We start from the raw sequence: 81,702 nt of genomic DNA, 5'->3' as shown, positions 1-81,702 counted from the left end.
GACCGAGCAGGCAGCCCCCGAGCAGGCAGCCCCTGAGCGTGCGCGGCCCGAGCGTGCCCGGCCTGAACGCGCCCGGTCCGACCGCGGCCGTCGCGGCGAGCCGAAACCCGAACGGTCGCGCCCGGCGCCGGCCGAGGCGGCGCCCGAGCCGGTGGCCGCAGCGCGCCCCGATCGCGGCCCGCGTCGCGACGACCATCGGGGCGACGACCATCGGCGTGACGATCACGCGCGCGACGAGAACCGGCGCGACGATCGGCACGGCCGGCGCGACGATGACCTGGGGCGGCCCGTCGTCGGATTCGGCGACGATATTCCGGCCTTCATGCTGGTTGCCGCGCGCCCGAAGCGCCCGGCGCCGCATGAAGCGCATCATGATGCAGAGGAAACGGAGACCTGAGCATGAACGTCGTCACAGCCGTTGCGTCGCCCGACGCCACGAGCAACAAAGGCAAGCTGGGACCGTTCAAATGGGACGACGCGCTGCTGCTGGACCAGCAGCTGAGCGAGGACGAGCGGGCCATCCGTGATGCCGCCCACCAGTATTGCCAGGAGAAGCTGTTTCCGCGCGTGCTGATGGCCAACCGGCACGAGACGTTCGATCGCGAGATCATGAACGAGATGGGCGCGATGGGCTTCCTCGGCGCCACCCTGGAAGGCTATGGCTGCGCCGGCGTGAACTATGTCTCCTACGGCCTGATCGCGCGGGAAGTGGAGCGGGTGGACAGCGGCTATCGCAGCGCCTTCAGCGTGCAGTCCTCGCTGGTGATGTATCCGATCTACGCGCACGGCTCCGACGCGCAGAAGCAGAAATACCTGCCCAGGCTCGCCACCGGCGAATGGGTGGGCTGTTTCGGGCTGACCGAGCCGGATGCCGGCTCCGATCCCGCATCGATGCGCACGCGCGCCAAAAGCGTCGACGGCGGCTATGTGCTGAACGGCTCGAAGACCTGGATCACCAACTCGCCGCTGGCCGACGTGTTCGTGGTGTGGGCGAAGGACGACGCCGGGGACATCCGCGGCTTCATCCTCGAAAAGGGCATGAAGGGCCTGACGGCGCCGAAGATCGAAGGCAAGTTCAGCCTGCGCGCGAGCACCACCGGCATGGTCATGATGCAGGACGTGTTCGTGCCGGCCGAGAACATGCTGCCGAAGGTGAAGGGGCTGCGCGGCCCGTTCAGCTGCCTCAACAACGCGCGCTATGGCATCGCCTGGGGCGCGCTGGGTGCGGCCGAGTTCTGCTGGCACGCCGCGCGCGACTACACGCTGCAGCGCATGATGTTCGGCCGCCCGCTGGCCGCGACCCAGCTGATCCAGAAGAAGCTCGCGGACATGCAGACCGAGATCACGCTGGGCCTGCAATCCGTGCTGCGGCTGGGCCGCCTGCTCGACGAAGGCCAGGCGGCGCCGGAGATGATCAGCCTGTGCAAGCGCAATTCCTGCGGCAAGGCGCTGGCCATCGCCCGCGAGGCGCGTGACATGCACGGCGGCAACGGCATCTCCGACGAGTACCACATCATCCGCCACGTGATGAACCTGGAAGCGGTCAACACGTACGAGGGCACGCATGACGTGCATGCGCTGATCCTCGGCCGGGCGCAGACGGGCCTCGCGGCTTTCGGCGCCTGAAGCTTCCGCCCGCCTGCGAGGTCCGGATCGACCGCATCGGCGGCGATGGCGACGGTGTCGCCACGCTGCCGGATGGCGCGAAGCTGTACCTGCCTTTCACCCTGCCGGGCGAAGCCGTGCACGCCCAGCCGACCGCCAGGCGCGGCGAGGGCTGGGCCGGCACGGCGGACATCCTGGCGCCGAGCCTGGAGCGCGCCGCTCCCGCCTGCCCTCATTTCGTCGCCTGCGGCGGCTGTGCACTCCAACATTGGCAGGACGGGGCGTACAGCGCCTGGAAAGCCGGCCTGCTGGAGGCCGCACTGCGCCGCGCCGGCTATGCCGACATAGCCATGGCGGCCCCTGCCCGCACGCCGGCCCGCGCGCGCCGGCGCATGGATCTCGCCATTCGCCGCCACGGTTCAGTGCTGAGCGTCGGGCTGCACGCCGGCCGTTCGGCCGACGTGATCGACCTGCGCGATTGCGTGGTGCTGCATCCCCTGCTGTTCGCGCTGGTCGATCCGCTGCGGCAGGTTCTGCGCGGGCTGTCGGCCCTGCAGCGCGAAGGCTCGGCCGTCGCCAACCTGCTGGAGTCCGGCGCCGATCTTCTGCTGCGCACGGACGCGGACCTGACCGCCGCTGACCGCACGCGCCTGGCCGAGTTCGCGCGCACGCACGGCCTGCCCCGCATCAGCTGGGCACGGCGGAACGCGGCGCCGGAGACGGCGTGCCTGCTGCGGCCCGCGGTGGTGAATTTCTCCGGCACCCCGGTCTCGCCCCCGCCCGGGGCGTTCCTGCAGGCATCCCGCGAAGGCGAAGACGCGATTGTCGCGGCAACGCTGGCCGGACTGCCCGACAAGCTGGGTGCCAAGGCACGGATCGCCGAACTCTATGCCGGCTGCGGGACGCTCACCTTCGCCCTGGCCCAACGCGCCCGGGTAGCCGCGTTCGAGGGCGACGCACCGGCCGCCCGCGCCTTGCAGGCGGGGGTGAACGCCGCGGCGCTGGCCGGGCGCATCGACGTGCAGCACCGCGACCTTGCGCGCCAGCCGTTGCCCGCGAAAGAGCTGGCCGGCTTCGCTGCCGTCGTGCTGGACCCGCCCCATGCCGGCGCCGTCGGGCAGATTGGCCAGATCGCGGCATCGGGGGTGAAGCGGGTGATCTATGTCAGCTGCAACCCGGCCGCCCTGGCGCGCGACGCCACGCTGTTGCGGCAGGCCGGCTATCGGCTGCTATCCGTCGCGCCGGTCGACCAGTTCCTGTGGTCGGCGCGGCTGGAAAGCGTGACAGTCTTCGCGCGCTGACGATTTTCGGCGCCCCCGGCTCCGTTGACTGAAGCCGGGGGCGCTGCCTGGACCTTCGTAATCAGGCCTGGTCGGGCGCTTCAGGCGCGCCGGTCGCGCGGCGGCGCTCGGCCATGAACTGATCGAATTCCGCCTTGTCCTTCGCGCGGCGGAGACGTTCGAGGTATTCGACGAACTCTTTCTGCTCGTCCTCCAGGCGGCGCAAAGTTTCGGCGCGATACTCGTCGAAAGCCTGGTTGCCGCTGGGGCCGGGGCGGGCGCCGGGCTGCGCCGGGTTGGCCCATTGCCCCCATTTGCCCCACCCGCAACCCGCCTGGGATCGGTCCGCACCGGGCTGGCCGGGCGCATTGTACCATCGGCCCGGCCCGCAATTGTTGCCGCGTCCGATGCGGCCGCTGCCGATCAGGTAGGCGAGGATGGCGAGCCCGATCGGCCAGTGCCAGATGAACGCCAGGACCATGACGGCGATCCAGGCCGGCTTGGGAATGTCATTCAGATACGCTGAGAGAGGCACGGCGGACCTCCATGTGAATGTTAATCACATTTACATCGTCTCTTGGGGACCGAGGCATGTCAATGCAAATCGGTGTGGTTACGCGCCTCCCGAGGTCAGGCCGAGCGACTGCATATAGATCAGCAGACCGGCCTCCAGCAGGTCGTCCGGCGTCATCGGCAGTTTGCGGCGGGCGGCGTCGCTGCGGCCGACAAACAGCGAAGCGATGCCGTGCGACATGGCCCAGATATGCAGGGCGACCATCAGCGGCGGGGGCCGGGCGCCGGAGGCGCGGTGCGTGCTGCAGGCGGCTTCGGCCGCGCGGCGGAGCACGCCGAAGGCGCGTTCCGAGGCGCGCAGCAGCATGGCATCCTCCTCCACGGACAATCCGGGCTCAAACATGGCGGCGTAGGATGCGGGTTCGCGCCGGGCGAAGGCGAGATAAGCCTTGCCGCAGTTCTCGATGGCGGCGAGCGGATCGGGGCGGCCCTCGTCCCAGGCCTTTTCCAGCTCGTCGGCGAAGCGTTCAAAGCCCTGGCGCGCGATTTCGGCCATCAGCGCGTTGCGGTCCCGGAAATGGCGATACGGCGCGGCGGGGCTGACGCCGGCCGCACGGGCCACCTCGGCGAAGGCGAAGCCCGCGGGTCCGCGCTCCGCGATCAGGCGCAAAGCGGTCTCGATCAGCGCCTCGCGCAGATTGCCGTGATGATAGCTGTCGCGGGGCGTGTGTGGCGGGTCGGAGGAGAAGCGCATGTGATGGAGTGTTACATCATGCGCCGACAGAAGGAACGGGGGATTGCGCGCCGCCGCCTCAGCGGCGGCGTCAGGAGGGCTCCGTCCGCCCTGCGGCGAGGCGCGCTCTGCTGCCCGACCTGCCCGGGAGCAGCAGGACGCATGCGGCGGCGCTCAGCACCAGGGCGAAGCCGGCGATGTCCATGCCGGTTGGGCGTTCGCCCAGCAGCAGCGTGGCGCTGACCACGCCGACCACGGGGACCATGAGGATGCCGAGCGAGGCGGTGGCAACCGGCAGGCGGCTGACGATCTCGAACCACAGGAAATAGGCCAGCGCGCTGCCGATCAGCACGTTGTAGAGCAGCCCGCCGGCGGCGGCCGGGCGCAGCGGCCACAGATGCGGGGTGCCCTCGAACACCGCAACGCCGATCGCGGCCGCGGCGGCGCCGACCAGCAACTGCCAGGCGGCGATGGCCAGCGCATGGCCGGGGATCCGGGCCCATTTCACGTAGACGGTCCCCGCCGCCCAGCTGACCGCGGCGCCGAGGGCGAAATACATGCCGACCGGCACATGAGTGCCGATGAACGGCACGACCAGCACCAACAGGCCGGTGGCACCGAGCAGCAGGGCGGCGGTGCGCGTCGCGTCCAGCCGGTCACCGAGAGCGAAGCGGGCCATCAGCGTGGCCCAGAGCGGCATCGTGTAGGCGATGATGGCGACCCGCGACGTGGTGGTGCCGAGCTGGGCAAAGGCCGACATGAGGTTGAAGCCGGCCATGTTCAGCAACCCGGACAGTGCCAGATGCAGCCGCGGCCGCCCGGGCGGGATTGTCAGGCTGTGGCCGCGCAGGCAGGCGATGCCGATCAGGGCCAGCGCCCCGAGGCCGAGCCCGAGGGTGCGGAAGGTCCAGGGCGACAGGTCCAGCAGCGACAGCCGCGCCGCCGGCCAGTTCAGGCCCCAGACGATTCCGAGGAGAAGGACCAGCAAGCGCGCTTTGGCGGGCGAGCGGGAGCGAGGGGCGGCGGTTTGCATGCCGCCAGCATAGGAACAGGGGCGCCGGCTCATCAGCCCAACCCGGCGCCGCCCGATCGGTCCAATCCGGAAGTGGCCGCCGGCCTCAGATCACCCAGTCGTGCGGCAGCGTCTGGTCCATGGTCAGCGCCGGCAGGCAGGTGTTGCGCGGCCCCACCGGGCGGGCGGGCACGCCGACGACGGTCGTATAGGGAGCGACGGCATCCAGCACGATGCTGCCAGCCCCCACCTTGGCGCCCTCGCCGACCTCGATATTGCCCAGGATCTTGGCGCCGGCACCGATCAGCACGCCGCGGCGGATCTTCGGATGGCGGTCGCCGGTTTCCTTGCCGGTGCCGCCGAGCGTGACCTCCTGCAGCATCGAGACGTCGTCTTCCACCACCGCGGTCTCGCCTATCACCAGGCCGGTGCCGTGGTCGATCATGATGCCGCGGCCCAGGCGCGCAGCGGGGTGGATGTCGGCGGCGAAGACCTCGGAGATCCGGCTTTGCATGTGCCGCGCCAGATGCTGACGTCCATGCCGCCACAGCCAGTGGCTGATGCGATGGGCCTGCAGCGCATGGAACCCCTTGAAGTAGAGGAACGGCGTCAGCAGGTCGGGGCAGGCGGGATCGCGCTCGCGGATCGCCCTGAGGTCGGTCACGGTCGCGTCGATGATGTCCGGATCGTCCTCCAGCGCGTCGGTGATCACGCCGGCGAGCCCGGGTGCATCGATCGCATCGTCGGCGAGCTTGCGGGCCAGATTGCAGGCCAGCGCATCGGGGAAGCTCGAATGCCGCAACACCAGCGCGCGCACGGCGCTGGACATCAACCGGTCGCGGGCGACGGCCGCGTCGGCGTCGCGATGGATGGTGGCCCAGAGATCCACCCCGGCCTGGATGGAAAGGCTGCGCATGCTGCAGGCAAGGTCGGCCATCGGTTGCATCCTGCTCAGGACATGCCTGTCCCTCCGGCGGAGGGGCAGGCGTTCAGACGTGGAAGCTCTCGCCGCAGCCGCAGCGGCCCTTCTCGTTCGGATTGGTGAAGGTGAAGCCCGAAGACAGTGCCTTCACCTCGTAGTCCATGGTGGTGCCGATCAGGAACAGGCTGGCCTTGCGGTCCACCAGCACGGTCACGCCCTTGTCGCTCACCACCTCGTCGGTAGGCCCTGCGGCGTCCACCCAGCTCATGGCGTAGGCAAGGCCCGAGCAGCCCTTGGTGTTGACGGAGATCCGCAACAGCTTGCCGTCCTGGCCCTTGGCATAAAGCCCGCGCAGGCGGTCGGCCGCGACGTCGGTCAAGGCCATCAGCGGCGGCAGGGGGCGGCGGGGCTTGGCGGCGGTCACGGTGCTGGACATGCTCGTTACCTTGTTCTTCGTCAGAACATGTTCAATGCCAGGCGCGCATCTTCGCTCATGCGGCTGGGGTCCCAGGGCGGATCCCACACGACTTCGACGTCGCAGCCGGTCACCCCTGGCACGGCCATGATGGCGTCGCGCACCTGCTCCGGCAACTCCTGCGCGCTGGGGCAGGCTGGCGCGGTCAGCGTCATCTCCACCTTCACCTGGCCGTCGTCGTCGACCTCGATCATGTATACCAGCCCGAGCTCGTAGATGTTCACGGGGATCTCGGGGTCGTACACGGTCGCACAGGCCGCGATCACCGCGTCCTCGCTCGGCTTCGCCTCGGTGGCGCCGTCGGGCGTCCAGGTGCCGACCTGCGCTGCCTGCGGGGTGTTGCCAAGGCCGTCGTCCATATTGCCCTCACTCACTGGTCGCCCGCCCTCCGCCGTCCAGCGCCGCGATCAGCGCGTGCCAGGGAAGGGTCGCGCATTTCACCCGCGACGGATACTCATGCACGCTCGCCAGCAGCCGCAGCGGCTCCATCGCCGCCGCGCAGTCCGGGCACGCGCCGGTCTGGGCCATGGTGCGGAACGCCGCGAACAGCCGCTTCGTGTCTTCGGCCGTCTGGCCTGCCACCGCCTCGACCATCAGGTCCGCCGAGGCCTTGCTGATCTCGCAGCCGCGGGCGTCGAAGCCGGTATCGGAAATGGTGCCGTCGGGTCCGTATTTCACCCACACCTGCACACGGTCGCCGCACATGGGGTTGTCGCCCTTGGCGGTCGCGTCGAACTGGTCCAGCCGGCGCATATGGTGCGGTCGCCGCCCGCGGTCGATGATCGTTGCGTTGTAGAGGTCGCGGACGTCGTCGAACATCACATACCTGTCCTCACGCGAAGAACTCCCGCACCTTCACCAGCGTGTCCGCCAGCGTATCGATCTCGGCATGGGTGGTGTAGATGCCGAAGCTGGCGCGCGCGGTGCTTTCCAGGCCGAAGCGATGCATCAGCGGCTCGGCGCAATGATGGCCGGCGCGGACGGCGATGCCGTTGCGGTCGAGCAAGGTCGCCACGTCGTGCGCATGGGCGCGGTCCAGCGTGAACGAGACCACCCCGCCGCGGTCCTGCGCGCGGCCGATGATGGTCACACCGGGGATCGCCGACATCCGCGCCAGCGCGTGGTCGATCAACGACGCCTCATGCGCCGCGATGGCGTCGTAGCCGACGGATTCGACATATTCGATGGCGGCCCGCAGCCCGATGCCCTCAAGGATCGCAGGTGTTCCGGCCTCGAACTTGTGCGGCACCTCGGCCCAGGTGCTGCGCTCGTAGCTGACGGAGGAGATCATCTCGCCGCCGCCCATCCATGGCGGCATCGCCTCCAGCAATTCGCGCTTGCCATACAGCACGCCGATGCCGGTGGGGCCGTACAGCTTGTGGCCGGTGAAGGCGTAGAAATCGGCGTCCAGTGCCTGCACGTCCACGCGGCGATGCACCACCGCCTGCGAGCCGTCGAGCAGCACCTTCGCGCCATGCGCGTGCGCCAGCTTGATCAGCCGCTCCGCCGGCGTGTAGGTGCCGAGCACGTTGGACATGTGGGTGATCGCCACCAGACCCACGCGCCCGTCGGCCAGCAGCTTCTCGTAAGCCTCGATGTCCAGTTCGCCCGCATCGGTCACGGGGGCGACACGCAGCAGCGTGCCGTGCGAATCGCGCAGCATCTGCCAGGGCACGATGTTGGAGTGATGCTCCATGCCCGAAATCAGCACCGCCTGCCCGGGCTTGAGGATGCCGCGGCCATAGCTGTTGGCGACCAGGTTGATCGCCTCGGTGCTGTTGCGCACGAATACGATCTCGTGCCGATCGCCGGCATTCAGCAGGCGGGCGGCGGCGTCGCGGGCGGCCTCGTAGGCGTCGGTGGTCCGCTCGCTCATCCAATGCAGGCCGCGATGGACGTTCGCGTATTGCGTTTCCATGGCGCCGACCATGGCATCGATGACCGCGCGCGGCTTCTGCGCGGACGCGGCGCTGTCCAGGAACACCAGCGGCTTGCCCCGCACGGTCTGGGTCAGGATCGGGAAATCCGCGCGGATGCGCTGGATGTCCAGGGTCGGCGCCATGTCGTTCATACGGACTGCCTTTCCCACCACGCGGTGATGGCCGTTTCCATCGCGGCGCGGGCTTCCTCGTGGACGATGGGGTCGAGCGCCTCGGACAGGAAGGCACGCACCAGGATCGACCGCGCCTCGGCTTGCGCAACACCGCGGCTGCGCAGATAGAAAAGCTGGTCGGGATCGAGGTCGCCCACGGTGGCGCCGTGGCTGCATTTCACGTCGTCGGCGTAGATCTCCAGCTGCGGCTTGCTGTCGATCTCGGCGTCCGGCGACAGCAGCAGCGCCTGGTTCATCTGGTAGCCGTCGGTCTTCTGGGCGACGCGGGCGACTTCGATCTTGCCCTGGAACACGCCGCGGGCATGGCCGGTCAGCACGTTCTTCACGGTCTGGCGGCTGGCCGTGGCGGGGGCGTCGTGCGCGACCACGGTGGTGAAATCGGCATGCTGGTTGCCGCCGAGCAGCTGTGCCGCATTCAGATGCGCGGCGGCTTTCTCGCCGTGCAGATGCGCATGCACTTCCATGCGGGCCAGCCGGCCGCCGAGGGTCAGCGCGAAGCTGTCATAGGTGCCGCGCGCGCCGACATCAGCGTAGACCGTGGACAGGTGGAACGCATCCGGCGACTCGTTCTGAATCCGCAGATGCGTCAGCGTGGCGGCGGCATCGACGGTGATCGAGGTGACAGGGTTGTGCAGATAGGTCCCCGCGCCCATTGCGATCTCGATCAGCGTCATCGACGCGCCGGGCGAGAGATGCAGGGCGTGGCGAGGATGAAACGCCACGGGGTGACTATGCGAGCCACTGCCCAGGCTGATGAGCAGCAGCGTGCCGGCGTCGATTCCTTCAGCCACGTCGATGGTTGCGCCGTCCTCGGCCAGCATCGTGTTCAGCGTGACGAGCTTCTCGTCCAGGCGCGCCAGCGTGCCGAAGGCGGGCGTGCCGGTGCGGACCGTGACATGCGACGGCACGGCAGACAGGTCGGCGCGGAAGCGGCCATCGACGAACACCAGACGCGGCCCCTCGATCGCCGGCAGGCCGGCAAGCAGCGCAGCGCAGTCGGCCAGCGGCCCCAGCGGCTCGCGGAACCCGATCTCGGCCAGCGGGCGCAGGCTGGTATAACGCCAGGCTTCCTCGCGCGGGCCCGGCAGCCCGGTGCGGGCGAACGCGGCGGCGGCGGCTGTCCGCACGGCGGCGTCGCCGGGCAGCCGGTCCTTCAGGCCTTCATAACGCGCCAGGAAGTCCTGCGCGCGCACCTGCAGGGCCGAGGGCTGGGCGACGGCGTTCATGCCGCCTCCGCAATCATCGACGCATAGCCGCCCGCTTCCAGCGCGTGCGCAAGCTCGGGCCCGCCGGAGCGGATGATGCGGCCGTCGGCCAGCACGTGCACGCGATCGGGCACGATATGGTCCAGCAGGCGCTGGTAGTGGGTGATCACCACCGCCGTGAAATCCGGGCCGCGCAGCGCGTTCACGCCCTCGGCCACGATCTTCAGCGCGTCGATGTCCAGGCCGCTGTCGGTTTCGTCCAGGATGGCGAGCTTTGGGCGCAGGATGGCCATCTGCAGCACCTCGTTGCGCTTCTTCTCGCCGCCGGAGAAGCCCACGTTGACGTTGCGCTTCAGCATGTCGTCGGCCATCGACAGGCGCCTCAGCTCGGCGCGAGCCCGCTTCAGGAACTGCACGGCGTCAAGCTCCGGCTCGCCACGGGCGCGGCGGACAGCATTCAGCGCGGTGCGCATGAAATTCGCGTTGCCCACGCCCGGCAGCTCGACCGGATACTGGAAGGCCAGGAACAGGCCAGCCGCGGCGCGCTCCTCCGGCGCCAGGGCCAGCAGGTCCTGGCCGTCGTAGGTCGCGCTGCCGCCGGTGACCTCGTAGCCCTCGCGGCCCGACAGCACATAGGACAGCGTGGACTTGCCGGAACCGTTCGGTCCCATGATGGCATGCACTTCACCTTGCGGCACCACCAGGTCGATCCCCTTCAGGATCTCCTTGCCGTCAACGGTCGCGGTCAGGCCCTTGATTTCGAGCATTCCAATTATCCCTTAGCCAACCGAGCCTTCGAGGCTCACGGCGAGAAGCTTCTGGGCCTCCACGGCGAATTCCATGGGCAGCTCCTTCAGCACGTCCTTGCAGAAACCGTTCACGATCAGGCCCACGGCGTCTTCCTGCGACAGGCCGCGCTGGCGGCAATAGAACAGCTGGTCGTCGGCGATCTTCGACGTGGTCGCCTCGTGCTCCAGCTTCGCCGTGGGGTTGCGGCTTTCGATATACGGCACGGTGTGGGCGCCGCATTGGTCGCCGATCAGCAGGCTGTCGCACTGGGTGAAGTTCCGCGCCCCGTCTGCCCGCGGCAGGATGCGCACCAGGCCGCGATAGGTATTGTTCGAGTGGCCGGCGCTGATGCCCTTCGAGACGATGGTGCTGCGCGTGTTCTTGCCGATATGGATCATCTTGGTGCCGGTATCGGCTTGCTGGTGGTTGGCGGTCACGGCCACCGAGTAGAACTCGCCCACGCTGTCGTCGCCCTGCAGGATGCAGCTCGGGTATTTCCAGGTGATGGCGGAGCCGGTCTCGACCTGCGTCCAGCTGATCTTGCTGCGCGCGCCGCGGCAGGCGCCGCGCTTGGTGACGAAGTTGTAGATGCCGCCACGGCCTTCGGAATCGCCGGGGTACCAGTTCTGCACCGTGCTGTACTTGATCTGCGCATCCGCCATCGCCACCAGCTCGACCACCGCGGCGTGCAGCTGGTTCTCGTCGCGTTGCGGCGCGGTGCAGCCTTCGAGGTAGGAGGCGTAGGCGCCTTCCTCCGCGATGATCAGCGTGCGCTCGAACTGGCCGGTGTTGCGGGCGTTGATGCGGAAATAGGTGGACAGCTCCATCGGGCAGCGCACGCCCTTCGGGATGAACACGAAGCTGCCATCGGTGAACACGGCGGAGTTCAGCGCGGCGAAGAAATTGTCGCCCACCGGCACCACGCTGCCGAGGTATTTGCGCACCAGCTCGGGATGCTTCTGCACCGCCTCGCTGATCGGGCAGAAGATCACGCCGGCCTCGGCCAGCGTCTCCCTGAAGGTGGTCGCCACCGACACGCTGTCGAACACGGCGTCCACGGCCACCTGCGGCCGGGCGCCGCCCTCTTCCTCCACGCCCGCCAGGATGGCGCGTTCCTTCAGCGGAATGCCCAGCTTCTCATAGGTGCGCAGCAGCTCGGGATCGACCTCGTCGAGGCTTTTCGGGCCGGGCTTCTGCTTCGGCGCCGCGTAGTAGTGCACGTCCTGGTAGTCGATCGGCGGGTGATGGACCATCGCCCATTCCGGCTCTTCCATCTGCTGCCAGAGCGCGAACGCCTTCAGGCGCCACTCCAGCAGCCAGCCCGGCTCGTTCTTGCGCGCGGAGATCAGGCGGATGGTATCCTCGGACAGCCCCTTCGGGGCGATATCCATCTCGATATCGGTGGAGAATCCCCATTTGTAGCCAGATTCCGTAACGGACTGGACGGCATCAAGGGTTTCGGCAACGGCAGCCATGATGGATCCCCTACTCGGCGAGCGGCGCGGACATGTGGGTGTTGAAACGGAAGACGAGCGGCACGGAGGCGTCTCGCATGTCGGCCAAGGTGATGGAAGACAAGGCGCCCTGGATGGCGTCGTTGACCAGGTCCCAGCGGCCCTTCACGGCACACAGGCTCTGCACCTCGCAGCCACCCTGGTTGCCGTCGACGCAGGCGGTCAGCGCGATCGGGCCGTCGATGGCGGCGATCACGTCGGCGATGGCAATGGCATCCAGCGGCCGCAGCAGCCGGTAGCCGCCGCGCGCCCCCCGCTGCGACACCACCAGGCTGGACGCGGACAGGGCCTTGAGCACCTTCGCCACCGTCGGCTCCGGCACCCCCGTGGCGGCGGCGATCCCCGGCGAGGTCTGCACGCCATCGCAGCCGGCCGCGCGTTGACCCTCGTCGAGCCGGATCAGCACCACCACAGCGTAATCTGTCAGCTTGGAGAGCCTGAGCATGGCGATTGAACCCTAATCGGACCTGGGCAGTCCTGTTTGAGTGGAAATGGACTATCCGCCCGCGTGCGTCAAGGCCGGCGCGGCGATTTAGCGCGGATCGAAACATGGTTGCGGCACCGCTGCGGCGCGCTGGCCTCAAGGCCCGAACCAGGAGACCCGACGTTCTCACCGGCCCCGGCATCGATCGGCGCCGGCGCGGCATTGTGGCCGGGCAGCGGCCGGAGTGGCAGACTGGCGGCGCCTGAGAGGGAGCGCCCCGTGCCGCAACGACGCTGGATTCTGCTGTTCGTGCTTGCCTGCATGGCCGGCGGCGCCGCCGCCACCCTGTCCTCCCCAGGCATGGCCCGCATCCTATGGATCGCCGCCGCGGTCCCGGTGGCGGCACTGGTGGCGCGCGACACGCTGCGTACGCTGCGGGGCGGCGCATTGGGTGTCGATATCGTGGCGCTGGTGGCGATCGCCGGAGCGCTGGCCCTGGGCGAGAACTTCACCGCCGCGCTGATCGCGCTGATGGTGGCCGGCGGCAATGCGCTGGAGGAGTTCGCCGAGGCCCGCGCCCGGCGCGAACTCACCGCCCTGGTGTCGCGCACCCCGCGCATCGCCCACCGCCAGGACGGCGCGGGCATCGCCGACATTCCCGTGGCCGACATCCGGCCCGGCGACCTGCTGCTGGTCAAGCCCGGCGAAACCCTGCCGGTCGATGGCACGGTGCAGGACGCCGCCGCCGTGCTCGACGAATCCGCCCTGACCGGCGAGCCGCTGCCGGTGACACGCGCCCCCGGCGATCCCGCCCGCAGCGGCGTGGTGAATGCCGGCAGCCCCTTTGTGCTGCGCGCCACCGCCACCGCCGACGCCAGCACCTATGCCGCCATCGTCCGCCTCGTGCAGGCGGCGGAGGGCGAGCGCCCGCCGATGGTCCGCCTGGCGGACCGCTGGGCGCTGTGGTTCCTGCCCTTCACCCTGGTGGCAGCTGGGGCGGCCTGGGCCCTGTCGGGCAGCGCGGAGCGGGCGCTGGCGGTGCTGGTGGTGGCCACCCCCTGCCCGCTGATCCTGGCCGCCCCGGTGGCGCTGGTCTGCGGCGTGTCGCGCGCGGCCCGGCAGGGCGTGATCGTGAAGGGCGGCGGCGCGCTGGAACGCCTCGCGCGCGCCCGCACGGCGCTGTTCGACAAGACGGGAACGCTGACCACCGGCGCCCCACGTATCGCCGGCGTGGAGCCATTGCCGGGCTTCGAGACCGACGAGGTGCTGCAACTCGCGGCATCGCTCGAGCAGATGTCCCAGCACGTGGTCGCCGTCGCCATCGTCGCGGCGGCCAGGTCGGCGGGCCTGGCGCTGTCGCTGCCGGCGGATGCTGCGGAAATCCCGGGCGGCGGGTTGTCCGGCACCGTGGACGGACGGCGCGTCACCGTCGGCAGCGCCGGGCTGCTGGAAGCAGTGGGGCTGACGCTGCCCGCCACCGGCGCCGCCGCGCGCCTGGCCGCCGCCGCCGCCTCGGCCTCCTGGGTGGCCGTCGACGGGACGGTCGCGGGCGTGCTGCTGCTGGCGGACCGCATCCGGCCGGAGGCGCCACGCGCCATCCGCGACCTGCGCGCCGCCGGGATCACGCGCCTGGTGATGGTCACCGGCGACCGCGCGGAATCGGCCGAGGCGGTGGGCATCGCACTGGGGCTGGACGCGGTGCATGCGGATCTGGCGCCGTCCGACAAGATCGACGTCGTGAAGGCCGAGCGCGCCACCGGCGTCACCCTGATGATCGGCGACGGGATCAACGACGCCCCGGCGCTGGCCGCCGCCGACGTGGGCGTGGCCATGGGCGCGCGCGGCGCCGCCGCCGCAGCGGAAGCCGCCGACGTGGTGCTGCTGGTGGACCGCATCGACCGCGTCGCCGCCGCGGTCGCCGCGGCCCGCCGGGCCCGCTTCATCGCCTTGCAGTCGATCGCCGTGGGCATGGGGCTGTCGGCGCTGGCCATGGCGGTCGCCGCCTTCGGCTACCTGCCGCCGGTGTATGGCGCGCTGCTGCAGGAAGCGATCGATGTCGCAGTCATCCTGAACGCGCTGCGGGTGCTGCGCGGCGGTGGCCGCCCCGCCGCCCTGCCCGCCTCCGCCGGCGTGCCGCGCGTGCTGGAGGATCATGTCCGCCTGCGCGACCTGGTGGAACGCATGCGCCGCACCGCCGACCGGCTGCATGCCCCGGACGACATGCGCACGGCCGAGTTGCAGCAGATCAGCGACGAGTTGCGCACGCTGCTGCTGCCGCACCAGCTGGCGGAGGAGCGGCGGACCTTCCCGGAACTGGCCCGCCGCCTGGGCGGGCGCGATCCGCTGGGCGCCATGACCCGCATGCACGACGAGATCTCCCATCTTTCCGCGCGATTCGGCGCCTTGGTGGACGGCATGGACCCCGAAGCCGCCTCCGCCGCCGAGGCCCGCGAGGCACGGCGATTGCTGTATGTGCTGGACGCCGTGATCGCCCTGCATCTCGCCGCCGAGGAGGAGCTGCTGGCCGAGGTGGAGGAGTTGCCGGTGCGCTGACGCGCACGGCCGGCGCCCGGGGGGCCGGGGTTCACAATGACTTGGGCGCCGCCTAACCTCCGCCGGCAAATCGACGGAGGACTCCATGGCCGGCAAACCCATGCTCGAAGGCAAAGTCGCGGTCGTGACCGGGGCCGGCGGCGGCATCGGCCGCGAGATCGCGCTGATGATGGCCATGCAAGGTGCGAGGGTGGTGATCAACGATCTCGGCGTGTCGGTCACGGGCGATGGCGGGTCGGCGACCCCGGCGGAGCAGACCAAGGCCATCATCGAGCAGCGCGGCGGCCAGGCGGTGATCAGCACCGACAGCGTCGCGAGCTGGGACAGCGCCCGCAACATCGTGCAGACCGCCATCGACGCGTTCGGCCGCATCGACGTGGTGGTGAACAACGCCGGCATCCTGCGCGACGTGATCTTCCACAAGATGACGGCCGACGACTGGAACGCCGTCATCAATGTGCACCTGAACGGCAGCTTCTATGTCAGCCGCGCCGCCGCCGAGCATTTCCGCAAGCAGGAGAACGGCGCCTTCGTGCACATGAGCAGCACCTCGGGCCTGATCGGCAATTTCGGCCAGGCCAACTACGCCGCCGCCAAGCTGGGCATCACCGCGCTGTCGAAATCGATCGCGTTGGACATGAAGCGCTACAACGTGCGCAGCAACTGCATCGCGCCGTTCGCCTGGAGCCGCATGACCGGCTCCATTCCCGCCGAGACGCCGGAGCAGAAGGCGCGGGTCGAAAAGCTCAAGCAGATGACGCCGGACAAGAACGCACCGATGGCGGTGTTCCTCGCCTCCGACGCCGCCCGCGACGTGAGCGGGCAGGTGTTCGCCACCCGCCTCAACGAGATCTTCCTGATGAGCAGCCCGCGCCCGATCCGCGGCGTGCACCGCGCCGACGGCTGGACGCCGGAGACGATCGCCGAACACGCCTATCCCGCCTTGAAGGCGGCGTTCATGCCGCTGGACCGCAGCGGCGAAGTGTTCAGCTGGGACCCGGTCTGACGGCCGCCGAGCGGCGCGGGGCCAGCGAAATGCTGCATCAGGCGTTGCTGAACCCGCGCCGGATCGCGCTGATCGGCGCATCGACCGACGCGGCCCGGCTCACGGCGCGGGCGCAGCTCTATCTGCGGCGCCACGGCTTCGCCGGCGAGTTGTTCCCGGTGAACCCGCGCGCTGCGGACGTGCTGGGCGAGCGCGCCTATCCGTCCCTGCGCGACGTGCCCGGCGATATCGACTTCGCCTATGTGCTGGTGAACACCGCAGCGGTGGAGGCCGCCATCGAGGCCTGCGCCGAGCGCCGTGTGCCCGTGGCCTGTGTGCTGGCCGACGGGTTCGCCGAGGCCGGGCAGGAGGGTCTGGCCTTGCAGCGGCGCGTGCTGGCGGCGGCGCATGGCGGCGGCGTGCGGCTGCTGGGGCCGAACAGCATGGGCATCGTCAACGTGCCCGCCGCCACTGCCTGCAGCGTGAACGCGGCGCTGGAAGCCGAGCGCCTGATTCCCGGGCGCTGGTCGCTGGTCTCGCATTCCGGCTCGGTGATGGGCACGCTGCTGTCGCGCGCCGCGGCAAGGGGCTTCGGCTTCGCCAAGATGATCGGCACCGGCAACGAGGCCGACCTGACCGCCGGCGAGATCGCGTCGCTGCTGGTCGACGACCCCGAAACCGACGCCATCCTGCTGTTCCTGGAGACCATCCGCCGGCCCGAGTTGTACGAGGAGGCGGCCCGCCGCGCCCACGCCGCCGGCAAGCCGATCATCGCCTACAAGCTCGGCCGGTCGGAGGCGGGTGCGGCGCTGGCGACCACGCATACCGGCGCCATCGCCGGCTCCGACGCCGCGACCGACGCGTTCTTGCGCGCCTGCGGCATCGCCCGGGTCGATATGCTGGAGACGCTGCTGGAACTGCCGCCCTTGTTGCTGGGCGCGCGCCCGGCCGCCGTGCCGAAACGGGCGGTGCGGGTGGTGACGACCACCGGCGGCGGCGGGGCGATGGTGGTGGACCGGCTGGGCACGCTGGGCATCGCCACTGCGCGGATGACCGACACCACGCTGGCCGGCGCCCGCAAGGACTCCGTCGCCGCCGCCCTGAACGAGGCCCGTGCGGCCGGGGATTGCGATGTCGCCGTCGCTGTGATCGGCAGCTCCGCCCAGTTCCGGCCGCAGGACGCGGTGGCGGGCGTGCTCGCCTCGCAAGGACCGCGCCCGCTCGCAGCGTTCCTGCTGCCGCAGGCCGACGCGTCGCTGCAGCTGCTCGCCGAAGCCGGCGTCGCCGCGTTCCGCACGCCCGAAGCCTGTGCCGATGCGGTGCGCAGCTTCCTGGACTGGCGGGCGCCCCGGGCCCTGCCTGAGCCGGGCGACATGTCGGCCGTGCAGGCCCTGCTGCCGGCCCCGGACGAGCCGCGCGCCCGCGCCGTGTTCGCGGCCCTGGGGCTCGCCGACGCCGCCGTCGCGGTCGATCCCGCGGCGCCGCCGACGCTGCGGTATCCCGTGGCGCTGAAGGCGGTCTCGGCGGAGATCGCGCACAAGACCGAGGCGGGCGCCGTGGTGCTGAACGTGCCCGATGAGACCGCATTGCGCGCGGCCTGTGCGGAGATGCGCGCACGGCTTGGCTCGCGCATCTCCGGCTTCATCGCCCAGCCCATGGTCCGTGGCGTGGCCGAGGCGATCCTGGGCTATCGCCGCGACCCGCTAGTGGGCCCGGTGATCGCGCTCGGCGCCGGCGGCGTGCTGGCCGAGGTGTATCGCGACGTGGTGCTGCGCATGGCCCCGGTGAGCGCCGCCGAGGCGATGGAGATGATCGCCGAGGTGAAAGGCCTCGCCCCCGCCCGCGGCTACCGCAACCTGCCCAAGGGCGACCTCGCGGCGCTGGCGCAGGCGGTCGCGGATCTGTCACGACTCGCGGCCTTGCCGGATGTGCGGGAAGCGGAGGTCAATCCGTTGATCGTGCTGCAAGAAGGCCAGGGCGTCGTGATGGCGGACGCGCTTCTGTCCACCGGCCGGGAGGACGCGTCCGGAACGGCCGCCTGTCATACCAGCGGCCATGAAGAATGGCCGCTGGTATGAGTCGTTATTTTGCGTGCCGCCGCCCACCAAGCCCGCGACAGGCACGCGCTTGCGTGCCGCAAGCGGATCGGCGCGCGATACCAACGGCCCTTGACGATGGAAGGGTCATCGTCAAGGGCCGTTGGTATCAGACGCACGCTGCCCGCGCCGGCGGCGGGGCGTCCTCGGCCCAGTAACGCGATAGCGGCAGCAGCGTCGCTTCCAGCCACCGCGCGCCCGCACACGCCAGCGCGGCGTCGCCGTTCGTCCACTGCCAGTCCGGCTCCGCATCGTGCCAGCCGTCGCCCCGGCGCGGATCGCCGGCCGGCACGTCCTGCCCGTCGAGGCGCAGCCTTGCGACGGCCACACCGAGGCGGCGGTGGTCGTCGCTGGCAGGCCTGGTATGCGCCGGCACCATCACGCGCGAGCGCAGCCGCACCAGGCCGGCACCCTCCGGCAGGCGGAACCGCCAGATGTTGCCTTCGATCGTTGGACGGATGGCCGCGCCGCGGTCGAGCACGTGCAGATCAGGCGCCTCGGTCAGGCCGCGGCCCAGTGCCGCCGCCTGCGCGAGCAGGCCGGCCCTGGCCGCTGCCAAAGCCGGCCCGGACAGCACCAGCGGCGCACAGCCACGGTCCCGCCAGATCGTCATGGCGAAATCCGGGTGCAGCGCCGCCGCCTCCCCGCCATTGGCGAAGCAGCCGCGGTTGCCGGTGTCCAGATAGCTTTCCGCCGGCAGCCCCTCGGCCAGCAGGATGTCGTGGCGGTCGAGCTCGACATGGAAATAGGCCAGCCGGTCCACCGGCACCTGGGCGACGGTCATGCCGTTGACGAGGTAGCGAACCGGAATCAGCACGCGGTCCCGCTTGCTGCCCACGAACACGGCATGGTCCGGCGACAGGAACAGGTCGCGCAGCGGCATCCCGGGGCCGAACGCGTCGGCCTGGACCCGCACCGGCCACACCTCCTCCGGGGCCGGATGGCGCCGGCAATCGACATGGCGATGGCCGATCCAGCGCACGCGCGCCAGCTGCCGGCCCAGCAGCGTCACCACATGATCACCCGGACGCAGCGCTTCCACCGGCAGTTCGCCATGCGCGGTCAGCAGCCTGGTGCCATTCATGTAGCAGGCGCCGGCCGGCGGCGCCTGCAAGGTGATGTCGGCGTTGCCGAACGCGTCGGTTCCGACGTCGACGCCGATATTCGCCAGCGTGCCGATCAGCCCGTAGCTCAGCGTGCCGCCGGCGGCGAGCGTCACGTTCAGCAGGTTGCCGTCAAGCGATGCCGAGCTGGCTTGTGCGCCCGCCAGGATCAGCGTGTTGCCGGGCCCGAAGCCGCCGATCTTGCCGGCGAAAGCGGCCGGCGCGTCCAGCTTCAAGGCGCCGCCCTGGAAGTTGAAGAAGACGTTCTGGTTGGTCCCGGTCGTCAGTTCCAGCGTCGCCCCCGGGTCCACCTGCAGCACGCCGGCCCCGGTGAGGGTTGCCACCGACAGCAGGCCGCCCGCGGCATCGATCGTGCCGACGTTCAGGATCGTGCTGGCAAGCGTGCCGAAGCCGGTCAGCAGGCCGCCCGCGGCCACGGCCACGCCGCCCGCGATGAGGCTGCCGCCACCAAGCTGCAGCACGCCCGCGGCAGCGATGCTGCCCGCCGCGACATAGTCGCGCCCGCCCAGCACGGCGAGCGTGCCGGACGCGCCGATGGTCTTCAGCGTGGCCTCGATCGCCTGGTAGGCGCCGAGATCAGCATTGAAGGCCGCCAGGGCCGAGCCGGCGCCGTCCAGGACGATGCTGGCGTTGACCGTGGCCAGCGGAGCCGCAGGGCCGAGATCGAGCGTGGCGCCGGCATCCGCCTCGTAGGTGCCGCCGTTCAGCGTGGTACCCGAGACGTTCAGCAGGCCAGGGCCGACCGTCAGCGTGCCGCTGGCGGCCTGCAGCAACCCGGAATTGGAGAAGGTCGCCCCGGAAAGGTTGAGGCCGGAGGCGCCGTCGGCACGGATCGTGCCGGAATTGTCGCTGCCCTGCGGGCCTGACAGCTCCAGCGTGCCGCCGTTCAGCGTGATGACGCCGGCATTGCGGATGGTCTGGCCGGTGATGGACAGGACCTGCGCCGCGGCGTCGATCAGCCCCTCGTTCACCAGCGTGTCGACACTGATCGTCGCACTGCCGGCCATGGTGACGGCGGTGTCCGGCCCCAGTGTCAGTGCCTGGCCGGTGCCGCGGTCCCAGATGCTGTAGGACACGGGGCTCGGCGGCGCCGCGCTGGTGCCGAGCCGGATTGCGACATGGTCCAGCGTTTCCGCGTCCAGGATGGAGAGCTGGCCGGCCGTCAGGTCGATCATCCCCGGCACCCCGCCATCGGCGGCCAGCACGGTGAGGCCGTTGACAATGGAAACGCCGCTGCTGGATGCGCCGAGGTCGAGCGTGCCGAGGACGGTGATGCCGTCGAGCGTCGGGCCGGTGACCACGGTGGTGCCGAAGCCGAGGAGGGTCTGCGCGCCCATGGCCAGCGTGCCGCCATCCGGCCGGATGGTGCCGCCTGTGACCGTGCCGGCCAGCCGCAGGCTGCTGAACAGCCCGGTGGCGGCGATGTCGAGCGTGCCGCCGGCAAGGTCAAGCGTGCCGCCCAGCGCCAGCACCCCGCCGGCGGTGCTGATGGTGCCGGCATCGGCGATGAACTGGGCGAGCGTGGTGTTGGTGTCGATCTCCAGCGTGCCGCCGCTGCCGATGGCGATGCTGCCGGCGTTGCTGAAGCCGTCCAGCGTCATGGCCAGGAAGGCGCCGGACCCGACCTGGATCTGTCCGAGATTGACCAGTCCGGCGGCGCTGAGGAAGGCGCTGGCCGTGGCCGCCAGGGTTGCCCCGCCCCCCAGCGTCAGCGTGCCGCCGCCCTGTACCGAGATGCCGCTGGCCGGGACGGCGAAACCGCCGCTGCTGACGCCGACGATGAGCGTGAGATCGTCGAGCGTGGTGCTGTCGAGGAAGTTGAACTGGTCGCCGGCGGCGTTGACCAGCACCGCCTCGGTGCCGCCCTGGGTGTCCGCCCCCAGCCCACCGGCGACGTTCACGGTGTAGCCTGGTTTGCCGACCGGCTGGCTGATGTCCAGCGTGCCGCGCAGGGTGATGCCGTCCAGCGTGGCGCCCGGCAGGGCCAACATGCCGCCATGCATGCGGATGGTGCCGTCCTTCACCGTGCCGCTGAGCATGGCGTTGCTGAAGGCGCCGGTTCCTCCCGCGTCGAGCGTGCCGCCGCCCAGATCCAGCGTGCCGCCCAGGCGCAACTGCCCCCCGGCATTGTCGATCAGGCCGATCCCGGCCAGCGTCGTGTTCCGGTCGATCTTCAGGATGGCGCCGGATTTGAGCCCGATCGTGCCGGTATTGGCAAAGCTGCCGGCGGCGTTGGCGACGTCGAGGGTGGTGCTGGCACCGAGCGTCAGCGTGCCGGTGTTGGTGAAGGCCAAGCCGCTCAGCGTCGCCCGGTTGCCGCTGCCGGCGCTGAGCGCCATCGTTCCGGCGTTGACCAGCGTGGGTTCGATGGTGACGCCGAAGCCGGCCAGATCCGTGTTGACGACGAGGCTGCCCAGGTTGGTCAGCGTACCCCCCTCCGGCGCGGTGATCGCCCCGCCGGCAGCGGTCAGCACGACATGCGGCCCGAGCGTCAGCATGCCGCCCGCCATGCCGAGCTGCAGCACGCCGAAGGGCCCGCGCAGCCCGATCACGACGTTGTCCAGCGTCTCGCTGTCCAGGACGGTCAGCGCGCCGCCAGTCAGGTCGATGGTGCCGGGGCTGGCGCCGGCGACGGTCTTCACCGTCAGGCCGTTCCGGACCGAAATCGGCGTGAACCGGCCGGGCGCGAGCGTGCCCAGCACGGTCACGCCGTCCAGAGTGCCGCTCATGGCCAGCACACCGCCGGAGCCCTTCACGGCGCCGCCCTGGATGGTGCCAGCGCCCTTCAGCGCCCCGGCCTTGAGCGTCAGCAGCGCCTGCGCGCCACCCAGCACCAGGGTACCCGCGATCGACAGCGAGGCGTTGGCGGCGTTCAGCAGCACACTGTCCGCGGTGATCGTCTCGCTATCCGCGATCGTGACCGTGTAGGTCCCGGCGGCTGCGATGGTGGCGTCGGCGAGCATATCGTCGGGGACGGCCGAACCGGTCCAATTGGCCGGCGTCATCCAATCCGCGCTGACGCCGCTTAACCAGGAGTAGGTGGCCATGGCTTCGTTCCCGACTTGGATCGGTTGCGTGGTTCGGGGATCCGCGCAACGGCGGTGCTCTGCCGCGCACGATCCGGCGACCGACCTTCTGTCGTCGTGCCGCCAGCATCGCCCCGGGATCGCCCGCTGACAACCCTTGCGATTCCGCACATACCCCGGTGTGGCGAAAGATCCAGCACGCAGCGGCGTCGAACCGTGGCAGGTGACGGTTTAATGCCGGATTGTTAACGAATTGTCGCCACCATGCACACGCAATGACCCGGCTTGGCCGTCATGCGGCATACATCCGCATTCGAATCGACCAGACTGCCTGTGCGCGCACGCCCGGAAGCCATACTGACGGAACGGTCGTCCGCTCCGGCGGTGCTGAGGCTCCTCAGCCCAGCAGCCACGGCGCGCCGCTGGCCTCGGCGATGGTTCGGATCTGCGCCAGCAAGCCGGGGCCGACGGGAATCCCCTCGGCGCGCCGCCGCGCCGCCGTTGCCCGTTCGGGGTCGCCGGCCACCAGCACGGGCGTCGCGGGGTCGGCCGGCGTGGTCGCGCGCATCTGGCCGCAGAACCGGGCCACGTCGGTACGGAACTCGGCGGGGTCGCGGAACAGGCCAGGGTCCATGGCGAGGAAGAAATGGCCGAGATTCACCCCGCCCTCCGCCTTGGCGTGCCCGGGGTCGCTGGGGAAGGTGACGCCGGACAGGGCGCCGGCCAGGATGTCCACCATCATCGCGAGGCCATAGCCTTTGTAGCTGGAATTCTCCCGCGTGCCGCCAAGCGAGGTGAGGAATCCCGGGCGCTGCACCACGTCGAGCGGGTCGGTGCTGGGCTGGCCGTCCGGGGTCAGCACCCAGCCGGGCGGCGCCGGCAGGTCCTCGTTGGCCTTGTTGCGGACCCGGCCGAAAGCCACCGTGGTGGTCGCCATGTCCAGCAGGAACGGCCGGCCCGCCTCGCCCGGGGCGCCGAAGCACCAGGGATCGGTGCCCAGCTTTGCCTCCGCCCCGCCGGTGGGGGCGACGCGTACGCCGCTCGCCGTGGTGGTGGTGATGCCGATCAGCCCGGCATCGACCGCCAGCATGGAATAGTAGCCACAGGCGCCGAAATGCGCACTGTTGCGCACCGCCACCGCCGCCAGCCCCACCTGCTTCGCCTTGGCGACCGCGAGCCGCATGGCGAACGCCGCCGGCACATGGCCCAGCCCGGCATCCCCGTCCACCAGGGCGGAAACCGGCGACTCGCGCACGATCCGCGGCGCGCAGGCGAGGTTCAGCTTGCCCTGGCGACGCCAGGAATCGTAGCCGGTCAGCATGGACATGCCGTGGCTGTCGATGCCGTGCAGGTCGGCCCAGGCCAGGATTTCCGCGGTTTCCGCCGCATTGGCGGCGGCCATGCCCCAGGCCAGCAGGATCGCCTCGATCTGCGTGCGATGAGTCTCAAGCGCTGCCGGCATGTGTGCTCCCCTTGATTTGGCTGGGTCGAAGCTTGCGCAGCAGGCCGGCGACGGCAAGGTTGCATCCGAAGGAGAGCCCCATGACCGACGCGCCCGCCAAGCCTGTGACCCCCCGCCCCGCCGCCAGCCTGCTGGTGCTGCGCCGCGGTCCGGGGAAAGCAACGGGACCGGAGGTGCTGATGGGCGTGCGCGGCGCCGGCCACAAATTCATGCCGAACCGGCTGGTCTTCCCCGGCGGTGCCGTGGACGCCGCGGACCACACCGCGACGCTGGCCACCCCGCCCCGCCCGGACGTGCTGCGTCGCCTGGAGCGGTCCGCCGACCCCAGCCTGGCACGCGCCATCCCCATCGCCGCGGCGCGTGAACTGGAGGAGGAGACGGGCCTCTCGCTCGGCAGCCCGCCCGTCCTGCACGGGTTGGACTATCTGTGCCGCGCGGTGACGCCGGAGGCGTCTCCGGTACGGTTCGACGCGCGCTTCCTGGTGGTCGATGCCGGCCATATCGGCGGCACGCTGGCGGGCTCGGGCGAGCTCGAGGACCTGCGCTGGTGGGGCATCGAGGCGGCGTTGGCCGTGGACCTTGCCACCGCGCAGCGGCGGGTGCTGGAGCGGCTGCTGTTGTGGATGGTGATGAGCGAGGACGAGCGGCGGGCACAGACCGAAGTGGCGGTGCTTTTCAATCGCGCCTGGGCGACGGAATAGAAACTGCTGTTCAGGCCGCCCGCCAGACCGTCCCGTCCTGCAGCGCGCGGCCCTCGTCGCGCAACTTCAGGAGATGCGCGAGCACGTTGCGCTCGGCCGCCCCGCGCAGGCGCGGATTCACCGGCGCATACAGCCGATCCACCAGCGCCAGCGTGTCCTGTGGCGCTTCCGCAAGCGCCGTGACGATGGCGCCCTCGCGCTGCAGGCGGTGGTCCAGCAGGTGTTGCGCGTAGGCGCGGGTATCGCGCCGCGGCGGGCCGTGACCGGAGAGATAGAGGCGGTCGTCGCGGGCGAGCATGCGGCGCAGGCTGGCGAAATAGGCGGACATGTCGCCGTCGGGCGGCGAGACGATGCTGCTGGACCAGGACATGATGTGGTCGGCGGTGAACACCACACCGTCGGCCCGGGCGAAGCACAGATGGTCGGCGGCATGCCCTGGGGTATGCAGCGCGGTCCAGCCCGCGACCTCGTCGCCGTCCCGCAGCGGGACGTCCGGGGCGAATCCAGGCGCGGCGCTGCGGTGGAAGGCATGGCTGCGCGCGCCCGTCGCCGCCTGCAGCGCCGCCAGGGCGCCGACATGGTCGCGATGGGTGTGGCTCAGCAGGATGCGCACCACCTTGCCGCCGGTCGCGGCCAGGATGTGCTGCACATGCGCCGGGTCGGCCGGGCCGGGGTCGAGCACCGTGGTCCCGTCCGGTCCGTCGATCAGGTAGGTGTTGGTGCCGTGATAGGTCATCGGGCCGGGATTGGCGGCGACGATGCGGCCGATCCCGGGAATGACGGGGATGACGACGCCGCGGGCGGGCTCGGGTTCGGTCAGGAAGGCCATGTCGTTTCCTCGGTTCTGCCGACCCGCTCGGCGCGCCGGCGCGCCTGCTCGCGGTGCAGGTTGTAGAGCCCCGCCGCCGCGACCACGGCGGCCCCGATCAGCGAGGATGTATGCGGCACCTCGCCGAACACCAGGTAGCCAAGCATGCCGCCCCACAGCAGCGGCGTGTACTCATAGGGCGCCAGCGCCGAGACCGGCGCCAGGGCGAAGGCCTGGGAATTCAGCCAGTGCGCAACCCCATTGGACAGGCCCAGCACCGCAAGCGCGATCAGCGCATCCCAGGCGAAGCCCGGCGCAGGCAGGACCGTCAGCAGCAGCAGCCCCACCGGCAGGTGCGTCGCCAGCAGGAAGAACGACAGGCATTCCGGCGTCTCGGTCGTGGACAGCAGCCGCGTGAGGTTGCGCGACACCGCGAGGCCGCAGATGCCCAGCAGCAGCACCAGCACGGTGGGCGTCCACAGCCCTCCGCCCGGGCGGACCATGATCAGCACCCCGCCGAAACCGACCACCGTGGACAACGCCCGCCGCCAGCGGATGCGCTCGCCCAGCATGGGAATGGCGAGCAGCGTCATCAGCAGCGGCGCGGAGAAGCCAACGGCGTAGGTATCGGCCAGGGTCATCGTCTCCCAGGCGACATACCAGGTGAGCGACACCGCGCTGTGCAGCAGGCTGCGCAGCAGCACCAGCCGCCAGCGCACCGGCAGCACGCGGCGCCAGCCCTCGCCGCCGCGCAGCACTGCCAGGCCCAGCACGGTGGCCCCGCCAAACAGGCCGCGGCCGATCATGGCCCCGGTCAGTCCGGCCACCGGCAGCGCCCATTTCGCGGCGACGTCGCCGGTGGTCATGATCAGGAAGCACAGGCAGACCAGGATGATGCCGCGCACCGTGTCCGCCCCGGTGTCGCTCAAGGCGCGCGGCGCCGCTGCCGCGCGAAGCAGATAGCCGGTCGGCATTACTCGTCCTTGCGCGTGAACACGCGATAGCGCCCCCATTGCGCAGCCTGCTGGTAGTGCGACCAGACCTGCGCGAACAGTTGGTGGCGGGTGAAATAGGCGATGAAGTCGAACTCCTCGCCGCACCAGGGAATGCCGGGCGACGTGTCCACCACCACCACGGCAGGGGGCGCGCGGGCGAAATCCTCGGCGACGGTGCGATAGACGAAGAATTCCGGCCGCCCCATCTCCCACACTTCGCGGTAGCGCCGGCCGTCCGGCAGGCATTCGCGATAGGCGCCTTCGAGCAGCCACATGTTCATGGTGCGCAAGGTCAGCCGCGCATGCGCGTAGTTCAGCGCCGGAAACACGGGCGAGATGCCGGGCGACAGGACCAGCACCCGCTCGCCCTCCGCCTCCTGCTGCAGCAGCCGGGTCAGGCCGGCGACGTCGCTCTGCGCATAGGTCAGCTGGTTCCACGGCAGCTCGCCGTTGGAGATGGCGTAGAGCTGGAACAGGCCGCCCAGCACGGCGGCGATGCGGGCCGCGCGCATGCGGTCGGAGACCACACGCAGCCCGTCCAGCCACCGCGCCGTCAGCACGGCGCCGAGGGCGCAGGTGAACAGCTCGATCGGCACGATGTGGTACGACCAGCCCTTGTGCTGCGCGACGGCAGAGGCGAGCGCCCCCAGGGCCGCCAGGCAGAGCATCCGCGGCAGGCCCTGTTCGGCCTGCAGCCTGAACCGCACGGTGATCCAGACCATCGGCGCCAGCAGGCACACCACCGTGGCCATGCGCGGCTTCAGCAGCACACTCCACATCGTGGTCTCGCCGAGGTCGAGGTAGTAGTCCCAGACCAGCGGCACGACCACGTTCAGGTAGTCCGGGAACAGCAGCGGCAGCGACAGCAGATAGGCCGCCCACACCACGGCCATCGTCCAGGGCACGGGGTCGTGCAGGACGGCGCGCACGGCATGGCGCCGGCCGGCCAGACCGCGGCCGGCCAGCACGGCCAGCTCGATCAGGGCGGGCACGGCCAGGAAATGCGGCTTCAGCGCGAACCCCACCGCGGCCAGCGCGGCCACCGCCACATCCAGCCGGGGCCGCCGGCCCCGCTGGCGCGCGGCCGCGGCCAGCACATATGGCAGCGCCGCCACCGCCATCAGATGCTCGCGCTGGCCGAAATCGTAGCCGGCGCCGAACAGGAACAGGCCCGGCAGCACGTCCAGGAACGCGCGCTCCGCCAGGCCTTCGGAAGCACGGACGCGGACCCGCAGGGCCAGCCCCCAGGCAAGCAGGCCGAGCGCCACGACGCAAAGCTGCAGGCACCGCACGCCATCCAGGCCAGTGGCCGCCTCCAGCGCCGCGGGGATCAGGTTCAGCACGTAGATCAGCGGCGGGTTGACGTCGATCAGGTCGACATACATGCGCTCGCCGGCGAACCAACGCTCGCTGAAGCTCAGCACCGCCGCTACGTCGTGGTTCAGCGGCGGCGCCAGCACGAAGGGGATGAACAGCAGCGGCGGCAGCAGCGCCGGCAGCAGGCGGCCGGTCGCCCAGACAGCCAGGCGCAGCCGTTGCCGCAGCAGGCCGGGCATGGCGTGCGACGCGGCGTCGGTCGCATGTGGATTGGTTCGCATTCCGCCCATTCTGTGCCGCGCACATCGCCATGGCGCAAGACGGCACAGCACCGGCATTGCGGCCGGCACGGAAAATCGTGTCAAACATCGCCCATGGAGCCGGCAGAATACGCCCTGATGGACCAGGCCGAGCAGCGGATGTGGTGGTATCGCGCCCTGCATGCGCGCCTGGCCGACTCGCTGGCGGGCATCACCGGGCGGGTGCTGGATGCCGGCTGCGGCACCGGCGGGCTTCTGGCGGCACTGCACCGGCGCGCGCCCGGCCTGGAGCTTTTCGGGCTGGAATGGTCAGCGCTGGCGGCGGTCCGCGCGGCGCAGAAATCCGGCGCCCCGGTGGCGCGCGGCAGCGTCAATGCCCTGCCCTTCGCCGGCGGCTGCTTCGATGCCGCCGTGACCGCCGACGTGCTGTGCCACGCGGCCGTGGACCCGCAGGCCGCATTGGCGGAGCTGCATCGCGTGCTGCGCCCCGGCGGGCGGCTGGTGGTGAACATGCCGGCCTTCACCTGGCTGCTGTCGGCGCATGACCGGCGCGTGCACAATGTCCGCCGCCACAGCGCCGGCCAGCTCCGCGCGGCCCTGGAAGCGGCCGGCTTCACCCGCATCCGTACCCGCTACTGGAACGCGCTGCTGCTGCCGTTGATGGTGGCGCAGCGCAAGCTGCTGGCGCGCGGCGCCGACGCGGCCTCCGACGTCGCCCCTTTTCCGCCATGGCTGGATGCCACATTTCACGGCATCACCGCGCTTGAGCGGCGACTGCCCTTCCCCATGCCGGCCGGCGGGTCGGTGCTCGCCATCGCTGCCAGACCATGATCGAGGACGACCGTTCCATGCCACCCACGCCGCCCCTCGCCACCGTGATCGGGGCCGCCCCGACCGGCCAGCCGCCCCTCGGGCTGTCCATCGTCGTGCCGGTCTATCGTGGCGCCGCCACGGTCGGCCTGCTGGTGGAAGCGCTGTCCCGGCTCTCCCCCGAAGGCGGGCTGGAGGTGATCCTCGTCAACGACGGCAGCCCGGACAATTCGGCCGAGGTGTGCCACGCCATCGTGCGCACCGCGTCGATCCCTGTCGTCTACATCGAGCATGCCCGCAACTACGGCGAGCATAACGCGGTGATGACCGGCCTGCGGCATGCACGGGGGTCATACGTCATCACCATGGACGACGACCTGCAGAACCCGCCGGAGGAGGTGACGCGGCTGTACGACCATGCCCGGCTGGGCGGCTGGGACGTGGTCTACACCCGCTACGCCGAGAAGAAGCATGCGGCCTGGCGCAACCTGGGCAGCCGCTTCGCCAACCGCGTGGCCGACTGGCTGCTGGACAAGCCGCGCGGGCTGTACCTCTCGTCGTTCCGCTGCATGTCGGCCCTGGTGGTGCGCAGCGTCACCCGCTACCGCGGCCCCTACCCGTATGTCGACGGGCTGATCATGCAGGTGACGCAACGCATCGACAGCATCCAGGTGCGCCACCTGCCGCGTGCCGAGGGGCGGTCGAACTACACGCTGGTCCGGCTGATCCGGCTCTGGCTGAACCTCGCCACCAGCTTCTCGCTGGCGCCGCTGCGGCTGGCCATGCTGGCGGGCGCCGCGATGGCGTTGCTTGGCACGATCGGCGCCGCCGCCACCATCTTCGAGGCGCTGTTCAGCCATGACACCCCGTCCGGCTGGGCCTCGACCATGACGGTGATTTTGCTGGTGGCCGGCGTGCAGTCGATGATCCTGGGCGTGATGGGCGAATATATCGGCCGCACCTTCCTGTCGGCCAACGGCAAGCCGCAGGGCACGGTGCGGCTGGTGGAGCGCAGCGAGGCCGCGGCGCCGCGGCAGACCGAAGCCGCATGACCGCCTTCTGGGCCGTGCTGGCGGCGGCCATCGCGACGAGCATGGCCGGCCAGACCCTGCTGAAGGCCGGCAGCGCCGCCCCTGACTTCATCGCGCAATTGCTGGACTGGCGCACCATACTGGGGCTGGCGCTGTACGGCGGCGCGGCCATGCTCTACATCGTCGCGCTGCGGCGCATCCCGATGTCGGTGGCACTGCCGTTCACCGCCGTGTCGTATGTCGCGGCCGCGCTCATCGGGCACTACGCCTTCCAAGAGCCGCTGACGGTGATGCATCTCGGCGCCATCGGGCTGATCACGGCGGGAGTCCTGATGCTGGCGCTGGCGTAGGCCGCAAACCCGCCGCCGGTCTCGCCCGAGAGGCGTCGGTCAGCGGATGCCTTCGGTCAGGTCCTGCTTCAGCCGCACCTCCCGCTCGAAGGCGACAAGCTCGGTGCCGAGGGCGTCGCGGATCGAGATCATGCCGATCGGCACGCCGTCTTCGACCACGGGGACGTGGCGGAAGCCGTTGTCGTTCATCAGATGCAGCGCGTGCACCACCAGGCGGTCGGCGGCGATGGTGGTCACGTCGTGCGTCATGACGGCGGCCAGTGTGGTGGCCTCCGGGTCGAGACTTGCCGCCAGCACGCGGAACAGCGCATCGCGTTCGGTGAAGATGCCGACCAGGTGCTTGCCCTCGACCACCATGACCGAGCCGACCTTGTAGCGCGCCATCGCCCGGGCCGCCACGCGAACGGACGTGCCGGGCTTCAGGGTCAGGACGGTCTGGTTCTGGATCACGTCGCGTACGGAACGGGAACCCATGTCACAATCCCCCTGTCCACGTCGTGGAAATTTCCAGTATGCCGAGGCGGACGCGCATCCATCAATCACCGCGCGCATGGTGGGCGCGGCCTCGCGTGTTTGTGGCTGGCCGGTCGCATTCTGCCCGCGCCCCGCCGCTTTGCAGGCCGGCCGCGGGCCCTCTACCATCACGCCAGCGAGACGGAGACACAGCACGTGATGCGCAACCTTCTGACCGACATTCCCGGCATCGCCGTCGGGCACGCCACCGATCTGGCGCTGGGCTCCGGCGTCACCGCCATCGTGTTCGACGAACCGGCGACGGCCTCCGCCGTCACGCTCGGCGGCGCGCCCGGCAGCCGCGACACCACGCTGCTGGAGCCGGAGATGTCCGTGCAACGCGTCGACGCGATCGTGCTGTCGGGCGGATCGGTGTTCGGCCTGGATGCGGCGGGCGGCGTCCAGGCGGCCTTGCGCGCGCAGGGGCGCGGCCTCGACATCCGCGGCATGCGCGTGCCGATCGTGCCGCAGGCGATCATCTTCGACCTGCTCAATGGCGGGAACAAGGACTGGGGCACGTTCTCGCCGTATCGCGACCTCGGCTACGAGGCCACGGGCGCGGCCGGCCATGGCGCGTTCGCCCTGGGCACGGTGGGCGCCGGCACGGGTGCGACGACCGCAACCGTGAAAGGCGGGCTCGGATCGGCCAGCGCCGTGGCGCGCACCGGGCATATCGTGGCCGCCATCACCGCGGTGAATGCGCTCGGCGCGCCCACCATCGGCGACAGCGCGCATTTCTGGTCGGCGCCCTATGAGGTCGATGGCGAGTTCGGCGGGCGCGGCTGGCCCGCCGCCATTCCGCCAGCGGATCTGGCGATGCGGGTGAAGGGTGCGCCCGTGCCGGCGACGACGATCTGCCTGGTTGCGACCGATGCCGTGCTGACCAAGGCCCAGGCCAAGCGGTTGGCGATCATGGCCAATGACGGTCTGGCCCGCGCCATCCTGCCCGCGCACGCGCCAATGGACGGCGACACCATGTTCGCCGCGGCCACCGGGCGGCGGCCGCTCGCCGATCCCGACCACGACCTCACGGAGATTGGCCATACCGCCACGCTGGTCATGGCGCGCGCCATCGCCCGTGGCGTCTACGAGGCGACGGCGCTGCCCTATGCCGGCGCGCTGGCGTCCTGGAAGGATCGGTTCGGCTGAGGCCGCACTACGCCGCTTGCGGCACCACCGTGGGCGTGCCTTCGACGGTGGTGCGGCGCATGTCCCGCACCTCGCCGGTGTCGTTGTAGCGGCGCGCGCGGTGCATGGTCACGCGGTTGTCCCACATCACCAGGTCGCCGGCGCGCCAGTGATGCGTGTGCACGAACTGGGGCTGCGTGGCCATCTCCACGAGGTCGCGGATCAGCGCGCGCGCTTCCGGCACCGGCCAGCCGACGATGGTGCCGATATGCGACGACAGGAAGGCGGACCTCCGGCCGGTGACGGGATGGCGGCGCACCAGGCGCTGCAGCACCGGGGCGAAGGCGCGGCGCTCCTCGTCGTCGAACGCGGCGAAGCCGAGCAGGCTGCGCGAATACAGCAGCGAATGTTCGGTGATCAGGTCCTCGATCTGCGCCTTGATGTCGTCGGGGAACGCGGCATAGGCCGCGCGCATGTCGGCGAACTGCGTCTCGCCGCCTTTGGCCGGCACCGCGCGGGCGGACAGCAGCGAATACTTCGCCGGCGTCGCCTTGAACGAGCTGTCGGAGTGCCAGAGCATGTTGCCCAGGTTGAACATGCGCCGCTTGTCGTCACGCCCCAGCAGCCTGTTGTTTTTGTCGAGGTTGGAGATGTCGGCGATGTTCAGTTCCAGCCGCCGGTCCTGCGGCTTGGTGACGTTGGCGAGCGACGGCTCCAGCGCGCCGAAATTCAGGCTGAATGCCACCTGCTGCGCGTCTGTGACGTGCTGGTCGTGGAAGACCAGGATGGCGTAGCGGTCCATCCCCGCCTCGATCGCCGCGGCCGTGTCGGGCGCGAGCGGGGTGCGCAGGTCGATGCCGCCGACTTCGCCGACGAACGCGAATTCGCCGTTGCATGGTCCGATATGCCGGATGTCCATGGCCGCTCTCGCCCTCCGCACCCTGCCGTCTCAGCTTTTGCCGGCGTAGCTCCGTGCCATGCCGTCGGCCGGGTCCGCCTGCGGGCCATAGGGCATGATGGGATAGCGCAGGCCCGACTTGGACAGGCCCTGAAGCCCCTCGACGGCGCGCGCCAACTCGGCCGGCGGCAGCGCCATGAGCATCTCGTCGTCGGCGACGCCGCCGTAGCGTCGCTCGGCGAAGCAGGGAATGGACAGGCAGACCTCCTGCGTCTTCAGCGCGCGGCCCCAGCTGTCGGCACAGGCGCTTTCGCCGGTGATGCTGAAATCGTAGCGGCGATAGGTCTTGTACTGCAGCCCGTTGATGAACAGGATCATCTGCGCGGGATTGGCGTAGAACAGGCAGATATCCGGCGGGTCCAGCCGCGCGCTGCGCAGCGGCGAAACCACCAGCCCATGATATGTGCCGGCCGGAACCCGCGGCATCTGCGCCTGATGCGCCGCCGACGCCTCGAGGTTCTCGAACCAGACGCCTTCCATCTTGCGGCCGGAGAGGTACAGCTCGGAGGGCTCGTTCAGCCCGATCACGCCGCCGCAATTCGAGAATCCCGGCACGTTGTCGTGGGTGATGCCCAGCGTGATGCCGGCGATGCGGGCATGGGTGACAAGCTGGCAGGTGGAGAATTTCTTTCCCTCGGCCGGACGCCGCAGGCCCGGGACCCTGGCCATCTCCTCCAGATCGGCGAACAGCTTCATGCCGATCGGCAGCGTGCGCAGACGCAGCAACTGCGTGAGCTGCTCGGCCAGCCCGGCCAGATCCTTGGCGCCGAGCGCGGCAGCGCCGGGCGATGGAACTGGTTGCGGCGCGTCGTTCATGCGGTGTCTCCTGCGGCTTCTACGATACCACGATCATGTCCCTGGCAAGGCTGCGGCGGAAGTCCCATTCGGGCGCGCAGCTACAGCCCCGCCAATCCCTTGCCGATACTGGCCAGGGCGGTGAACAGCAACGCGGCGGTGGCGGCGGCGCGATAGGAACGATGGCCGGCACGATGGAACATCCAGGCGCCGGCCCAGCCACCCGCCAGCATCAGCGGCAGGCCCATGGCGGCCAGCATCACCACCTGCCAGTTCAGCAACCCCGCGACGGCGACCGGGGGGATGGCGAACAGCGCCGCGAGCGGGAAATACGCCATCAGGGTGCTGCGCATCACCGCGCGGCTCGGCTCGAAGATCAGGAAATAGACGATCGCCGGCGGCCCGGACATCGCCGCGAGCCCGTTGCAGACGCCCGAGCCGAATCCGGCCAGCAGCGCCCAGCGCCCGGCCGGGCGGCCCTGTTGCCGGGGCGGGCGCCAGCTCACGGCCACTGCGACCGCGACCAACGCGCCCAAAGCGAGGCGCACCATCGGCAACGGCAGGACCGTCAGTGCCAGCACCCCCAGCGGCGTGCCGCCGATGCTGCCCAGGGTCAGTCGCATCACGGCGCGCCAGTCGCAGCGATAACGCTCGGCCACGCAATCGCGCAGGCCGATGGCCGCCTGCAGCAGCAGCGTGGTTACCACCGCGGTCTGCGGCGGCAGCACCAGGCTGGCCAGCGGCACCGCGGCGAGGGCAAAACCGAAGCCGGTGAACCCGCGCAGCGCTGCCGCGAACAGGATCGCCGCCGCCGCCCATGCCCATTGCGACGGCGACAGGGCGCTGGCGTTCAGCGGGCGCTCGCGGGCTGCGGCAGCGCCTGGGAGAACAGCGCATCCAGCGTGGCGGCATCCGGCATGTCCGGCGTGCCGATCACCACGAAGCCGGATGCGGCGGGCGTGTCGCAGCGCGTGAACGCCCAGCGTTCGGCGGCGTATTGCAGCAGATAGGGCTCGCGCGCATCGCCAAGTTCGCAGAAGCCCTTCACCCGCAGCACCGTGCGCGGCAGCGCCTCCAGCACGGCACGCAGCCGCTCCCGGTCCAGCGGGCCCGGGCAACGCCAGTGCCAGGTGGGGAAATCGTGCGGCGGCGCGTCCGCCTGCAGGCGGTTGGCCGGGGCGCGCGCCGCAACCTGGAACCGCAAGGCCGATTCCGGCAGGCGCGCGTGCTCGGTGCGGACCAGCCTTGCCTCCGGCCGGATGCGGGCGATCGCGGCAGCGACGGCGGCGAGGTCGGCCGCCATGTCGCATTTGTTCAGCACCACCAGCTCGGCGAAGGCCAGTTGCCGCTCGACCGTGTCGGCCACCCAGCGATCGGCCAGCTGGCCCAGGATGGCGCCGGCATCGGCCATCACGATCAGCGGTTCCAGTGCGAAACCCGGCTCGATCAAGGCGAGCTGCGCGATTCGCCAGGGGTCGGACACGCCGCTCGCCTCGACGATGACGTGCTCGGGCTTCGGGTCGCGCGCGGCCAGCATGTCGAGCCCGTCGCCGAGATCCTCGCCCAGGCTGCAGCACACGCAGCCATTGGCCAGCGCGATGCTGGCGCCGTCGCGGGCCGCGATCAGTTCCGCGTCGATGTTGACGGCACCGAAATCGTTGACCAGCACGCCGTAGCGGCGTGTGGCGGTGCGCAGCAGGTGGTTCACCAGCGTGGTCTTGCCGGCCCCGAGGAAGCCGCCGATCACGGTCAGGGGAAGCGCAGTCATGACGGGAAGACCTGGCCGCCCACGACGGTGGCACGCGCGCGCACGTCGCCGAGCGCCGCCGGATCGACCTCGGCGGGGTCCTCGTCCAGCACGGCGAAATCGGCGAACTTGCCCACGTCGATGCTGCCGACCAGATGGTCCATGTGGAGGGTATAGGCGGCGCCGAGGGTGACGGCGTGCAGCGCCTGCGCCACCGTGATGCGCTCGGCCTCGCCCAGCACGCGGCCGGTGGCGCTGCGGCGGTTCACCGCGCACGAGGCGGTGAACAGCGGCGCCAGCGGCGTGACCGGCGCATCGGACGTGTGGCTGTGGCCTTCGACGAAGCCCGGCAGGATCACTTTTCCGGCAAAGCGATCGTCCCACTCGGCGGGGCCGAACGCCCCCATGTCGGCCGCGTCGCCATAGCCGAGGATCCGTCCGTCGCGCACCGCGACATGCGTGGCCCGGGGTTGGGAGGCATTCATGGTCGACACATGCCGGGCGACGAAGACATGGACGGGGTTGGGCAACGCGACCTCCTGCAGACAGGTCCATGTTTCGCCGCCAGCGGGCGCCGCGGCAAGAGGCCTTGCCGCGCCGGCCCAGTCGGGAAATGATCGTGGTTTCCATGCCAGGGGATCGTGTCATGCTCGCCAATTCCGCTCATGCCCGCGACATCGCCTATCACGTGCACCAGCAGACCGACCTCGCATCGTTCCGGGAGACTGGCGGCACGCTGATGGCGCGCGGCGACGGCGTCTATGTCTATGACGAAGGCGGCAAGAAATATCTGGAGGCGATGGCCGGCCTGTGGTGCGCCTCGCTCGGCTTCTCGGAGAAGCGGCTGGCCGAGGCCGCCTACAAGCAGATGCTGCAGCTGCCGTACTACCACACGTTCTTCGCCAAGGGGCACCTGCCCAGCGTCGATCTGGCCGAACGGCTGATCGGCATGGCGCCGGCGCCGATGTCCAAGGTGCTGTTCCAGTGCTCGGGGTCCGAGGCGAACGACGCCGCGATCAAGCTCGTGTGGTACTACCACAATGCCATCGGCAAGCCGCTGAAGAAGAAGATCATCGGCCGGGTGCGCGGCTATCACGGCAACACCGTCGCCGCGGTCAGCGTTTCCGGCCAGCCGCACATGCTGACCGATTTCGACCTGCCGCTGCCGATGATGAAGCACACCGACAACCCGCACTACTACCGCTTCCACCATGACGGCGAGACCGAGGAGCAGTTCGCCACCAGGATGGCGCAGAACCTCGAGAACCTAATCCTCGACGAAGGGCCCGACACGGTGGCGGCGTTCTTCGGCGAGCCGGTGCAGGGCGGCGGCGGCGCCATCACCCCGCCGGCCACCTACTGGGAAAAGGTCCAGGCGGTGCTGCGGAAATACGACATCCTGTTCCTGGCCGACGAAGTGATCTGCGGCTTCGGGCGCACCGGCAACATGTGGGGCAGCCAGACCTACAACCTGCAGCCGGACATGGTGTCCTGCGCCAAGGCGCTGTCGGCCTCCTACCAGCCGATCTCGGCGCTGATGATCAACGACAGGATCTATCAGGCGATGGTGGCTGAGAGCGCCAAGCTGGGCACGTTCGGCCACGGCTTCACCTATGGCGGCCACCCCGTGGCCTGCGCGGTCGCGCTGGAGACGTTGAAGATCTACGCGGAGCGCGACATCGTCGGCCACGTGAAGCAGGTCTCGCCGGGCTTCCTCGCCGGCCTGAAGGCGCTGGAGGAGCATCCGCTGGTGGGCAATGCGCGCGGCGTCGGCCTGATCGCCGGCGTGGAACTGATGGCCGACAAGCGCACGCGCGAGCCGTTCGCGCCGGCAATGAAGGTGGGCAACCTGGTGATGGACAAGTGCCAGGAGGCCGGGCTGGTCGTGCGCGCCATCGGCGACCGCATCGCCTTCACCCCGCCGCTGATCATCAGCGCCGACGAGGTGCAGGAAATGCTGCGCCTGTTCCGCCAGGGCCTGGACGCCGCCTGGTCGGTGCTGCGCAAGGACCACGGCATCGCGGCACAGTAGCGCGCCATGCCGGAGCAACTCGTCATCCCCGACCTGCGCGGCAAGCGCTGCCTGGTCACGGGCGCCAGCAGCGGCATCGGCGCCGCCGTCGCCCGTGCGCTGGGGGCGCAGGGCGCGCAAGTCGTGGTGCACGGCCACAGCAGTCTGGACGAGGCCGAGGCGGTTGCGGACGCAATCCGCGCCGCCGGCGGCACCGCCTTCGTGCTGGCGGCGGACCTTGGCCAGCGGGGCACCGCCGCCCCGCTGGTGGCGGAAGCGGCCGCACGAATGGGCGGGCTCGACCTGCTGGTGAACAACGCCGGCAACGTGCTGGAGCGCCGGCCCCTCGCGACCATGCCGGACGATTTCTTCGACGCGGTCATGGATCTCAACCTGCGCTCGGTGTTCGAAGCGAGCCGTGCGGCCATCCCGCATCTGCGTGCGGCCGGAGGCGGCGCGATCGTCAGCACCACCTCGATCTCCGCCCGCCATGGCGGCGGCGTCGGGGTGGGTGCCTATGCCACCGCCAAGGCCGGGGTCAGCAATCTCACGCGTGCACTGGCCAAGGAACTGGCCCCGGACCGCATCCGCGTGAACGCGGTCTCGCCGGGAATCATCCTCACGCGCATCCACGCGCAGAGCACGCCGCCCGAGATGATGCGGCAATTCGTCGCCGCCATCCCGATGGGCCGCGCCGGCACAGTGGAGGATTGTGCCGGCACCTACCTGTTCCTGGCCAGCGACAGCCTGAGCGGCTACGTCACCGGCCAGGTGATCGAGGTGAACGGCGGCCAGCTGATGCCGTGAGCATGCCTACGCCCGCTGCACGTTCCAGAAGATCGGCAGGATGCTCTTGACGATGCCGCCGAGATTGGCGCGGCGGGCGATCGGCTGGAACCACTGGCCCACGGGGATGTAGGGCACCTCCTCCCAGACCAGAAGCTGGATGTCGCGGGCAATGCGGCGCTGCGTCTCCAGGTCCGGCGCGTCGTACCAGGCACCGCGCAGGGCCTCCATGCGCGGACTGGTGTACCAGCCATACCAGCCGCTGGTGCCGTTGCCGAACAGAGTGGTGTGGCTGGCCGGGTTCGAATAGCTGAGCCCGTCGCCATAGGTGCAGAACGTGCTCCAGCCGCCCTTCTCCACCGGCTCCTTGCTGTTGCGGCGCGAGACGACCGTGCCCCAGTCGGCGCTGACATACTCCACATTCAGTCCGACGCTTTCGTAGACCGAGCGCGTCACCTGCGCGATCGCGTTGACCACGGGGAAGTCGGTCGGCGCCATCAGCACCACCCGCTCGCCCTTGTAGCCGCTCTCCGCCACCAGACGTTTCGCCAGGGCGACGTCACGCGGGGATGTCAGCGCCGCCAGTCCGGCATCGTTGGCCAGCGGCGTGCCGATCGGGAACACGCCCACGCCGGTGCGCGACAACGCGGTCTCGCCGCCCATCACCGCCGCCATGTAGTCCTGCTGGTCCACCGCGGGCAGGATGGCGCGCCGCAGCTTCACGTTGTCGAAGGGCGGCTGCAGATGGTTGAAGCGGATGATGCCGACCGCACCCAGCAGATCGACGCTTTCGACCACCACGCCCGGCGATTTGCGCAGCATCGGCAGAAGGTCGGCCAGCGGCTGCTCGATCCAGTCCACCTCGCCAGTCTGCAGGGCCGCGGCGGCCGTCGCGGAATCCGGCATGATCACCCATTCCACCCGGTCGAAATGCGCGCGCTTGCCGCCGGATGTGAAGCTCGCCGGCTCGTCGCGCGGCACGTATCCGTCGAAGCGCGCATAGACGGCGCGCGAGCCCGAAACCCATTCGTCGCGCACGAAACGATAAGGGCCACTGCCGACATATTCCTGGATCTGCTGGAACGCGTCGGTCCTGGCGATGCGCTCGGGCATGATGAAGCAGGTGTTGTAGCCGAGCGCATAGGGCAGCAACGCGAACGGGCGGGTCAGCCTGATCTCCAGCCGCCGGTCGTCCAGCGCCCGCATCTCAGCCATCTGCGCGGCCAGGCGCTGGCCGAAGCCGTCGCGGCGCATCCAGCGGGCGATGGAGGCGACGCAATCCGTGGCCCGCACCGGCTCGTTGTCGTGGAACCGCAATCCGTCGCGCAGTGTCAGCCGCCAGGTCAGGCGGTCGTCGGAGATCTCGTGTCCGGCCAGCATCTGCGGCCTGGGCGTGAGCGACGCGTCCAGGCCGTACAGCGTGTCCCAGATGACGTAGCCATGGTTGCGGGCGATGACCGTGGTGGTCCAGATCGGATCGGGGTTCTGCAGGTTGCCCTGCGGCACGAAGCGCAAGACACGGGCGCCCTGCCCGACCGCGGGCCGCGCCAGGCCCAGGCTGCCGGCGAGGCCGAGGGACGCCGCCCCGGCCATGAGGGTTCTGCGCTTCATGCCAGTTCTCCCGCTGGTGTTGCGGGAAAGCCTAGACGTTGCAGGCCCGCTGATACAACGATTCGACATCGGCGCGGCGCGGATGCGCCGTTCCGGTTTGCATCACCGCCGCCGCCCCCGCGGCAATGCCCCAGGCGAGCGCATCCGCGGGATCGCTGCCGCGGGCCAGCGCAAGCGTCATCGCCGCCAGGAAGCTGTCGCCGGCGCCGACCGTGCTGCGGGCCGGCACGTCCAGCGCGGGGCGCCGCCATAGCCCCTCCGGCGTTGCCAGCAACGCACCGCCGCCACCCAGGGACACCGCCACGCGTGCCGCACCGCCAGAGCGTACCACCGCCATCGCCGCCGCATCCTGCGCGGCCGCATCCGGCAATTTGCGCCCCACCAGCGCCTCGAACTCACCGAGGCTGGGCTTGATTAGCGCGAGCCCGTGCCCCAGCGCCGCCTGCAGCGCCGGGCCGGAGGTGTCGAGCACCACATGCTGGCCACGTTCGGCGGCGAGGCGGGCCACGGTCGCGTAGAAATCGACGGGGGCACCGCGCGGCAGGCTGCCGCTGGCCACCAGCCAGCCGCCTGGTTCGGCCGCCAACGCCGCCAGCGCGGCCTCCAGTTCCGCGGCCGACGCCACCGGGCCTTCCGGCACGAAGCGGTATTCCTGGCGCGCGGACCGGTCGTGCACGGTCATCGCGATGCGCGTGCGCCCGGCGATCGGCACGACGTGGCAGGGCACGCCCCCCTCTTCCAGCAGTTCCTCCAGGAAACGGCCGGTGACTCCGCCGGTGAGCACCACGGCCAGCACGTCGCCGCCGAGCTCGCGGATCACCCGGGCCACGTTCACGCCGCCGCCGCCGGGGTCATGCGTCTCGGCAAATGTGCGCACCTTGTGAACAGGACGCACCGCCTCGGCATCGCAGGCGACATCGACGGCCGGATTGAGCGTGAGCGTGACGATTCGCGGCCCCATGCGCGCATCCTAGAGGCGCGGCCGCCGATGGCTCAAGGGCACGGCCCTGGAGTCCGCGAGCCCCACGCCGTATCGTCGGCGAAGATCGTTCTCACAACCGAAAGATCACGCGCATGAGCTTCAAGCTGGTGATGTTGCCGCCGCAGACCGACATCTATCGCGACTGGGGGCGCAAGCTGGCCGCTGCCCTGCCGGAGGTTCAGGTGGTGGTGGCCGAAGGGGCGCAGGAAGCGCAGCACGCCATCGTCGACGCCGACGCCGCATTCGGGCCGCTGCCGCTGGACTTGCTGCAACGGGCACAGAAGCTGCGCTGGCTGCAGGCGCATCACGCAGCCCCGCCGGCCGGCTATTACTATCCGGAGCTGGTCGGCCACCCGGTTGTGGTGACGAACATGCGCGAGATCTACAACGATCATATCGGCGCGCACATCATGGCCTTCGTGTTCGCCTTCGCGCGCGGCTTTCATTACTACATTCCCCAGCAACTGCGCCGCGAATGGACCAAGCCGCCCGAGGACACCGGCGTCGTGCACCTGCCCGAAGCGACGGCGTTGATCGTGGGTCTGGGCGGGATCGGCGCCGAGGCGGCCCGCCTGGCCGCCGCCGCCGGCATGACCGTGATCGGGACCGACGCGCGCCGCACCGACATCCCGCCCGGGGTTGCCGAGATGCACAAGCCAGAGGCCCTGGACACGCTGTTGCCGCGCGCCGATTTCGTCATCCTGACCGTGCCGCACACGCCAGCCACCGAAGGCTTCTTCAATCGCGCCCGCTTCCGGCGCATGAAGCCGGGCGCGTTCTTCATCAATATCGGCCGCGGCAAGACCACGCGCCTGGACGACCTGGTCGCCGCCCTGCAAGCGGGCGAGATTGCCGGCGCCGGCCTCGATGTCTACGAGGAAGAGCCGCTGCCGGCGGACCATCCTCTGTGGACCATTCCGGGCGTGCTGATGACACCGCACATGGCCGGCTACGGACCGTATTTGAACGACCGGCGCTATCGGATCCTGCTGGACAATTGCCGGGCCATGATCGGCGGCGGATCGTTGCGCAACGTCGTTGACAAGTCCAACTGGTTCTAGAACGCGCCGACAGCAACGCGCCAACGGACGATCATCGTGGCGACCGCGGCGAGACCCGCATGCGGCGTCCCGGGATTTGTCGCGCCCGCAAAGTCGCTGTGTACACCGAAAAGAGACAAATGGTGACACGTTGACGAACGGGTAATGACCGGCGGAGCGGCGTCGTGATAGCGGTGGAATTATCACCCATCGCTGCCGCAACGACGCCAACCGGGAGAGACGCATGTCCGGACCGACGCAGACCCAGCTTGACACGATTGCCTATACCGCAGGCATCGATGCCGACGGAGTCCTGACCGCGGTCGACGGCTGGCGCTGGGCCGGAGATGACCCGGCCACCTACAACGGGCCCGAATCGACCCATAAGTGGGGCGGCGGCATCGCGGGAACGCCCGGAGGGACTGTCAGCTACTATTTTGACGTCGGCTCGAATTGGTCGGCAGACGAGATGGGGTCGTTCACCGCTAGCCTGACCCTGTGGTCCGATCTGGCCAACATCCAGTTCGTCCAGACTGCCGATGCCGCGGCCGCGAACATGACCTTCTATCGTTACGGGTCGACCACCCCCGGCGCAGATCTTGACGACGGCGCGTATGCCGAAGCGCAATACGTCGCCGGCCGACCGGGCGACGTCACGATCCCGACCACGCAAAAGGGCATGATCTCCATCGACACGGTCGGTGCCTGGTCAAAGCTCGATTCGTTCACGGATTACGGCGGCTATGGCCCGGGCACGATCGTGCATGAGCTCGGGCACCTGATGGGTCTCATGCATACCGGCCCCTACAACGGGGACGTGAATATCGCGACCCAGCAATACAACGCGACCGACACGACACTGTGGTCGATCATGTCGTATATCGGTCCCGGCGACAGCGCGGCGAAATATTTCGCCGACTACCCGGTTCAGGGAACGGATTGGGGTAGGGGTGACGACGGCTACACGCGCACGCCCGTCACTCCGATGATGCTGGACATCGCCGCGGTACAACAGCTGTACGGCCAATCCACCAGCGCGACCTTCTCGGGCGGGCAGATCTACGGCTTCAACTGCAACATCAGCGACGCCGCGCGGCCGTTCTTCGATTTCACGGTCAACACAGCCCCGGTCATCACGCTGTGGAACTACGGCACCGGCAACACGCTCGACCTGTCAGGCTATGCGACCGGCTCCACGATCAACCTGAACCCCGGAACGTTCAGCAGTTGCGATGGCATGATCAACAATATCGGCATCGCCTACAACACGGTCATTGACCATGCGATCGGCGGCGCCGGCGACGATATGTTCTACGTCAGTAATTTCAGCAGCTGGATCGACGGCCAGGGCGGCAACAACGTCGTCATGTTCGGCGGCTACTATGTGGACTACAGCATCAGCCGGGCCGAAGACACGGTTACGGTCATCGATAATATTCTGGGCCACGGCGGGACATATACCCTGCTCAATATCCAGCTGCTGCAGTTCACCGACCGAAGCGTCCATACTTCCGAAATCCCCTGTTTTGCCAAAGGTACGCGCATTCTGACGCAACGTGGCGCAGTCGCCGTCGAGGATCTGGCGGTCGGCGATCTGCTGGTGACGCTGCGGCGCGCGCGGCTTGCCCCGGTGCGATGGATCGGCCACCGCACCGTGGATTGCCGGCACCACCCGCGCCCCTGGGACGTGATGCCGGTGCGGGTGAGCGCGTCCGCATTCGGGCCTCAGCAGCCGCACCGCGACGTGGTGCTCTCGCCCGACCACGCGGTGTTCGTCGACGGCGTGCTGATACCGATCCGCTACCTGATCAACGGGACCACAATCGTCCAGCAATCCGTGTCCGACGTCACCTATTACCACGTCGAATTGCCGGTCCACGACGTCATCGTGGCCGAAGGCCTGCCGGCGGAAAGCTACCTTGACACCGGCAACCGATCGACCTTCGCCAACGGCGGAACGACGGCGATGCTGCACGCCGATTTCGCGCGGGACGCATGGACCGCGCAAGGCTGCGCCGAACTGGTGCTGGCCGGCCCGCAGCGGGCGCGGGTCAGGCAACGGCTGTTGACCCAGGCGGCGGCGCTCGGCCACGCGTTGACCGACGATCCCGAACTGTCCGTGTGCGTCGACGGGCATGATTTGCCGGCGGAGGTGACGGGGTCGACATGGCGCGTTCGCCTGCCGGCGGGGGCAAGCCGCCTCCGCCTCGCCTCCCGCGTCGGGGTGCCCGCGCATGTGTGCGCCGAGCAGGACGACACGCGCCCGCTTGGGGTGGCGATCTCCGATCTGCGCATCGACGGCCAGGCGGTGCCGCCGGGCGATCCCCGGCGCGGCCGCGGCTGGCACGCGCCGGAGGAGGCCTGGCAGTGGACCGACGGCGATGCGGAACTGGCCTGTACCGGCGCCCGCGAAGTGACGTTCGCGGTGGCGTTCGCCGGCCGCTACTGGCAGGTCAGTGCAACTGGTTCTTCACGAAACGCCCGCCGAGCATGATCGCGGGCATGCGCAGGCCGTCGCCGAGGAACACGGAAAGGTCGGCGTAGGGATCACCGTCGACCACCAGCAGATCGGCGTGAGCGCCCGGGATCAGCTCGCCAAGCTTGCCTTCCTGGCGGACGATCTCGGCGTTCACGAGGGTGGCTGACCGGATCACTTCCTGCGGCCGCATCACTTCGCCGCGGATGGTGAACTCGTTGCAATGGTCGTTCTGCAGCTGGCCCAGCAGATCGCTGCCGAAGCCGATCTTCACCCCTGCCGCACGGCACAGCTCCAGCGAACGCAGCCCGCCCTGCAGCACCATTTCGTTCTTGGCGAGGCTGTAGTCCGACAGGCCATACTCTCCGCCGCGGCGCTTCAGCGCGTCGTAGGCGACCAGCGTGGGCACAATATAGGCGCCCTTCTCGGCCATCAGCTTCGCGGTCGGCGCGTCGATCAGGTTGCCGTGCTCGATCGTGCGCACGCCGCCGCGCACCGCACGCTCGATGGCCTTGGCGCTGTAGGCATGGGCGCAGACATAGCTGCCCCAGCGCACCGCCTCCTCCACCGCGGCCTCGATCTCATCCATGCGGTATTGCAGGCTTTCCAGCGGATCGGCCTGCGAGGCCACGCCACCGGACACCATGATCTTGATGTGGTCGGCCCCCTTGCGCAGTTCGTCGCGCGCCGCCTTGATCACGTCGGGCACGCCATCCGCCACCCGCGCGGTCCAGGACAGGCCGCTGCAGCAGGCGCAGGCGAAGGCGGATTGGGTGCGCTTGCGGTGGTCGGCATGCCCGCCGGTCTGGCTCAGCGGCGCGCCGGCGATGAACAGGCGCGGGCCGATGAAATGCCCCTGCTCCACCGCGGCCTTCATGCCGTAATCGGCGCCACCGGTGTCGCGCAGCGTGGTGAAGCCGCGCATCAGCATCGCCCGCATGGAGGTGGAGCCCTTCGCCGCCAGCAACGTCAGCGGCACGTCGGACAGCAGCTGCAGGTTCACCTCGGTCAGCACGATGTGGATATGCGCGTCAATCAGGCCGGGCATCAGCGTGCGGCCGCGCAGGTCGATGCGCTGGGCCGAGGCGGCGTGGATGGGCCGGTCGGAAACCTCCTTGACCAGGCCGTTCTCGACCAGGACCTCGATGCCCTCCAGCAGCGCGTCCTGGCGCGGATCCAGGAATCGTCCGCCGCCGAATACGTAGGATGTCATGCCCACCTCCTGTTGTCGGCGCATCCTGCCCGATGCGACCCGTGCTTGTCACACCGGGCCCTTGCCACTTCCATGCGTCCGGTGCACACCCCAATCGTCCAGGAAGCAAGGTGGGGCGTGCGGCCGCGATGGTCGATCTGACGAGAACCTATGACGTGCTGGTGGTCGGCGGCGGCAACGCGGCCCTGTGCGCCGCCGTAACGGCGCGCGAGGCCGGAGCCAGCGTGCTGCTGCTGGAGCACGCGCCGAAAGCATTCCGTGGCGGCAACAGCCGTCACACGCGCAATTTCCGTGCCATGCACGAAGGCCCGACCAAGGTGCTGACGGACTCCTACCTGGAGGACGAGTACTGGGACGACCTGCTGCGCGTGACGGGCGGCAATACCGACGAGCAGCTGGCCCGCATGACCATCCGTGCCAGCGCCCAGGTCACGCCGTGGATGGAGGCCTGCGGCGTGCGCTTCCAGCCCTCGCTGACGGGCACGCTGAGCCTGTCGCGCACCAATGCATTCTTCCTGGGCGGCGGCAAGGCGCTGGTGAACGCCTACTACGCCACCGCCGAGCGCATCGGCGTGGACGTGCTGTACGACACCGAAGTGCGCGCCCTGCGGCTGGACGACGGCTTCGTGCGCGCCGCCGAGATCGTCTGCCGCGGCTTTCCGGAGACGGTGCGCGCGAAATGCGTGGTCGCTTCGTCCGGCGGTTTCCAGGGCAACCTCGACTGGATGCGGCAATACTGGGGCGACGCGGTGGACAACTTCGTCATCCGCGGCACGCCCTATGCGAAGGGCGTGGTGCTGAAGAATCTGCTGGACCAGGGCGTGATGCCGATTGGCGATCCCACCCAGTTCCATGCCGTCGCACTCGATGCACGCTCGCCGAAATTCGACGGCGGCATCGCGACCCGGCTGGATTCGGTGCCGTTCAGCATCGTCGTCAACAAGGACGGCAAGCGGTTCTACGACGAGGGCGAGGATGTCTGGCCCAAACGCTACGCCATCTGGGGCCGGCTGATCGCCCAGCAGCCCAGCCAGATCGCTTATTCCGTCTGCGATGCGAAGGCGTTCTCGCTGTTCATGCCGTCGGTCTTCCCCGCCATCCGTGCCGACACGCTGGGTGAGCTCGCGCAACGGCTCGGGCTGGACGCCGCGGTGCTGCAGGACACCGTGGCGCAGTACAACGCCGCCGTGCAGCCGGGCACGTTCAACGACCGCTCGCTGGATGATTGCCGCACCGATGGCCTGACGCCGCCGAAGACGCACTGGGCGCGGCGTATCGACGAGCCGCCGTTCTATGGCTATCCGCTGCGCCCGGGCATCACCTTCACCTATCTCGGCGTGAAGGTGAACGAGCAGGCGCGGGTGCTCATGCAGGACGGCCGGCCCAGCGCCAACCTGTTCGCCTCCGGCGAGATCATGGCCGGCAACATCCTGGGGCGCGGCTATCTGGCGGGGTTCGGCATGACGATCGGCACGGTGTTCGGCCGCATCGCGGGGCAGGAGGCGGCGAAACATGCGCGAAACTGAGGCGGTCGCCGATGCGCGGCGGGCCATGGAGATCTGCAACGCCTGCCGCTATTGCGAGGGTTTCTGCGCGGTGTTCCCGGCGATGGAGCTGCGCCGCGAGTTCGCTGCCGCCGATCTCAGCTATCTCGCCAATCTCTGCCATGGCTGCCGCGGCTGCTTCTATGCGTGCCAGTATGCGCCGCCGCACGAGTTCGGCATCAATCTGCCGAAGTCGTTCGCGGAGGTCCGGGCCGAGAGCTACGAGCAATATGCCTGGCCGCAACCGCTGGCGCGGTTGTTGAAGCGCAATGGCACCGTGGTCTCGCTGGTCGCGGCCATGGGGGTGGCCTTGGTGCTGGTGCTGACCGCCCTGCTGCAGTCGCCCGGCGTGCTGACGGGCACGCATACCGGGCCGGGCGCTTTCTTCGCGGTGATCCCCTATTCCGTCATGGTCTGGGTTGCCAGTGCGACGTTCCTGTATGCGCTGCTGGCGCTGGCGATGTCGGCGGTCAATTTCTGGCGTGACGCCGGTGCCGGCTCACCCCGCGGCAAACCCCTCCTGCAGGCGGTTCGCGATGCACTGACGCTGAAGAATCTCGGCGGCGGCGGCGACGGTTGCAACTACCCGGACGAATCCTTCTCGGGCGTACGCAAATGGCTGCACCACGCCATGTTCTACGGCTTCATGCTGTGCTTCGCCTCGACCTCGGTCGCCACGGTGTTCCATCATTTCCTGGGCTGGGTCGCGCCGTATTCGCTGCTGAGCGCGCCAGTGATCCTGGGCACGCTGGGCGGGCTGGGCATGGTAGTGGGCACGTTCGGGCTGATCTGGATGAAAGTGATCGCCGACCCAGCACCCGCCGCGCGCGCCCTGCTCGGCGGCGAATACGCGCTGCTGTTCCTGTTGCTGATGGTGGCGCTGACCGGGCTGGTGCTGCTGGCATTGCGCGCCACCGGCGCCATGGGGGTGGCGCTGGCGGTGCATCTGGGCTTCGTCCTGGCGCTGTTCCTGATGCTGCCCTACAGCAAGTTCGTCCACGGCATCCACCGCAGCGCCGCCCTGCTGCGTGCGGCCATGGAGCGTTGACGACAGCCGCTTGATCAGCGGCGCCCGGCCACGCCCAGGGTGCGCTCCAGCAGCCCGGCATCCGCCTGCAACGCCGCACTGGGGCCGGCATGCGCCACGCCACCGCGTTCCAGGATCACCGCCTGGTCGGTCACATCCAGCACCTTGCGCGCGTGCTGCTCGACGATCACCGCGGACAGGCCCTCCTCGCGCGTCAGCCGCCGCAGCACGGCCAGCAGTTCGGCCACGATGATCGGTGCCAACCCCTCGGTGGGTTCGTCCAGCAGCAGCAGCCGCGGATTCAGCACCAGGGCGCGGCCGATCGCAAGCATCTGCTGCTCGCCGCCGGACAACTGGTTGCCCATGTTGCGGCGGCGTTCGCGCAGGCGCGGGAACACGGCGTAGACCCGCGCGACATCCCACTGCCCCGGCCGCGCCACCGCCGTCAGGTTCTCCTCCACGGTCAGCGAGCGGAAGATGTTGCGCTCCTGCGGCACCCAGCCGATGCCTGCCGCCGCGCGCTGCTCCGGCCGCAGCCGCGTGATGTCCCGCCCGCCCAGGCGCACGTTGCCGCCGAAATGGCGCGTCAGGCCGACGATGCTGGTCAGCAGCGTCGTCTTGCCCATGCCGTTGCGCCCCAGCAGGGCCAGCGATTGGCCCTGCGGCAATGAGAGCGACACGTCCGAGAGCACCACCGCCGCGCCATAGCCTGCCGACAGGCCCTCGATGGCGAGGATGTCAGTCATGCGCCGCGTCGCCCAGATAGACCGCTCGCACACGGGGATCGGCGGCGATCTCGGCGGCCGTGCCCTCGACCAGCAGCGCGCCGCCCACCAGCACGGAAATGCGCTCGGCGAAGCGGAACACCAGGTCCATGTCGTGCTCGATCAGCAGCACCGTCACGTCGGCCGACAGGGCCGCCACACCGGCCAGGATGCCATCACGCTCGCCCTCGGGCACCCCCGCCGCAGGTTCGTCCAGCAGCAGCACACGCGGGCCGCAGGCGACCGCCACCGCAATCTCCAGCAGGCGCTGGCGGCCATAGGGCAGCGCGCCGGTGGGCTGGTTCATCGCCTCCACCAGCCCGAAGCGTTCTAGGATCTCGACGCTCTGATCGACGACGTCGCCGCTTGTGCCGATGCGGCGCCAGACCTGCGTGTCGAGGCCAAGCCGGCGCGAAATCGCCAGCCCCACCGTCATCAACGGCGTCAGCTCGGGGAAAAGCTGGTTGATCTGGAACGTCCGCACCAGTCCGCGCCGCACCCGCTGGTCCGGCCGCAGCGCCGTGATGTCGGCGCCGTCCAGCAGGATGCGCCCGGCGGAAGGGCGCAGCACGCCGGTCAGCAGGTTGATCAGCGTGGTCTTGCCCGCGCCGTTCGGCCCGATCAGCGCGTGGCGCGCGCCGCGCTGCAGTTGCAGCGACACGTCGCTGGTCGCGGCCAGGCCGCCGAAGCGGCGATGCAGGCCGATGGTCTCCAGCACCACGCTCATGCGCGCCGTCCGGCCACGCGCCGCCACAGCGCCAGCGGCCAGCCGAAGATGCGCTCGCGTCCCACCACCACCAGCAGAACCAGCAGCAGCCCGATCCAGAACTGCCAGTATTGCGGCGTCAGTCCGGACAGCCAGTCCTGCATCACCTTGAACAGCAGCGCGCCGACGATGCCGCCATAGAGATAGCCGACGCCGCCGATCACCAGCATCAGCAGCACGTCGGCGGAACGGTGGAAGGCCAGCACGTCCAGCGACACGAACTGCGTACTCTGCGCCAGCAGCGCGCCGGCGATGCCGGCATAGGCGGCGGCCAGCGTGTAGATGGCCACGAGCCGCCCGGTGACGGGAATGCCGATGGCGGCGGTGCGCAGTGCGTTGCCCTTCACCGCGCGCACCGACAGGCCGAACGGCGAGGACATGATGCGCCGCGCGATCAGGAACAGCACGAACAGCACGCTCAGGCTGTAGGCATAGCCCACGCGCCCGAACATATCGAACTCGAACCGCCCGAGGATCGGCGCCATCACTACGCCCTGCAGCCCGTCGGCGCCGCCGGTGAGCCAGGTCAGCCGGTTCGCCACCTCGAACAGCACCAGCGAGACGCTGAGCGTGACCATGATGCGCGTGAGGTCGGACCCGCGCAGCACCAGGAAGCTCGTGGCGAACCCCAGCAGCATCGAGGCGACGCCGGCCGCCGCCAGCCCCAGCAACGGGTCGCCGATACCCCATTTCGCCAGCAACCCCGCCAGATAGGCGCCGAAGCCGAAGAACGCCGCATGCCCCAGCGAGACGATGCCGCCATAGCCCAGCGCGAGATCGAGCGACAGCGCGAACAGGCCGAAGATCGCCACCTCGTTCAGCAGCAGGTATTGGTCGGGCAGCAGGAACCAGCTTGCGGCCGCTGCGGCCCAGAAGACGAATTCTGCCGGCCGCCACCGCGTGGCGGCCGCCAGGGCGGCGGCGGCGCTGGCACGGTGCGCCGCGTTCATCGTGCCAGCCTGGGTGCGAACAGCCCCTGCGGCCGCCACAGCAGCACCACGATCATGACCGTGTAGATCACGAAGGCGCCGGCTTCCGGCACGTAGTACTTGCCGGCGACGTCGGCCACCCCGAGCAGGATCGAGGCAAGGAACGGCCCGATGATGCTGGACGCCCCGCCCACCGTCACCACGATCAGGAAATACACCATGAACTTCAGCGGGAACGACGGATCCAACCCCAGGATCTCCGCCCCCAACGCCCCGCCCAGCCCGGCCAGCCCGGAGCCCACGGCGAAGGTCACCATGAAGATGGCGTCGACATTGATGCCCAGGCCGCGCGCCACCCGCGGATCATCGACCGCCGCGCGCAGCCGGCTGCCGAAGCGGGTGCGGGTCAGCGCGAGCTGCAATGCCAGCGCCAGCGCGCCGCAGATGCCGATGATCAGCAGGCGATAGGCGCCGATCGAAACCCCGAGCACCTCGAACCGGCTCCGCAGGAACGCCGGCAACGCGATGAACTGCTGCTGCGAGCCTTGCACGAAATCCACGGCGGCGACGGACATGAATACCAGGCCGATGGTGAACAGCACCTGGTCCAGATGGCTTTTCCCATACACGTGCACGTACAGCGTGCGCTCCAGCACCACGCCGGTCAGGGCGCTGGCGACGAAGGCCAGCGGCAGGCCGGCGAGGAACGGCGCCCCGAGCCGGTTCACGCAATACGCCGCGACATAGCCGCCCGCCATGGCGAACGCCCCGTGCGCGAGGTTGATGAAATTCATCAACCCCAGCGTCACGGACAGCCCGCAGGCGAGCACGAACAGCAGCATGCCGTAGGCGACGCCGTCGAACAGGTTGGTCAGCACGGTCCGCCCGGCGGCCCCGGCAGCGTCAGGTCAGGGCTGCGCCGCCTTGGCCGGGTCCTTCATCATCGGGAAAGTCGCAAATTCAACGTTGTACAGCGCGCCATCCACCTTCTCGACCTTGCGGATGTACAGGTTGTGCACCACGTCGCGCGTCTGTGGGTCGATCATTATCGGGCCACGCGGGCTCTCCCAGGACAGGCCCTTCATCGCCTCCACCAGGGCCGTGCCATCGATGCCGCCCTTGGTCTTCTCCAGCGCGGCATAGATCGCGTGCATGCCGTCATAGCCGAACACGGCCATGAAGTTCGGCCGCATGCCGTTGTTGGCCTTCTCGAACGCCTGGATGAAGGCCTTGTTCGTGTCCGACGGATGGGCGGCCGAATACGGGCCGGACGTCACCATCCCCAGCACCACATCGCCCATGGCGTTCACGATGTCGTCGTCGGTCACGTCGCCGGTGGCGATGAAGCGGATGCCCGACTTGTCCAGCCCGCGCTCCACGAACTGCTTTGCCAGGATGCTGCCCACCCCGGACGGCACGAAGGCGAACAGCGCATCGGGCTTGGCGTCGGCGGCGCGCTGCAGGAACGGCGCGAAATCGGGGTTCGCCAGGGGCACGCGCAAGGCCGCCAGAACCTCCCCGCCGCCCTGCCTGAAGCGGTCGTTGAACCACTTCTCCACGTCGTAGCCGGGGCCGTAGTCGCTCACCAGCGAGACCACCCGCTTCACCCCGTTCTGCAGCGCCCAGTCGGCGATGGCCACGGCCGGCTGCGCCACCACCTGGGCGGTGCGCACCACGAACGGGGATTGCTGCGTGATCGACGAGGTGGCCGCGGCCATCACCACCATCGGCACCTTGGCCTGGGTGGCGATCGGCGCCGTCGCCATGGCCAGCGGCGTCAGGCCGAATCCGGCCAGCACGGCCACCTTGTCGCGCACCACCAGTTCCTGCGCCAGGCGCCGCGTGGTGTCGGCCACGCCCGCGTCGTCACGCAGGATCACCTCGATCTTCTGCCCGGCGACGCTGTCCCCGTGCTGCTGCATATACAGCTTCACTGCGGCGTCGATCTGGCGGCCGGTGGACTGGAACGGACCGGTCATCGGCAGAATCAGGCCGATCCTGACGGTCTGCTGCGCCTCCGCCGTGCCCGCCAGCATCAAGGTGGCCATTGCGGCCAGGACCATGCGTATGCGCGTCATCCAGCCCCCCATCGATTTGTTTGCCTTGCCCGCGGCGCGCGGGTGCGTCGCCCCGCTTCATCGCACCCGCCGCGCCGGCGATCAATGCCGGCACGCAGCGATCGGCGAGGCCGGCCGCGGCGCGCAGCGCCGGCGGTCAGGGTGGGGAAAGGCTCACGCCGGGGGAGGTTCAGGCCGGAAGGGGATCAGGCCGCAGCCAGTTCGCGCTTCCGGCTCCATGGGTAGTGCCGTCCACCCTCGGTCAGGAACTGCCAGAGATCGGGGCATTCGCTGCCAATCCGCTCCAGGACGGTGCGGATGCTGTTGAAGCATGGCTGGCGCGGCCCGTGATAATCCACGACGGGACCGGCCGGCTGGAAGTCGATGTACGTCATCTGCAACAGGCGGAGCAGGCTGGGTTCCATGACGGCGCACCAGTGGGTCAGGTTCAGTTCGGAGCTCAGCCGGACGATGCCCTGCATCAACTTGAGCCGCATGAGCAGTGTCGACGTGCCGGCCCGCCGCTGTTTCGAGATGGCGAAGCGGGAGATCTCGGCCGTCGACGTCAGGGGCACATGCGGCCGCAGGATCGACCACGCGCAGACTCGCTGCATCGGGAAGCTGTCGTCGGGCGTCTCGACGGCCGGAAGCACCAGGCGGACGGTTCCCAGGACTTCCTCTGTCTGACGGCTGCGCAGCACGGCCTGGCGTGCCCGCAGGTCGAATTCATCGACCTCAAGTCCAGCAGAACCAGTAAGATATCCCCGCTCTACGCAATACACCTGATGTCTAAGGTGGTATGCCTCGCGAACGATCTCTGCTCGATCAGCAATCTCGATCTCCAACTCGCTTTCAATCGCGTGAATTGCTTGTACGAGAGAATGCCGTTCCATCGATAGGCCTCCTAATCAACCCAGAGACTGCTTATGCGGATACGGCGGGAGCCGCAAATTTTATCGACGCCGATCGATGTCACGGATTTTGGAGTCCTATTTGTTAAGGAATGATCAAACTCTGAAGATGTGATTGGAAATTGTTGACTCATTATTGCTACGCATACAGAATAATTCAGAGAATTATTTATTCTATCCAGGTTTTTCGACACTCTCATATTGCTGAGCAGGGCGTCCCGCCCGCAACATGCCGCCCGCTGCTCATACAGCGAGAATGGCGGAGTCCTAGACGACCAGAAGGTCGTTGGCGCCGATCGATGGTGTTGAATTTCAGGATGTTGTGGTCTCGCGGCCCCGCAGCTCGCGGGCGCACCAGCGGGTGATTCCTGAGGCCGAGTGTATTTAGTTAGATTCCGGCACGATGGGGAAAGGAGGGGGGTTTCCCTGCCTCCGGCGAGACAATGCCCCCGACGGCCAAGTTGTCGGCCTGTTGCTGCCAGCGCCAGGAGGGCCGCCCGTGCTCAACACGATCGCGTGAGCACGTGCAGGCGTGGCCCGGCGGACGTCGCTTTCGCGCCATCGAGCGCATCGGGCCCGATGCGACAGGCAGCAAAAAACGGCGCCCCGAAGGGCGCCGTTCCGCGGCTTCGTTATGGAGCGACTATGCCACCAGCTTGCGGCGCCGGATCAGCCCGAGGCCGATAAGCCCGCTGGCCAGCAACGCCAGGGAAGCCGGCTCGGGGACCGCCGGGCTCGTCTGCAGGGTCGAGTTGCCGCCACCGCCGTTGATGACCAGTTCCGTGTTGTTGTTGGCAAGCGACAGCACGGACCCGGTGTTGATGATCGACGAGAACAGCTGCAAGCCCAGGCTTGAGGGCGGAGCGATGAAGAACGCCGGATCGACGTAGTTGAACGTCGTCAGAACGTTCGCACCCGCCGACAAGCCGGCAAGGGCCGTATTGGAGATCGAGGCGGTGCCCGAGAGGAGCGAGCCATTCGCCACCGTGGTCGAGGCGCCAATGCCTGTGAGCGTCGCGCCCGCGGCCGTCGCGTTATACGTGATCGGCCCGCCGGATTGCGGCGCGACATTCAATGAGAACGTGAAGGTATTGAACGTCCCACCGAACGTCTGTCCCACACCGGGGGCCACGCCGCCGGGAATGCTGCCGGTTGCGTTGAACGTCGCATACAGCGCGTATGTCGTGTTGAGGCCCGGGGTTCCCGAATTCGCGCCTGCCAGCGAGAACGCGTCGAGCTTCAGGATGCCGGTCTCGGTAAAGGCACCGGTCGCGGGATCGGTTACCTGGACCGTGGCATAGTCCTTCGTCGTGATGTTGTCGCCGGAAAAGGTTCCACCGATGCCGACAACCGCTTGTGGATCCCACGTGAACGGCGTGACCGCCGCCTGCGCACCTGCGATGCTGGCAAGGGACATCGCCGTGGCGACGATCGTGCCGCCGGCGAGCTTCCTTAGTTGCTGAGACTTCATGGTGACGGCACCTCGTTCCGATGGGGATTTCAGGGCTCTGTCGAACAGCCGCGTCCTCGGGGCACTCAGGAGCAGACGTTATATTGGAGAAACCGTCAGCCGGATGCAATTCACGGCCAATAACATTCCGTACAACGTAGTATCCACAACTATCCGTGAGCGATCGATTCACAAATAACTGTGAACGTCCTGCCAGTACGACGCCGCAAACGCCCACGGCGACCTCACGCCGGCTGGCCGCATCGACGCTCTCGTTGCGCAGTGAGACCGCGGGACGCCGCTCTCCCGACCACGCCGCCAAACGATGAAGGATACGCCTGGAACGTCGACCCCCGTGGCCCTGCATCGCGGCTTGCCGATCCGGCATTTCCGCCCACTTGCTGAGCCGGGCGAAGCAGCACCGTTCGCTTAACATTTCATACGGCATGCGCATCGGACGGCCCGCTGCTCACGATCCGGTAAATGCCGGGCCCGGTTCGCGACCCTATTTCGAAAGATTGCTCACGATCACTTGATCGGCACGGAAACCGGCACAGGATATCGTTGGCGCATTCGCAGATTCGACGCAGATGATGGCTGTCATGCAGTGCCGAACCCGTGAACACGATGACCCTGCACTCTGAACCGGAGACGACCATCAGCATTCCTGCGCGCCCCCATCGGCAACGAGGCTGTCACATGTCGGGCGATGTCCGGCGGTGACCGCCCGTCCCCTGCCGCAGCCGTCGAATACGCTCCGGCCCCGATGATCCAGCCTGGCTTTTCGTACGACGCCGCGTTCGACCGCAACATCGGCTGGCTGACCGAAGGCGAGCAGCAGGCCCTGCGCGCGCGTCGCGTGGCCATTGCCGGCATGGGCGGCGTCGGTGGCATCCATCTGCTCACGCTTGCGCGCTTCGGCGTTGGCGCCTTCAACATCTCCGATCTTGATCGGTTCGAGCTCGCCAACTTCAACCGCCAGGTCGGCGCAACCATGGCAACCCTGGGGCGTCCGAAGGTCGACGCGGTTGCGGAGATGGCGCTGTCCATCAATCCCGAGCTGCGCCTGAAGCGCTTCGACAAGGGCATCTGGCCCGACAACATCGACGCGTTCCTCGACGGCGTGGACCTGTTCGTGGACGGGTTCGACTTCTTTCAGCTCGAGGTACGAAGCCTGGTGTTCGCCCGCTGCGCGGAACTCGGCATCCCCGCCCTCACCGCCGCGCCGATCGGAATGGGCACGAGCTTCCTGGTCTTCGTGCCCGGCGGGATGACCTTCGAGCAGTATTTCCGCTTTGCCGGCCAGAGCAAGTCGGAGCAGTACCTTCGCTTCTTGCTCGGCTTCACACCGCGTGCCCTGCATCGCACCTATCTGGCCGACCCGACGCGCGTCGACCTCGAAGGCCAGCGCGGGCCGTCCACCGGCGCCGCCTGCGCCCTGTGCGCGGGGGTCGCCGCTGTGGAAGGCGTCAAGTTGCTGCTGCGGCGTGGCGGCGTGCGGCCGGCACCGTACCATCACCACTACGATGCCTATCGCGGCAAGCTGGTCGTTACCCGCCACCCCAGGGGCAATGCCGGCCCGCTGCAACAGGTGAAGCTGTTCATCGGGCGCCGCGTCTTCGCCGCCATGTCGCGCCGTGCCGTCGCCCCCGGCGCCGAGCCGGCCGTTCGCACGCCGCTGGAGGAAATCCTCCACATGGCGCGCTGGGCGCCGAGCGGCGACAACGTCCAGCCATGGCGCTTCCAGATCCTCGATGATTCGCGCGTTCGTGTGCTCCTGGGCGACAAGGCCGGCGCCAACGTGTACGAATACCGGGACGGCGAGCCCACGCTGCTGGCGGGCGGGACCTTGCTGGAAAGCCTGCGGATTGCCGCCTCGGCGTGGGGCCGCATCACCGACTGGCGCTACGAAGGCGGCGAGAACGGCCGGCACCACATTCTCGTGACGCTCACGCCGAACGACGCCGTCTCGCCAGACCCACTGGCGGCGGAACTGTCGCTGCGTTCGGTGGACCGCCGCCGCTTTCGAACGCGCAGGCTCACCATGCAGGAGAAAGCCGCGCTGGAGGCCTCGCTTGCCGGCGAACTTGCGGTCGACTGGCACGAGCCGGCCAGACAGCGCTGGCGGATGGCGAGCCTGGGCGCGCGTGCCACCGACATCCGCCTGCGAACACCGGAAGCCTACCCGGTCCATCGCGACATGATCGACTGGGAGCGCGATCTGAGCCCGACCGGCATCCCCGCCGGTGCCGTCGGCATGAACAAGGCATCGCTGGCGATCATGCGCTGGGCGATGCGCGGCTGGGGCCGCCTGAAGCTGCTCAACCGCCTCGGCGCAACCCTCAGTACCGCCATCGAGCTGGATTACATCCCCGCCCTGTCGAGCGCCGCCTTCTTCACGCTGCGTTTTCCGGATGGCCGGCCCGCACCGGCGCAACGCGCGGACCGGCTGCTGCGCGCGGGCCAAGCCATCCAGCGCTTCTGGCTCACCGCGAGCCGGCTGGGGCTGGCCCTGCAGCCATCCATCGCACCACTCATTTTCGGGCATTACGGGGCGACCGCAACGCCCTTCACCGCAGACGCAGGCATCCGCGGCAAGGCCGCCGCGCTGGCCGCGGCCCTGCGCGCGGCATTCGGCCAGAAGGCCGACCAGCTCGTGTTCATGGGCCGCCTCGGCGAGCCGTTCCGCCGGCTGCCGAAGTGCCGATCCGTTCGCCGTCCGATCGCCGAATTGCAGGCCGCAGGCGACGGCTGACGGGGCGCGGTCCAACCCTCCCCCGGACTCCAATCCTCCATCTCACGGCAATGTCTTGAGATGGATCAACGCCCGGCATCCCCGGATGTGTAGAGTACGTGCGATGGCCTGACACCACGGCGACGAATCCGGGGAAGGCAACAGGAAGACGATGGCAACGGACGCCTGCGAAACCGTGACCGGACCGGGCGTGGTCACTGCGGTGCGCGGCGCGGTTCTCGACCTGCGGTTCGCCGGCGGCGTGCTGCCGGAAATCAACGAGGCGCTGCGCGTCGAATGGGACCGCCCCGGCACGCTCACGGCCGAGGTGCAGAGCCACCTCGATGCTCGCACGGTCTGTGCCATCGCCCTGCAGCCAACCGAGGGCATGCGCCGCGGGATGCGTGCGCACACGACCGGCGGCCCTGTCACGGTCCCGGTCGGCGATGCCGTGCTTGGCCGCCTGCTGGACGTGCTCGGCAATGTCCAGGACCTCGGCCCGCCCTTGCCCGCGGACACCCTGCGCTGGCCCATCCATCGCCCGGCGCCGCCCCTGGCCGCGCAAAGTGCCGCGACCACCGTGTTCGAGACCGGAATCAAGGTGATCGATCTGCTGGCCCCGCTCGCCCATGGCGGCAAGGCCGCGATGTTCGGCGGCGCCGGCGTCGGCAAGACCGTGCTGCTGATGGAGCTGATCCGCTCTATCGTCGACCGCTATCAGGGGGTCTCGGTGTTCGCGGGGATCGGCGAGCGTTCGCGCGAGGGCCACGAGCTGCTCACGGACATGCGGGCCTCCGGCGTTCTGGAGCGGACCAGCCTGGTGTTCGGCCAGATGAACGAGCCGCCGGGCGCCCGCTGGCGCGTCGGGTTTACCGCGCTGACCGTTGCCGAATTCTTCCGCGACCAGAAGCACCAGGACGTGCTGCTGCTAATGGACAACGTGTTCCGCTTCGTGCAGGCGGGCAGCGAAGTGTCGGGGCTGCTGGGCAGGCTGCCCTCGCGCGTCGGCTACCAGCCGACGCTGGCAAGCGAGGTCGCCGCCCTGCACGAACGCATCACCTCGGTCGCCGACGCGGCCATTACCGCGATCGAGGCTGTCTACGTGCCCGCGGACGACTTCACGGACCCCGCGGTCACCGCCATCTCCAGCCATCTCGACAGCATCATCATGCTGTCACGCGAGATGGCGGCGGAGGGCATCTATCCCGCGATCGATCCGCTGGCGTCGACCTCGGTACTGCTCGATCCCGCGGTGGTCGGACCCGCGCACTACGAAACCGCGCAGAAGGTTCGCGAAACCATTGCCCATTACCGCGAGCTGCGCGACGTCATCGCCCTGCTGGGGATGGAGGAACTCGGCGCCCGGGATCGCCTGATCGCCGGCCGGGCGCGGCGCCTGCAGCGCTTCCTGACCCAGCCCTTCATGGTGACAGAGGCATTCACGGGCACTGCCGGCCGCTCGGTCACCCTCGCCGAGACACTGCGGGGCTGCCGCGCCATCCTGGAGGGCGCAGCCGACGACTGGCCCGAAGCCGCGCTCTACATGGTCGGCGGCATCGACGAGGCACGGCCGCGGGCCGCGCCGGCCACGGAGCTGCCGGCATGAGGCTACTGATCACCGATCCCACCTCGGTCGTCGCCGACCACCGCGATGTGGTGTCCGTGCGCGCCGAGGACGAAAGCGGCAGCTTCGGCATCCTGCCGGGACACGCCGATCTGCTCACCGTGCTCGCGGTTTCCGTGCTGGCGTGGCGCCACGCCGACGGCCGCACGGGCTTCTGCGCCGTGCGCCGCGGTGTGCTCACCGTGCTCGGCGGACGCGAGGTCGCGGTCGCCACCCGGCAGGCGATGCCCGGCGACGACCTGGACACACTGGAACACGTGGTTGCCGCCGGCTTCCGCGCCGCGCTGGACGCCGAGCGCTCCGCCCGGGTGGCGACGATGCGGCTGCACATGAAGGCGATCCGCCAGATCGTGCGGTTCCTGCGTTCTGGACCAAACAACAACACGGGAACGCCTCCGTGAACGACGAGCCAACCACGCGCGGCCAGAACAACGGCCTGCTGCGCTCCGTCCGCCTGCGCGGTGCCCGCCACCGCGAGGCCCAACGCGAGGGCGAGCCGTCGCTCGGCCGCCATCTCGCCCAGGTCGGCGTGCTCGGCTGGATGATCGTGACGCCCGCGCTGGCCGGGCTGTTCATCGGCCGCCTGCTCGACCGCCATTTCGGTTCCGGCATCTTCTGGAGCGCGCCGCTGCTCATGCTCGGCGTGGTCCTGGGCTGCTGGTCCGCATGGCGCTGGATCCGCCGGGCATGACATGCAGGAACCGAACATGCTCTTATTGCCAGCCTTCCTGATCCTCGGCCTGCTCGCCGGCGCCGCGCACTTCCTGGCATTGCGTGAGAACACCCGGCTATACCTGGAGGGGCGGCGCCACTGGCTCGCTCTCGCCGTGCAGCTCGCGCGGCTCACGGCCAGCTCCATCCTGTTCGTCCTTGCGTCGCTGCAAGGCACGGGGCCGCTCCTGGCGGCCGCGTTGGGCTTCCTGCTTGCACGCGCCGTCGTGCTCTCCCGGCTGGCGGGCGCGGCGCCATGATCGCCTCGCCGCTCGCCACCAGCGTCGCCTTCACGCTCGGCCCGGTACCCGTCACCACACCGGTCGTGGCAACCTGGGGTCTGATGGCGCTGCTGGCCGGCGGAAGCTGGCTGCTTACCCGGCGGCTGACCCTGCACCCGCGTGCCCCGCAGGCCGCGCTGGAGCTGCTGGTACAGGCGATCGAGGCGCAGATCCGCGACACGATGCGGGTGGAGCCGGCACCCTATTTGCCGCTGATCGGCACGCTGTTCCTGTTCATCTTCGCGGCGAACTGGTCCACGCTGATCCCCGGCGCCGAACCGCCGACCGCGCATCTGGAAACCGACGCGGCGATGGCGCTGATCGTCTTTGCCGCCGGCATCTATTTCGGCATCCGCAGCCGCGGCGCGAAGGGCTACCTGGCCACCTTCGCCGAGCCGACCCTGCTGATGCTGCCGCTCAATCTGGCGGAGACGGTCACCCGCACCTTCTCGCTGGTCGTGCGGCTGTTCGGCAACGTGATGAGCAGCGTGTTCGTCGTCGGCATCGTGCTGTCGCTGGCCGGCCTGCTGGTGCCGATCCCGCTGATGGCGCTGGACCTGCTGACCGGCGCGGTGCAGGCCTACATCTTCAGCATTCTCGCCATGGTCTTCATCGGCGGCGCACTCGCGCCGCCTCCGGCTGACAGCAACAGGGAGAAAGCCCCGGCATGACCGACGTCATTCAGATCGTCAGCATCATCGGTGCCGCGCTGGCAGTGTCCTTCGGCGCGATCGGCCCGGCGCTGGCGGAAGGGCGCGCCGTGGCAGCGGCGATGGACGCCATCGCCCGCCAGCCGGAAGCGGCCGGCACGCTGTCCCGCACGCTGTTCGTCGGTCTGGCGATGATCGAGACCATGGCCATCTATTGTCTTGTCGTTGCCCTGCTGCTGCTGTTCGCCAACCCGTTCGCCCACTGACCGATGCATCTGGATGTGTGGACGCTGGCGCTGCAGACGATCAACGTCCTCGTCCTTGTCTGGCTGCTGGCGCGGTTCCTGTTCCGGCCGATCACCGCCATCATCGCCGAGCGCCGGGCCGCCGCGGAGAAGCTGCTGGCCGACGCCACAGCGGTGCAGGCAAACGCCCGCGCGACCGAGGCCGAGCTGGCCAGGCTGCGTTCGGGCTTCTCCGCTGAAGCCGACCGGATTCTCGCGCAGGCGCATGCGCAGGCCGCGGCGGACCGTGCGGCCCTGCTGCAGCAGGCGACCGAACAGGCCACGCAGTTGCGCAAGGACGCCGAGGCCGCCATCCAGCGTGACCGCGTCGCCGCGCAGGCGGAACTCGACCAGCAAGCCTGCTCCCTCGCCGCGTCCATCGCGCGCCGGCTGCTCGGCCGCATTCCCGCAAAATCCGCGACCGCCGGCCTGATCGACACGCTGGCCGCGGATGTGGCCGCCCTGCCCGAGGCAACCCGCCGCGAAATCGTGACGCAAGGCGAGGCCGTGGAAATCGTCACCGCCGTGCCCCTCGGCCCGCAGGAACAGCATGCCTGCCGCGACATGCTGGCCGGCATTCTGGACGGCGCGGTCGAGATCGCCTTCCACAGCGACCCCAGCCTGATCGCGGGCATCGAGCTGCACGGGCCGCACGCCAGGATCCGCAACAGCTGGAAGGCCGATCTCGAACGCATCGCGGCGGAGCTTCAAGGAGACAAATCCAGTGCCGTTGAAGCTCGACGCCTGGCTTGAGCGAGCGAGCAGCCGCGTCGGCACGGTCGGGCTCGGCTCGCAGCTCGAACAAATCGGCCGCGTGCGCTCGGTCGGCGACGGCATTGCCATGGTCTCCGGCCTGCCCGATGCGCGCCTGGGCGAGGTGCTCCGCTTCGGCTCCGGCCATCTCGGCTTCGCCCAGACGCTGGAGGAGGACGTGATCGGCTGCGTGCTGCTGGATCACGCCGACAGCGTCAAGGCGGGCGACATCGTCCACGGGACCGGCGATGTCGTGCGCGTGCCCGTGGGTCCGGCCCTGCTCGGCCGTGTTGTCGATCCCGTCGGCCGGCCGCTCGACGACGGCCCCCCGATCGCCGCGGAGGCGACGGAGCCGGTGGAGCAGCCGGCGCCGCCGATCATCCAGCGCGCGCTGGTCACCGAGCCGGTGCAGACCGGCATCCTCGTGATCGACGCGCTGTTCGCGCTCGGGCGCGGCCAGCGCGAGCTCATCATCGGCGACCGCTCCGTCGGCAAGACCACGGTCGCCGTCGATACCATCATCAACCAGAAATCCAGCGACATCGTCTGCGTCTACGTCGCGATCGGCCAGAAATCGTCGTCGGTCGCCCGCGTGCTCGGCGCGATCCGGGCCCATGGCGCGCCGGACCGCTGCATCTTCGTCGTGGCCGAGGCCACGGCCGCACCGGGGCTGCAATGGATCGCGCCCTTCGCCGGCATGGTCATGGCCGAGTATTTCCGCGATCGTGGCAGAGACGCGCTGGTGGTGCTGGACGACCTCACGAAGCACGCCGCCACACACCGCGAGATCGCGCTGCTGACACGCCAGCCGCCAGGCCGCGAAGCCTATCCCGGCGACGTGTTCTACTTGCATGCACGGCTGCTGGAGCGTGCCGGCAAGCTCGCGCCCGAGCAAGGCGGGGGATCGCTGACGGCCCTGCCCATCGCGGAAACCGATGCCGGCAATCTCAGCGCCTACATCCCCACCAACCTGATCTCGATCACGGACGGGCAGATCGTTCTGGACGCCAAGATGTTCCATGAGGGGCAGAAGCCGGCAGTCAATGTCGGCACCAGCGTCAGCCGCGTCGGCGGCAAGACCCAAGCGCCGGCCCTGCGCGACGTCACCGGCCGGCTGCGGCTCGACTACGCGCAGTTCCTCGAACTCGAGATGTTCTCGCGCTTCGGCGGCGTCACGGACCCGCGGGTGAAAGCGCAGATGCAGCGCGGCGAACGGCTGCGCGCCCTGCTGGCGCAGCCGCAGAACGCGCCGCTGCGGCTGGCCGAAGAGGTGGCACTCGCACTCGCCTTGCGCGACGGGCTGCTCGATCCGGTCGCCCCGGCAGCGATCCCCGCACTCCGCCGGGCGCTGCCAGACTGGCTCGACACCCACGCCAGGGCGGCGGTCGAGGCGATCGGCAGCAGCGGACAGCTTGACGCCGACAGCGAATCCGCCTTGCAGACAGCCATGGCAGCGCTGGCCACCCGCCATGCCACTGAGGCCGCGGCGCCATGACCGAGCGGCTAGAAGACATCTCCGGCCGCATCCACGGAACGCAGCAACTGCAGACGGTGGTTTCGGCCATGCGCAGCATCGCCGCGGCACGCGCGCAGCAGAGCCGCGCGCTCCTGCCCGGCGTCACCGCCTACGCCCGGGTCGTTGCCGGCGCCATCGCCCAGGCCCTGCGGCTGTTGCCGGCGGACGCCGCCCCGCCCTCCACGCCCGCGCAGGATGGCACCGGCCTCGTCCTGTTCTGTCCCGAGCAGGGGTTCGTGGGCGCCTATGCCCGCCGGGTGCTCGATGCAGCAGGCCCCGTGACGGCGGACACCGCGATCTTTCTGGTTGGCAGCCGCGGCGTCGCGCTGGCCGAGGAACGCAGGCTCCGCCTCGCCTGGCACGGCTTCATGGCGCCGCATGCCGACAGCGTGGCCGTGGTGGCCGCGCGGATCGCGGACGCCCTTTACGACCACATGCAGGACAACCCCCTTGCCCGCGTCGACCTCATCTTCCCGAGCTGGTCGCCCGGCCGCGGCATCGCAATCGAGCGGCGGTCGCTGCTGCCGCTGGACCCGGGCAGCTTCGCGGGCATGGAAACCGGCGCGGCGCCGCTGACCACCCTGCCCACCGGCGTTCTGCTGGAGCGGCTGGCGGAGGAATATGTCTACGCCCAGCTCTGCCACGCCGCGATGGCGGCTTTCACCGCCGAGAACGAGGCGCGGGTGCAGACCATGGCGGCAGCGCACGCCAATATCCAGACCATGCTGGCGCAACTGCAGGCACGCGAACGGCAGGTGCGTCAGGAAACGATCACCGCGGAAGTGGTGGAGCTGGCGGCCGGTGCGGGCTCGCTGCATCGCTGAAGCCCCGGATTGACCGAGGTCAATGCGTGAGGCTTCCGGCCACGCCATCGTGCAGCCACTTGGAGACGAGGCCACCGCAGACGCGCAGGAAACCGCAGCAAGGCACATGACATCCGACGATTACGTTCGCTGGTTCAAGGACATCCGCAACAGCGACGTCGCGTTGGTCGGCGGCAAGAACGCATCGCTCGGCGAGCTGTATTCGACACTCTCGGCCCAGGGCGTCCTGGTTCCCAACGGCTTCGCCCTGACGGCCGCCTGCTACCGCGATGCGCTGACCCGGGAGAATGCCTGGGAACGGCTGCACGCGCTTCTGGACGATCTCGACAAGACCGATGTCGCGGAATTGTCGCGCCGTGCCGCCGCCGCGCGTGCGGTCATCTACGAGGCCACCGGCACCGATGAGATCCGCCAGCTTGTCGCCACCGCCTATCAGCAACTGGAGCGCGAGGGCGGCAAGGGTCTTGCCGTCGCGGTGCGCAGCTCGGCGACCGCCGAGGACCTGCCGACAGCCAGCTTCGCCGGCCAGCACGAGAGCTTCCTGAACGTGCGCAGTGCGGCGGCGCTGTTCGAGGCATGCCGGCGCTGCTTCGCCTCGATCGCCACGGACCGTGCGATCTCCTATCGGATTGATAACGGGTTCGACCATTTCAAGGTCTTCCTGTCGGTCGGTGTCATGCGCATGATCCGCTCGGACCAGGCGTCCAGCGGCGTCATCTTCACGCTCGACACCGAATCCGGGTTCCGCGACGTGGTGTTCGTCACCGGCGCCTACGGGTTGGGCGAGAATGTCGTGCAGGGCCAGGTCGATCCGGACGAGTTCTACGTGCACAAGCCGACCTACCGCGCCGGGCACCGCGCGGTGCTGCGCCGCGCGCTCGGCAGCAAGCGCATCCGCATGGTCTATTCGCGCAGCGCCATCGCCACCACGCACAACGTGCCGACGCGCCGGGCCGATCGCGCGCGCTTCTGCATCAACGATGCGGACGTGCTGCAGCTCGCCGGCTACGCGATCGCCATCGAGGACCACTACTCCCGCAACGCCGGCCATCCGATGCCGATGGACATCGAGTGGGCCAAGGACGGCCCTGACGGCGCGCTCTATATCCTGCAGGCGCGGCCGGAGACCGTGGCGTCCCGCCGCTCGCCCGACGCGCTGGAAACCTACGCCCTCAAGGCCAAAGGCCGGACACTGGCGACGGGTCGCGCAGTGGGCGAAAAGATCGCCACCGGCGCGGTGCGGGTGATCCGCGAGCCGCACGACCTCGTGGCGTTCCGTCCGGGCGAGGTGCTGGTGGCGGAAGCCACGCGGCCGGACTGGGAGCCGGTGATGAAGACCGCCGGCGCCATCGTCACCGACCATGGCGGGCGCACCTGCCACGCTGCGATCGTGGCGCGCGAACTCGGCGTGCCCGCGGTGGTCGGCGCCGGAAATGCCATGGAAGCGCTGGCGGGCGGCGGCACCGTGACGGTGTCTTGCGCCGACGGCGATGTCGGGCACGTGTTCGAAGGCGCGCTGCCGTTCGAGGTCAGCCGCATCCCGGTCGGCGAGATCGGCATGCCGCGCACCCAGGTGATGGTCAATCTCGGCAATCCCGACCTGGCCTTCGCCACCGCGATGCTGCCCAATGCGGGCGTCGGCCTGGCACGGCTGGAATTCATCATCAGCGAGCATATCCGCGCGCATCCGATGGCGCTCGCCAATCCGGCATCGGTTCAGGATGCGGCGGCGCGCAGGGCGATCGCGAAGCTGACCGCGGGCTACGCCACCCCCGCCGACTTCTTCATCCAGCGCTTGTCGGAGGCTGTCGGCACAATCTGCGCCGCATTCTATCCGAAGCCGGTGATCGTGCGCATGTCCGACTTCAAGACCAACGAATATGCCCGCCTGCTCGGCGGCGCGCAGTTCGAGCCGAAGGAAGAGAACCCGATGCTCGGCTTCCGCGGGGCATCGCGCTACGCCCATCCCGCCTATGCCGCCGGCTTCGCGTTGGAATGCGCGGCGATGCGCCGCGTGCGCGAGCAGATGGGGCTGGTCAACCTGTTCCTGATGATCCCGTTCTGCCGTCGGGTGGAAGAGGCGCGGCGGGTGATCGAGGTGATGGCAGGCCACGGCCTCAGGCGCGGCCAAGGCGGGCTCGAGATCTTCGTGATGTGCGAGATCCCCAACAACGTGATCCAGATCGACGCGTTCGCGGAACTGTTCGACGGCTTCTCCATCGGATCGAACGACCTGACGCAACTGACGCTGGGTGTGGACCGGGACTCCGAGATCGTGGCCTTCGATTTCGACGAACGCGATCCCGGCATGCTTGAGATGCTGCGCCTGGCGGTGACCGGTGCGAAGCGCAACCACCGGCATGTCGGCATCTGCGGTGAGGCGCCGGCCAACTACCCGGAGATCGCCCGCTTCCTCACCGGCCTCGGCATCGACTCGATCAGCGTCACGCCGTCGAGCCTGCTGCGGACCATCACGGCTGTGCACGCGGCGGAGCGGGCGCTCGAAGCGCAAGCCGTCCACGCAACAGCGTAGAACCGTTCGCCGTCTTCATGCTTGCGTCCCGCCCCGCCATCTGCCGACGATGCCGGCGCAACAACCGCAGGCGGGTCAGTCCATGTCGCTGTCCGACACGTTCCGCAAGCTGCCTGAACGGGTCCGCGCGCAAATCGCGGACCAGCTCATCACGCGCTATTGCGACCCCGCTTTCGGGGCGCTGCCGAAGCGGGAGATCGACCTGCTGTTCTTCGGCGCGCTGGTCGATGCCGGCCTCGTGGGACCGAAGACGACGCAGTACGACACCGCCCGACTGCTGCGCGTGACCCCGGCCCGGATACGGTCCCTCGCCTTCCAGGCCGGCCTGCGCGACCCGCACGCGACAGCGGATACGCTGCGCCGGCGCCTCGCCGAGGCCCTGACCACGGTGCAGTACGCGAAGGAGGAGATGCTCGTGGTGTTCGGCATCGAAGACCCGCTGCTGCAGGCTGACCTCGTCGCGCGGCTGAAGGCGCTGGAGGTGACGCCCGACTTCTCCTTCAACCGGGAACTCGTGCGCATCCCGAAGAGCATGTTCGGCGATCTGCTGGACGCCCTGCTCGACGAGCAGAAGAAGCAGCAGGTGGTGAAAGGCCTGGTGCGCGCGGGCTTCCCGGACGGCAGCTTCCGCGAGGTGGTGAAGGGCGCCCTCGGCAAGCTGGCCGAGAAGGTCGCCGACGAAGCCGGGAAACAGGCGGCGAAAGAGATCGTGGACGCCGCCTCACCCGCCATCCGCAGCCTGCTCGGCCAGGGAGTCGAGGCCGTGGGACGGGCCTGGAAGACCTTCGGCGGCGGCAAGGGCGGCGGACCTGGGGCAACGGACACTGCCTTGGCTTAAACCAGCCGCCAAGCGGAAGGCCGCCCCGCGGTTCACCGGCGGACCAGGATGTAATGGATGGTGATGTCGATGTCCGCCCGCGGCTCCGGCGTTGCCAGCGGGAACGGCGGCAGCGTCTGGTTACGGAATTGTGCGAGCGCCCCCATGTCCAGCCATTGCGACCCGGAACGGCCCACGAGTTCCACCGACTTCACTCGTCCGCTGCGTTCCACGACCAGGCGCACCTGCACGACCCCGTCCTCGCCGTTCGTCAGCGCCTGGGTCGGGTAGTAGCGGTGCCGGATCCACCATTCATAGAGGGCACGCTCCCAGTCATCACCAAGCTGCGCCCCCTGCACATGGATCGCGGAGTTTACATCACCCGAGGAACGCGGCGGCTCCCCGCGCGAGTTGCGGGCCGCCGGGCCGAGCGACATGTCGATGGCCCCGGAATTGCGCCCACCCGTCCGGCGCGGCGGGTCCACCGGAGGCGCCGGCCGAGCTGCGAGCGGATTGTCGGCCCAGGCGAACCGGAATGGCGTGGCGATGCTTCCATCCCCGCCCGTGGTCCGCGGAGCAGCGCGCTGCGGCACAGGCGCGGGGCGTGCCGGCGTCGGAATGGGCGGTGTCGGAACGGCCCAGGCTGGCGCGGGCGGCGCCGCCCGCGGCTCGAACGACGGCACGGCCGGACTCGCCATGGCGAGCTCTTCGGGGGGGGCTTCGAGCCGCACCACGGCCGAAGGTGATGTCGCCGCCGGGGCCTCCACGGCCGGCGCCGGCGGCGGAGGCGGTGCCGGCGTCTCGATCGGGGGCGCGGGCAGTGGTGGCGACTCGATGGCGGCAGTTGCGGGCGCCGTCACGGCGGGTGCAGGCGGCGGGGCCTCCGAAACCGGAGGCGAGGGCGGTACGGGCGCCTCCGCAGGGGGTACCGGCGGCGTCGGCTCTGCCACCGGCTCATCCGGCCTTGCGGCCTCACGATCGACGGTTGCCAGTTTCGGCTCTGGCGCCGGGGGGGCATCGGCATTGAGCTCGCCCGGCGGCGCCTGCACGATTTCGATCACGCCGGACGACGTGGCGCTGTCCAGCGGTGCCGAGGGGCGTGGAGCAACGAGGAACAGCAGCACGACCGCCAGATGCAGCAGCAGCGAGACCAGCAGCATCGGCCCGATCAGGCGCCGCCACCGCCGCGGCCGCGCCAGGGGCCGGGGGGCGCCGGCAAAGCCGGGCATACCTGCCCAGGCCGCCACCGGAGCGGCCCGGATTTGGTCGATCGGGGTCATCGGCGCGGTGACGGAAAACGGTTCATGGCAGCGGCCCGGAGCGCAAGCGAGCCCCAGAGATGGGCCATCGGACCAGTGCCGACAACCCGGCGAAGCCGCGCGTGGGGAACGGGAATCTGGCGGAGGGCGCAGTCAGGGGCGAACCCGTCTCTGGAGGAGTTACCCTGTTCGGCAGGGACAATGCAGGGAATGGCGCAGGGATGCGGCGCCTGTCGGGCCGCGTGCGGCGCAGAAAGGCCAGCTTCGGTGCCGGCATGCCGCCCCATTTCCCTACCCCGCCGAACAGGGAAGCGACCACCGCCATCAGGGAGCAATCTGGCCGGCTCAGGGAACCGATCACGGAGCGGCCCCATTCTCATTGCGAGATACCATTGACACCGGCTCCGATCCTAAGATAGAGGCTCAGGCATCGGCCGGTGGGTACTCCACGCGGCAGCTCCGAGCAGCAGCAGCATCACGCAGCAGCAGCTCATCAACGGTCCGGCTTGAGGCGATCTCAGGCAGGCGTTGGTGATTTGCGGCTGCGCGTTTGATGTCGCTCGACCGGCTCCCACCGCCGCTCCCGATTCGATCGGAGCGGCACCGCAAGGAGCCGTACTATGACTATTCCTGTCCGCACGCGCCGCCGCCCAGGTGGCCCGTCTGACGCCGCGCCGGGGTCGCCTGACCTGCTGTCGCTGGCGATCCAATACCGCCCGGTGGCCGAGCTAAAGCCGGCCGCCCGCAACGCCCGCAAGCACTCGCGACAGCAACTCCAGCAGATCGCGGCCAGCATCCGCCAGTTCGGCTTCGTGAACCCAATCCTGGTCGACGCCGAGGGCCAAGTGGTCGCCGGCCACGGACGGCTCGAGGCGGCCAAGACGCTCAAGATCCAAGAGGTGCCGACCGTGAGCCTGGTCCACCTCAGCGAGGCCCAGCTCCGTGCGTACCGGTTGGCGGACAATCGCCTGGCCGAGCTGGCCGGCTGGGACCAGGAGCTGCTGGCCCTGGAGCTCGGCGAGCTGGCCGGCATGGAGCTCGACTTCGAGCTCGAGATCACCGGCTTCGCGACCGCCGACCTCGATCGGCTGCTGGCTGCCAGTGACGGCCCGATGGGAGCTGACGAGGACGCGGTTCCGGAGCCGCAGGCGCGCGCGGTCTCCCGGCTGGGCGATCTCTGGTTGCTCGGGCCCCACCGCCTGCTCTGCGCCGACGCCCGGCAGCAGGTCTCGTACCAGCACCTGCTGGGCGGCGAGCCGGCGCAGCTGGTCTTCACCGACCCGCCCTACAACGTGCAGATCCAGGGCCACGTCTCTGGCCTCGGTAAGGTGCGCCACCGCGAGTTCGCCATGGCGTCCGGCGAGATGAGCGAGGCGGACTTCACCGAGTTCCTGGCGACGCTGTTCGCCCACCTGACCGCCGCCTCGGCCGACGGCGCCATCCACTTCATCTGCATGGACTGGCGGCACATGTATGAGGCGCTGGCGGCCGGCCGCCGGGCCTACACCGAGCTGAAAAACCTCTGCGTCTGGAACAAGGACAACGGGGGCATGGGGACTTTCTACCGCTCGAAGCACGAGCTGGTCTTCGTGTTCAAGAACGGTGCGACGCCACACATCAACACCTTCGGCTTGGGCGAGGGCGGGCGCTACCGCACCAACGTGTGGGACTACGCCGGCGCCAACACTTTCCGGCGCGGCCGCGCCGAGGAGCTGGCCATGCATCCGACCGTGAAGCCGGTGGCGCTGGTCATGGACGCGATCAAGGACTGTTCGCGGCGCGGTGGCAGCGTGCTCGACCCCTTCGGCGGCAGTGGCACCACCCTGATCGCCGCGGAGCGGACTGGCCGGCACGGCCGTCTGCTGGAGATCGATCCGCTCTACGTGGATGTCACGCTCCGCCGCTGGGAGGCGCTGACCGGCGAGGCGGCGCGCCATGGCGAGACCGGCCAGAGCTTCGGTGCCGTGGCGAGCGAGCGGCTCGCCGCCGAGGCGAAGGAGGTGCGTCATGGCTGAGCGGGACTATGCGGTGGGCCGCGGCAGGCCGCCGCGGCACACCCAGTTCAAGAAGGGCCAGTCCGGCAACCCCGCCGGCCGGCCCAAGGGAGCGCGCAATCTCCGGGCCGAGATGTTGCAAGAACTGCTGAGCGACGTCACCGCCCGGGAGAACGGGCGGTCGATCAAGGTCAGCAAGACCCGGTTGATTGCCAAGGCGCTGATTGCCAAGGCCGCCGCCGGCGACATGAAGGCGGCGGCCCTGCTGCTTGATCTCATGCTCAAGCTGGACCGGATGGAACAACCAGCGCCGGAACAGGACAACGACGCATTAGAGCCGGAGGACGCAGCGATCGTCGCCGAGTGGCGGCAGCACATCCGTAAGGGAGGGTCCGATGAGTGACCGCCGCTCCCTGCTGCGGGCCCTGCTGCGGCAGGACCTGCCTTCCTTCACGGCCAAGTGCTTTGCCACCTTGGAGGCGGGCCGACCGTTCCACGGCAACTGGCACATCCGGCATATCGGCTGGCAGTTGAGCCGGGTGGCGAGCGGCGAGGTCAAGCGCCTCGCCCTCACCATCCCGCCGCGGCATCTGAAGTCGATCTGCGTCACCGTCGCCTACACCGCCTGGGCGGTGGGCCACGCCCCCAGCCTGAAGGTGATCACCGTCAGCTACGCCGACGAGCTGGCGAAGCTGCACGCGGCGGCCTTCCGCACCGTCGTCGAGAGCGACTGGTACCGGGCGCTGTTCCCCGCCTACCGGATCAGCCGAGCCACACAGACCGAGGTCGAGACCACCGCGGGCGGCATCCGCTACGCCGGCTCGGTCGGCGGCTCGATCCTCGGCCGCGGCGCCGACTTGATTGTGGTGGACGACCCGATCAAGGCGCAAGCGGCACTCTCGGCCGCCGAGCGGCGCAAGGTGAAGGAGTTCTACGACAACACCCTGTACACCCACCTCAACGACAAGGGCCGGGGCGCGATCGTCATCGTCATGCAGCGGCTGCACCAGGACGACCTGGTGGGCCATGTACTCGGCCAGGAGCCCTGGGAACTGGCCGCCATCCCGGCGATCGAGACCGAGGACCGGAGCTACCGGCTGGGCCCCGAGCCGGGAGAGATGCACCACCGCCGGGTCGGCGAGGTCATCGACTGCCGGCGGGAGGACCGGGCGGTGCTGGACCAGCTCCGCCGCACCCTGGGCAGCATGAACTTCGCCGCTCAGTACCAGCAGGATCCGGTGCCGCCGGACGGCAACGCCATCCGCCGGGAGTGGCTACGTTTCTACGACACGCTGCCATCCCAGCTCGATCTGGTGGTGGTCAGCTGGGACACCGCCTCCACGCTCGGCGAGGCCAGCGACTGGTCGGTCAGCACCGTCTGGGGGCTGCGCGGCAGCGACATCTTCCTGCTCGACGTCGTGCGCGGCCGCTTCGAGGTGCCGGAACTGCGACGGCGGATCGAGGCGACCACCCAGCGCTATGGGGCCGATGCCACCCTGGTCGAGGAGACCGACATCGGCCGGGCGGTGGTGCAGGAGATGCGGCAGAGCAGTCCTGTGCGGCCCATCCTCTGGCGGCCGCTGCTCGACAAGGAGGCGCGGCTGTTGGCACAGGCGCCGAAGTTCGAGGCCGGCCAGGTGCTGCTGCCGCGGGAGGCGCCGTGGCTGGCCGAGTATGCCTCGGAACTGTTGGCCTTCCCGAACGGCACGCACGATGACCAGGTGGACAGCACCTCACAGGCGCTGAACTGGCTGTCGCGGCGGATCGCCATTGGCACCCCGCCGGCTCGCCCGAACCCCAGGCGGCCGACGGGCCCCGTACGTAGGGCCAGCGGCGAGGCCAAGGAGGGATAATTGGCGATCAACTGCGGATCGAACGGTTCTGTCACTTTCATGCCATAGAGTATCGGACGACGCCGTTTCGGTGCGTATGATCCGAGGTTATGCGGCGTCGAGGATTGCGAGGCTGACAATCGGCCTGGAACCGGGGCTCTGACTCAATCTCGGTGCAGGTTGGCGTTGTAGATCATGCGGGCACGATGAGGCGTGCGCGGAGAAGATCGAGACCCGCACGGCCATACATTTGGCGTTTGACGAGTTTTAGCTTGGTGATCTGCCCTTCAGTCTGGCCGTTCGACCACGGCTCGGACAGGGCGGCCTTCACCGCCGCAGCATCCACCTTGATGCCTCTGCCGAATGTGCCGAGCAGGCTCCGCTCGGTCTCGGCCACCCACGGCGACAGCGCCTCGATGCCGCGAGCTCGGAACAGACGATGAAAGCGGTCCAACAGGTCGCGCGCCGTGGCGAGTGCGGGCACTGCGGTCTCGATGGCGGCGACGGTGACCGCGTCGGCTTTGGACAAATGCTCGCGTTGGGTCGTCATCAACCGGCTGAGCCGGCGCGCAGATGGAATCTTGCGGGCCAGTTTCAGTCCGGCTGCCTCGCAGCGCCGCCGTCGGGTGGCCCACTCCGTCACGACCCGCAGGCTGCCCCTAAACCCAGTCGCACGTAGCCGGCGCCACAACTCGGCACCCTTGCGGCAGCCGGCCGTCCACTCGGTGTCGAGCCTGGCAAGATGCGGCTCCAGGGTCGTCATGCGGCTGCGAAACACGTCGCCGCCCACGCCGCGGAGCACGCTGCGGACCAGCTTGCGGCTGCGGCCGGTGAACCGCACGATCTCCTTGATCGACATGCCTTTGTTGGCCGGATCCTTGACGATCTGGTTGTCGTCCTGCTGTCGCAGAAAGCCGTTGTATTGGATGCGCTCGACACACGTCAGCAGCGCCGGGTTGATGATGGTCGATCCAAGGGCCTGGCGAATGGCCCGCATCGATCGTCGTACTGTCCGGCGTCAGCGCCCATGAGACAGATAGGGCTGGTTGAGTAGCGGAGGATTTCTGGCTCATCGCAACCCCCAGGAAAGTGAAGATGAGCCAGAATTCTCTGCTCCCACCGCCAAAGCCCCAGCCGAGCAGGTGTTACGCGACATCCGCCGCGCCACCCGCAAGCACCATTCGGCGCGGCAGCTTCCACTCCCTCGTGGACCTCCAAGCCGCCATCAACCGCTACCTCGACGAACACAACGCCGATCCAAAACCCTTCGTCTGGACCGCGACCCCCGCCGCCATACTCACCAAGCTCGGTGAATGCTCCGTGTGAGTCACTGCACTAGCAGCGCGTCAGCAACCACGGTCAGGGTCGCGCGCCCCTCCACCAGCTCGCTGATCCGGGCGGCGAAGCTGCGCCGCGTGGTCGGTCCGACCTTCAGGCCGAAACCTCGCAACACTCCGCGGAGGCTCAACTCCACATCGAGATATTTCGCTTGCAGTAACTTGCGTGCGGTCAGCAGCACTCTCGTCTTCTGCGCCGAAACCGACTTGCAGTGCACGGGGCGGAACCACCCCAGCCGCATTAGTTGGGCAATACCGCGCGCGTCCTTGCGGTCGGTCTTGACTGGCATCGCCCTGAACGCATCCCGCACGTGCCGGGTCTCCAGCAGCTCAACGGCCAGCTCGGCGTCGTGCATCGCGGTGTACAGCCACTGCGATAACGGCCCGGCCTCCAGCCCGACCCGTGCCAGCTTGAGACCGAGTTTGCCGAACCAGGCGATCAGCGCCTCAGGCTCGCTCGCCACCTTGGCCTCACGCACGACCTTACCTGTGGCGTCGACCACGCACACGCTGCTCTGTTCCAGCGAGACGTCAATCCCAGCATAATGCTCCACTGTCGTCCTCCAATGATACTGAAGGCCGGCCCGCGCCCAGCCTCGTTGTCGACACCACCAGTTTGAGGGGCGACCACCTCCGGCGCCTACATCAGCGGCCGGCCCGTTACACCATCTCGAGGCGCACGACCTGATCACCAGCCCGGCCTTCATCGTGGTCAAGGCCGCCGACGAGTTCCACAGCAAGACAACCGCCCCGAACCAGCTCTGGCAGACCGACTTCACCGACCTGAAGGTCATCGGCTGGGGCTGGTTCTATCTCTCCACCGTGCTGGACGACTTCTCTCGCTATGTCATCGCCTGGAAGCTCTGCACCACCATGGCGGCGTGACTCAAACCAAATAGCCTCCGGCAAACCCGGCGCGGTTCACCGCTTAACGTCCACAGCACCTGAGCCAAGCCTCCGTTCGAAATCGCGCTCCACCGTCTCAAACCATTCGACGACGGACATCCGAGCTCGAAGGTAACAAGCCCGCGAAGAAGAAGTTCAAAGCCTATCCGATCGGCTATTTCCACATTGATATCGCCGAGCTTCAGACCGCCGATGGCAAGCTCTACCTCTTCGTGGCCATCGATCGCACGTCCAAGTTCGCCTTCGCCGAACTCCATGAGAAGGCCGGCAAGATGGTGGCCGCCCAGTTCCTGCGCAACCTCATCGCCGCCGTGCCCTATGCCATTCACACCGTACTCACCGACAATGGTGTCCAGTTCACCAATCGCGCCTCCGACCGGTATGCCTTCCAGCACATCTTCGACCGGGTCTGCGACGAGAACGGCATCGAGCACAGGCTGACAAAGGTCAAACATCCCTGGACGAATGGTCAGGTCGAACGGATGAACCGCACCATCAAGGATGCCACCGTTAAGCGCTTCCACTACGACGATCACGAACAGCTTCGGCGGCACCTCGCCGACTTCGTCTCAGCCTACAACTTCGCCCGAAGGCTCAAGACTCTGAAGGGCCTCACCCCTTATGAGTTCATCTGCAAATGCTGGACAAAAGAGGCCCAACGATTCAGGCTCGATCCAACCCATCAAATGCCGGGACCAAACACCTAGCCGATCGCCGCCGCGCGATAGCGTTCGCTCGGCGTTGCAGTTTCCGTCACGACCTGTGGGCAGCGCAGGCAGGCGGCGCGGCCCTCCTGGGCGTGCCAGCGGCAGGTCGGACGGATGGTGCAGGGCGGCAGCGCGTCGACGACGGGGTCGAGCATCGTGGCGATCCGGGTCGCGAGCTGGCAGTTCGCCCCGTCGAAGTGGCGGCAGCCGCGCTCGTCGCAGCGTGCGGCGAACCGGAACACCTCCGTCGGCTTGACCGAGCCGGCCATCGCCAGCACGTCGTCGGACACCGGCAGCTTATCCACCAGGTAGGACAGCCGTGGCGCGTCCGGGCTGCCCTCCACCACGCCCAGCACGGTGGCCGCTTGCATGTCCGGCTGGGCGCTCGGGCACAGCTTCGCCGGTCCGGGCAGGGCATGTCCGCCCGGGTGAGTTTCGCCGGTCATCCGCGCCTCCTCTCGCGCAGGTCCGCCGCTGCTATTCCGCGGTGAAGCTGATGCTGGGGTCGGGAATGAAACCGCAGATGATGTGGCCGCCATGCGCCAGCACCGCGGGCTGCAGATGCGGCGCGCTGGCACCCAGCGCTTCCTGCAGATGGCCGCCCTGTACCGCATCGGTGATCTGCTGTGCGATCGTCTGGGCTTCCGGCAGCGCCATCTCCTCGCGCAACCAGCGGCCCATGATCAGACTGAAATCGATACGGAACTCCGGTTGCACCTTCTCGCGGTGCTTTTCCATCTTCTGCACCGCGGTCCCCACCGCGCCGGCGAGCTTGTGGATGGAAATCGTGTTCGCGCGTGTCTTGGGCATGTCGTCTGTCCCCTCGCTGGCGCCTTGTGACGCTGATTACGGGCAGCCAAACACGAATTCGCGATCATGCCCGGCCAGACTTCATAGTTCATGAATCTATCTGTTCCGTAGCGAGACGACCTTGGCCGTTTCGCGATCCGACAGGCAAATGAACTCCGCGTGTCGCGGCCGGCCCACGGTGTCACACGTTGGTGAGGCGCAGGCCCTCGCTATGCCCGCGGCAGCGGGAAGCGCAGCGTCAGGCGGTTGCGGTCGCCAACGCGCGCATAGCCGATATCCGGGCAGAAATGGTGCAGCAGTTTCAGGCCGTGCCCGCCAACCCTGGCTTCGAGGGCTCTGGAGCAAACGGCGCGATCAGATCGGCTATGCTGGCGTCTGAACCTGGTGGTGGTCGGCAATGGGCAAGCTGAAGGGGATTGAAGAGCTGTTTGCTGGTCGCCACTTTGACCGCGAGGTCATTATCCTGTGCGTGCGCTGGTATCTGCGCTTCAAGCTCAGCTTCCGCAATGTGGTGGAGATGATGGCCGAATGCGGCCTGTCAATTGTGCACACCACCATCATGCGCTGGTTACAACGCTATGCGCCCGAGTTCGAGCGGTGCTGGAACCGGTTCGCGCGGGCGGCCGGGCCTTCGTGGCGCGTCGATGAGACCTACGTGAGGATCCGAGGCGAGTGGGTCTACCTGTCTGTACCCGTCGGTCGATCGCGAGGGCAAGACCGTGGATTTTCGCCTGACTGCCAGGCGCGACGTTGCGGCAGCCAAGGCGCTCTTTCGCAAGGCGATCAAAGCCCAAGGATGCGCGCCACGGACGATCACGCTGGACGGTTACGCGGCGTCGCACCGCGCTGTACGCGAGATGAAAGCCGACGGAACGCTACCCGACGACACGAAGCTGCGCTCGTCAAAATATCTGAACAACGTGATCGAGCAGGATCACCGCGGCGTCAAGTTGCGGCTTGGCCCGATGCTCGGTTTCAAGCGGTTCAGGAATTCCGCGGTCACAATCGTCGGCATTGAGCTCCTTCGCCGGATCCAAAAGGATCAGTTCAATCTCAGCAGATTGCGCCTCAAAGGCCGAAGTGCGCCTGCCGTCTGGAACGCAGTGCTGGCATCATGATAAGCGCGCCACCGGCGGGGAATTGCGTGCGCCGAAAGATAGTTTGCACCACAACCCGATTCGGTCTCATCTGTCTCATCTGTCAAATTCGCGCCATTCGAGCGTTCTGGCCATTATTGTTGTTGTGAACTGACCGGATTCGAGGTTATTAACGCATAAGTCGTGACGTTCTTGCCGTCTATCTCGGGAATATCGATCAAAGCGCCACCTGGTCCAGCCCGGTGCGCGCAATGGGGTGAGTCACCCCATTCGCAGCATATACCCTCTAGCTAACCAGGATCAGCCTCCTTGCGTCGACGAGGTGACTCGCGAAATAGGGAGTGAAATCGAATGGCAGCCAACGAAGAATTGTTCACGCGCGAGTTGCAACATGGCCTCGGCGTCATGATGACGCTGGATGCCACCCGGCTGCTGCTTGCGTTCAAGCAGGCACACGACGCCAGTGACGTCTCCGAGCGAATCAGGCCTCTGGCGCTGGTCCTCGAGGAGGAGATCGCTAAGCCACCCGCCGACGGCGCTCGACTGCCAGAACGCGATGTCGTGAACCACACGCCAAAGCGCTTCTGGTCCCGGACGGTCGACGGGCGGGCACTGGCGGAAGCGGACATCCGCCGGATCCTCAGCACGCTAAGGGAGTTCCTGGCGTGGGTCGGTCCGGTTTACCGGCTGGCCGGCACAGCAGACCGGGGCGGATTGCTCTGTCCGCTCCCTAAAACGTGTTGCTGATCCGGTTCGCCACAACTGACGGGAGGGAAAAGGCCGGCGGTGTGTTCCAGCGCTTCCACATGACGGAAGTGACAGAGAAATCGCGATATCTCCAGCCCTACTCCTATTTCGTGTTGGCCAATCCCGAAACCCAATCCGCCTATCTCGCCAGATCGTCCGTGCTCTCGGCGTTAAAGGAGGTTGTGCTCGAAGCTCGCTTCGAAAACATGCCGCTGCTCAAGCCGCTGACGGTGGTACCGAACGACCCTCTGTTCGCACAGCAATGGGACATGACGCGTATCGGCGCCGGCGACCCTGGTGCAACAGGCTGGGATCTTTCGACCGGCGCAGCCGGGGTCGTGGTCTGCGTGCTCGACCAAGGTTGCGACCTCGCCCATCCGGATTTGAGCTTCTCGGCCCCCGGCATCAATCTCGGGACGATGCTTCCGGACGGCTCACCGACCGGCAACCATGGCACCGCTTGTGCCGGGATCGTCGCGGCGCGTTTCAACAACGCGCTCGGCGTGGCAGGCGTGGCTGGGAGCTGCCAGATCCTTCCCGTGGCGTTCCAGAACTGGACCGATGCAGAGGCGGCGGCGGGCATCAACTACGCGGCCGACAACGGCGCCAGAGTCATCAGCATGAGCTTTGGTGAATACTTGCCGGGCGAGGGCTCGCCGGCGAACTGGGATTTCACGATTATCGATCCTGCTATCGCTCACGCGCACAACGATCGCGACGTCGTCCTCTGTGCCGCCACTGGCAACGAGAACATTGGCACGCATAACCGCTACCCGGCCCGCCATCCGCTGGTGATCGCGTGCGGCGCGTCCGATGAGGCGGACAACCGCAAGAGCCCCACCAGCCCCGATGGGGAGGGCTGGTGGGGCTCTAACTACGGCGTGGACACATATCTTGGCCAGACGACCGCGGTCTCCGTCGTTGCGCCGGGCGTGCACATCCCTACGACTGACAGGGAGGGCGCGGACGGATACAACCCCGCACCCGGCGTTGCGGGTGACTATTTCCTGACGTTCAATGGGACGTCCTCGGCAACCCCACACGTGGCCGGGCTCGCCGCCGTGGTCCGCAGCCTCAATCCCGCGCTGACCAACGATCAGGTGCGCGCCATAGTCGAGCGCACGGCGGACAAGGTCGGAGTGGTCCCCTACGCGGAAGTGCCAGGCTTCCCGGACGGCTCGCGAAACCAGGAGATGGGCTACGGCCGCATCAACCTCTACCGCGCGCTCGACTTCGCCGACGTTCTCATCAAGGACTATCCAGCCGATAACGGCGTCGAGCCGTCAACGCCGCCTGGCGGGGATTTCTGGGACTTCTCCGACATGGTCGTACGCATCACTGACGACAACGTGTTCGCGCCGGACGATCCACTACGATCAAGCAACGTAGAACGCGGACAGACCAATTACATTTACGTGCGGGTGACTAACAATGGACCGAACGAAGCGCGCAACGTCGTCGTGAACTGCCGCATAACGCCGTTCGTTGGGCTCCAGTTCGTCTACCCGTCGGATTGGGCGGCGATCGATGCAACCCACGTCAGCCCTGCGCCAGTGGTCAATACCTTCTCTACCATTCCCTCGGGCGGCACGGCCATGACAAAGTTCACCATCTCTGCGGCGCAGACCGAGTATCTGTGGGGGTGGGTCACGAGCCACCCTTGGCACCCCTGCATGCTGGCATCCGTCACTGCCGATAATGACTATGCTTTCGCCAGCGCGATGTTCACCGGCGACCCGCAGTCGTTGCTCAAGAATAACCTCGCACAGCGCAACCTGTCGGTGATCGACGTGCTGGCGGGCGCCACACTCGCCTGGCCAATGGTCGCCGGCAACCGTGCCGATACCGAACGGATAATGGAGCTCGTCTTCCAACGCGACGGACCTGCACCTACGAAACTATTGCTCGAGCTGGACGGCGACGGCAGTGCGTTTCCCCGGCTTGACTTCGATACGGCCGACGTCGTCGGCGAGGAAGATGAGGACGCGATGATCTTCCTCGAAAGCACGCGGCTCGAAGTCACATTCGGCTGTTGCCGGGGTGTGCTGACGTTGGCAAAGGGTTCGCGCTTTGCGTGCCTGCAGCAGGCTAGGATAGGCAAGGTGGAGGTGATGGGCGGCGAGGTTGTCCTGCGAGGCGGCAAGCGGTATGTCGATATCCAGAGCGATCGCACCGTGGTGCGGATAGAGAAGGCGCCGAACCGCATATATCCGCTGGTCCTTCACGCCACGATCCCGGCCGAGGCTGTCTCGAAGCAGCAGTACCGTGTCCGCGTCTCGCAACGTAACACGGGTGGCAGCACCGTCGGTGGCGCTGGCGTCGTTTACGTTGTCCGATAAGGCAAAGAGACGCTCACGAACGGTTGTGTCAGCTTTCGCGCCTGTTGATTGGGGTGCCGTCGCGAGGGTTGTGGTGCAAACTATCTTTCGGCGCACGCAATTCCCCGCCGGTGGCGCGCTTATCATGATGCCAGCACTGCGTTCCAGACGGCAGGCGCACTTCGGCCTTTGAGGCGCAATCTGCTGAGATTGAACTGATCCTTTTGGATCCGGCGAAGGAGCTCAATGCCGACGATTGTGACCGCGGAATTCCTGAACCGCTTGAAACCGAGCATCGGGCCAAGCCGCAACTTGACGCCGCGGTGATCCTGCTCGATCACGTTGTTCAGATATTTTGACGAGCGCAGCTTCGTGTCGTCGGGTAGCGTTCCGTCGGCTTTCATCTCGCGTACAGCGCGGTGCGACGCCGCGTAACCGTCCAGCGTGATCGTCCGTGGCGCGCATCCTTGGGCTTTGATCGCCTTGCGAAAGAACGCCTTGGCTGCCGCAACGTCGCGCCTGGCAGTCAGGCGAAAATCCACGGTCTTGCCCTCGCGATCGACCGACGGGTACAGACAGGTAGACCCACTCGCCTCGGATCCTCACGTAGGTCTCATCGGTTCTGATGGGGTGGACGCCCCCCGACGGCGTCGGTGTGCCAAAGTGGAGGTGTTGATGACACCACTTGTGGGAGGCGTCCGTGGCAGAGGTTAGCACGATCGGGTTGGACATCGCGAAGCAAGCGTTTCAGGCTCATGGGGCTGACGCTTCGGGGCGGGTTGTGTTCCGAAGGAGGATCATCCGGGCCAATCTGACGGAGTTCTTTTCGTCCCAGCCCCGGTGCCTGGTGGCATTGGAGGCCTGTGGCGGGGCGCATTACTGGGGCGGCTGTGATTCGGCGTGGAAAAAGGGCTCTTCCGCACATTCGGTGCAGACGGTTGCTGGGTCATGCGGTGCATAGCCGAGCTCGCAGCAGATCGAGCTTGGCACGGCCATACATCTGCCGCTTGATCAGCTTGAGTTTGGTGATCTGTCCTTCGGTTTGCCCGTTTGACCACGGCTGAGTGACCGCGGCACCAATTGCCTGCCGTTCGGCGGCAATACCGGCAGCAAAAGACGAGAGCAGACTCCCCGCTGCGTCGCTGATCCAGCTGTCC

74 protein-coding genes and 4 pseudogenes are annotated in these 81,702 nt (G+C 68.6%); 37 read left to right on the top strand and 41 right to left on the bottom strand.

Translation table 11 applies throughout. From position 1 onward, the window contains the following. The coding region (locus OL599_RS18070; RefSeq protein WP_264715263.1) for a hypothetical protein at nt 1-373 on the bottom strand (373 nt) is incomplete at its 3' end. Between the two features lie 26 nt (nt 374-399). On the opposite strand from OL599_RS18070, the gene OL599_RS18065 reads away from it, so the two are divergent. Beyond that, nucleotides 400-1,626 carry an acyl-CoA dehydrogenase gene (locus OL599_RS18065; RefSeq protein WP_264715262.1) on the top strand — a complete coding sequence of 409 codons (1,227 nt, stop codon included), beginning with the start codon at nt 400-402 and terminating at the stop codon, nt 1,624-1,626. Nucleotides 1,627-1,742: 116 nt separating this feature from the next. After that, nucleotides 1,743-2,906, top strand: coding sequence for a class I SAM-dependent RNA methyltransferase (locus tag OL599_RS18060; RefSeq protein WP_264715260.1), 1,164 nt, complete (start codon nt 1,743-1,745; stop codon nt 2,904-2,906). Nucleotides 2,907-2,967: 61 nt separating this feature from the next. Here OL599_RS18060 and OL599_RS18055 read toward each other — a convergent pair whose 3' ends face one another. The 12 genes from OL599_RS18055 to OL599_RS18000 form a co-directional block, all read right to left on the bottom strand. After that, nucleotides 2,968-3,420 carry a DUF2852 domain-containing protein gene (locus OL599_RS18055; protein WP_264715258.1) on the bottom strand — a complete coding sequence of 151 codons (453 nt, stop codon included), beginning with the start codon at nt 3,418-3,420 and terminating at the stop codon, nt 2,968-2,970. Nucleotides 3,421-3,498: 78 nt separating this feature from the next. Continuing rightward, the gene (locus OL599_RS18050) at nt 3,499-4,152 is read right to left on the bottom strand and encodes a TetR/AcrR family transcriptional regulator (RefSeq protein WP_264715257.1); all 654 of its coding nucleotides are present in this window, start codon (nt 4,150-4,152) and stop codon (nt 3,499-3,501) included. Nucleotides 4,153-4,222: 70 nt separating this feature from the next. Next, nucleotides 4,223-5,119 (bottom strand): DMT family transporter, encoded by an 897-nt coding sequence (locus tag OL599_RS18045; RefSeq protein WP_264715256.1) that lies wholly within the window; start codon nt 5,117-5,119, stop codon nt 4,223-4,225. 130 nt (nt 5,120-5,249) lie between these two features. Beyond that, complete coding sequence (gene cysE / locus OL599_RS18040) at nt 5,250-6,080, bottom strand: serine O-acetyltransferase (RefSeq protein ID WP_264715255.1); 831 nt, start codon at nt 6,078-6,080, stop codon at nt 5,250-5,252. 52 nt (nt 6,081-6,132) lie between these two features. Then, complete coding sequence (locus tag OL599_RS18035; protein WP_264715254.1) at nt 6,133-6,501, bottom strand: HesB/IscA family protein; 369 nt, start codon at nt 6,499-6,501, stop codon at nt 6,133-6,135. Between the two features lie 20 nt (nt 6,502-6,521). Then, nucleotides 6,522-6,899: an SUF system Fe-S cluster assembly protein gene (locus tag OL599_RS18030; protein ID WP_264715253.1), complete on the bottom strand. Its 378-nt coding sequence runs from the start codon at nt 6,897-6,899 to the stop codon at nt 6,522-6,524. Nucleotides 6,900-6,906: 7 nt separating this feature from the next. Then, nucleotides 6,907-7,359 (bottom strand): Fe-S cluster assembly sulfur transfer protein SufU, encoded by a 453-nt coding sequence (gene sufU / locus OL599_RS18025; protein ID WP_264715252.1) that lies wholly within the window; start codon nt 7,357-7,359, stop codon nt 6,907-6,909. Nucleotides 7,360-7,372: 13 nt separating this feature from the next. Beyond that, complete coding sequence (locus OL599_RS18020; protein WP_264715251.1) at nt 7,373-8,611, bottom strand: aminotransferase class V-fold PLP-dependent enzyme; 1,239 nt, start codon at nt 8,609-8,611, stop codon at nt 7,373-7,375. Continuing rightward, nucleotides 8,608-9,879 (bottom strand): Fe-S cluster assembly protein SufD, encoded by a 1,272-nt coding sequence (gene sufD, locus OL599_RS18015; protein ID WP_264715250.1) that lies wholly within the window; start codon nt 9,877-9,879, stop codon nt 8,608-8,610. Before sufD ends, OL599_RS18020 begins: the two co-directional genes overlap by 4 nt. Continuing rightward, nucleotides 9,876-10,625, bottom strand: a complete 750-nt coding sequence (gene sufC / locus OL599_RS18010) for a Fe-S cluster assembly ATPase SufC (protein WP_264715249.1) — start codon at nt 10,623-10,625, stop codon at nt 9,876-9,878. The genes sufD and sufC overlap by 4 nt, the downstream gene beginning before the upstream one ends. A gap of 12 nt (nt 10,626-10,637) precedes the next feature. Then, nucleotides 10,638-12,122, bottom strand: a complete 1,485-nt coding sequence (gene sufB, locus OL599_RS18005) for a Fe-S cluster assembly protein SufB (RefSeq protein ID WP_264715248.1) — start codon at nt 12,120-12,122, stop codon at nt 10,638-10,640. A gap of 10 nt (nt 12,123-12,132) precedes the next feature. Continuing rightward, complete coding sequence (locus OL599_RS18000) at nt 12,133-12,606, bottom strand: SUF system Fe-S cluster assembly regulator (RefSeq protein ID WP_264715246.1); 474 nt, start codon at nt 12,604-12,606, stop codon at nt 12,133-12,135. A gap of 258 nt (nt 12,607-12,864) precedes the next feature. On the opposite strand from OL599_RS18000, the gene OL599_RS17995 reads away from it, so the two are divergent. From OL599_RS17995 to OL599_RS17985, 3 genes are all read left to right on the top strand, one after another. Next, nucleotides 12,865-15,138, top strand: coding sequence for a heavy metal translocating P-type ATPase (locus tag OL599_RS17995; protein ID WP_264715244.1), 2,274 nt, complete (start codon nt 12,865-12,867; stop codon nt 15,136-15,138). Nucleotides 15,139-15,223: 85 nt separating this feature from the next. After that, nucleotides 15,224-16,144: an SDR family NAD(P)-dependent oxidoreductase gene (locus OL599_RS17990; protein WP_264715243.1), complete on the top strand. Its 921-nt coding sequence runs from the start codon at nt 15,224-15,226 to the stop codon at nt 16,142-16,144. A gap of 29 nt (nt 16,145-16,173) precedes the next feature. After that, nucleotides 16,174-18,201, top strand: coding sequence for an acetate--CoA ligase family protein (locus OL599_RS17985; protein WP_264715242.1), 2,028 nt, complete (start codon nt 16,174-16,176; stop codon nt 18,199-18,201). A gap of 127 nt (nt 18,202-18,328) precedes the next feature. On the opposite strand, the gene OL599_RS17980 is transcribed toward OL599_RS17985, so the two are convergent. Together OL599_RS17980 and OL599_RS17975 are read right to left on the bottom strand one after the other, a co-directional pair. After that, nucleotides 18,329-22,306, bottom strand: a complete 3,978-nt coding sequence (locus OL599_RS17980; protein ID WP_264715241.1) for a Hint domain-containing protein — start codon at nt 22,304-22,306, stop codon at nt 18,329-18,331. 460 nt (nt 22,307-22,766) lie between these two features. Continuing rightward, the gene (locus tag OL599_RS17975) at nt 22,767-23,831 is read right to left on the bottom strand and encodes an Ldh family oxidoreductase (RefSeq protein ID WP_264715240.1); all 1,065 of its coding nucleotides are present in this window, start codon (nt 23,829-23,831) and stop codon (nt 22,767-22,769) included. Between the two features lie 80 nt (nt 23,832-23,911). Here OL599_RS17975 and OL599_RS17970 point away from each other — a divergent pair, with 80 nt between their 5' ends. Then, nucleotides 23,912-24,532: an NUDIX hydrolase gene (locus tag OL599_RS17970; protein ID WP_264715239.1), complete on the top strand. Its 621-nt coding sequence runs from the start codon at nt 23,912-23,914 to the stop codon at nt 24,530-24,532. Between the two features lie 10 nt (nt 24,533-24,542). On the opposite strand, the gene OL599_RS17965 is transcribed toward OL599_RS17970, so the two are convergent. Genes OL599_RS17965 through OL599_RS17955 form a run of 3 tightly spaced genes read right to left on the bottom strand, consistent with a single transcriptional unit; the run spans nt 24,543 to nt 27,933 of the window. Further along, nucleotides 24,543-25,361 (bottom strand): MBL fold metallo-hydrolase, encoded by an 819-nt coding sequence (locus OL599_RS17965; RefSeq protein ID WP_264715238.1) that lies wholly within the window; start codon nt 25,359-25,361, stop codon nt 24,543-24,545. Next, a complete protein-coding gene (locus OL599_RS17960) occupies nt 25,349-26,314 on the bottom strand; it encodes a DMT family transporter (protein WP_264715236.1) in 966 nt (321 codons plus the stop codon). The genes OL599_RS17965 and OL599_RS17960 overlap by 13 nt, the downstream gene beginning before the upstream one ends. Then, nucleotides 26,314-27,933: a hypothetical protein gene (locus OL599_RS17955; protein WP_264715235.1), complete on the bottom strand. Its 1,620-nt coding sequence runs from the start codon at nt 27,931-27,933 to the stop codon at nt 26,314-26,316. The genes OL599_RS17960 and OL599_RS17955 overlap by 1 nt, the downstream gene beginning before the upstream one ends. Nucleotides 27,934-28,026: 93 nt before the next feature. Between OL599_RS17955 and OL599_RS17950 the strand changes: the two genes are divergently transcribed. Genes OL599_RS17950 through OL599_RS17940 form a run of 3 tightly spaced genes read left to right on the top strand, consistent with a single transcriptional unit; the run spans nt 28,027 to nt 30,103 of the window. Further along, entirely contained in the window at nt 28,027-28,743 is a 717-nt protein-coding gene (locus tag OL599_RS17950) for a class I SAM-dependent methyltransferase (protein WP_264715234.1), read from the top strand. Beyond that, nucleotides 28,740-29,774: a glycosyltransferase family 2 protein gene (locus OL599_RS17945; protein ID WP_264715233.1), complete on the top strand. Its 1,035-nt coding sequence runs from the start codon at nt 28,740-28,742 to the stop codon at nt 29,772-29,774. Before OL599_RS17950 ends, OL599_RS17945 begins: the two co-directional genes overlap by 4 nt. Then, nucleotides 29,771-30,103 (top strand): DMT family transporter, encoded by a 333-nt coding sequence (locus OL599_RS17940; RefSeq protein WP_264715232.1) that lies wholly within the window; start codon nt 29,771-29,773, stop codon nt 30,101-30,103. Before OL599_RS17945 ends, OL599_RS17940 begins: the two co-directional genes overlap by 4 nt. A gap of 39 nt (nt 30,104-30,142) precedes the next feature. Here OL599_RS17940 and OL599_RS17935 read toward each other — a convergent pair whose 3' ends face one another. Continuing rightward, a complete protein-coding gene (locus OL599_RS17935; protein WP_264715231.1) occupies nt 30,143-30,577 on the bottom strand; it encodes a CBS domain-containing protein in 435 nt (144 codons plus the stop codon). Nucleotides 30,578-30,775: 198 nt separating this feature from the next. On the opposite strand from OL599_RS17935, the gene OL599_RS17930 reads away from it, so the two are divergent. Then, complete coding sequence (locus OL599_RS17930) at nt 30,776-31,765, top strand: P1 family peptidase (RefSeq protein WP_264715268.1); 990 nt, start codon at nt 30,776-30,778, stop codon at nt 31,763-31,765. 7 nt (nt 31,766-31,772) lie between these two features. Here OL599_RS17930 and OL599_RS17925 read toward each other — a convergent pair whose 3' ends face one another. From OL599_RS17925 to OL599_RS17905, 5 genes are all read right to left on the bottom strand, one after another. Further along, nucleotides 31,773-32,663, bottom strand: a complete 891-nt coding sequence (locus OL599_RS17925; RefSeq protein ID WP_264715230.1) for a TauD/TfdA dioxygenase family protein — start codon at nt 32,661-32,663, stop codon at nt 31,773-31,775. A 30-nt stretch (nt 32,664-32,693) separates the two neighbouring features. Continuing rightward, the gene (locus OL599_RS17920; protein WP_264715229.1) at nt 32,694-33,518 is read right to left on the bottom strand and encodes a DUF169 domain-containing protein; all 825 of its coding nucleotides are present in this window, start codon (nt 33,516-33,518) and stop codon (nt 32,694-32,696) included. Between the two features lie 80 nt (nt 33,519-33,598). Beyond that, nucleotides 33,599-34,297, bottom strand: a complete 699-nt coding sequence (locus tag OL599_RS17915; RefSeq protein ID WP_264715267.1) for a sulfite exporter TauE/SafE family protein — start codon at nt 34,295-34,297, stop codon at nt 33,599-33,601. Nucleotides 34,298-34,347: 50 nt separating this feature from the next. Next, entirely contained in the window at nt 34,348-35,265 is a 918-nt protein-coding gene (locus OL599_RS17910; protein ID WP_264715228.1) for a CobW family GTP-binding protein, read from the bottom strand. Continuing rightward, nucleotides 35,262-35,774: an amidohydrolase family protein gene (locus OL599_RS17905; RefSeq protein WP_264715227.1), complete on the bottom strand. Its 513-nt coding sequence runs from the start codon at nt 35,772-35,774 to the stop codon at nt 35,262-35,264. The genes OL599_RS17910 and OL599_RS17905 overlap by 4 nt, the downstream gene beginning before the upstream one ends. Before the next feature lie 116 nt (nt 35,775-35,890). Between OL599_RS17905 and OL599_RS17900 the strand changes: the two genes are divergently transcribed. Both OL599_RS17900 and OL599_RS17895 read left to right on the top strand, forming a co-directional pair. Further along, entirely contained in the window at nt 35,891-37,276 is a 1,386-nt protein-coding gene (locus OL599_RS17900; RefSeq protein ID WP_264715226.1) for an aspartate aminotransferase family protein, read from the top strand. A 6-nt stretch (nt 37,277-37,282) separates the two neighbouring features. After that, on the top strand, nt 37,283-38,062 hold the full coding sequence (locus tag OL599_RS17895; protein WP_264715225.1) for an SDR family NAD(P)-dependent oxidoreductase: 780 nt from the start codon (nt 37,283-37,285) through the stop codon (nt 38,060-38,062). Between the two features lie 6 nt (nt 38,063-38,068). On the opposite strand, the gene OL599_RS17890 is transcribed toward OL599_RS17895, so the two are convergent. Further along, on the bottom strand, nt 38,069-39,652 hold the full coding sequence (locus OL599_RS17890) for an ABC transporter substrate-binding protein (protein ID WP_264715224.1): 1,584 nt from the start codon (nt 39,650-39,652) through the stop codon (nt 38,069-38,071). Nucleotides 39,653-39,683: 31 nt separating this feature from the next. Continuing rightward, nucleotides 39,684-40,613 carry a 1-phosphofructokinase family hexose kinase gene (locus OL599_RS17885; protein ID WP_264715223.1) on the bottom strand — a complete coding sequence of 310 codons (930 nt, stop codon included), beginning with the start codon at nt 40,611-40,613 and terminating at the stop codon, nt 39,684-39,686. A 113-nt stretch (nt 40,614-40,726) separates the two neighbouring features. Here OL599_RS17885 and OL599_RS17880 point away from each other — a divergent pair, with 113 nt between their 5' ends. Together OL599_RS17880 and OL599_RS17875 are read left to right on the top strand one after the other, a co-directional pair. Beyond that, complete coding sequence (locus OL599_RS17880; protein ID WP_264715222.1) at nt 40,727-41,695, top strand: D-2-hydroxyacid dehydrogenase; 969 nt, start codon at nt 40,727-40,729, stop codon at nt 41,693-41,695. Nucleotides 41,696-41,918: 223 nt separating this feature from the next. Then, entirely contained in the window at nt 41,919-44,168 is a 2,250-nt protein-coding gene (locus OL599_RS17875) for a Hint domain-containing protein (protein WP_264715221.1), read from the top strand. On the opposite strand, the gene OL599_RS17870 is transcribed toward OL599_RS17875, so the two are convergent. Further along, nucleotides 44,128-45,363: a metal-dependent hydrolase family protein gene (locus tag OL599_RS17870; RefSeq protein ID WP_264715220.1), complete on the bottom strand. Its 1,236-nt coding sequence runs from the start codon at nt 45,361-45,363 to the stop codon at nt 44,128-44,130. The genes OL599_RS17875 and OL599_RS17870 overlap by 41 nt on opposite strands. A gap of 110 nt (nt 45,364-45,473) precedes the next feature. On the opposite strand from OL599_RS17870, the gene tcuA reads away from it, so the two are divergent. Further along, nucleotides 45,474-46,889, top strand: coding sequence for an FAD-dependent tricarballylate dehydrogenase TcuA (tcuA, locus tag OL599_RS17865; RefSeq protein ID WP_347403218.1), 1,416 nt, complete (start codon nt 45,474-45,476; stop codon nt 46,887-46,889). Next, entirely contained in the window at nt 46,876-47,955 is a 1,080-nt protein-coding gene (tcuB, locus tag OL599_RS17860; RefSeq protein WP_264715219.1) for a tricarballylate utilization 4Fe-4S protein TcuB, read from the top strand. The genes tcuA and tcuB overlap by 14 nt, the downstream gene beginning before the upstream one ends. Nucleotides 47,956-47,969: 14 nt before the next feature. Here tcuB and OL599_RS17855 read toward each other — a convergent pair whose 3' ends face one another. The 7 genes from OL599_RS17855 to pepA all read right to left on the bottom strand — a co-directional run bounded on the left by OL599_RS17855 (nt 47,970) and on the right by pepA (nt 54,832). Further along, a complete protein-coding gene (locus tag OL599_RS17855; protein WP_264715218.1) occupies nt 47,970-48,680 on the bottom strand; it encodes an ABC transporter ATP-binding protein in 711 nt (236 codons plus the stop codon). Beyond that, the gene (locus OL599_RS17850; RefSeq protein ID WP_264715217.1) at nt 48,673-49,425 is read right to left on the bottom strand and encodes an ABC transporter ATP-binding protein; all 753 of its coding nucleotides are present in this window, start codon (nt 49,423-49,425) and stop codon (nt 48,673-48,675) included. The genes OL599_RS17855 and OL599_RS17850 overlap by 8 nt, the downstream gene beginning before the upstream one ends. Next, nucleotides 49,422-50,414, bottom strand: a complete 993-nt coding sequence (locus OL599_RS17845; protein WP_264715216.1) for a branched-chain amino acid ABC transporter permease — start codon at nt 50,412-50,414, stop codon at nt 49,422-49,424. The genes OL599_RS17850 and OL599_RS17845 overlap by 4 nt, the downstream gene beginning before the upstream one ends. Next, a complete protein-coding gene (locus OL599_RS17840; RefSeq protein ID WP_264715215.1) occupies nt 50,411-51,271 on the bottom strand; it encodes a branched-chain amino acid ABC transporter permease in 861 nt (286 codons plus the stop codon). The genes OL599_RS17845 and OL599_RS17840 overlap by 4 nt, the downstream gene beginning before the upstream one ends. A 30-nt stretch (nt 51,272-51,301) precedes the next feature. Next, on the bottom strand, nt 51,302-52,456 hold the full coding sequence (locus OL599_RS17835; RefSeq protein ID WP_264715214.1) for an ABC transporter substrate-binding protein: 1,155 nt from the start codon (nt 52,454-52,456) through the stop codon (nt 51,302-51,304). A 200-nt stretch (nt 52,457-52,656) separates the two neighbouring features. After that, nucleotides 52,657-53,295, bottom strand: coding sequence for an N-acyl amino acid synthase FeeM domain-containing protein (locus OL599_RS17830; protein ID WP_264715212.1), 639 nt, complete (start codon nt 53,293-53,295; stop codon nt 52,657-52,659). Between the two features lie 709 nt (nt 53,296-54,004). Beyond that, entirely contained in the window at nt 54,005-54,832 is an 828-nt protein-coding gene (gene pepA, locus OL599_RS17825; RefSeq protein ID WP_264715210.1) for a flocculation-associated PEP-CTERM protein PepA, read from the bottom strand. Between the two features lie 745 nt (nt 54,833-55,577). Between pepA and OL599_RS17820 the strand changes: the two genes are divergently transcribed. The 12 genes from OL599_RS17820 to OL599_RS17765 all read left to right on the top strand — a co-directional run bounded on the left by OL599_RS17820 (nt 55,578) and on the right by OL599_RS17765 (nt 67,559). Beyond that, nucleotides 55,578-57,566, top strand: a complete 1,989-nt coding sequence (locus tag OL599_RS17820) for a ThiF family adenylyltransferase (RefSeq protein WP_264715209.1) — start codon at nt 55,578-55,580, stop codon at nt 57,564-57,566. Between the two features lie 151 nt (nt 57,567-57,717). Next, nucleotides 57,718-59,151, top strand: a complete 1,434-nt coding sequence (gene atpD / locus OL599_RS17815) for a F0F1 ATP synthase subunit beta (RefSeq protein WP_264715208.1) — start codon at nt 57,718-57,720, stop codon at nt 59,149-59,151. Continuing rightward, the gene (locus OL599_RS17810) at nt 59,148-59,570 is read left to right on the top strand and encodes a F0F1 ATP synthase subunit epsilon (protein WP_264715207.1); all 423 of its coding nucleotides are present in this window, start codon (nt 59,148-59,150) and stop codon (nt 59,568-59,570) included. The genes atpD and OL599_RS17810 overlap by 4 nt, the downstream gene beginning before the upstream one ends. Further along, complete coding sequence (locus OL599_RS17805) at nt 59,567-59,860, top strand: AtpZ/AtpI family protein (protein ID WP_264715206.1); 294 nt, start codon at nt 59,567-59,569, stop codon at nt 59,858-59,860. Before OL599_RS17810 ends, OL599_RS17805 begins: the two co-directional genes overlap by 4 nt. A gap of 16 nt (nt 59,861-59,876) precedes the next feature. Further along, nucleotides 59,877-60,140, top strand: coding sequence for an N-ATPase subunit AtpR (locus tag OL599_RS17800; protein ID WP_264715205.1), 264 nt, complete (start codon nt 59,877-59,879; stop codon nt 60,138-60,140). Beyond that, nucleotides 60,137-60,832 carry a F0F1 ATP synthase subunit A gene (locus OL599_RS17795; protein ID WP_264715204.1) on the top strand — a complete coding sequence of 232 codons (696 nt, stop codon included), beginning with the start codon at nt 60,137-60,139 and terminating at the stop codon, nt 60,830-60,832. Before OL599_RS17800 ends, OL599_RS17795 begins: the two co-directional genes overlap by 4 nt. Continuing rightward, on the top strand, nt 60,829-61,077 hold the full coding sequence (locus OL599_RS17790) for a F0F1 ATP synthase subunit C (protein WP_264715203.1): 249 nt from the start codon (nt 60,829-60,831) through the stop codon (nt 61,075-61,077). Before OL599_RS17795 ends, OL599_RS17790 begins: the two co-directional genes overlap by 4 nt. Before the next feature lie 3 nt (nt 61,078-61,080). Then, nucleotides 61,081-61,848, top strand: coding sequence for a F0F1 ATP synthase subunit B family protein (locus tag OL599_RS17785; RefSeq protein ID WP_264715202.1), 768 nt, complete (start codon nt 61,081-61,083; stop codon nt 61,846-61,848). Beyond that, nucleotides 61,820-63,343, top strand: coding sequence for a F0F1 ATP synthase subunit alpha (locus tag OL599_RS17780; RefSeq protein ID WP_264715201.1), 1,524 nt, complete (start codon nt 61,820-61,822; stop codon nt 63,341-63,343). The genes OL599_RS17785 and OL599_RS17780 overlap by 29 nt, the downstream gene beginning before the upstream one ends. Beyond that, the gene (locus tag OL599_RS17775) at nt 63,340-64,188 is read left to right on the top strand and encodes a F0F1 ATP synthase subunit gamma (protein ID WP_264715200.1); all 849 of its coding nucleotides are present in this window, start codon (nt 63,340-63,342) and stop codon (nt 64,186-64,188) included. The genes OL599_RS17780 and OL599_RS17775 overlap by 4 nt, the downstream gene beginning before the upstream one ends. Nucleotides 64,189-64,210: 22 nt before the next feature. After that, nucleotides 64,211-66,721: a phosphoenolpyruvate synthase gene (gene ppsA, locus OL599_RS17770; protein ID WP_264715198.1), complete on the top strand. Its 2,511-nt coding sequence runs from the start codon at nt 64,211-64,213 to the stop codon at nt 66,719-66,721. Nucleotides 66,722-66,803: 82 nt separating this feature from the next. Beyond that, complete coding sequence (locus tag OL599_RS17765) at nt 66,804-67,559, top strand: hypothetical protein (protein WP_264715197.1); 756 nt, start codon at nt 66,804-66,806, stop codon at nt 67,557-67,559. A 32-nt stretch (nt 67,560-67,591) separates the two neighbouring features. On the opposite strand, the gene OL599_RS17760 is transcribed toward OL599_RS17765, so the two are convergent. Next, on the bottom strand, nt 67,592-68,818 hold the full coding sequence (locus tag OL599_RS17760; RefSeq protein ID WP_264715196.1) for an energy transducer TonB: 1,227 nt from the start codon (nt 68,816-68,818) through the stop codon (nt 67,592-67,594). A 599-nt stretch (nt 68,819-69,417) separates the two neighbouring features. Between OL599_RS17760 and OL599_RS17755 the strand changes: the two genes are divergently transcribed. From OL599_RS17755 to terL, 3 genes are read left to right on the top strand one after another with little or no spacing between them, the layout of a single operon-like run. Continuing rightward, nucleotides 69,418-70,812, top strand: coding sequence for a site-specific DNA-methyltransferase (locus OL599_RS17755; RefSeq protein WP_264715195.1), 1,395 nt, complete (start codon nt 69,418-69,420; stop codon nt 70,810-70,812). Next, nucleotides 70,805-71,194, top strand: a complete 390-nt coding sequence (locus tag OL599_RS17750; RefSeq protein ID WP_264715194.1) for a DUF5681 domain-containing protein — start codon at nt 70,805-70,807, stop codon at nt 71,192-71,194. Before OL599_RS17755 ends, OL599_RS17750 begins: the two co-directional genes overlap by 8 nt. Continuing rightward, entirely contained in the window at nt 71,187-72,644 is a 1,458-nt protein-coding gene (gene terL / locus OL599_RS17745) for a phage terminase large subunit (RefSeq protein WP_264715193.1), read from the top strand. The genes OL599_RS17750 and terL overlap by 8 nt, the downstream gene beginning before the upstream one ends. Nucleotides 72,645-72,816: 172 nt before the next feature. Here terL and OL599_RS17740 read toward each other — a convergent pair whose 3' ends face one another. Then, complete coding sequence (locus OL599_RS17740; protein ID WP_264715192.1) at nt 72,817-73,620, bottom strand: transposase; 804 nt, start codon at nt 73,618-73,620, stop codon at nt 72,817-72,819. Nucleotides 73,621-73,959: 339 nt separating this feature from the next. Beyond that, nucleotides 73,960-74,514 (bottom strand): annotated as a pseudogene (locus OL599_RS17735) (IS110 family transposase); the annotation flags it as partial. A gap of 115 nt (nt 74,515-74,629) precedes the next feature. Here OL599_RS17735 and OL599_RS17730 point away from each other — a divergent pair. Both OL599_RS17730 and OL599_RS17725 read left to right on the top strand, forming a co-directional pair. Continuing rightward, a pseudogene (locus OL599_RS17730) lies at nt 74,630-74,842 on the top strand (DDE-type integrase/transposase/recombinase); the annotation flags it as partial. Nucleotides 74,843-74,973: 131 nt separating this feature from the next. After that, nucleotides 74,974-75,573 (top strand): annotated as a pseudogene (locus OL599_RS17725) (DDE-type integrase/transposase/recombinase); the annotation flags it as partial. Here OL599_RS17725 and OL599_RS17720 read toward each other — a convergent pair. Together OL599_RS17720 and OL599_RS17715 are read right to left on the bottom strand one after the other, a co-directional pair. Then, entirely contained in the window at nt 75,570-76,019 is a 450-nt protein-coding gene (locus tag OL599_RS17720) for a hypothetical protein (RefSeq protein WP_264715191.1), read from the bottom strand. The pseudogene OL599_RS17725 and the gene OL599_RS17720 overlap by 4 nt on opposite strands. 31 nt (nt 76,020-76,050) lie before the next feature. Then, complete coding sequence (locus OL599_RS17715; protein ID WP_264715190.1) at nt 76,051-76,383, bottom strand: hypothetical protein; 333 nt, start codon at nt 76,381-76,383, stop codon at nt 76,051-76,053. A gap of 686 nt (nt 76,384-77,069) precedes the next feature. Here OL599_RS17715 and OL599_RS17710 point away from each other — a divergent pair. The 3 genes from OL599_RS17710 (at nt 77,070) to OL599_RS17700 (ending at nt 80,566) form a co-directional block, all read left to right on the top strand. After that, nucleotides 77,070-77,501 carry a transposase gene (locus tag OL599_RS17710; protein WP_264715265.1) on the top strand — a complete coding sequence of 144 codons (432 nt, stop codon included), beginning with the start codon at nt 77,070-77,072 and terminating at the stop codon, nt 77,499-77,501. A 330-nt stretch (nt 77,502-77,831) separates the two neighbouring features. Beyond that, on the top strand, nt 77,832-78,227 hold the full coding sequence (locus tag OL599_RS17705; protein ID WP_264715189.1) for a hypothetical protein: 396 nt from the start codon (nt 77,832-77,834) through the stop codon (nt 78,225-78,227). Continuing rightward, nucleotides 78,218-80,566 carry a S8 family serine peptidase gene (locus OL599_RS17700; protein WP_264715188.1) on the top strand — a complete coding sequence of 783 codons (2,349 nt, stop codon included), beginning with the start codon at nt 78,218-78,220 and terminating at the stop codon, nt 80,564-80,566. The genes OL599_RS17705 and OL599_RS17700 overlap by 10 nt, the downstream gene beginning before the upstream one ends. Before the next feature lie 122 nt (nt 80,567-80,688). Here the strand turns inward: OL599_RS17700 and OL599_RS17695 are convergent, their stop codons facing one another. Beyond that, nucleotides 80,689-81,120: a transposase gene (locus OL599_RS17695; protein ID WP_264715264.1), complete on the bottom strand. Its 432-nt coding sequence runs from the start codon at nt 81,118-81,120 to the stop codon at nt 80,689-80,691. A 125-nt stretch (nt 81,121-81,245) separates the two neighbouring features. Between OL599_RS17695 and OL599_RS26075 the strand changes: the two are divergent. Continuing rightward, nucleotides 81,246-81,428, top strand: a pseudogene (locus OL599_RS26075) (IS110 family transposase); the annotation flags it as partial. 63 nt (nt 81,429-81,491) lie between these two features. Here OL599_RS26075 and OL599_RS17685 read toward each other — a convergent pair. Further along, nucleotides 81,492-81,702, bottom strand: a 211-nt coding sequence (locus tag OL599_RS17685) for a transposase (protein WP_264715187.1), incomplete at its 5' end; no start/stop codon positions are given.

Origin of the sequence: Limobrevibacterium gyesilva, from assembly GCF_025989185.1 — a bacterium.
GTDB lineage: Bacteria > Pseudomonadota > Alphaproteobacteria > Acetobacterales > Acetobacteraceae > Limobrevibacterium > Limobrevibacterium gyesilva.
This window is presented reverse-complemented; position numbering and strand designations above follow the sequence as displayed.

Bases quoted from the DNA above. Each gene is read 5' to 3' on its own strand.
- OL599_RS17705 (WP_264715189.1), top strand. From the start codon at position 77,832: ATGGCAGCCAACGAAGAATTGTTCACGCGCGAGTTGCAACATGGCCTC.
- OL599_RS17715 (WP_264715190.1), bottom strand. From the start codon at position 76,383: ATGCCCAAGACACGCGCGAACACGATTTCCATCCACAAGCTCGCCGGC.
- OL599_RS17895 (WP_264715225.1), top strand. From the start codon at position 37,283: ATGCCGGAGCAACTCGTCATCCCCGACCTGCGCGGCAAGCGCTGCCTG.
- OL599_RS17765 (WP_264715197.1), top strand. From the start codon at position 66,804: ATGTCGCTGTCCGACACGTTCCGCAAGCTGCCTGAACGGGTCCGCGCG.
- OL599_RS17900 (WP_264715226.1), top strand. From the start codon at position 35,891: ATGCTCGCCAATTCCGCTCATGCCCGCGACATCGCCTATCACGTGCAC.
- OL599_RS17920 (WP_264715229.1), bottom strand. From the start codon at position 33,518: ATGAACGACGCGCCGCAACCAGTTCCATCGCCCGGCGCTGCCGCGCTC.
- OL599_RS17950 (WP_264715234.1), top strand. From the start codon at position 28,027: ATGGAGCCGGCAGAATACGCCCTGATGGACCAGGCCGAGCAGCGGATG.
- OL599_RS17940 (WP_264715232.1), top strand. From the start codon at position 29,771: ATGACCGCCTTCTGGGCCGTGCTGGCGGCGGCCATCGCGACGAGCATG.
- cysE (WP_264715255.1), bottom strand. From the start codon at position 6,080: ATGGCCGACCTTGCCTGCAGCATGCGCAGCCTTTCCATCCAGGCCGGG.
- sufD (WP_264715250.1), bottom strand. From the start codon at position 9,879: ATGAACGCCGTCGCCCAGCCCTCGGCCCTGCAGGTGCGCGCGCAGGAC.
- sufC (WP_264715249.1), bottom strand. From the start codon at position 10,625: ATGCTCGAAATCAAGGGCCTGACCGCGACCGTTGACGGCAAGGAGATC.
- atpD (WP_264715208.1), top strand. From the start codon at position 57,718: ATGGCAACGGACGCCTGCGAAACCGTGACCGGACCGGGCGTGGTCACT.
- OL599_RS18065 (WP_264715262.1), top strand. From the start codon at position 400: ATGAACGTCGTCACAGCCGTTGCGTCGCCCGACGCCACGAGCAACAAA.
- OL599_RS17785 (WP_264715202.1), top strand. From the start codon at position 61,081: ATGCATCTGGATGTGTGGACGCTGGCGCTGCAGACGATCAACGTCCTC.
- OL599_RS18020 (WP_264715251.1), bottom strand. From the start codon at position 8,611: ATGAACGACATGGCGCCGACCCTGGACATCCAGCGCATCCGCGCGGAT.
- sufU (WP_264715252.1), bottom strand. From the start codon at position 7,359: ATGTTCGACGACGTCCGCGACCTCTACAACGCAACGATCATCGACCGC.
- ppsA (WP_264715198.1), top strand. From the start codon at position 64,211: ATGCGTGAGGCTTCCGGCCACGCCATCGTGCAGCCACTTGGAGACGAG.
- OL599_RS18030 (WP_264715253.1), bottom strand. From the start codon at position 6,899: ATGGACGACGGCCTTGGCAACACCCCGCAGGCAGCGCAGGTCGGCACC.
- OL599_RS17760 (WP_264715196.1), bottom strand. From the start codon at position 68,818: ATGACCCCGATCGACCAAATCCGGGCCGCTCCGGTGGCGGCCTGGGCA.
- OL599_RS17855 (WP_264715218.1), bottom strand. From the start codon at position 48,680: ATGACTGACATCCTCGCCATCGAGGGCCTGTCGGCAGGCTATGGCGCG.
- OL599_RS17975 (WP_264715240.1), bottom strand. From the start codon at position 23,831: ATGCCGGCAGCGCTTGAGACTCATCGCACGCAGATCGAGGCGATCCTG.
- OL599_RS17925 (WP_264715230.1), bottom strand. From the start codon at position 32,663: ATGGACATCCGGCATATCGGACCATGCAACGGCGAATTCGCGTTCGTC.
- OL599_RS18035 (WP_264715254.1), bottom strand. From the start codon at position 6,501: ATGTCCAGCACCGTGACCGCCGCCAAGCCCCGCCGCCCCCTGCCGCCG.
- OL599_RS17810 (WP_264715207.1), top strand. From the start codon at position 59,148: ATGAGGCTACTGATCACCGATCCCACCTCGGTCGTCGCCGACCACCGC.
- OL599_RS17985 (WP_264715242.1), top strand. From the start codon at position 16,174: ATGCTGCATCAGGCGTTGCTGAACCCGCGCCGGATCGCGCTGATCGGC.
- OL599_RS17890 (WP_264715224.1), bottom strand. From the start codon at position 39,652: ATGAAGCGCAGAACCCTCATGGCCGGGGCGGCGTCCCTCGGCCTCGCC.
- OL599_RS17800 (WP_264715205.1), top strand. From the start codon at position 59,877: ATGCTCTTATTGCCAGCCTTCCTGATCCTCGGCCTGCTCGCCGGCGCC.
- OL599_RS17755 (WP_264715195.1), top strand. From the start codon at position 69,418: ATGACTATTCCTGTCCGCACGCGCCGCCGCCCAGGTGGCCCGTCTGAC.
- OL599_RS17875 (WP_264715221.1), top strand. From the start codon at position 41,919: ATGTCCGGACCGACGCAGACCCAGCTTGACACGATTGCCTATACCGCA.
- OL599_RS17935 (WP_264715231.1), bottom strand. From the start codon at position 30,577: ATGGGTTCCCGTTCCGTACGCGACGTGATCCAGAACCAGACCGTCCTG.
- sufB (WP_264715248.1), bottom strand. From the start codon at position 12,122: ATGGCTGCCGTTGCCGAAACCCTTGATGCCGTCCAGTCCGTTACGGAA.
- OL599_RS17870 (WP_264715220.1), bottom strand. From the start codon at position 45,363: ATGACATCCTACGTATTCGGCGGCGGACGATTCCTGGATCCGCGCCAG.
- OL599_RS17720 (WP_264715191.1), bottom strand. From the start codon at position 76,019: ATGACCGGCGAAACTCACCCGGGCGGACATGCCCTGCCCGGACCGGCG.
- OL599_RS17955 (WP_264715235.1), bottom strand. From the start codon at position 27,933: ATGCGAACCAATCCACATGCGACCGACGCCGCGTCGCACGCCATGCCC.
- OL599_RS17970 (WP_264715239.1), top strand. From the start codon at position 23,912: ATGACCGACGCGCCCGCCAAGCCTGTGACCCCCCGCCCCGCCGCCAGC.
- OL599_RS17750 (WP_264715194.1), top strand. From the start codon at position 70,805: ATGGCTGAGCGGGACTATGCGGTGGGCCGCGGCAGGCCGCCGCGGCAC.
- OL599_RS17795 (WP_264715204.1), top strand. From the start codon at position 60,137: ATGATCGCCTCGCCGCTCGCCACCAGCGTCGCCTTCACGCTCGGCCCG.
- pepA (WP_264715210.1), bottom strand. From the start codon at position 54,832: ATGAAGTCTCAGCAACTAAGGAAGCTCGCCGGCGGCACGATCGTCGCC.
- OL599_RS18000 (WP_264715246.1), bottom strand. From the start codon at position 12,606: ATGCTCAGGCTCTCCAAGCTGACAGATTACGCTGTGGTGGTGCTGATC.
- OL599_RS17980 (WP_264715241.1), bottom strand. From the start codon at position 22,306: ATGCTCGCCGACGCCACCATCGCAGCCGCCGGGACCTACACGGTCACG.
- OL599_RS17845 (WP_264715216.1), bottom strand. From the start codon at position 50,414: ATGAACGCGGCGCACCGTGCCAGCGCCGCCGCCGCCCTGGCGGCCGCC.
- OL599_RS17990 (WP_264715243.1), top strand. From the start codon at position 15,224: ATGGCCGGCAAACCCATGCTCGAAGGCAAAGTCGCGGTCGTGACCGGG.
- OL599_RS17960 (WP_264715236.1), bottom strand. From the start codon at position 26,314: ATGCCGACCGGCTATCTGCTTCGCGCGGCAGCGGCGCCGCGCGCCTTG.
- terL (WP_264715193.1), top strand. From the start codon at position 71,187: ATGAGTGACCGCCGCTCCCTGCTGCGGGCCCTGCTGCGGCAGGACCTG.
- OL599_RS17965 (WP_264715238.1), bottom strand. From the start codon at position 25,361: ATGGCCTTCCTGACCGAACCCGAGCCCGCCCGCGGCGTCGTCATCCCC.
- OL599_RS17850 (WP_264715217.1), bottom strand. From the start codon at position 49,425: ATGAGCGTGGTGCTGGAGACCATCGGCCTGCATCGCCGCTTCGGCGGC.
- OL599_RS17835 (WP_264715214.1), bottom strand. From the start codon at position 52,456: ATGGTCCTGGCCGCAATGGCCACCTTGATGCTGGCGGGCACGGCGGAG.
- OL599_RS17930 (WP_264715268.1), top strand. From the start codon at position 30,776: ATGCGCAACCTTCTGACCGACATTCCCGGCATCGCCGTCGGGCACGCC.
- OL599_RS17945 (WP_264715233.1), top strand. From the start codon at position 28,740: ATGATCGAGGACGACCGTTCCATGCCACCCACGCCGCCCCTCGCCACC.
- OL599_RS17885 (WP_264715223.1), bottom strand. From the start codon at position 40,613: ATGGGGCCGCGAATCGTCACGCTCACGCTCAATCCGGCCGTCGATGTC.
- OL599_RS17910 (WP_264715228.1), bottom strand. From the start codon at position 35,265: ATGACTGCGCTTCCCCTGACCGTGATCGGCGGCTTCCTCGGGGCCGGC.
- OL599_RS17790 (WP_264715203.1), top strand. From the start codon at position 60,829: ATGACCGACGTCATTCAGATCGTCAGCATCATCGGTGCCGCGCTGGCA.
- OL599_RS17775 (WP_264715200.1), top strand. From the start codon at position 63,340: ATGACCGAGCGGCTAGAAGACATCTCCGGCCGCATCCACGGAACGCAG.
- OL599_RS17820 (WP_264715209.1), top strand. From the start codon at position 55,578: ATGATCCAGCCTGGCTTTTCGTACGACGCCGCGTTCGACCGCAACATC.
- OL599_RS17880 (WP_264715222.1), top strand. From the start codon at position 40,727: ATGAGCTTCAAGCTGGTGATGTTGCCGCCGCAGACCGACATCTATCGC.
- tcuB (WP_264715219.1), top strand. From the start codon at position 46,876: ATGCGCGAAACTGAGGCGGTCGCCGATGCGCGGCGGGCCATGGAGATC.
- OL599_RS17740 (WP_264715192.1), bottom strand. From the start codon at position 73,620: ATGCGGGCCATTCGCCAGGCCCTTGGATCGACCATCATCAACCCGGCG.
- OL599_RS18050 (WP_264715257.1), bottom strand. From the start codon at position 4,152: ATGCGCTTCTCCTCCGACCCGCCACACACGCCCCGCGACAGCTATCAT.